80 protein-coding genes and 1 pseudogene (1 of these 81 only partly in view) are annotated in these 97,325 nt (G+C 67.1%); 49 read left to right on the plus strand and 32 right to left on the minus strand.

Annotated elements, in window-relative coordinates:
- From ugpC to N1F91_RS12465, 11 genes are all read left to right on the plus strand, one after another.
- Window positions 1-283 carry the end of a sn-glycerol-3-phosphate ABC transporter ATP-binding protein UgpC gene (gene ugpC / locus N1F91_RS12415; protein WP_289992514.1) on the plus strand. The gene continues 800 nt to the left of window position 1, outside the view, so 283 of the gene's 1,083 nt are visible here — the last part of the coding sequence; its start codon lies off the left edge, out of view; it ends in the stop codon at window positions 281-283.
- Window positions 284-316: 33 nt separating this feature from the next.
- Window positions 317-1,063, plus strand: coding sequence for a sugar phosphate isomerase/epimerase (locus N1F91_RS12420; RefSeq protein ID WP_289992515.1), 747 nt, complete (start codon window positions 317-319; stop codon window positions 1,061-1,063).
- Window positions 1,064-1,096: 33 nt separating this feature from the next.
- Window positions 1,097-2,260 carry a Gfo/Idh/MocA family oxidoreductase gene (locus N1F91_RS12425; RefSeq protein ID WP_289992516.1) on the plus strand — a complete coding sequence of 388 codons (1,164 nt, stop codon included), beginning with the start codon at window positions 1,097-1,099 and terminating at the stop codon, window positions 2,258-2,260.
- A gap of 190 nt (window positions 2,261-2,450) precedes the next feature.
- The gene (locus N1F91_RS12430; protein ID WP_289992517.1) at window positions 2,451-2,831 is read left to right on the plus strand and encodes a hypothetical protein; all 381 of its coding nucleotides are present in this window, start codon (window positions 2,451-2,453) and stop codon (window positions 2,829-2,831) included.
- 86 nt (window positions 2,832-2,917) lie between these two features.
- Window positions 2,918-3,466 carry a copper chaperone PCu(A)C gene (locus N1F91_RS12435; RefSeq protein ID WP_289992518.1) on the plus strand — a complete coding sequence of 183 codons (549 nt, stop codon included), beginning with the start codon at window positions 2,918-2,920 and terminating at the stop codon, window positions 3,464-3,466.
- A 149-nt stretch (window positions 3,467-3,615) separates the two neighbouring features.
- Window positions 3,616-4,146, plus strand: a complete 531-nt coding sequence (locus tag N1F91_RS12440) for a YcnI family protein (protein WP_289992520.1) — start codon at window positions 3,616-3,618, stop codon at window positions 4,144-4,146.
- Window positions 4,147-4,200: 54 nt separating this feature from the next.
- Entirely contained in the window at window positions 4,201-5,820 is a 1,620-nt protein-coding gene (locus N1F91_RS12445; RefSeq protein ID WP_289992521.1) for a copper resistance protein CopC, read from the plus strand.
- A gap of 329 nt (window positions 5,821-6,149) precedes the next feature.
- Complete coding sequence (metH, locus tag N1F91_RS12450; protein WP_289992522.1) at window positions 6,150-9,938, plus strand: methionine synthase; 3,789 nt, start codon at window positions 6,150-6,152, stop codon at window positions 9,936-9,938.
- A gap of 120 nt (window positions 9,939-10,058) precedes the next feature.
- Window positions 10,059-11,621 (plus strand): carbamoyltransferase C-terminal domain-containing protein, encoded by a 1,563-nt coding sequence (locus tag N1F91_RS12455; protein WP_289992523.1) that lies wholly within the window; start codon window positions 10,059-10,061, stop codon window positions 11,619-11,621.
- Between the two features lie 127 nt (window positions 11,622-11,748).
- On the plus strand, window positions 11,749-12,753 hold the full coding sequence (locus N1F91_RS12460) for an ornithine cyclodeaminase family protein (RefSeq protein WP_289992524.1): 1,005 nt from the start codon (window positions 11,749-11,751) through the stop codon (window positions 12,751-12,753).
- A complete protein-coding gene (locus N1F91_RS12465) occupies window positions 12,750-14,273 on the plus strand; it encodes an aromatic amino acid ammonia-lyase (protein WP_289992525.1) in 1,524 nt (507 codons plus the stop codon). Before N1F91_RS12460 ends, N1F91_RS12465 begins: the two co-directional genes overlap by 4 nt.
- Here N1F91_RS12465 and N1F91_RS12470 read toward each other — a convergent pair.
- The 9 genes from N1F91_RS12470 to N1F91_RS12510 form a co-directional block, all read right to left on the minus strand.
- On the minus strand, window positions 14,254-15,021 hold the full coding sequence (locus N1F91_RS12470; RefSeq protein ID WP_289992526.1) for a hypothetical protein: 768 nt from the start codon (window positions 15,019-15,021) through the stop codon (window positions 14,254-14,256). The genes N1F91_RS12465 and N1F91_RS12470 overlap by 20 nt on opposite strands.
- Window positions 15,018-16,277, minus strand: coding sequence for an LLM class flavin-dependent oxidoreductase (locus tag N1F91_RS12475; RefSeq protein WP_289992527.1), 1,260 nt, complete (start codon window positions 16,275-16,277; stop codon window positions 15,018-15,020). The genes N1F91_RS12470 and N1F91_RS12475 overlap by 4 nt, the downstream gene beginning before the upstream one ends.
- Window positions 16,274-16,933: an LLM class flavin-dependent oxidoreductase gene (locus tag N1F91_RS12480; RefSeq protein ID WP_289992530.1), complete on the minus strand. Its 660-nt coding sequence runs from the start codon at window positions 16,931-16,933 to the stop codon at window positions 16,274-16,276. The genes N1F91_RS12475 and N1F91_RS12480 overlap by 4 nt, the downstream gene beginning before the upstream one ends.
- Window positions 16,934-16,935: 2 nt before the next feature.
- Entirely contained in the window at window positions 16,936-17,862 is a 927-nt protein-coding gene (locus N1F91_RS12485) for an ABC transporter ATP-binding protein (RefSeq protein ID WP_289992532.1), read from the minus strand.
- Window positions 17,859-18,506 (minus strand): ABC transporter permease, encoded by a 648-nt coding sequence (locus N1F91_RS12490; RefSeq protein ID WP_289992535.1) that lies wholly within the window; start codon window positions 18,504-18,506, stop codon window positions 17,859-17,861. The genes N1F91_RS12485 and N1F91_RS12490 overlap by 4 nt, the downstream gene beginning before the upstream one ends.
- Complete coding sequence (locus N1F91_RS12495) at window positions 18,503-19,126, minus strand: ABC transporter permease (protein WP_289992537.1); 624 nt, start codon at window positions 19,124-19,126, stop codon at window positions 18,503-18,505. Before N1F91_RS12495 ends, N1F91_RS12490 begins: the two co-directional genes overlap by 4 nt.
- 75 nt (window positions 19,127-19,201) lie before the next feature.
- Entirely contained in the window at window positions 19,202-20,068 is an 867-nt protein-coding gene (locus N1F91_RS12500) for a glycine betaine ABC transporter substrate-binding protein (RefSeq protein WP_289992631.1), read from the minus strand.
- Window positions 20,069-20,338: 270 nt separating this feature from the next.
- The gene (locus tag N1F91_RS12505; RefSeq protein ID WP_289992539.1) at window positions 20,339-21,187 is read right to left on the minus strand and encodes an FkbM family methyltransferase; all 849 of its coding nucleotides are present in this window, start codon (window positions 21,185-21,187) and stop codon (window positions 20,339-20,341) included.
- 25 nt (window positions 21,188-21,212) lie between these two features.
- Window positions 21,213-23,687: a mechanosensitive ion channel family protein gene (locus N1F91_RS12510; protein WP_289992540.1), complete on the minus strand. Its 2,475-nt coding sequence runs from the start codon at window positions 23,685-23,687 to the stop codon at window positions 21,213-21,215.
- 93 nt (window positions 23,688-23,780) lie between these two features.
- On the opposite strand from N1F91_RS12510, the gene N1F91_RS12515 reads away from it, so the two are divergent.
- The 5 genes from N1F91_RS12515 to N1F91_RS12535 all read left to right on the plus strand — a co-directional run bounded on the left by N1F91_RS12515 (window position 23,781) and on the right by N1F91_RS12535 (window position 30,548).
- Window positions 23,781-24,383, plus strand: a complete 603-nt coding sequence (locus tag N1F91_RS12515) for a histidine phosphatase family protein (RefSeq protein ID WP_289992542.1) — start codon at window positions 23,781-23,783, stop codon at window positions 24,381-24,383.
- 173 nt (window positions 24,384-24,556) lie between these two features.
- Window positions 24,557-26,467 carry an ABC transporter ATP-binding protein gene (locus N1F91_RS12520; RefSeq protein ID WP_289992544.1) on the plus strand — a complete coding sequence of 637 codons (1,911 nt, stop codon included), beginning with the start codon at window positions 24,557-24,559 and terminating at the stop codon, window positions 26,465-26,467.
- Window positions 26,468-26,472: 5 nt separating this feature from the next.
- Window positions 26,473-28,368: an ABC transporter substrate-binding protein gene (locus N1F91_RS12525; RefSeq protein WP_289992632.1), complete on the plus strand. Its 1,896-nt coding sequence runs from the start codon at window positions 26,473-26,475 to the stop codon at window positions 28,366-28,368.
- 6 nt (window positions 28,369-28,374) lie between these two features.
- Window positions 28,375-29,370 (plus strand): ABC transporter permease, encoded by a 996-nt coding sequence (locus tag N1F91_RS12530; protein ID WP_289992546.1) that lies wholly within the window; start codon window positions 28,375-28,377, stop codon window positions 29,368-29,370.
- Window positions 29,367-30,548, plus strand: coding sequence for an ABC transporter permease (locus tag N1F91_RS12535; protein ID WP_289992547.1), 1,182 nt, complete (start codon window positions 29,367-29,369; stop codon window positions 30,546-30,548). Before N1F91_RS12530 ends, N1F91_RS12535 begins: the two co-directional genes overlap by 4 nt.
- 39 nt (window positions 30,549-30,587) lie before the next feature.
- Here the strand turns inward: N1F91_RS12535 and N1F91_RS12540 are convergent, their stop codons facing one another.
- The 7 genes from N1F91_RS12540 to N1F91_RS12570 all read right to left on the minus strand — a co-directional run bounded on the left by N1F91_RS12540 (window position 30,588) and on the right by N1F91_RS12570 (window position 39,927).
- Window positions 30,588-31,349, minus strand: a complete 762-nt coding sequence (locus tag N1F91_RS12540; protein ID WP_289992549.1) for a polysaccharide deacetylase family protein — start codon at window positions 31,347-31,349, stop codon at window positions 30,588-30,590.
- Window positions 31,346-32,485, minus strand: a complete 1,140-nt coding sequence (locus tag N1F91_RS12545; protein ID WP_289992550.1) for a glycosyltransferase family 4 protein — start codon at window positions 32,483-32,485, stop codon at window positions 31,346-31,348. Before N1F91_RS12545 ends, N1F91_RS12540 begins: the two co-directional genes overlap by 4 nt.
- A gap of 52 nt (window positions 32,486-32,537) precedes the next feature.
- Window positions 32,538-33,698 (minus strand): glycosyltransferase, encoded by a 1,161-nt coding sequence (locus N1F91_RS12550; protein ID WP_289992551.1) that lies wholly within the window; start codon window positions 33,696-33,698, stop codon window positions 32,538-32,540.
- Entirely contained in the window at window positions 33,695-34,960 is a 1,266-nt protein-coding gene (locus N1F91_RS12555) for a glycosyltransferase family 4 protein (RefSeq protein ID WP_289992553.1), read from the minus strand. The genes N1F91_RS12550 and N1F91_RS12555 overlap by 4 nt, the downstream gene beginning before the upstream one ends.
- A complete protein-coding gene (locus N1F91_RS12560; protein WP_289992556.1) occupies window positions 34,957-36,198 on the minus strand; it encodes a glycosyltransferase in 1,242 nt (413 codons plus the stop codon). The genes N1F91_RS12555 and N1F91_RS12560 overlap by 4 nt, the downstream gene beginning before the upstream one ends.
- Before the next feature lie 205 nt (window positions 36,199-36,403).
- Window positions 36,404-38,767 (minus strand): mechanosensitive ion channel family protein, encoded by a 2,364-nt coding sequence (locus N1F91_RS12565; RefSeq protein WP_289992558.1) that lies wholly within the window; start codon window positions 38,765-38,767, stop codon window positions 36,404-36,406.
- Window positions 38,764-39,927 carry a 2Fe-2S iron-sulfur cluster-binding protein gene (locus tag N1F91_RS12570; protein WP_289992560.1) on the minus strand — a complete coding sequence of 388 codons (1,164 nt, stop codon included), beginning with the start codon at window positions 39,925-39,927 and terminating at the stop codon, window positions 38,764-38,766. Before N1F91_RS12570 ends, N1F91_RS12565 begins: the two co-directional genes overlap by 4 nt.
- Before the next feature lie 262 nt (window positions 39,928-40,189).
- Here N1F91_RS12570 and N1F91_RS12575 point away from each other — a divergent pair, with 262 nt between their 5' ends.
- Window positions 40,190-41,260, plus strand: a complete 1,071-nt coding sequence (locus N1F91_RS12575; RefSeq protein WP_289992561.1) for an MBL fold metallo-hydrolase — start codon at window positions 40,190-40,192, stop codon at window positions 41,258-41,260.
- Between the two features lie 57 nt (window positions 41,261-41,317).
- Here N1F91_RS12575 and N1F91_RS12580 read toward each other — a convergent pair whose 3' ends face one another.
- Entirely contained in the window at window positions 41,318-42,550 is a 1,233-nt protein-coding gene (locus N1F91_RS12580) for a serine hydrolase (RefSeq protein ID WP_289992562.1), read from the minus strand.
- Between the two features lie 241 nt (window positions 42,551-42,791).
- Between N1F91_RS12580 and N1F91_RS12585 the strand changes: the two genes are divergently transcribed.
- Window positions 42,792-43,472, plus strand: a complete 681-nt coding sequence (locus N1F91_RS12585; protein WP_289992563.1) for a TetR/AcrR family transcriptional regulator — start codon at window positions 42,792-42,794, stop codon at window positions 43,470-43,472.
- A gap of 12 nt (window positions 43,473-43,484) precedes the next feature.
- Here the strand turns inward: N1F91_RS12585 and N1F91_RS12590 are convergent, their stop codons facing one another.
- From N1F91_RS12590 to N1F91_RS12650, 13 genes are all read right to left on the minus strand, one after another.
- The gene (locus tag N1F91_RS12590; protein WP_289992564.1) at window positions 43,485-44,516 is read right to left on the minus strand and encodes an ABC transporter ATP-binding protein; all 1,032 of its coding nucleotides are present in this window, start codon (window positions 44,514-44,516) and stop codon (window positions 43,485-43,487) included.
- Window positions 44,513-45,562: an ABC transporter ATP-binding protein gene (locus tag N1F91_RS12595; protein WP_289992566.1), complete on the minus strand. Its 1,050-nt coding sequence runs from the start codon at window positions 45,560-45,562 to the stop codon at window positions 44,513-44,515. The genes N1F91_RS12590 and N1F91_RS12595 overlap by 4 nt, the downstream gene beginning before the upstream one ends.
- Window positions 45,559-46,518 (minus strand): ABC transporter permease, encoded by a 960-nt coding sequence (locus tag N1F91_RS12600; RefSeq protein WP_289992568.1) that lies wholly within the window; start codon window positions 46,516-46,518, stop codon window positions 45,559-45,561. Before N1F91_RS12600 ends, N1F91_RS12595 begins: the two co-directional genes overlap by 4 nt.
- On the minus strand, window positions 46,515-47,495 hold the full coding sequence (locus N1F91_RS12605; protein WP_289992570.1) for an ABC transporter permease: 981 nt from the start codon (window positions 47,493-47,495) through the stop codon (window positions 46,515-46,517). Before N1F91_RS12605 ends, N1F91_RS12600 begins: the two co-directional genes overlap by 4 nt.
- Window positions 47,496-47,561: 66 nt before the next feature.
- A complete protein-coding gene (locus tag N1F91_RS12610; protein ID WP_289992633.1) occupies window positions 47,562-49,142 on the minus strand; it encodes an ABC transporter substrate-binding protein in 1,581 nt (526 codons plus the stop codon).
- 185 nt (window positions 49,143-49,327) lie between these two features.
- Entirely contained in the window at window positions 49,328-50,725 is a 1,398-nt protein-coding gene (gene lpdA / locus N1F91_RS12615; protein ID WP_289992573.1) for a dihydrolipoyl dehydrogenase, read from the minus strand.
- A gap of 232 nt (window positions 50,726-50,957) precedes the next feature.
- The gene (locus N1F91_RS12620; RefSeq protein WP_289992574.1) at window positions 50,958-52,292 is read right to left on the minus strand and encodes a dihydrolipoamide acetyltransferase family protein; all 1,335 of its coding nucleotides are present in this window, start codon (window positions 52,290-52,292) and stop codon (window positions 50,958-50,960) included.
- 1 nt (window position 52,293) lies between these two features.
- On the minus strand, window positions 52,294-53,307 hold the full coding sequence (locus tag N1F91_RS12625; protein ID WP_289992576.1) for an alpha-ketoacid dehydrogenase subunit beta: 1,014 nt from the start codon (window positions 53,305-53,307) through the stop codon (window positions 52,294-52,296).
- A gap of 1 nt (window position 53,308) precedes the next feature.
- Entirely contained in the window at window positions 53,309-54,541 is a 1,233-nt protein-coding gene (locus N1F91_RS12630) for a 3-methyl-2-oxobutanoate dehydrogenase (2-methylpropanoyl-transferring) subunit alpha (RefSeq protein ID WP_289992577.1), read from the minus strand.
- Window positions 54,542-54,721: 180 nt separating this feature from the next.
- A complete protein-coding gene (locus tag N1F91_RS12635; RefSeq protein WP_289992578.1) occupies window positions 54,722-55,537 on the minus strand; it encodes a metallophosphoesterase in 816 nt (271 codons plus the stop codon).
- Between the two features lie 99 nt (window positions 55,538-55,636).
- The gene (locus tag N1F91_RS12640; RefSeq protein WP_289992579.1) at window positions 55,637-56,569 is read right to left on the minus strand and encodes a sugar phosphate isomerase/epimerase; all 933 of its coding nucleotides are present in this window, start codon (window positions 56,567-56,569) and stop codon (window positions 55,637-55,639) included.
- A gap of 170 nt (window positions 56,570-56,739) precedes the next feature.
- Window positions 56,740-57,123 (minus strand): RidA family protein, encoded by a 384-nt coding sequence (locus N1F91_RS12645; protein WP_289992580.1) that lies wholly within the window; start codon window positions 57,121-57,123, stop codon window positions 56,740-56,742.
- A 187-nt stretch (window positions 57,124-57,310) separates the two neighbouring features.
- A complete protein-coding gene (locus tag N1F91_RS12650) occupies window positions 57,311-58,159 on the minus strand; it encodes an IclR family transcriptional regulator C-terminal domain-containing protein (RefSeq protein WP_289992581.1) in 849 nt (282 codons plus the stop codon).
- Window positions 58,160-58,345: 186 nt separating this feature from the next.
- On the opposite strand from N1F91_RS12650, the gene N1F91_RS12655 reads away from it, so the two are divergent.
- Both N1F91_RS12655 and N1F91_RS12660 read left to right on the plus strand, forming a co-directional pair.
- A complete protein-coding gene (locus tag N1F91_RS12655; RefSeq protein WP_289992583.1) occupies window positions 58,346-59,668 on the plus strand; it encodes an aromatic ring-hydroxylating dioxygenase subunit alpha in 1,323 nt (440 codons plus the stop codon).
- A gap of 250 nt (window positions 59,669-59,918) precedes the next feature.
- On the plus strand, window positions 59,919-61,370 hold the full coding sequence (locus N1F91_RS12660) for a glutamine synthetase family protein (RefSeq protein ID WP_289992584.1): 1,452 nt from the start codon (window positions 59,919-59,921) through the stop codon (window positions 61,368-61,370).
- Window positions 61,371-61,423: 53 nt separating this feature from the next.
- Here the strand turns inward: N1F91_RS12660 and N1F91_RS12665 are convergent, their stop codons facing one another.
- The gene (locus tag N1F91_RS12665; protein WP_289992585.1) at window positions 61,424-61,786 is read right to left on the minus strand and encodes a hypothetical protein; all 363 of its coding nucleotides are present in this window, start codon (window positions 61,784-61,786) and stop codon (window positions 61,424-61,426) included.
- A 196-nt stretch (window positions 61,787-61,982) separates the two neighbouring features.
- On the opposite strand from N1F91_RS12665, the gene N1F91_RS12670 reads away from it, so the two are divergent.
- The 19 genes and pseudogenes from N1F91_RS12670 to N1F91_RS12760 all read left to right on the plus strand — a co-directional run.
- The gene (locus N1F91_RS12670) at window positions 61,983-62,441 is read left to right on the plus strand and encodes a hypothetical protein (protein ID WP_289992586.1); all 459 of its coding nucleotides are present in this window, start codon (window positions 61,983-61,985) and stop codon (window positions 62,439-62,441) included.
- A gap of 233 nt (window positions 62,442-62,674) precedes the next feature.
- Window positions 62,675-63,601, plus strand: a complete 927-nt coding sequence (locus N1F91_RS12675) for an ABC transporter ATP-binding protein (protein ID WP_289992634.1) — start codon at window positions 62,675-62,677, stop codon at window positions 63,599-63,601.
- A complete protein-coding gene (locus N1F91_RS12680) occupies window positions 63,598-64,359 on the plus strand; it encodes an ABC transporter permease (protein WP_289992587.1) in 762 nt (253 codons plus the stop codon). Before N1F91_RS12675 ends, N1F91_RS12680 begins: the two co-directional genes overlap by 4 nt.
- Before the next feature lie 221 nt (window positions 64,360-64,580).
- A complete protein-coding gene (locus N1F91_RS12685; RefSeq protein ID WP_289992589.1) occupies window positions 64,581-64,880 on the plus strand; it encodes a DUF6074 family protein in 300 nt (99 codons plus the stop codon).
- Window positions 64,881-65,398: 518 nt separating this feature from the next.
- Window positions 65,399-66,385, plus strand: coding sequence for a flagellin (locus N1F91_RS12690; protein ID WP_289992591.1), 987 nt, complete (start codon window positions 65,399-65,401; stop codon window positions 66,383-66,385).
- A gap of 324 nt (window positions 66,386-66,709) precedes the next feature.
- The gene (locus N1F91_RS12695; protein WP_289992593.1) at window positions 66,710-68,320 is read left to right on the plus strand and encodes a globin-coupled sensor protein; all 1,611 of its coding nucleotides are present in this window, start codon (window positions 66,710-66,712) and stop codon (window positions 68,318-68,320) included.
- A gap of 19 nt (window positions 68,321-68,339) precedes the next feature.
- Complete coding sequence (locus N1F91_RS12700; RefSeq protein WP_289992594.1) at window positions 68,340-68,627, plus strand: STAS domain-containing protein; 288 nt, start codon at window positions 68,340-68,342, stop codon at window positions 68,625-68,627.
- Between the two features lies 1 nt (window position 68,628).
- Window positions 68,629-68,994: a response regulator gene (locus N1F91_RS12705; RefSeq protein WP_289992595.1), complete on the plus strand. Its 366-nt coding sequence runs from the start codon at window positions 68,629-68,631 to the stop codon at window positions 68,992-68,994.
- A 37-nt stretch (window positions 68,995-69,031) separates the two neighbouring features.
- Complete coding sequence (locus N1F91_RS12710) at window positions 69,032-71,182, plus strand: chemotaxis protein CheA (protein WP_289992596.1); 2,151 nt, start codon at window positions 69,032-69,034, stop codon at window positions 71,180-71,182.
- A 41-nt stretch (window positions 71,183-71,223) separates the two neighbouring features.
- Window positions 71,224-71,700, plus strand: coding sequence for a chemotaxis protein CheW (locus tag N1F91_RS12715; RefSeq protein WP_126698717.1), 477 nt, complete (start codon window positions 71,224-71,226; stop codon window positions 71,698-71,700).
- Window positions 71,697-72,587: a protein-glutamate O-methyltransferase gene (locus tag N1F91_RS12720; RefSeq protein ID WP_289992597.1), complete on the plus strand. Its 891-nt coding sequence runs from the start codon at window positions 71,697-71,699 to the stop codon at window positions 72,585-72,587. Before N1F91_RS12715 ends, N1F91_RS12720 begins: the two co-directional genes overlap by 4 nt.
- Entirely contained in the window at window positions 72,584-73,666 is a 1,083-nt protein-coding gene (locus N1F91_RS12725) for a chemotaxis response regulator protein-glutamate methylesterase (protein ID WP_289992598.1), read from the plus strand. Before N1F91_RS12720 ends, N1F91_RS12725 begins: the two co-directional genes overlap by 4 nt.
- Complete coding sequence (locus tag N1F91_RS12730; protein WP_289992600.1) at window positions 73,654-74,043, plus strand: response regulator; 390 nt, start codon at window positions 73,654-73,656, stop codon at window positions 74,041-74,043. The genes N1F91_RS12725 and N1F91_RS12730 overlap by 13 nt, the downstream gene beginning before the upstream one ends.
- Window positions 74,040-74,582, plus strand: coding sequence for a chemotaxis protein CheD (locus N1F91_RS12735; protein ID WP_289992601.1), 543 nt, complete (start codon window positions 74,040-74,042; stop codon window positions 74,580-74,582). The genes N1F91_RS12730 and N1F91_RS12735 overlap by 4 nt, the downstream gene beginning before the upstream one ends.
- Window positions 74,583-74,601: 19 nt before the next feature.
- The gene (locus N1F91_RS12740; protein WP_289992603.1) at window positions 74,602-74,991 is read left to right on the plus strand and encodes a hypothetical protein; all 390 of its coding nucleotides are present in this window, start codon (window positions 74,602-74,604) and stop codon (window positions 74,989-74,991) included.
- 225 nt (window positions 74,992-75,216) lie between these two features.
- Complete coding sequence (locus N1F91_RS12745) at window positions 75,217-76,173, plus strand: TAXI family TRAP transporter solute-binding subunit (protein WP_289992605.1); 957 nt, start codon at window positions 75,217-75,219, stop codon at window positions 76,171-76,173.
- Window positions 76,174-76,266: 93 nt separating this feature from the next.
- On the plus strand, window positions 76,267-78,360 hold the full coding sequence (locus N1F91_RS12750) for a TRAP transporter permease (protein WP_289992606.1): 2,094 nt from the start codon (window positions 76,267-76,269) through the stop codon (window positions 78,358-78,360).
- Between the two features lie 232 nt (window positions 78,361-78,592).
- Window positions 78,593-78,961: a DUF1850 domain-containing protein gene (locus N1F91_RS12755; RefSeq protein ID WP_289992608.1), complete on the plus strand. Its 369-nt coding sequence runs from the start codon at window positions 78,593-78,595 to the stop codon at window positions 78,959-78,961.
- Window positions 78,962-79,393: 432 nt separating this feature from the next.
- Window positions 79,394-80,275 (plus strand): annotated as a pseudogene (locus tag N1F91_RS12760) (LysR substrate-binding domain-containing protein); the annotation flags it as partial.
- 84 nt (window positions 80,276-80,359) lie between these two features.
- Here N1F91_RS12760 and N1F91_RS12765 read toward each other — a convergent pair.
- Entirely contained in the window at window positions 80,360-81,226 is an 867-nt protein-coding gene (locus N1F91_RS12765) for a DUF5677 domain-containing protein (RefSeq protein ID WP_289992610.1), read from the minus strand.
- 215 nt (window positions 81,227-81,441) lie between these two features.
- On the opposite strand from N1F91_RS12765, the gene N1F91_RS12770 reads away from it, so the two are divergent.
- The 10 genes from N1F91_RS12770 to N1F91_RS12815 form a co-directional block, all read left to right on the plus strand.
- Window positions 81,442-82,056 carry a Uma2 family endonuclease gene (locus tag N1F91_RS12770; protein WP_289992611.1) on the plus strand — a complete coding sequence of 205 codons (615 nt, stop codon included), beginning with the start codon at window positions 81,442-81,444 and terminating at the stop codon, window positions 82,054-82,056.
- A gap of 488 nt (window positions 82,057-82,544) precedes the next feature.
- Window positions 82,545-83,702: an ABC transporter substrate-binding protein gene (locus N1F91_RS12775; protein ID WP_289992612.1), complete on the plus strand. Its 1,158-nt coding sequence runs from the start codon at window positions 82,545-82,547 to the stop codon at window positions 83,700-83,702.
- Window positions 83,703-83,887: 185 nt separating this feature from the next.
- On the plus strand, window positions 83,888-84,886 hold the full coding sequence (locus N1F91_RS12780) for an ABC transporter ATP-binding protein (protein WP_289992614.1): 999 nt from the start codon (window positions 83,888-83,890) through the stop codon (window positions 84,884-84,886).
- A complete protein-coding gene (locus N1F91_RS12785; protein ID WP_289992615.1) occupies window positions 84,883-85,836 on the plus strand; it encodes an ABC transporter permease in 954 nt (317 codons plus the stop codon). The genes N1F91_RS12780 and N1F91_RS12785 overlap by 4 nt, the downstream gene beginning before the upstream one ends.
- 263 nt (window positions 85,837-86,099) lie before the next feature.
- On the plus strand, window positions 86,100-86,915 hold the full coding sequence (locus N1F91_RS12790; protein WP_289992618.1) for an ABC transporter permease: 816 nt from the start codon (window positions 86,100-86,102) through the stop codon (window positions 86,913-86,915).
- A 94-nt stretch (window positions 86,916-87,009) separates the two neighbouring features.
- Complete coding sequence (locus N1F91_RS12795) at window positions 87,010-88,437, plus strand: gamma-aminobutyraldehyde dehydrogenase (RefSeq protein ID WP_289992622.1); 1,428 nt, start codon at window positions 87,010-87,012, stop codon at window positions 88,435-88,437.
- A 146-nt stretch (window positions 88,438-88,583) separates the two neighbouring features.
- Window positions 88,584-89,756: an Mrp/NBP35 family ATP-binding protein gene (locus N1F91_RS12800; protein ID WP_289992623.1), complete on the plus strand. Its 1,173-nt coding sequence runs from the start codon at window positions 88,584-88,586 to the stop codon at window positions 89,754-89,756.
- Window positions 89,757-90,052: 296 nt separating this feature from the next.
- On the plus strand, window positions 90,053-91,831 hold the full coding sequence (locus N1F91_RS12805; protein ID WP_289992625.1) for an adenylate/guanylate cyclase domain-containing protein: 1,779 nt from the start codon (window positions 90,053-90,055) through the stop codon (window positions 91,829-91,831).
- Between the two features lie 93 nt (window positions 91,832-91,924).
- The gene (locus N1F91_RS12810) at window positions 91,925-96,208 is read left to right on the plus strand and encodes a cytochrome P450 (RefSeq protein ID WP_289992627.1); all 4,284 of its coding nucleotides are present in this window, start codon (window positions 91,925-91,927) and stop codon (window positions 96,206-96,208) included.
- Window positions 96,209-96,416: 208 nt separating this feature from the next.
- A partial coding sequence (locus N1F91_RS12815) for a PAS domain-containing methyl-accepting chemotaxis protein (protein ID WP_289992628.1) occupies window positions 96,417-97,325 on the plus strand: 909 nt, incomplete at its 3' end.

Consider the following 97,325-nt stretch of genomic DNA (forward strand, 5'->3'; position numbering starts at 1 on the left):
TTTCTCGGTGGCCAACGCCGCCGGCGCAGCCGCTCTCGGCATCCGCCCCGAGCACGTGGCGCTCGACGAAGCGGGCGCGGCGATGCCGTTCTCGCTGGAAACCGTGGTCGAGATCGTCGAGCCGATGGGGTCGGACACGCTCGTCTGGACGACGCTCGGCGGCCACAACTTCAATTTCCGCGCCCCGTCGGAACGGACGCTCAGGCTCAGGGAGCGCATCACGATCGGTTTCGATCCGGCACGCGCCTCCCTCTTCGACGCCGCCACCGACGTGCGTCTCTGACATCCGATATCAAGAACGTTGAAGGAACCCGACATGGACTGGTCGTTCCAACTCTACAGCGCCCGAAACTTCCAACCCTGGGACCGCATCCTGAAGCTGCTTTCCGACTGCGGCTATCGGCAGGTCGAAGGCTATGGCGGCGTCTATTCCGATCCGGCGGGTTTCCGGTCGGAGATGGACAGGAACGGCCTGTCGATGCCGAGCGGCCACTTCTCCATCGATGCGCTCGAGAACGACTTCGACGGCGTGCGCCGCATCGCCGACGCGCTCGGCGTGCGCCTGCTGATCTGCCCCTACCTGATGCCCGACGCCCGCCCGACCGACGCGGCCGGCTGGCGCGGCTTCGGCGAGCGGCTGGCCAAGGTCGGCGAACGCGCGACACGCGACGGCTACGGTTTCGCGTGGCACAACCATGATTTCGAGTTCAAGGCGCTGGCGGACGGCACGACGCCGCAGGAGCACATCCTGACCACGGCGCCCGCTGTCGGCTGGGAAATCGACGTCGCCTGGGTGATCCGCGGCGGCGTCGACCCGCTTCCCTGGATCGAGCGCCACGGCGCGCGCATCGTCGCCGTCCACGTCAAGGACATCGCCAAGTCCGGCGAGGGGCTCGACGAGGACGGCTGGTCCGACGTCGGCCATGGCACGGTCGACTGGCGCGGCCTGATGAAGGCTTTGCGCGCGTCGACGACGGCGCACTACTACGTGATGGAACAGGACAACCCCAACGACATCGATCGTTTCGCCCGCCGCTCGATCGAAGCCGCGAACGGCTTCTGACGAAGACCGGCGATACTTTCCAGGAGACTTTCAATGGCGAAGAAACTAGGCGTCGGCGTCATCGGCTGCGGCAACATCTCGGCGGCCTATCTCAGGCTCGCGCCGCTGTTCCGCGGCATCGAGATGCGGGCCTGCGCCGACATCGACATGGCGGCGGCGACGGCGCGCGCGGCGGAGTTCGGCGTGCGGGCGGAGACGGTGGACGCGTTGCTGGCGGCCAGCGACATCGACATCGTGGTCAACCTCACGATCCCAGCCGCCCACTACGAGATCTCGCGCCGGGCTCTCGACGCGGGCAAGCATGTCTATTCCGAAAAACCCTTCGTGCTGTCGGTGGCAGAGGGCCTCGACCTGAAGAAGGTGGCGACGAAGAAGAAGCTGCGCGTCGGCTCGGCGCCCGACACATTCCTCGGCGGCGCGCATCAATATGCCCGCCACGTCGTCGATTCGGGCGCGGTCGGGCGTATCACCAGCGGTACGTGCCATGTGATGAGCCACGGCATGGAGCACTGGCATCCGAACCCCGACTTCTTCTTCAAGGTCGGCGGCGGTCCGGTGCTCGACGTCGGACCCTATTACGTCGCAAACCTGATCCAGCTCATCGGGCCGGTGCGGCGCGTGGCGGCGCTGTCGTCCATCCCTGCCAGGGAACGGCTGATCACGTCGCAGCCTCGCGCCGGGCAGACCATCCCGGTCGAGACGCCCACCACGCTGCACGCCCTCCTGCATTTCGAGAACGGCGCGGTGGTGACGCTGAACGCCAGCTGGGACGTCTGGACGCACGGCCACTCGCCGATTGAACTCTACGGGGAGGAGGGGACGCTCTTCGTGCCGGACCCGAACTTCTTCGGCGGCGACGTGCGCTACACGCTTCGCGACCAGCCGGTGGCGAAGCCGGAGCCATGGGAACATCCCTTCGCAGTGCCGAACCAGGAGAGCCCGCGCGGGCCGCTGGCCAATTATCGCGCCTCGGGGCTGGCGGACATGGCGGTCGCGATCCGCGACGACCGCCCGCACCGCTGCTCGCTCGAAGCGTCGCTGCACGCGATCGAGATCATGACCTCGATCCTGAAGTCGGGCGAGACCGGCAAGTTCGTCGAGATGAAGACCACCTGCGAACGTCCCGCGGCGCTGTCGCCCAAGGACGCCAGGGCGCTGCTGGCGCCGAACCCGGAGAAGCCCGCCCGCGCGGCCTGACCGCGGCGTCCTCCCCAGCCCGGTGCGGCACGGCCGTCGCGCCGGGCGCGGCTGGGGACGATCGCGGAGCAAATGCCGCACCTCAGATCGTTCGAGCGGCGCCGCGCCCTGCTTGGCGCGTGCTTCGCGACCTGCTAGGAAACCTTCCAGCTGGCAGAAGGATTGCCGGCAGCGGAAGGATCGTTCGGCCGTGCAGGCTTTGCGGAGAGCAGCGGGAAAATGGACGGCGCAGATCGCGCTGCTCATTCTGCTCGTCCAGCTTTTCGCCGCCGGCTTCGCCACCGCCGCCCATGCCGCGGCTCCTCAATTCGACGCATTCGGCAACGTGCTGTGCGTCGGCGGAGAGCCGGGAGCAGAGATGCCGGAGGGCGGTTCGTCCGGCTTCCACGACTGCTGCATCTTCGGCTGCGGCAGCGCGGTCGCGCCGCTTCTGGCGCCGGGCGACCCCGGGGTTCAGCCGGTCTTTTATCCCCGCACCGCAGATGTGGTTGCCGCGGATCCGGCACACCTCGCCGCGCTCGACAGGCCGACGCGCCCGGGCAGCCCGCGCGCACCTCCGACCGCGATCTGATCCACGTCGCCTCGCATGCCGGGGCGGACGTGCGTGATCATCGATTCCGCCTGCGCGGAGTCCGTCGCCTCATTCGGAGAACCATCATGTCGACTTCCCTGCGCGCCTCGGCGCTCTCCTTCGCTCGCCGTGCCCATCTGGCCGGCATCCTCACCGCCTCGTCGCTGTCGCTTGCCGCGCTGTTCGCCTCCGCGCCTGCGTCGCATGCCCACGAGTACAAGGCCGGCGACATCGCCATCGGCCATCCCTGGTCGCGCCAGACGCCGGAAGGCGCCAAGGTGGCCGGTGGCTTCTTGGTGCTCACCAACACGGGCGCCACGGCGGACCGTCTCGTCGGCGTGTCCTCGCCGATCTCGATGAAAGGCGAGATCCATCAGATGGCGGTCGACGACAAGGGCGTCATGACCATGCGTCCCGTCGAAGGTGGCCTCGAGGTTCCGGCCGGCGGCTCGGTCGAGCTGAAGCCGGGGTCCTATCACCTGATGTTCATGGGTCTGACCGCGCGACCCGTCGAGGGCGACAACTTCGAAGCCACGCTCGAATTCGAGAAGGCCGGCAAGGTGACGGTCGAGTTCGCCGTCGAGGGCATGGGCGGCGCGCCCAAGCACGAAGGGCATTCCGGCCACGGCGGCTGACGCCGGGCCGTTCCGCCAGCCAGCATCAAGCCAGCAGCCACGCGGCCGCGCAGCAGCGGCCGCCTCCAGCGCTCCGGACATCTCCGGAGCGCTCGCTCTCCCTTTGCCCGGCGACTGCCGGCACCCAACCCATCAAGGAAGATCATTCAATGTCGAAATCCATCCTCTCCGCCTGCGCGCTTATCCTCGCCGCCACCGGCATCGCACAGGCCCACACCACGCTCGAACAGGCCGAGGCGCCCGTTGGCGCGAGCTACAAGGCGGTCTTCCGCGTCCCGCATGGCTGCGACGGCAAGCCCACCAACACCGTCCGCGTCCAGATCCCGGAGGGCGTCATCACCGCCAAGCCGATGCCCAAGGCCGGCTGGACGCTGGAGAAGGTCACCGGCGCCTATGCGCAGTCCTACGAGTACTACGGCCGCACGCTCGGCGAGGGCGTGAAGGAGGTCGTCTGGAGCGGCGGCAATCTCGGCGACGACGAGTATGACGAGTTCGTGGTGCGCGTGTTCCTGACCAAGGACCTGCCGGTCGGCAAGATGCTCTACTTCCCGGTCGTGCAGGAATGCCCGGAGGGCGCTGCGGAGCGCTGGATCGAGATTCCGGCCGAGGGCCAGGATCCGCACGACCTCGAGGGCCCGGCCCCGGCCATCAAGCTGATCGACAAGCCGCACGCGCATTGATCGACGGCGGGCGGGCCGACCCGGCCCGCCCGCGCAGTTCTGGAGGCGACCTGCATGCACCTGTCCACCGCGCCTCGATCAGCCGGGCGCACGTCCGGCCTGCACATCCTCGGCGCGTTCCTTGCCGCCTTCGCGGTCCTGCTCGCCGGGATGACCGGCGCGCTTGCCCATGCTTCGCTCGCCTCGGCCGACCCGGCCGACGGCGCCATGGTGGCCGAGGCCCCGTCCGAAGTCGCGCTCACCTTCTCCGAGATCGTATCGCCGCTGGTCCTGCGGCTCGTGGCGCCGGACGGCGCGTCGCGGGACCTCGAAGAGGTTGCCTTCAACGGCAACACGCTTCGCGTCGCCCTGCCGGGCGGACTGACGGACGGCACCCACGTGTTCTCCTGGCGGGTCGTTTCGGAGGACGGGCATCCCGTCGGGGGCTCGGTGGTCTTCTCGATCGGGGCTCCGAGTGCCATGCCCGGAGCGCCTGCCGAGGCGGTCGACCGGCTGGTGCGCGGCCTAGTCTGGGCGTTGAAACTCGTGCTCACCGGCGGGATCGCGCTCGGCATCGGCGGGGTCTTCGCGCTGTCGTGGTTCGGGACGGGACGTGAAGCCGGCCGGGACGCTGCCGCCGGGCTCGTCATTGCCGGCATGATTGCAGCGGTGCTGTCGGTCGGCCTGCAAGGGCTCGATGCGCTGGCGGAGCCGATGGCGCGCCTCGTCGACCCGGCCGTCTGGCAGACAGGCCTTCGAACCTCCTTCGGTCGGACCGCGCTCGGGCTGCTCGTCGCCTCGGCAGTGGCGATGATCGCCCTTGTCCTTCCCGGACGCGTGCCGGCGCTGATCGCTCTCCTCGGGGCCGGTGCGGCGGTGGCCGCCAGCGGACACGCGGGCTCGGCCGAACCGCAATGGCTGACGCGGCCGCTGGTCGCGCTCCACGTCGTGACGATGGCGACCTGGATCGGAGCGCTGATGCTGCTCGGGCTGGCGCTGCGAGCCGGCGGCGGCGGCGCGACCGCCATGCTGTTTCGCTTCTCGTGCGCCATTCCGTGGCTGCTGTGCATCTTGCTGGTCTCAGGCGTCGTGCTGGCCTTTATCCAGGTGGGGACGCCGACGGCCCTCCTGTCGACGGCCTACGGGACCGTCCTTCTCGTCAAGCTGGCGCTCGTCGCCGCCCTGCTCGGTCTGGCCGCCTTCAATCGTTGGCGCCTGACGCCGGCCATTGCCCGTGGCGATGCCGCGGGCCGAAACGCGCTCGTCCGGGCGGTCGTCGTCGAGATCGTCATTGCCGTCCTCATCTTCGGCGCGGTCGCCACCTGGCGCTTCACCCCGCCGCCAAGGGCGCTGGCGCGTGCCGCCGCCGAACCCGCCTGGGTGCATCTGCACGACCCGCGCGTGATGGCTGACGTCACCCTCACGCCCGGACTTGCCGGACCGGTGGCGGCGACCGTCGCGCTGACGGGCGGCGACTTCGGGCCGCTGGCCGCCAAGGGCGTGACGCTGGTGCTGTCGCGGCCCGACGCCGGCATCGAGTCGATCCGCCGCGAAGCGACCCTCGCAGGCGAAGGCGCGTGGACGATCGGCGACCTCGTCGTGCCGCTCGCCGGCCGCTGGCAGGTGCGGGTCGACGTGCTGATCGGCGATTTCGAGATCGCGCGGCTTCACGGGGAGATCGAGCTGCGGCGGTAGGGCTGAGCTGCCGGTGCGCGTTTCCCTCCCCCTTGCGGGGAGGGGTCAGGGGGGCGGCTCGTGAGCGGGTGGGAGTGAAACCGGGGGCTCGGTGAGAAGGGAGCTTTGACTTGGCGCGTTCTTGCCGACCTCGCGCGGACGAGGACAGCCCGTCCATCGCCAACCGCTTCGCGGCACCACCCCCACCGCTTACCAGGGCGAGCCGCGGGTCTCGCCCGTCCTTCGGACCCCCGCAAGGGGGAAGGGGCGCCTGCGAGTTCTGCATGTTGACATAAAGATATCCTTATGTGATTGTTCACCTCTCCGGACCACGCATGAGGATATCCGCCATGGCTTCGAGCCTCGACGACCTGTTCGGCGCTGCCGTCCCGAACCGAAGCGGAGCGGGGATCCGCGCTGCTCTCCAGGCGGCCGCCAGCGAGCGGATACTGATCCTCGACGGAGCAATGGGCACGGAGATCCAGGGGCTGGGGCTCCGCGAGGAGCATTTCCGCGGCGAGCGCTTCGAGCGCTGCGCCTGCCACCAGCAGGGCAACAACGACATCCTGATCCTCACCCAGCCGAAGGCGATCGAGGACATTCACTTTTCCTATGCCATCGCCGGCGCCGACATCATCGAGACCAACACCTTCTCGTCCACCCACATCGCCCAGGCCGACTACGGCATGGAGGAGATGGTCTACGACCTGAACCGCGACGGAGCGCGGCTCGCCCGGCGGGCCGCGATCCGCGCCTTCCAGGAGGACGGCCGCCGCCGCTTCGTGGCCGGCGCGTTGGGGCCGACCAACCGCACGGCGTCGATTTCGCCCGACGTAAACAATCCCGGCTACCGCGCCGTCACCTTCGACGACCTGAGGCTCGCCTATGGCGAGCAGTTGCGCGGCCTGGTCGACGGAGGCGCCGACCTGATCCTGATCGAGACCATCTTCGACACGCTGAACGCCAAGGCGGCGATCTTCGCTTGCGGCGAGGTCTTCGCGGAGAAGGGCATCGACCTGCCGATCATGATCTCGGGCACAATCACCGATCTATCCGGCCGCACGCTGTCGGGCCAGACGCCGACCGCCTTCTGGCACTCGGTGCGTCATGCGCGGCCGGTGTCGGTCGGCCTCAACTGCGCGCTGGGCGCCGCCGCCATGCGCCCGCACATCGCCGAGATATCGGGCGTCGCCGATACGCTGACCTGCGCCTATCCGAACGCCGGCCTGCCCAACGCCTTCGGCCAGTACGACGAGAGCCCGGAATTCATGGCCAGTCAGGTCGAGGCCTTCGCGCGCGAGGGGCTGGTCAACATCGTCGGCGGCTGCTGCGGCTCGACGCCCGACCACATCCGCGCCATCGCTGATGCCGTGGCCAAGCACCCGCCGCGGGCGGTACCGCAGATCGCGCCGCTGATGCGGCTGTCGGGGCTGGAGCCCTTCGTGCTGACCGAGGACATTCCTTTCGTCAATGTCGGCGAGCGCACCAACGTCACCGGCTCGGCCAAGTTCAGGAAGCTGATCACCGCCGGCGACTATGCCGCCGGCCTCGACGTCGCGCGCGACCAGGTGGAGAACGGCGCGCAGATCATCGATGTCAACATGGACGAGGGGCTGATCGATTCGCAGAAGGCGATGGTCGAGTTTCTCAACCTGATCGCCGCCGAGCCGGATATCGCCAAGGTGCCGCTGATGATCGACAGCTCCAAGTGGGAGATCATCGAGGCCGGCCTGAAATGCGTCCAGGGCAAGCCGGTGGTGAACTCGATCTCGCTCAAGGAGGGGGAGGAGGCCTTTCTCCACCATGCGCGGCTTTGCCAGGCCTATGGCGCGGCGGTGGTCGTGATGGCCTTCGACGAGAAAGGCCAGGCCGACACGAAGGCGCGCAAGGTCGAGATTTCGAAGCGGGCCTTCAAGCTGCTGACCGAGAAGGCCGGCATGGAGGCGGCCGACATCATCTTCGACCCGAACATCTTCGCGGTGGCGACCGGTATCGAGGAGCACGACAATTACGGCCACGACTTCATCGCCGCCACGCGCGAGATCACCACGGCGATGCCGGGCGTCCACGTCTCGGGCGGGGTGTCGAACCTCTCCTTCTCGTTCCGCGGCAACGAGCCGGTGCGCGAGGCCATGCACGCGGTGTTCCTCTACCACGCCATCCAGGCGGGCATGGACATGGGCATCGTCAATGCCGGCCAGCTCGCCGTCTACGAGACGATCGACCCGGAATTGCGCGAGGCCTGCGAGGACGTGGTGCTGAACCGGACACCGACATCAGGCGGCACCGCGACGGAGAACCTGCTCGACCTGGCCGAGCGCTACAAGGGCTCGGCTGGCCGGGAAGCGCGCGAGAAGGACCTGCGCTGGCGCGATTGGCCGTTGGAAAAGCGGCTGGAACACGCGCTGGTCAACGGCATCACCGAATACATCGACGTGGATACCGAAGAGGCGCGGCAGGCTGCCGAGCGTCCGCTGCACGTCATCGAGGGGCCGCTGATGGCCGGCATGAACGTCGTCGGCGACCTGTTCGGCGCGGGCAAGATGTTCCTGCCGCAGGTGGTCAAGTCGGCGCGCGTGATGAAGCAGGCGGTGGCGGTGCTCTTGCCCTACATGGAGGCCGAGAAGCTCGCCAATGGCGGCGGCGGCGAGCGCAAGACGGCGGGCACCGTGCTGATGGCGACGGTCAAGGGCGACGTCCACGACATCGGCAAGAACATCGTCGGCGTCGTGCTCGCCTGCAACAACTACGAGATCATCGACCTCGGCGTGATGGTGCCGGCGACGAAGATCCTGGAGACGGCGCGGGAGCGCAAGGTCGACATCATCGGGCTGTCGGGCCTCATCACGCCTTCGCTCGACGAGATGGTGCACGTGGCGGGCGAGATGGAGCGCGAGGGCTTCGACATCCCGCTGCTCATCGGCGGCGCGACGACGAGCCGGGTGCACACCGCGGTGAAGATCCACCCGCGCTACCATCGCGGCCAGGCGATCTACGTCACCGATGCCAGCCGCGCGGTGGGTGTCGTCTCAAGCCTGCTCTCGCCGGAGGCGAAGGGCGGATATGTCGAGACGGTTCAGGCCGAATACCGCAAGGTGGCCGACGCGCATGCGCGCTCCGAGGCCGAGAAGCAGCGCCTGCCGCTCGCCCAGGCCCGCGCCAACGCGCACCGCATCGACTGGGCCTCCTACGATCCGCCGAAGCCCTCTTTCCTCGGCACGCGCGTGTTCGAGGCGTGGGATCTGGCAGACCTCGCCCGCTACATCGACTGGACGCCCTTCTTCCAGACCTGGGAGCTCAAGGGCCGCTATCCGAAGATCCTGGACGACGAGAAGCAGGGCGCGGCGGCGCGCCAGCTGTTCGAGGACGCGCAGGCGATGCTCGCCAAGATCATCGCGGAAGGCTGGTTCGCGCCGAAGGCGGTCGTCGGCTTCTGGCCGGCCAATGCAGTCGGAGACGACATCGCGCTGTTTGCAGACGACAGCCGCGTGGAGAACATCGCGAAGCTCCACACGCTGCGCCAGCAGCTTCCCCGCCGCGACGGCAAGGCGAATCTTGCGCTTTCCGATTTCGTCGCGCCGAAGGAGAGCGGCAAGGCGGACTATATCGGCGGCTTCGTGGTGACCGCCGGCATCGAGGAGGTGGCGATCGCCGAGCGCTTCGAGCGCGCCAACGACGACTATTCCTCGATCATGGTCAAGGCGTTGGCCGACCGCTTCGCCGAAGCCTTCGCCGAGCGCATGCACGAGATGGTTCGCAAGGAGCTCTGGGGCTATGCGCCCGACGAGGCCTTCGCGCCAGAGGATCTGGCGGGCGAGCCCTATCGCGGCATCCGTCCGGCGCCGGGCTATCCGGCGCAGCCCGACCACACTGAGAAGGCGACGCTGTTTTCGCTGCTCGAGGCGGAGGCGCGGATCGGCGTGCGGCTGACGGAGAGCTACGCCATGTGGCCGGGATCGTCCGTCTCGGGCCTCTACCTGTCGCATCCCGACAGTTTCTACTTCGGCGTCGCCAAGGTCGAGCGCGACCAGGTCGAGGATTATGCCCGCCGCAAGCGCATGAGCGTGGAGGAGATGGAGCGCTGGCTCGCCCCGGTCCTCAACTACACGCCGACCGCCTTCGCGGAGGCGGCCGAGTAGTCGGCCGGCGCTTTCCAGCGGACCGTTGCCGCAGAGCCATAGGCCGGAGGCCGATCATGCCCTAAGGATCGCGTGCGGGGTCGGGGAGGCTCCGCATTCCGACACCGCTCCGGAGTGCGCATGAAGATTTTCGCCTACAAGCCCGGTCACGACGGCCACGTTGCCCTGATCGAGGATGCCACGCTCGCCTTCTCGATCGAGGCGGAGAAGGATTCGGGTCCGCGCTATGCGCCCGTCACGCCGGAACTCGTGCTGCGCGGACTGGGTCTGTGCGACGCGATCCCGGATGTGCACGCCCTGTCAGGCTGGATGGGCTCCTTCCGTCCTTTCAGCCAACCGCTGGGCGCGGGTTATTTCGGCTTCGACGAGAGCGGCATCATCGACCGGCCGCAGCTTTTCGCCGGCAAGGAGGTGCGCTTCTTCTCGTCCTCGCATGAGCGTTCCCACATCATCGGCAGCTACGCCATGTCGCCGTTTCCGCAGGGACAGCCCTGCTACGCCCTGGTCTGGGAGGGCGTCCTCGGCTCGTTCTACCGCATCGACGAGAAACTCCAGGTGACGAAGCTCGGCACGCCGGTCACCGGCCCCGGCCACAAATACGGCTTCCTCTACGGCCTCGCCGACCCGACCTTGGCGATCGATGCCCGCAAGTCGCGGCGCGAGGACGCGGGCAAGCTGATGGCGATCGCCGGCTACGGCAGGGACATGCCCGAGACGCGCGAGGAACGCGAACTGATCGAGCGGCTGATCGCCTGGGACGCAGTGGCTGCGCCGCTGCGCAAGGCGGATTTCGTCGGCACGCCCTTCTTCGACATCGGGCTTGAGACCGATGCCTTCCGCAACCTCGCGCGCCGCTTTCAGGACGCGGTGTTTTTGCGCTTCCTCGACTTCGCCAGGGCGAACATGCCCGACGGCCTGCCGCTGCTCGTCTCCGGCGGTTGCGGGCTGAACTGCGACTGGAACAGCGAATGGAAAGGCTGCGGCCTGTTCGCCGACGTCTTCGTGCAGCCCTGCACGAATGATTCCGGCTCGGCCATCGGCACCGCCGCCGACGCGCAGCTGCGCATCACCGGCAAGGCCAAGATCGCGTGGACGGCCTATGCGGGAGAGGCGTTCGTGCATGACGCGGCCGATCTGTCCGGCTTCGACGCAGTGCCCGCCGACGATGCCGCGATCGCCGACGCGCTGGCCGGGGGCGCGGTGCTCGCCTGGGTCCAGGGCCGCTACGAAATCGGCCCGCGCGCGCTCGGCAACCGTTCGCTGATCGCTGCGCCCTTCACGAAGGAGATGCATACGCGCCTCAACGCCATCAAAAAACGCGAGGGCTTCCGCCCGATCGCGCCGATCCTTCTGGAGGAGGAACTCGACCGGCTGTTCGAACATCACGGGCCAAGCCCGCACATGCTCTATTTCCAGCGGGTAAAGACCGACGCGCTGAAGGCCGTGACCCATGTCGACGGTTCCGCCCGGGCGCAGACGGTGACCGCCGCGCAGAATGCGCGGATGCATGCGTTGCTGTCGGCCTTCAGGGACCGCACCGGCTATGGCGTTCTGTGCAACACTTCGCTCAATTTCTCGGGCAAGGGCTTCATCAACCGGATGAGCGATCTGGCGCGCTACGTCGTCGACACCGGGCTCGACGGTTTCGTCGTCGGCGACATGTCCTACAGGCGCGCCCGGTAGGCTGCGGGAACGGCCAGCGCGCGTCGCGTGCCGGGCTTGGCCGACGCGGGCGGGAGGTCCGCTCTTCCTTGCCTTTGCCGCTTCGAACAGGCAGCAAGGGACGATTGAAATAGCAGGACACCGGCCCATGCTCCCCATTTACATAACCTATCTCAATCGCTTCGACATCGAGGCGGCCATGCTCGGGGATGGCGAGATCCTCGCGGCTATCGAGGCCAGCCTTGCCATGCAGGGACGCGGCGAAACGGTCATCGAGCCGCGGATGCACCTCGAGCCACGGGCCGGCGTGGAGGGCCATTTCAACGTGCTGCGCGGCTGGATCGGCGGCGAGATCGATGCGGCGGGCGTGAAGATCGTCGGCGACTTCGTCGACAACTACAAGCACGGCATGCCGTCCGAATTCGGGGTCCTCAATCTCTTCGACCCGCGCACCGGCAAGCCGACGGCCATCCTCGACGCCAGCGGCATCACCGACATGCGCACCGGTGCGGTCACCGCCATCGGTGCCAAGTACCTGGCGCGCAAGGGCTCGAAGGTGCTCGGCCACATCGGCGCGCGCGGCACGGCGTACTGGAACGTGCGGCTGCTCGATCATCTCTTCGACTTCGACGAGATCCGCGTGCATTCGCGCCGGCCGGAAAGCCGCGAGAGCTTCGCGCAACGCCTTGCCCGCGACCTCGGCAAGGCCGTGACCGTCACCGAGGACTGGCGCTCCTGCGTCGATGGCGCCGACATCGTGGTGGAGGCCTCGCGCCTGAGCGAGCCCCAGCCCATGCTGAAGACGGACTGGATCAAGCCGGGAGCACTCGTCGTGCCCTACGGGACGATGAGCGCGGTGGAGCTTTCGCTGACCGACATCATGGCGAAGTTGGTGGTGGACGACTGGGGGCAGTGCAAGGGCGGAAAATTCGGATCGCTGCGCGCCCATGTCGAGGCCGGCAAGCTTTCGGAACAGACGCTTCATGCCGAGCTCGGCCAGATCGTCGCCGGGCTGAAGCCCGGCCGTGAGAGCGAGGCGGAAACCAACCTGTTCTGGCATCGCGGCCTCTCCCTCTCCGACATCGCGCTCGGCCATGCCTTCCTGAAAAAGGCGGAGGCCATGGGCGTCGGGCATCGCCTGCGCTACGCATGAGGACGTTCGTCTTCGCGGACCAGCCGCTGACCGTCGCGGACGTGGTCGCGGCCTCGCATGGGCCGGTCGCAGTCGAAGCGAGTGTTGCGCGGCGCGCGGCGATGCAGGAGGCGCGCGACGTGCTTGACGGCCATCTCGCGCGGGGCATTCCCGTCTACGGGCTGAACACCGGGCTCGGCGGCAATATCGGGCATCGGATCACGGCGGCGGAGGCGGATGGTCTGCAGGCCTCGCTGGTGATGGCGCGCGTCGCGGGCGTGGGCGCGGCGCTGCCGGTCGACGTCTGCCGGGCGGTTCTCTTCTGCCGCCTCGCCGGGCTCGTGCAAGCCGGCGCGGGCGTGTCGCTTCCCGTCTTCGACCTGCTCTGCGCGATGCTGGCGCGAGACCTCGTCCCCGTCATCCCGTCGCGCGGATCGACCGGCGCCAGCGACCTCGTGCAGACGATGAGCATCGCGGCGGTGGCGATCGGCGAAGGCGAGGCCTATCTGGACGGCGTCCGGCTACCGGCGCGCGAGGCGCTTGCCAGGGCCGGGCTGGTGCCCGCGCGGCTGGCGCCCAAGGACGGGCTGTCGATCGGCAGCGCGTCTTCCGTGACGGTTGCAACGGCGGCGCTGGCGATCGTGGCGCTGGACGATCTCGCGGCCGTCCATGTCGGCGTCGCAGCCCTTGCCTGCGAGGGATTCGGCGCCAGCCCGTACATTTTCGATGCCCGCATCGCCAGCGCCCGCCCCGCGGCGGGACAGGTCGAGGCGGCTTCGCTGTTTCGCGCCGCGCTTGCGGGCGGCGGTTATTTCTCGCGGTCGTCGCCTAAGGTGCAGGACGCGCTCTCGTTCCGTGCCCTGCCGCAGGTCACCGGCAGCTTCCTCGCCGCGCTTCAGACCGCGCGGCGGGAGGTCGAGATCGAACTGAACTCGCCCGCCGACAACCCCCTTGTGATCGGGCCGCTCGGCGAGGTGCGGTCCTCCGCGAATTTCCTGACGGCATCGATCGCGCTTTCGTTCGACAGCCTCGCGATCGCGGTGGCGCAGCTCGCCACGGCCTGCGTGCAGCGCTCGATCAAGCTGATGACCGGCCGCCTGTCCGGGCTCCCCAACTATCTCTCGCCGGTCGGCGGTGCGTCGGCCGGTTTCGTTCCGATGCAGAAATCGCTGGCGGCCCTGCATGCCGAGATCAGGCTCAAGGCCACGCCGGCGAGCCTCGACACGATCGTGGTTTCGGAGATGGTGGAGGATATCGGGACCAACTCCGTGCTCGCCGTTTCCAAGCTCGCGGTGCAGCTCGAGCCGATGCGGTGGCTCATCGCCATCGAAGCCATGCTCGCGGCTCAGGCCGTCGACCTGCGCCGACGGATCGAGCCCGCGCTGTCGCTGTCTCCGGTCGGCGTTCATCTCCATGATACCGTTCGCGCGGCAGTCCCCGCGCTGGACGAGGATCGGGCCACGGGTCCGGACGCGGCGAAGGTTCACGACGCCTTGTGGAAGCCGCAGAACGTGCGCGCGCTCAGGAGCCTTGCAGGCTGAGCGAAACCGTGCCGAGCGGCGCGATGTCCACTCCGACGGCGCAGGGCGCTTTCAATGCGAAACCGGGCAGATGTGCGCCGGTAAGCACGATCATGCCCGCCTGGAGCGGCAATCCGTCGGCTGCGAGCCGGCGCGAAAGCCAGCGCAGCGCCTCCGTTGGTGTCTGCGGCGCGGCACCGGTCGCTTCGCCCTGCGTCTCGCCGTCGACCCGAAGCCGCGCCACCACGGCGCCGACATCGAGCGTGGGAAGGCTGCCGGCCTGCCCGATGACCGCGCCTTCGCTGTGGATGCGCTGGGCAATGGCCGCGGCCGCACTGGGGTCCCGCGCAAAGGCGCCGCGGGGATCCATGATCTCGATGGCGGGCAGAAGGGAGCCGATCGCGGCTTCCACACCGCCGTCATCCTCATTGCCGTTCAGGCTGGAGGACAGCCTGATCGCGATTTCCGGCTCGATGACCGGATCGCGATACAGGGAGAACGGCATTGTCGCGCTGCCGGCATGGATCTGGTCGGAGAACAATGGCGCATAGCAGGGTTCGCTCAGGCCGTAATAGTCCATCGACGAGGGCCTGTTGAAGGCGATCTTGTAGCCGGCGATGCGGCGGCCGGGCCGTCTTGCAAGCAGCGCCGCCGTCACCTTGTTCTGGATGTCGTAGGCGTGGACGAGACCGCCAACCGCGTCCTCGCGCGGATCGAAGGGCAGCAGGCCCTCGATGTCGCGGACGATACTCTCGACGATGTCGCTCATGACGGTACGCCCAGGCCGAGATTGGCGCGCAACGTGCGGCCTTCGTATTGCGTCCGGAACAGTCCGCGCTGCTGCAGTTCCGGGATTACCAGGTCGACGAAATCGTCCAGTTCCCCCGGGAACCAGGCCGGCATCACGTTGAAGCCGTCGCAGGCGCCGCCGACGAACCAGGCTTCCAGCTCATCGGCGATGTCGGCCGCGGTGCCGATCAGCCTCCAGTGGCCGCGGGCACCCGCGAAATGCTGCGCCACCTGGCGGATGCTCAGGCCCTCGCGGCGCGACTGGTCGATGACGAGCTGCTGGCGGCTTTGCATTCCCTCGTTCGCCTTCAGATCGGGCATCGGACCGTCGAGCGGCAGGCCCTCCAGGGCATCGGTGGACAGATAGCTCGCAAGCAGCGCCAGCCCCACCTCGTCGGGGATGAGTGCCTGAAGCGCATCGAACTTCGATTGAGCCTCGTCGCGGGTCCTGCCCACCACCGGCGAAACACCAGGCATGATCTTCAGGTGGTCGGGGTTGCGTCCCGCCCGGGCCACACGCGCCTTGACGTCGTCATAAAAGGCCTTGGCGGCGTCGAAGGTCTGGGTCGCCACGAAGACCACGTCGGCCGTTCGGGCCGCCAGATCGCGGCCGACATCCGACGACCCCGCCTGTACCAGCACCGGCGCGCCCTGCGGCGACGCGGGGATGCCGAGCCCCTGCCGCACCGAGAAGCTCTCGCCGGCGTGATCGATCGTCCCGTAGCGGTTGCCAGGGCTCCACAGGCGCGCGACCACGTCTGCGAACTCGGTCGCCCTGGCGTAGCGGTCGCGATGCGCGCGCAGGCCCTGCGCGCCGAAATTCGCTGCCTCGATCTCGCTGGCCGACGTGACCAGGTTCCAGCCCGCCCGGCCGCCGCTGACGAGGTCGAGCGTGGCGAAGGCGCGGGCGAGCGCATAGGGCTCGTTGTAGGAGGACGAGGCCGTCGCGACGAGGCCGACGTGGCGCGTGCGGGCGGCGAGCGCCGAAAGCAGGCTGATCGGTTCGAAACCCAGCGAGCGCGCGGCCTGCGACGCGATCTCGACGCGCGCCTCGCGGACCCCGGCCGCATCCTCGAAGAACACCAGGTCGAACAGGCCGCGCTCGGCCGCTTGCGCCAGCCCGATCATGTGGTCGACGTCGACGCCCGCATCGGCGGCGGCCCGAGGGTGTCGCCACGCGGCGATGTGGTGGCCAGTCGGCATGAGGAACGCGCCGAGCTTCATCATCGCGTTCATCGGCCGAGCCCCTCGATCAGCGCCCTGGCGGCCTGCAGGCTGGTCACGGTCGTCGCCCGGGCGAGGTCGCCGGCGCGCAGCACCTCCGGCTTGCCTCTCGGCGAGCGCATCACGTTCAGCGGCCCGCGCACGGTGAAATAGTCGCCCTCGTGATCGAGCGGGTGCATCGCGTCCGGCCTGAAGAACTGCGCCCTCTCGCGGTCGAGCGTCAGGGCGTCGGCATCCCAGCTTTGCAGGAGTCCGTCGACGACATCCTCGAATTCCCGCTGCCGCGCGGTCATGTCCGCGCCCGCCAGCCTGGCCTCGCCGCTGAAGGCCGCATAGGCGTCCGCGCTTTCGTCGGCATCGATCACCCAGCCCGTGCGTCCGCGGCTGATCAGTTCGAGCGAGGCGAGACGCCGCGCCAGGTTGTAGGGCTGATGTCCCAGGCTCGATACGCGTGCAAGGAGGTGGAGACGGGTGGTGCCGGCGGCCAGCCATCCGATCAGGATCAGCGCATCGGGCCAGGCCTCTCCGCCCGCGGCCGGCGCGATCGCGTCCGGTAGCACCAGCGTGGCGATCCCGGCTTTCTCGGCAAGAGGGGCGAATTCGGCCAGGCCTTCGATGGTCCAGTCGGCGAATTCTCCCGCGATGATGATCGTCCGGGGGATGCTCATGTTCAGATCGACATGATCCGGTCGCGGCTGATGGTTCCGACGACCATGCCCTTTTCATCGACGACCGATGCGGCCTCGGCCTTCGCGGCGATGATGGCCGACAGGGCATCGCGCAGATCAGCGTCCGCCGCGACGCGCGCAGGCGATGCGTCGCCGCCTCCACGCTCCATGACATCGGCGACGCTGAACAGAGTGAGGCGCTTCAGCGCCCGGTCGGCGCCGACGAAGTTTTCCACGAAGGCGTCGACGGGCCTGGAGAGGATGGTGTCCGGCGTATCGTACTGGACGATCCGCCCGTCGCGCATGATGGCGATCCGGTCTCCCAGGCGCACGGCCTCGTCGATGTCATGCGTCACCAGCACTACGGTCTTCCTGACGCGCGCGAGGATCTGCCTGAATTCGTTCTGCAGCCGCAGGCGGGCGATCGGGTCGATCGCGCCGAACGGCTCGTCCATGAGCAGAACCGGCGGGTCGGCCGCCAATGCGCGGGCGACGCCGACGCGCTGGCGCTGGCCGCCGGACAGCTGGCGCGGATAGCGCTCCAGCATGGCGATCTCGAGCCCCACCAGCTCCATCAGTTCGCGGTTGCGCGCGTCGATCCGCGCCTTGTCCCAGCCGAGGAGCTTCGGCACCGAGGCTATGTTCTGGGCGATCGTCATGTGCGGGAACAGGCCGACCTGCTGGATGACGTAGCCGATATGCCGCCGCAGCTGCACCGGATCGGCCTTTCTCACATCCTGGCCGCCGACGATGATCTCGCCGCTGCTGGGCTCGATCAGGCGGTTGATCATGCGCATCGTGGTCGTCTTGCCGCAGCCGGAAGGCCCGACGAGCGCGACGGTGATGCCGTCCGGGACTTCCAGCGTCAGGTCGTCCACGGCCGCGGCCTCGGCGCCGAACCGCTTGGTCACATTCTTCATGGTGATCATGCGGTGCGTTTTTCTCCAAAGAAGATCCGTTCGATCAGGCCGAGCGTGAATTCGGTGCCGAGCGCGAGCAGCGCGATGGGAACCGCCCCGACAAGCAGCCGCGACTGGTCCATGCCGGCGACGCCGACGGCGATGAAGTCGCCGAGCCCGCCGCCGCCGATGAAGGGCGCGAGCGTGGCGCCGGCCAGGACCTGCACGGACGCCGTGCGCAATCCGGCGAACATGGCGGGCGCCGCCAGCGGCACGCGGATCTTGCGCAGGATCTGGCCGTTGCTCATGCCCATGCCGGCGGCCGCCTCGATCGAATCCGGGTCGACGTCGCGCAGCCCGACATAGGCGTTGATGAGGATGGGCGGCAGCGCCAGGATCGTCAGCGCGACGATGGCGGGCCACAGGCCGATGCCGAGGATCGGCATCATGATGGCGAGAATGGCGAGGCTCGGCAGCGTGCGCATGCCGTTGACGAGGTTGATGGCCGCGGACGCCCAGCTTGCATGGCGCAGGATCACCACGGCAAGGGGCAGGCCGATCGCCAGCGCGAAGCCGATCGCCGTGACCGACATCACGAGATGCTGATAGAGCGCGCGGTTGAACGGGGCGGGATTGTCGAGGATCCAGGTGAAGGCTTGCCACAGCAGGTTCATGCCTGCCTCCAGCGCTGCAGCCGGCGCTCGATCCAGGTGAGAAGGAGATCGAAGAACACGGCGATCAGTGCCGTCAGCACGCCGCCGACGATGATCTTCTCCGGCCAGTTCTGGTCGATGCCCTGCAGGATGATCGCGCCAAGCCCGCCCGCGTCGATGAAGGCGGCAATGGTGGCGATACCGATGACGGTGACGAGCGCGATCCGGATGCCTGATACGATCAGGGGCAGCGCCAGCGGCAGCTCGATCCGGATGAGGCGCTGCCAGCGGCTGAAGCCCATGCCGTCGGCGGCATCCAGCACCTCGGCGGGAACGTTGCGCAGTCCGGTCACCACGTTGCGCAGCAGGATCAGCACGCAATAGGAGGAAAGGCCCGTCAGCGCGGGCTTCATCCCCAGACCCATGATCGGGATCAGGAAGGCGAACAGGGCAAGGCTGGGGATGACGAAGATGATGCCGGCAATCGTCAGGAACGTCACGTAGAGGCGCGGGCGGCGCGCGGAGATCACGCCCAGCACGAGCGCGATGGCGCAGCCGATCAGGACCGACAGGAACGACAGCGTCAGGTGCTGGCCCGCCGCTTCGGCGATCAGACCGAGGTTCTTGTGTGCCCAGGTCAAATGCGGACCATCATTTCGAAAGAACCCATGGAAGGGATTGCCCGCCGCGCCTCATGCGGGCGGGCAATCCTGCTATCAGAGACCTTCCGCTGCGAGGAATTCCGCCGCCACCTCGGCCGGCTCCCTGCGGTCGCGCTCGACCGCGGCGTTCATCGCACGCATCTTCTCGTTGGTCAGCAACGGCGCGATCCTGTTGAGCACTTCGGCGATTTTCGGGTTCGCCGCCAGCGCGTCCTGGCGCACCATCGGAACCAGGTAGTAGGGCGGGAACAGGTTCTTGTCATCTTCGAGAACGGCGAGCTTGCTGTCCTCGATCTGCCAGTCGGTGGAGAAGCCGAAGGAGACGTCGATCTGCTCGCTGGTCAGCGCGCTGTAGCGGATGCCGAGCTTGGCGAACTGGACGAACTCCTTGAACTTGATGCCGTAGACCGCCTCGAGCCCGGGCAGGCCGTCCTTGCGCTCGCCAAACGTGCCTTCCGCGCCGAAGGTCAGGTCCTTGGAGGCGGGGCCGAGGTCGCTGAGGGTCTTGAGGTTGTTGGCCTCGGCGGTCGCCGGCAGGAGGATGATGGCGTAGCCGTTGTTGATGGCCGTCGGCTCGAGCAGGGTCAGGTTCAGCTCGTTCTCGTAGTACGTCTTGACGTCGGCATAGATCTGGTCGGCGTCGCTCGTCAGCTCACCCTTCACGATCGCCGCGAGCGCGGTGCCGGTGTATTCCGGGTAGAGGTCGATCTCGCCGCTGGTCAGCGCGGTGTGGGCGATCTGCGTCGCTCCGAGATTGAGGCGCTTCTGGACCTCGATGCCTGCCTTTTCCAGCGCCTGCGCATAGATCTCCGCCACGACGAACTGCTCGGTGAAGTTCTTGCTGCCGATCTTTACCGGCTCGGCATGCGCCGTCATGGCGCCTGCCATCGCGAGCGCTACCGCGAGACCGGTCATCTTCATCTTCGTGGAAATCATCGTGCACTCCTGATTGAGGATCGGAATTCTGTCACAGACTGCCACCCTTTTGCGAGCACCGCCATTTCAATTTGTGCACCGCACGCGCAAAAACGCGTTTCTCGTCGAACGATTGCAAGAATCTGTTTCGGCCGGAAGCGCAGGATGCGCAAGAATCTTGCTGCAGTGGACGCTGGTCCCGCCGTCGCCTCGATCCGACACGGCGCTGCGGGTCGTTGTGGCGCCCGGGTTGCCTGATCCCCGCGGTCCTGCGCGTCAGGTCGTCGCGCGCAGCAGAAGGACATTCTCTGCGGTCTCGCCCGCGCGGCGATAGCCCTTGTCGGCCAGGGCGGCGAGGCAATCGCGCTGCCAGAGCGTCGACAGCACGGTCTCGATCAGGATCGCCTTCGGCCAGAGGTATTCGGGCGCCTGTTCGAAGAGCGGCAGCAGGGCGCGGTCCTCGAAGCCCTCGACGTCGATCTTCAGGAGATCGACCGCCGCGATGCCTTCCTCGGCGAGGATGGCGGCCAGGGGCGCGACGGGCACGGCCTGCGAGCCACGCACCGCACCGGCGCCTTCGCGCAGCAGCGAGGCATGACCGATGTTGCCGCCGCCGTCGGAGTAGAGCTCCATCGTGCCGACCTCGCCGGCGATGGCGAGGTTCTTCGCGAGGACACCCGTCACGCGGTTGGCTGCGAGATTGTAGGCGAGCTTGGCGAAGGTGCGCGGGTGCGGCTCGAAGGCGAGCACGCGCGCGCCTTGACCGGCCCTCGTTGCCACGTAAAGGGCGTAGGTGCCGACATTGGCGCCGATGTCGACGAACACCATGTCCGGCTTCAACAGGGCGGCGATGAGCGCGTGTTCCTCGGCCTCCGGGAGTTCGCCACAGCCGACCAGCATGCGGTCGTCGCGATTCTCCGCCGGATAGGCACGGAAGGCGATGCCGCTCGCGGTGACGTCGAAAGGACCCGCGCAGCGCTTCGCGAAATGCTTGCGGATCGCCTTGCGCCGGGGCTGGGGGATGTCGCCCGAAACGGTCAGTGCCCAGACAAGGCGCGCGAAGCGGCTGGGCGCACGCTCTCCGAAGGCGGTGGCCGCATCGATCGGCGTGAGGGGCAGGGGCATGCTGGCCGGGTTCATCCGTTCGTCGTCAAAGGGCACCGGCAACGGTCTTGCCGGCGTCGGCCGCCAAGGCCTGGGCATCGTCTATCACGGCCCTGACCGATCCGGTGATCGCCTCCTTCTGCTCCCGGGTCAACTCCTCCGACTTCTGGCCGTCGGCCAGTCGCACCGTCACCTCGCGGTGGGCGAAGCGGATGCCCTCCATGCTGAAGACCTCTCGAATGGCGGCGTAGACGACCTTGCGGGTGACGAACTGGTCGCCCGGCCGCGTCATGAACTTGACGCGGATGATCATGGCCGAATCCTCCATGGCATAGACGCCCTGCGACTTCAGCGGCTGCAGGAAGAGATGCCCGACGACGGGATCCTCGAGCAGACGGGCTCCGATCTTCTTGACCAGCTTGCGCACCTTTTCCACGTCGGTGTCGTAGGTCAGGCGCAATGGCAGCTTCATCATCACCCAGTCGCGCGAGTAGTTGGTCAGCTGCGTGATCTCGCCGAACGGGACAGTGTGGACTGCACCGAGATGGTGGCGCAGCTGGAAGGAGCGCATCGAGATCTTCTCCACAACGCCCTTGACCGAGCCCACCTCGATGTACTCGCCCTTGCGGAAGGCGTCGTCGACCAGGAAGAAGGCGCCCGAGAAGATGTCGCGGATCAGGGTCTGGGCGCCGAAGCCGACGGCGATGCCGATGACGCCCGCACCGGCGAAGAGCGGACCGACGTCGACGCCGAGATTGGCCAGAACCACCATCGTGCCGAAGACCGCCAGCAGCGAGACGATGACGTTGCGGAAGATCGGCAGCAGCGTGGCCAGGCGCGACTGGCTCTTGCCGCCTTCGCCCTCTCCCTCGCCGGGACTGCTCACCTGGCCGTCGAGCGTTCCGCCTTCTTCCAGAATCTTGTAGTCGATGAAGCCGTTGACCGCGCGGTAGAAGGAAATGGCGACGATCACCACGAGCAGGATGTCGAGCGCGGCCGCAACCGGATGTCCTCCCTCGCGGCCGAGGTCGAGCCCCCACAGCCGGGCGAGCTCACCGGCGCAGACGACGAGAATGGTCGCCTGGATCGTGTTCTGGAAGAATACCTTGAAGGCGGGAAAATAGGGCCGGGTCTGGGTCGAGGGCGCCTGAACCGGCGCCATGACGGTCATTTCGTCGCCGTCCTCCAGCATGTCGCGCACGTCCTCGTTCATCTCGGACATGAGCTCCTTGGACGCCTGGGCACGCCTCCAGGCGCGCCGCTCCGCCTGCTGCTTGAGGAGCTGACGCCTGCGGTGGGAGGCGGCGCGGCGCTCGTAGACGATCTCGAGCAGATAGGCTGCGATCGCGTAGGCGAAGATGCCCGCGACGAAGACGATGATCGGTGCGAGCACGGGAACGTAGCCGCCGGGCAGGCCGAGCGTCAGCCGGACCGAGCTGACGAGCCAGGCGAGGATCAGGTAGACGATCGTCAGGGGCAGCGCCGCGGCGGCGAAGACGCGATTGAGAAACGGCGCCTTCTGCGGGTCGTCTGCCCCGAGGATGACGCCCGCCAGTTCGCGGCGGTGGACGATCGCCAGCGTTCCCATCATCCCCGCACAGAGCAGCATTCCGAGAATGAAGGCGAGGTTCTGGGCGTCCAGGTTCACGGCCACCATCGACATGTCGGTGACGCTGCCGGGCGGATTGAGAATGAGGATCCAACGGCACAGCCCGAGCACGATCGCGCCGACCGACAGCATGACCGCCCAATGGTTGAACAGCCTCTGCGCGGCCTCGTTCGACAGCCTGACGAGGCGATGGGCAGGAGAATTGGGAGCGAAGAAGTTCCAGAATATCACCGACCGCAGGATGCGATAGACCACATAGGTCGAGACGACGACGAAGATCGTGTCGCGCGACGGTTTGTGCCCGGAATCGAAGATAATCGCCACGAGCACGGCGGTGACGAACATGATGCCGGCGCTGAGCAGCATCCAGCCGGCGCGGAACAGGATGTAGCCGAGCTTGCGCGACAGAACGGTCTCGTCCTCGCGATAGAGATGGCTGAAATGACCGCGCGCCCAGCGCGTGACCTGCCAGAAGACGAGCCGGCCAGCCACCAGACCTCCGACCGCCGTGGCGAGCGCGATCAGCAGCCAGAGAGCCGTTCCGTCCGGGCTCGCCCCCTTCAGCGCCTCCGGAAGGTAGTCGACATAGATCAGCGAATTCGCGACCATTCGCTTCAGGCTTTCGCGTGCCTTCAGCAGGCTCTCGCTGGAGAGCGCCATCGCCATCGGCATCTCCGGCGCCCCTGCCTGCGGGCCACCGCCGGGCTGCATGATGATGACGGTGGAGCCGTCACGTTCCGCCTGCTGCAGGAGCGCCTCGAAACCGGACGAGCCCTGGGCCTCCGCGGGTTTGGCCTGCGTCAGGATCTTGAGCGGTACCTGCGCCTGCGCCGAAGGGACCAAGGCGGCGGAGAGGACGGCCATGACGGCGAGCGCCAACAGCCGAGGACAAGCACGCATCAGTCTCGCCATGGCAGCCATGTCCACTCCCTTCGCCCCGCTCATTGTCAAGGCTTGCGCCCGTCGATAGGCATGGCATAGCCGTCCGCGATGACAAGATAAATCATGATCAACACCACGTTCTTCCTCGTGAGGCATGGCAGGACCGCCTGGAACGAGGAAGGGCGTTTCCAGGGCATGGCCGACATACCGCTGTCGCCGGCCGGAAGGGCCGATGCCGAAGCGAACGCGCAGCGACTGGCGGATCATCTCGCCGACGTGGAGGGAGCAAGGAGTCGTGTGCGCCTCGTCAGTTCGCCGCTTGCCCGATGCATGGAGACGGCGCGCATCCTGGGCCGTCGACTCGCAATGCCCGAGAGGTCGATCGAGAGCGACGATCGTCTCGCCGAAGCCGGGTTCGGGCATTGGGAAGGCATGACCACCCACGAGGTGAAGGCGCGATTTCCCGAGGAACGTCGAGCCCGCAAGGCCGACCGGTGGAATTTCGCCCCGGAGGGCGGCGGGAGCTATGCCGATCTTGATGCCAGAATGAAATTTTTCACACACAGTCTCGCCTCCGACGCGTTACCAATAATCGTGACGCACAGCGGAAATCTGCGTGTCATGATCGGGGTGCTAGAGGGACTCGGGAGGGACGAGACGATGCGTCGCGCGATACCGCACGACCGCGTCTTTCGCTGGTCGAACGGCCGGCTCGACGAGATCTGATCGTCGAAATGTAGGTTTGGGGGCATACTTGCAGCAAATTGAGAATAGGCCTCTTCCGCCTCTTGCCGCCGGGAGAGGGAATTGCAAAACTCCCGGCAATTCCTCGCCCGGTCAGGCTCTCTGCCGCCGCCGGCCGCAGGGGCAAGACGGCCGGGCGTAAGAGACCGTCAGGGATGGGACAGATCGACTTGGGCGACAGACGGGACTTGCTGCGTATCGAGGACTTGCGCATCTCGATCGCGATACAGCAAAGCAGCATCGAGGTTGTGAAGGGCGTCAGCTTCCGGATTCCGGCGGGCAAGACGGTCGCCCTCGTCGGCGAGTCCGGCTCGGGCAAGTCCATCATCGCCCAGGCGATCCTGGGCATCCTGCCGCGTGTGGCGAAGGTCACCGGCGGAAAGATACGGTTCCGCGACCCTCTCGTCCCCGGCTCCGACATCGATATCGCCGCCCTCGATCCCAACAAGGCGGAGATGCGCGAACTGCGCGGCGGGCGCATCGCCATGATCTTCCAGGAGCCGATGACCTCGCTGTCGCCGCTCCACACGATCGGCAATCAGGTCGAGGAAGCGCTCGTGCTGCACCGCGAGGTGGCCAGGGGCGACGCGCGGTCGCTGACCGAGGACATGCTCAAGCTCGTCGATTTTCCCGACCCGTCCCGCGCCTACGACATGTATCCGATGGAACTGTCGGGTGGCCTGCGCCAGCGCGCGATGATCGCCATGGCGCTGATCTGCCGGCCGGCGCTGCTGATCGCCGACGAGCCGACGACGGCGCTGGACGTGACGGTGCAGGCGCAGGTGCTCGGGCTCCTGAAGTCGCTGCAGGCCCGCCTCGGCATGTCGCTGCTTCTGATCACGCACGATCTCGGCGTCGTCGCCAACATGGCCGACGAGGTGGTGGTGATCTATCACGGCAAGATCCTGGAAGCAGGGCCGCTGAAGGATATCTTCACGAATCCGGGCCATGCCTACACGCGCGCGCTGATGAAGGCGGTACCGGATCTCGACATGGAGCGCGGCGAGAAACTGGTCGCCTTGCGCGAGATCGACAAGGTGATCCCCGGCTCGATGCGCCGGGCAAGCGAAGGGCGCTGCTCTTCCGACAAGCCGCTGCTCACCGTGCGCAACCTCCAGAAGACCTACACCATCAAGTCGGGAAGCTGGTTCGGCGGGCAGAACCGCCAGATCCATGCCGTCAACGGGGTGTCCTTCGACGTGCGGCGCGGCGAGTGCTTCGGCATCGTGGGCGAGAGCGGCTGCGGCAAGTCGTCCGTCAGCAAGCTCATCATGCGCGCGACAGAGGCGGACGGCGGAGAGATCCTGTTCGACAATGGCGAAGTGAACTGCGACGTCCGCAAACTCCACGGCCGCGCCCTGAAGGAGTTCCGCAAGCGCATCCAGATCGTCTTCCAGGATCCCTTCGGATCCCTGAGCCCGCGTTCGACCATCCTGAACACGCTGCGCGAGCCGCTCGAGATTCACCGGCAGGGCGGGGCGCGCGAGATCACCCAGACGGCCGCCGACCTGATGGCCATGGTGGGACTGCAGACCAGCCACCTCAATCGCTACCCGCACTCGTTTTCCGGCGGTCAGCGGCAGCGCATCGGCATCGCCCGCGCACTCGCGCTCGCGCCCGATCTCCTCATCTGCGACGAGCCGGTCTCCGCACTCGACGTCTCGGTGCAGGCGCAGATTCTCAACCTGTTGAAATCGTTGCAGGACGAGCTGTCGCTGACGATGGTTTTCATCTCGCACAACCTCGCGGTGGTGAAGTACATCGCCGACCGCATCGCCGTGATGCGGCGCGGACGGATCGTCGAGATCGCCGATTGCGAGACGCTATTTGCCCGTCCGATGCACCCCTATACGCAGAAGCTCCTGAGCGCGGTTCCGAGCGTCAACCTGGACCGCAAGCTCGACTTTACCGCCCAGGGCGGGGACGAATCCGATCCGAGCGACCATTGGCCGCCGGAATTCCAGAGCTTGGACGGCGACGGGAGGGATCTGTCGCTCGTTCAGGTCGGCGAAGGACACCTCGTCCTGGCGCGCGACATGCCATCCCGTGAAAGGATCTACGCATGACCACGATCATCAGCCGTGCCTGGGGGCTAGCGGCGATGGCCGCAGCCGCAACCTTCACTCTAATGTCGGCAGGTTTCGCCGAAGAGCCGCCGTCGCTGAAGGAGGCCGTCGAGAGCGGCAAGCTTCCGCCGATGGAGGAGCGGCTGCCGGACGTCCCGCGCGTCATCGACATGGCTGCGCACGGCAAGAGCAACGGCGCCTACGGTGGAACGCTCCGGATGCTGATGGCCGATGCCAAGGACATCCGCATGATGACGATCTACGGCTATTCGCGCCTGGTCGGCTTCAACGAGCAGCTCGAGATCGTGCCCGACATCCTCGAAAGCTTCGAGGTCGATGAAGGTCGGATCTTCACCTTCCACCTCCGGCCGGGCCACCGCTGGTCGGACGGCGAGCCCTTCACGGCGGAGGATTTCCGCTACGCCTGGGAAGACGTCGAAACCAACGATGCCCTGTCGCGCGGCGGCGCCTCGGCGGTGATGCTGGTCGACGGCGAACTGCCGACGTTCGAGGTGCTCGACGAGCTGACCGTCCGCTACACCTGGGCGAAGCCCAACCCGCAATTCCTGCCGTCGCTGGCCGGGGCGAGCCCGAACTACATCGCCCAGCCGGCGCACTACCTGAAGCAGTTCCACGAGAAATACGTCGCCGCCGACGAACTCGCCGCCAAGGTGGCGCAGAACGGCTCGCGCGACTGGGTGGCCCTGCACACGGTGAAGGCGCGCGCCTACCGGCCGGAGAACCCCGAGCTGCCGACGCTCGAGCCGTGGATGAACACCACGCCGCCGCCGGCCGAGCGCTTCGTCTTCAAGCGCAATCCCTATTTCCACCGCGTCGACGGGGAGGGGAAGCAGTTGCCCTATATCGACGAGGTCTATCTCGGCATCAGCTCGGCCGACATCATTCCGGCCAAGACCGGCACCGGAGACAGCGACCTGCAGGCTCGCTACCTGCGCTTCGACAATTTCACCTTCCTCAAGGAGTCGAGCGAGCAGCACAAGTTCGACGTCAAGCTCTGGAAGGACGGCACCGGTTCTCAGGTCGCCTACCTGCCGAACCTCAACGTCGTCGATCCGGTGTGGCGCGAACTCTTCCGCGACGTCCGCTTCCGCCGCGCCCTGTCGCTGGGCATCCATCGCGAGGAGATCAACCAGCAGTTCTATTTCGGGCTGGCGCAGCCTGCGGCCAACTCCGTCCTGGAAGGCTCGCCGCTCTACAAGCCGCAATATGCGCAGGCCTACGCGGAGTACGACCCGGACAAGGCCAACGCGCTGCTCGACGAGATCGGCCTGAAGCGTGGCGCCGACGGCGTGCGGCTGTTGCCTGACGGGCGGCGCGCCGAACTCATCATCGAGATGTCCGGCGGCACCGAGGAGACCGACGTCACGCAGCTTGTGACGGAATACTGGGGCGCGCTCGGCATCAAGGTCTTCTCGCGCGCCATGCAGCTCGACAACATGCGTCGCCGCTTCCTTTCCGGAGAGACGATGATGTCGGTATGGGCGGGCCTCAATGTCGGTCTCGCAACGCCCGACATGCCGCCCGAGGAACTGGCGCCGGTTTCGTCCGTGCAGGGCATCTGGCCGCAATGGGGCCAGTTCCTGGAAACGAACGGCATGGCAGGCGAAAAGATTGACGTTCCGGAGGTCGCGCGGCTGGCCGAACTCTTCCAGGACTGGCGCGTCTCCTCCACGACCGAGGAACGCACGAAGATCTGGCACGAGATGCTGACGATCTTCACCGACCGGGTCTACACGATCGGCACGGTGAACGGCGTCCTGCAGCCCGTGGTGGTCCGGAACACGCTGAAGAACGTTCCCGACGAGGGCATCTACGCCTTCTCGCCGGTCAGCTTCTTCGGCGTCTACATGCCGGACACCTTCTGGTTCGACAAGGAGTAGCGTGCGTTGCTGCGCTACATCGCCTATCGCCTTCTGGCCGCGATACCGACGCTGTTTCTCATCAGCGCGCTCGTCTTCGTCATCATCGAGTTGCCCCCGGGCGACTATTTCGAAACCTATGTCGCGGAACTGCAGGCGCAGGGCGAGACCGTCGATCCGAAGAAGATCGAGTACCTCAAGCAGGAGTACGGCTTCGACCAGCCGCTGATCGAGCGGTACTTCACCTGGGTCGGCGGCATGCTCCAGGGCGATTTCGGCTATTCCTTCGAATATGAACTGCCGGTCAGCGACGTGGTGGGCAACCGCCTGTGGCTCACCATCCTGGTCTCGACCGTCACGATCATCTTCACCTGGCTGATCGCCTTCCCGATCGGCATCTACTCGGCCACGCACCAGTATTCCTGGAGCGACTACGGACTGACCTTCCTCGGGCTGCTCGGGCTGGCCACGCCCAACTTCCTGCTGGCGCTGATACTGCTCTACTTCGCCAACGTCTGGTTCGGCACGTCGATCGGCCACCTCATGGACGCGGAGTTCATCGACCAGCCGATGAGCTGGGCGAAGTTCTCGTCGATGGCCGAGCACATGGTGATCCCGGTGATCGTGATCGGCACGGCCGGCACGGCCGGGATGATCCGCCGCCTGCGCGCCAATCTGCTCGACGAACTGCAGAAGCAGTACGTGGTGACGGCCCGCGCCAAGGGCGTTCCGCCCACCCGGGCGCTGCTGAAGTATCCGCTGCGCATGTCGCTCAACTTCTTCATCGCCGACATCGGCTCCATCCTGCCGGCGGTGATTTCCGGTGCGGAGGTCGTCGCCATCGTGCTGTCGCTCGAAACCACGGGTCCTCTGCTCATCCGCGCGCTCCAGAGCCAGGACATGTATCTTGCAGGCTCCTTCCTGATGTTCCTCGCCACATTGACCGTCATCGGCGTCCTCGTCTCCGACATCGCGCTGGCGATCCTCGATCCGCGAATCCGGCTTCAGGGAGGGCGTCGATGAGCACGTCCATCCCGCCGGACGGGGAGGCGATCAGCCACTTCGTCTCGCAGACGCCGTTCGACCCGCAGGGCGTGGAGAAGCTCTCGCCGGAGCAGGAGAAGGTCTACTTCGCCTCGCAACTGAGGCTGATGTGGTGGAAATTCCGGAAGCATCGCGCGGCGGTGTGGTCCGGCATCTTCCTGCTGCTGATCTACGCCTCGATCCTGATCAGCGAATTCCTCGCGCCCTACAGCCTCGAGCGGCGCGACGTGAAGGCGATCTACATGCCGCCGCAGGGGATTCACCTCTTCCACGAGGGGAGTTTCGTGGGGCCGTTCGTCTATGGCTACGACTACAAGCTCAACATGGAGACGCTGAAGCGCGAATACGTTCCCGACATGACCGACGTGCAGCCTCTGCGCTTTTTCTGCCAGGGCGACAGCTACCGCTTCTGGGGCGTGATCGAGAGCAACCTGCACCTGGTCTGCCCGGCCGAGAACGGCTATTTCTACCTGCTCGGAACCGACCGGCTCGGGCGCGACGTTCTCTCGCGCATCATCTACGGCACACGCATATCGCTTACCATCGGCCTCATCGGCATCACCGTGTCCTTCCTTCTCGGCATCAGCATCGGCGGCATGGCAGGATATTACGGCGGCTGGATCGACCATGTCGTGCAGCGCATCATCGAGGTCCTGCAGAGCCTGCCCAGCATTCCGCTCTGGCTGGCGCTCGCCGCCATCATGCCGGTGACGTGGTCGCCGATCGTGGTCTATTTCGGCATCACCATCATCCTCGGCCTGATCGACTGGACGGGGCTTGCCCGTGCGGTGCGCTCGAAGCTCCTGTCGCTGCGCGAGGAGGAGTATGTGGTCGCGGCCGAACTGATGGGCGCATCGCCGCCGCGCGTCATCTTCCGGCACCTGATCCCGGGCTTCATGAGCCATCTGATCGCATCTGCGACGATCACCATCCCGACGATGATTCTCGGCGAGACGGCACTCTCCTTCCTGGGACTCGGCCTGCGGCCGCCGGTCACGAGCTGGGGCGTGCTGCTCAACGAGGCGCAGAACATCAACGTCGTCGCGCTCTACCCCTGGCTCATCCTGCCGGTGGTGCCGGTCATCCTGGTCATCCTCGCCTTCAACTTCCTCGGCGACGGTCTGCGCGACGCGGCTGATCCCTATCACGCGACGTGACGTCTGCAGCCGGTCTCGTGCCGGCTGCACATCCAGCGTCTATCCCTGCATCGCCGCGCCTGCGGCGATCAGGGCTTCGGCGCTTTCGAAGGCGAAGCCGCGCTCGTCGGCGAGCCACGCCACCAGTTCGTCCAGCGTCGACCAGGCACGTTCGTCGTGGACGAGATGGTGGGTGAGGATGCCCAGCGGGGCGCCGCCCTTCTCGCGCGCCTGGACCAGCCGGCGGAGCAGTTCGCCGGCCGTCCAGGCAAGATCGCGGCCGCGCTGACCTCCGGCCCAGTCCATCACGTCGATCTGGGTATTGAGTTCGGGCAGCGAAGTGCCCTTGCGCTGCCAAGACCATGTCGACAGGCCGGAGAAGCCGATTTCTTCCAGCCGCGCCGCGACCTCCGGTGCCATCCGGTTCCACGGCGGCACCAGGATGCCGGAGAGCCTGTCGCCGAATAGGCCGAGAAGCCGCGCGCGCCCCTGAGCAAGTTCTGCAAGGACATCTTCCGCCGGCTGCGCGCCGCCGAGTTCGAGCGACGGCATGCCCTCCGCCGCATTGTTTCGGTGGGAGATGCCATGCTGGCACGGCCTGACCAGCGGCTCGTCCGCCAGCCGATCTGCCAGCGCCTGCGTCACCCGCGCCGGCACCACGGCGAGCAGCACGGGCGCATTGCGGCGGCGGGCGAAGCCGATCAGCCGTTCGAGCGCAGGCGTCGGCTCCACGGCGTCGTCGTCGCGCAGCCAGAAGCGCGGCGCAAGCCCGGCGGCGTCCCAGAGCGCCAGTTCGTCCTCGACGGCGGCGAAGACAGTCAAGGTGCGGTCTCCCCCGCCGGCCGCGCCGCCACGAGCGGCGACAGCACCGCCTTCAGGGCAGCCGCTGCGGCGTCCAGGCCATGCTCGCGCGCGACCTTCGCCCGGCCTCCGGCGCCGAGCCGCGCGCGTTCCTGCGGCGAGGCGAGCAGGCGGGCGAGGTCGTCGCGATAGTCCGCGACGTCGAATTCGGGGGCGAGCAGACCGCTCTCGTCGTGCGCCACGACCACTGGCACGCCCGTCGTGGCGAAGGCCACCACGGGCAGGCCGGATGCCTGCGCTTCCAGATAGGCCACGCCGAAGGCTTCCCGCACGCCGGGCCAGGCGAAGAGATCGGCCCGTTTCATCCAGCCCAGCACCTGGGGATGTGCCAGGGCGCCGGTGAAGCGCGCGCGCGCGCCGGCAAACGCGAACATGTCCTCCACCTCGCTCCGTCCCGGCCCGTCGCCCACGACGAGCAGCCGCCAGGGCCGGTCCGGAAGACCGGACAGCGCCTCGGCGAGCAGCCGGTAGGACTCGATCTTGGCACCCGGACGCATCATCCCGACGGCGAGGATCAGCGGCCCGTCGCCCTCCGCGTCCGCGCCCTGCGGAAGGACGGCATCGGGCAGGTCGGCGAGATCGATGAAGGGCTTCAGGGGCACGATGCTCGACGTGTCCGGCAGGACGCTCTCCAGATAGGCGCGGTCGGCGGGCTTGAGGCAGAGATTCGCGGCTGCCTGGCGAACAGCTGCCTGCACCACGGCGCGGCCATCCGCCCAGTCGGCGTCGGTGTCCTGTCGCGTGCGGCAGGCCTCGACGGTCACGTAGGGAATGTCGAGCGCGCGGCAGACCGGCGGGCCGATCCAGTCCGGCGCCTTGCAATAGGGATGATAGGTCATCCAGAGCCCTGGCCTCAGCGTCGGCTCGGCCTGCCAGGCTGCCAGCAGCCGTTCGATCTCGCCCTCGCAGCGCGCCTTGCGGTCGAGGAACAGCGCTGCCGAGGGGCGCTTCTGGTAGGCGATGGCCTCGCTGGCGACGAAGGGATCGAAACCTGCCAGCGCCAGCGCCTTCAGGAGATTGCGCGCGATCTCGCGGTCCCCCGAGGGAATCGGGTGGCCGGGCGGCTTCAGCGGCGCATAGAAGGCGATCCTCGTCATGAGCGCGACCGTAGCGGTGCGGCCGAGTTGGTCAAGCCGGGCGCTGCCTGCGTCAGGCCGTCGGCTCCTCACCCCGTGCGAGAGCCGCGAGTATCGTGGCGGCTTTGGCCGCGCCGCCGATGTCGAGCATCGAGCGGTCGGGCGACGGCCCGGCCATCGCACGGTCTATCGCCGCCGCGATCGTCTCAGGCGTCTCGTCCTCGTGGTCGACCGCGATCGCCAGCCCCTTCTGGTTCATCAGCGCCGCCCGGGTGATCTGTTCGGTCTCGATGCCGTCTGACAGCGGCACGACGACCGCCCGGCATCCTGCGGTGTAGATGTCGGCCGTGGTGTTGTAGCCGGCACGCGAGATCGACAGCTTCGCGGCCGCGAGTCTCGCCGGCAGGTCGGGGATGAAGCGCTCGAAGGTGACGTTCTCGCCGGCGAGGGCCTCGAGTTCCGCCCGCTGCGCGGGCGTCGCGGCGAGGCCGGTCAGCACCACCCAGCGCGCGTCCGCGAGCACGGAAAGCCTGCGGGCCTTCAACGCGGCGAGCAGCAGCCTGTGGCCGAAGGCGCCGCCGCCGACCGACAGGACCACGCCGAAAGCCTCGTCGCCCGTGGCTGGAACGGGCGGCTGCGGCGCGACGATGCCGGTGTAGCGCAGCTTGCCGGCAATGTCGTCGCCATGCGGGAATGTCTTCTCGATGCGCACAAAGTTCGGGTCGCCATGCACCAGAACGTGGTCGAAGTACCGGTCGATGATATCGACGACCTCCAGGTCGCGCTCCGGCTTGGCATTCTCCTGAAGGATGTCGCGCACCGACGCCACCACGATCGCCGGGCGTGGCTGGCGCGCCTTCGCAGCCTCCATCAGCGGCAGAAGCTCGAAGCGCATCTGACGGCGGCCGAAGGGAAAGGCCTCGGTCACCACCACGTCGGGATGAGCCTTCTCGAAGATGTCGAGCAGAAGGTCGCGGCGGCGGTCCTTGTAGGCGTCGTCGACGGGGTTGCCGTCGCCGTCCTCCAGCCTGTTGAAGACCTCCAGCCCCGCCCGCACCGGCGGCAGATAGTGGACGCGCGCGTCGGCGACGTCGAGGCCGGGAATCGGCACGCCGCCGAAAACGAGGTCGACTTCGACGCCCTGACCGCGCAGAGCGCGGACGATGCGCAATGCGCGAAAGACATGGCCGACGCCGACCAAATGCTGGACGTAGAACAGGACGCGCGGGGTCACGAGGCTTGCATCTCCCTTGGCTTGTCGCCGACCAGTCCATTGGCTTCGAAAAGCGCGATCAACTGGCCGATCGTGCCGCGGTGGTCGAAATGGGCATGGACCCGCTCCATCGCGGCGGTGCCGATGCGGGCGCGCAGGTCGGGCGACCTGATGGCGTCCGCCATGGCGGCCGCCAGTGCCGCGGGATCGTTCGCAGGCACGAGGATGCCGGTACGGCCGTCGTCGATGAGTTCGGGAATGCCCGAGATCGGCGTCGAGATGCAGGCCAGGCCCTGGCTCTGCGCCTCCACCAGCACGTTCGGCAGGCCGTCCCGGTCGCCGTCGTCGGCGATGCGGCAGGGGAGGACGAAGAGGTCAGACGCCGCGTAGGCTTCGAGAACCTCGCTCTGGGCTCGCGAGCCGTGGATGGCGACGCGTTCGGCAAGCCCCAGCCGCTCGACCTGCGCCTTCAGATCGTCGGCCAGTTCGCCGCCACCGACGTGGGTCCACTGCCAGGACAGATCGTGCGGCAGGAGGGCCAGCGCATCTGCCAGCGTGTCCAGCCCCTTCTTGGCAACCGCCCGCCCGACGGAGAGGATGCGGACGGGATCGGCCGCGTCGGCACCATCGCGCCGCGAAGGGTCGCGCCGGGGCATCGGAAAGCGGGCGAGGTCGATGCCGTGATAGACCAGCGCGACCTTCGCGGCATCGGGCGACAGGTCCTTCAGATGGCGTGCGCCGCCCGCCGTGCAGGTGACGGTCCAGGCGGCCGCCGCGAGCTTTTCGGACAGTTCCCAGTCCGGCGACGTCCAGATGTCCTTGGCGTGGGCGGACGCGCTCCAGGCGATGCCGGTCATCTCGCTGGAGTAGCGCGCGACCGAGGACGGCGTGTGGATGAAATGGCTGTAGATCCAGCGCGCCCCCGCCGGGCACTCGGCCGCCAGAACGAGCGCCTGGCCGAAACGGCGGATGCGGTTGCGGGTGGCGTCGCGCGACAGGTCCTTCAGCCAGTGGCGGACGGCCTTGCCGTAGCCAGGCAGCCGGCGGACCTTCCACCAGGCCTTCAGCACCCGCACCGGTTCGTCGTGCAGATACTCCGGAAGGTAGGTGACCGGAGCCCGGATCTCGTCGTTGATGGGGTGGCGTTTCCTGTCCGTCGGGTGGCGCAGCGAGACGAGGCGCAGGTCATAGCCGGCGCGTTCCAACTCCAGCAGTTCCTGCGCAATGAAGGTCTCCGACAGGCGCGGATATCCCTTCAGCACGACGACGATGACAGGCTTCATGAAGAGGCGGCTTTGCGCAGTTCCGATGCGGCCAGGATCTCTTCGCGGCGGTCGAACAGGATCTCCGTCAAGGCGCAGATGCGGTTGAGACCGTCGAGGTCGGGGCGGCCGACGGCGGCGGAGGGCTTCGGACGCTGCAGCACGGCATTGATGGCAGCCAGGAACCGGCGCGGGTTCTTGGCCATCTCGATGTCGATCACGTCGACCCAGCCGAATTCGGCCGCGCGGTTGGCACGGATCGCCTGCTCGCGGCGCGGCGCGGTGCGCGGAACGAACAGCGCGCGCTTGTCGAAGGAGATCACCTCGCAGAAGGTGTTGTAACCGCACATGCCCACGACGGCGCTGGCATTGGCTACAACGGCCTCGAGGTTGGCGTCGAAATCGATGATGCGGACGTTGGGAACGTTGCTTGCGCGTGCGGCGATCTCGAAACGCTCACGCTCGGTCATGAAAGGACCGAGCACGAAGAGGAACTCCCGGTCCGGCGTCCTGTCCTGGCGGACGGCATTCAGCGCGGCCGCCATGAGGTCGTAGCCGTCCCCGCCGCCGCCGGCCGTCACCAGCACGTAGTCGCGGCCATACTTCTCCGTGACGTCCTCGTCGGCCATGGTGCGCGGCAGGAAGCCGGTGTAGCGGGTCTGCGACAGCGTGGCTTCCGACAGGTCGATGCCGGCCAGCGGGTTGTAGAAGCTTCCCGGCCCGTAGATCCAGATCTCGTCGTAAAGCGCCAGGTGCTCGACGATGTGCTTGCGCTGCCATTCCTCGCGCAGGAGTTCGGGCGCGTCGAGCACGTCGCGCAGGCCCAGCACCGTGATCGCCCCCTTCGCCTTCGCCCATTTCAGGGTCGAGAGCATCTCGCGGGCCAGTCCCAGCGGCTCCTTGTCGACGATGATCATGTCTGGACGGATGCGCTCGGCAGCCTCGCGGATCACCGCCTCGCGAGCGGTCACGGTCTGCTCGAAGGTCAGTTCGCCGCTTCCGGACGTATAGGTTCCGTTGGGGAGCTTGTTGGCCGGCGGTATCTGGATGTAGTCGACGCGGTCCTCGAACGGGAAGGCGTCGACGACCGGTGAACCGGAGACGATCGAGACGCGAACGCCGGGAAAATGAGACACCAGCGCATGGGCGATCGTGCGGCTGCGCCGCAGGTGCCCAAGGCCGAACGTATCGTGGCTGTACATGAGTACAGAAAAATCGAAGACCGGGTCCATGCGCGCCTGGTTACGTTCGGCAAACACCTCGTTGCCTCGGTGTCGGACAAGGACCGTAGAGGCACCGCGTGCGCCCAGGTCCTCACCTCTCCCGAGACGGGACAGCCATTCACGGTTCCCTCGGTCCGTCGCACTCACGATCGGCGGGCCAGCGACCAACAGCAGGCCGAACATTCACGCTCGCAGCGCCGAAATCAAGCCCCAATACGCAAAGTCGCGGAAGCTTCACATTTCACGGTTCGTCGCGCACCGGCGCGGCAGGACGCTGCGCCTCGATGGCGGTCTGCGCTGCGCCCGCGACGGCCTCGCGCACATGCTCGGGCAGCGGCATCTCCGACAGCACCTCCACCTTCACGTTGCGCTGCGCGAAGTGGATGCCGTTCTTCTCGAATGCGTCGCGCAGCTTGTGATAGGCGTCGCGGCGTATGACCCACTGCGCGCCGGGCCGTGCCATGAACTTGACGCCGACCACCATGTTGAACTCCTCCATCCGCCGCACGCCCTGCGATTTCAGGGTCTCGAGGATGTAGTGCCCGTAGGCCGGATCGGCCTGCAACTCGGCGCCCACCTGCTTGACCAGCTTCTTGACCAGCCTGAGGTCGGTCTCGAAAGGCACGCGGAACTCGAGCTTCATGATCACCCAGTCGCGGCTGTAGTTGGTCAGCGACTTCAGTTCGCCGAAGGGGATGGTATGGACGGCACCGCGATGGTGGCGCACCCGCATCGACCGGAGGGACATGGATTCCACCGTGCCGCGCAGGTCGCCGATCTCGACATATTCGCCGACGCGGAAGGCATCGTCGACGAGGAAGAAGATGCCGGAGACGATGTCGCGGACCAGGGATTGCGTGCCGAAGCCGACCGCCACGCCGACGATGCCGGCACCGGCGAGCAGCGGCGCGATGTTGACGCCGATGGACGAGAGCATGGTGAGCCCGCCGATCACCAGGATGGTCACCAGCAGGATGTTGCGCATCAGCGGCAGGAGCGTCGCCATGCGCGCCTCGGGTCCGGGGGCTTCGCCGGGCGGCGGCGCGACATAGCCGGCCAGACGCCGGTCGATCGCGGTCCGCGCCCAGACCCAGATCAGGTCGGCGAGCAGCAGCACCGCCACGACGTTGATCGCGACCTTGGCGATGCGGCCGGCGAGCGTCGGCGTCTCGGCGAGGGCGAAGATGTCGGTGCCCCAGGCCGCCGCCAGCGCAAACAGGGTGGCGACTGCGAGCAGGAACCGAACAAGCCGCCGCACGATCGGCCGGTAGATCGCGTAGCGCCCTGCTGCGGGATCGGCGAATGCGACCGCTGGTGCGATTGCCGGAATGCCGCCGTCGAGGTCGGCGGCGGGGGAGGGCACCGTGACAGCGCCGTCCGGAGCAGGCGTGACGACATCGGCGGCCGCGGCCTTGTCCTGCGCTTCGGCGGCTTCCTCGGCACGGTCGAAGAAGTGGTCGATCATCGCCCGCGCCAGCGTCACGACGGGCGCGAAGAGCCCGGCGATCAGCACCGTCCACATGAGTTCGCGCGCGCCTGCGATCCATAGAAGCAGGGCCACGATCAGGATGAGCGACTGCGCGACCGGAAGCAGCCGGATGGCGACGGGTTCGAGCCTGCCCAGCGAGAAGGTGGGCACCGCGACCTCGCGGACGATCCTGGGCGTCATCGACCAGATCATCGCCAGCACCGCGAGCGCCGTCGCCGCGCCGAGGCCGACCGAGACGGCCAGTGCAGCGCTCTGCGCCTGCGGAGAGCCGGATGACGTGCGGGCCAGTGCTGCCAGCGTATCGGAGATCATGAGGGAGGAGACGAAGATGATGGCAACGAAGACGTTCCATCCATGCACCTTCGCCGCCAGCCGGTCGTCGAGCGGCACCAGCCGCAGTGCCGGCGACAGTGGCGCCAGCAGGTAGCGCGACAGGGTCGCCAGAGCGCGAACGGCGATGACGCCGATGAGCAGGTTGACGACCACCCTTTCCAGGAATCCCGGCCAGGCAAAGGACAGGAAGGCGCCGACGCTGCCGATCGAGAAGACGGCGATGGCCAGCGCCTGCAGGAACAGGCGGGCCGTCGCGGCCGACAGCTGCCGCATCAGGCCTCTGGCGACCGTGTGCTCGATCCGCACCAGCGTGGGGTGGAAATACTGCCAGAACAGCCATTCCAGCCCGCCGCCCACGAAGACGAAGATGATGACGTAGGTCAGGCTGCGCAAGGCGTCGCCGCGGGACAGCTGGGAACGCCACGCATCGGCCAGCACCTCGGGCACCAGGGGAAAGTTCGACCAGGCCGTGGCGAGATCGGCCATGCGCTGCCGCGCCGCAGCCAGTCGGTGCTCGACGGCAGCCCGAAGCGACGCTCCGTCTTCGCCGGCGTCGGCGGGCGAGGCGGCGGCTGCCTCCTTCAACCACTCGACCACCCGCGGATCGCCAAGAATGCGCAGCAGTTCCTGTGCATCGGCGGCCGCGGGAGGCGCGACGGTCGTCTCGGGCGCGGCGGGGGCGGCTGCTGCGCGCTGGGCGAGCTGGAGCGCTCCCTCAGCCGCGGCGGCGGCTGGAAGCAGGAGCAACGCCAGAAGCAATGCCGCGATGCGGGCGCGCATCATGCGACGGTTCCTTCCGACGGCAGGACAGCTTGCGGGATGTGATGCAGGTCACCCGGGCGGACATAGGGCGCCAGGACCCGCTCGACCTCGAGCATTCCCGGTCCCGGCCGCAGCTGGCAGGCGAGCCGTTCTCCGGCAGCTGCGCCGACGCGGGCGAGCGTCTGCGCCTCTTCGCGGTCGGGTGCGGGTAGCGCCGCATCTCCGCCGGTCAGGTGTACGCGGCAGGTTCCGCAGCGGGCGCGTCCGCGGCACAGGTGGGCGATCGCCACGTTCCGCTGCTCGGCGATCTCCAGCACGCTCAGGCCGGCGCGCGCCGATACCGAAGGACCGTCGGCGAAGGCGATGCGGATGGTGTTCCGGTTGCCGGCCAGCCGGACCTGCCGGGCGACCAGTACCGCCGCGAGGACGCCGAGATAGAGGGTGAAGACCGTCCAGTTGACGCGGCTGAAGAAGGCCAGGATTTCGGCGCGGGAGAGCTGCGGCTCCGCGGACGTCTCATCTGCTGGCTCTGCGGGGGTGGTCTCGTCCGCAGAGCCGGCTTCCGCGACGGCCGGCGTCGCTGCGTCGGCTGCAATGGCGGGAGCGGCGTCGAGCGCCTGGATCGCCTGGTTGCCGGCCTCGACGAAGCCGAGCAGCGCCAGCACCGGGATAGCGACCGCGAATGGATGCAGGAAGGCGCCGACCCTGCTCCACCATGGCTGGACGCGCGCCCAGGTGACCACGCCGACGCAGCCGTGGATCCAGAGAAAGGCCAGGAGCAGCACCTGCCGCAGGCCTTCCTCCGGTGCCCAGATCCAGAAATAGGGGATGAGGGTCGCGAAGCTGGGTTCGATCCCGAACCGGGCCGCCAGCGCGGTGCCGACGACATGCGGCGTCAGAAGCGGGATCACGACCAGGCTGGCGACGATCTGCACCCCGTCGGTAGCGGAGACGCGCAGCGTGTTGCGCCGGTAGATCGCGACCAGGCCCAGCGCGAAATGCGCCAGGAAGGCAGCCGTCAGCACGATGCTTCCCAGCGGGTTCGTCCATACGGCCATGAGCCATGGTCGCGCGTCGTCCATGGCCTCGATCGAGCGCAAGCCGAAGGCGACATTGACGAGATGCATCGTCACGAAGGCGAACAGCACCAGCCCCGAAACGATCCTGATTGTCCTGATCATGCGCCCCCGCGCCTCGCTCACCGACCCGATGCGACCTTAGCTGCATTGTCGCGCGGCAGGAACAGCGCCTGTTGCGAAAGTACGTCCTCGCGGCGGCGGGGTGGTACAGACTTCACGGGCGCGATGTTCTTGCCAAGCGGGAAGGCAGGGTCTAATCGGACGCGATGATCCGGCCCGTGCGCTTGCGCGGATGCCGTCGCCACGGTTGCCGCCCCGCTTCGTCCTCCCGGAGACGGAGCCTCCCGAAACGAGAGACAGGCCATTGCTGAACGACACCAAGACCGGGCGCGGCGGCCCGTTCCCGCAGTCCGGATTGTCCTTCCCGCATGACGCTCCGCCCCCCACGGGCGAACTGGTCGAGATCGCGCCGGGCATCCTGTGGACGCGGATCCCGCTGCCGTTCCGGCTCGACCACGTCAACATCTTCCTGATCGAGGACGGCGACGGCTGGGCGGTAGTCGACACGGGCATCTCGAACCAGCCGACCCGCGATGTCTGGGACGCGCTGGTCGCCGGGCCGCTCGCCGGGCGGCGGCTCACCCGGCTGATCGTCACCCACTACCATCCGGACCACATCGGGCTGGCGGGCTGGATGTGCGAGCGCTTCGAACTTCCGCTGCTCACCAGCCAGACGGCCTATCTCGGCTGCATCAACATCTCGCTCAGCCCCGGCGCGATGGAGGCCAAGCCCTATCGCGACTTCTACCTGCGCCACGGCATGAGCGAGGAAACCGCCGCGATCGTCTCCACCCAGGGCCATGGCTATCTGCGCATGGTCACGCCGCTGCCGCTCAGCTTCGGCCGGCTGGTGGCGGGCGACACGCTCGTCATCGGCGGGCGACGCTTCGACGTGCTGTCCGGCGACGGCCATGCGCCCGAGCAGATCATGCTCTACGCCTCCGACGACAACCTCTTCCTCGCCGCCGACCAGGTGCTGGCCAAGATCACGCCCAACATCAGCGTCTGGGCGGTCGATCCGGAGGGTGATCCGCTGGGCCTCTACATCCGCTCGCTCAACGCCATCCGCGACCGCATTCCCGCCGATGCTCTGGTGCTGCCAGGTCATCAGCTGCCGTTCTACGGGCTTCACACGCGCTGCGGGGAACTGATCGACCACCACGAGGAGCGCTGCGATCGTATCGTCGAGGCCTGCGCACAGGGACCGCGCTCGGTAGCCGAACTTCTGCCCGCCATCTTCCCCCGCCCGCTCGACCCGCACCAGCTCTCCTTCGCCTTCTCCGAAGTCCACGCCCACGTGAACTTCATGCTGCGGCGCGGGCAACTGGCCTGGGAGGATGCGAAGGCGCCGATGCTGCGGGCTGTGCTGGGGTGAACCGGCCAGGGTCGCGACACGTCTGGCTGCGACCCGGCACGATCGATCCAGAAGGGATCAGCCGCCCAGCCGCTCGGTGATCTGGCGGAACAGTTCGAGGTTTTCCGCATCGCGGCCGACAGGCTCGGCAGTATGGCTGGCCTTGACGATCACCATCTCGTTGGTCGGATCGATATAGATGAACTGGTGATGCAGACCGATCGCGGAATAGGCGTCTGATCCGGCGAAAGTCCACCATTGGTACTGATAACCCAGCGGCTCGCCCTCGGCCGTCGGTTCGTAGCCTTCGTCGGGGATCGTCGCTTCCGCGACCCATTCTGCCGACAGCACCTGCCTGCCGTTGGCCATGCCGCCATTGAGGAACATCAGGCCGAAGCGGGCGTGATCGCGCGCCGTGGCGTTCAGACCGGCGCCGAAGAACTCGCGCCCGACCGAGTCCGGTCCATCCATGATCCAGTAGGCGTCGCTCTCCATCCCGGCGGGCTTCCAGAGCTTCTCCGACATGTATGCGGAGCCGGTCTTGCCGACGGCGGCTTCGAGGATGCAGCCGAGCACGCTGGTGTCGAGCGTGGCATAGTTGAAGACTGCGCCGGGCGTGTTGGGGCCCGACTTCGATTCGTTGGCGGCATAGTCGCACCAGCGATAGCGGTAGGCGACGAGCGAATTATCGTGGACCTGCGTCAGCTGCGTGTCGCTGCCGAACTGGTAGACCTCGAGCCATTCGACGCCGGAGCGCATACGGAGAAGATCTCGGATGGTCGGCCCGTCATAGCCCGTGCCCTTCATCTGCGGCAGGTAGTCGGTCACCTTGTCGTCGAGCGACTTGATGGCGCCGTCGGCGAGAGCCAGTCCGATGAGCGTGGACACGTAGGATTTGGCAACGGAGAAGGTAAGGAAGCGTGTCTGGGCGTCGCTTCCATTGCGATAACTCTCGTGGACGATCTTGCCGTCCTTGACCACGACGAGAGCGTTCGTCGACGTCGCCTCGAGCGCCTCCTCGAACGAAAGCGTCTTGCCAGCGATCATGAACTCGCCATCGAAGGACGCGGGCTCGGTCGGGAGTTCCCACACGTCATCTCCAGCTTCGACCGTCCGGCTGGCGAAGAGCTTGTCCATGTGCTGGAACGTCAGATAGTTCAGGTTCGCGTCGAACATATGGGCGCGGGCGGTGATCATCGTCGGCGTTAGCCAGCGCGCGTCTGCGTCGCTTGCGCCGGCTGCGCCGGTGCTAGCGAGGGTCATGACGGCGACGAGCCCGCTGGCGGCCTTGGTCGAAAAGCTTCGTGACATGTTGGAACCTCCCTGTCTCCTGATGGCCGGACGATGGCGAGAAGCAGGGCGGACTGCCGCGGACTTCTGCCCATCGATCATGTGACCAATGGTAACATTGCAGAGGCATGCCGAAAGGTCAACGGTCTACATGTGCCGAAGCGTCCGTTGACGTTCGCCGCTTCCGGGTGGACATATGCCGGGCGTCGTCGTTGGCCGATCGGGCAGTAGACGAGCACGATGGCAAACGAACGAACCATAGGTGAACCTGCTGAAGAAGAGCTACCATCACCGGGATCTGCGCAACGCGCTTCAGGACGCGGCGTTCGCCCTGATCGCGGAGCGCAACGGGGTAGCGTTCTCGTTGCGCGAACTCGGCGGCGCCGTGGGTGTCTCGCATGCTTCGGTGTACCGGCACTTCGCCGACAAGGCAGCGCTCCTGGAGGCGCTCACAGTCCGTGGGTTCGATCTTCTCCATGCCTATCAGCAGGAGGAGATCAGTCTGGCCGGTGACGATGCCGTCGACAGGCTCCACGCGCTCAGCGACGCCTATATACGCTTTGCCCGCGAAAATCCCGGCGCCTTCTGGCTGATGTTCGGCTCCCGCGAGGAGAGCGCCTCGTCAGCCAAGGAACGCGAGCGCATCAACGAGGAGGCGCTACGAACCCTGATCGAGGTGATCGTTCGGTGCCAGGACGAAGGGGTGATCGTCCCCGGCGATCCTCGCCGGATCGCGGGCTACCTGATCATGGCGCCGCATGGCTACGCCTGCTATTCGGTGCGGGATCTCGCGATGATCGGCCTCGACGAAACGCTGATGTCGGCACGCACGGTATCGGAGATATCGTTGATCCCGGTCCTCAGACACCCGCCTTCGTCCGAAGCCGTGGCGGCGCGCTTTTTCGGCGCAACACCGAACCGCCACGACCTCGAAGAAGGTTGATCCTCGGGCGCATCACCCCTCCGCAAAGAGGTGACACCTCACCCCCGCATCCCCCCTCGCCAGCACCGGCGGGACCACCGTTTTGCAGTGCGGCATCACGAAGGGACAGCGGGGGTGGAAGTGGCAGCCGGGGGGCGGGTTGACGGGGTTGGGGATCTCGCCGGCGATCGCCAGCCGTTCCTTGCCCGCCATCTCGATGTCGGGCACCGCGTCGAGCAGCATGCGGGTGTAGGGGTGCTTCGGGTCGGCGAAGAGTTCGCGGGCCGGCGCCTCCTCCACAAGCCGCCCGAGATATAGCACGCCGACGCGGGTGGCCACGTGGCGCACCACGGCGAGGTTGTGGCTGATGAAGAGGTAGGTCAGCCCGAGCCGCTCCTGCAACTCGCGCAGCAGGTTCAGCACCTGCGCCTGGACCGAGACATCGAGCGCCGAGGTCGGCTCGTCACAGACGATGAAATGCGGTTCGGAGGCCAGAGCGCGGGCGATGGCGATGCGCTGGCGTTGGCCGCCGGAGAACTCGTGCGGGAACTTGCTGCCGTCGCGCGGGTCGAGCCCGACCAGCGACAGAAGTTCGCCGACGCGGGCGGCGCGGTCCTTCGCGTCCGGGATCATGGCGAAAGCCTTGATCGGCTCCTCGACGATGGAACCGACGCGCCAGCGCGGGTTGAGGCTGGCGAAGGGATCCTGGAAGATCATCTGGATGCGGCGGCGCATGCGGCGCTGCACGTCGGCCGACTTCTCGCCCCAGACGTCGATGCCCTCGATGGTGATGGAGCCGGCCGAGGGCGGCAGAAGGCCCACGGCCATCTTGGCAATCGTCGACTTTCCGGAGCCGGATTCGCCGACCAGCGCATAGGTTTCGCCGCGCCTGATGGAGAAGTCGACGCTGTCGACCGCCGTCAGCGTCACGCGGCCGCCGCCCTCGATCAGGCGGTTGAGCAGCGGCTTCGACAGGTCGAAGACGCGTCGCAGCCCCTTGACCTCGACCAGCGGGGCGTCGGTGGCGGGGCCTGGTGAGACCAATGAGGTTTCGGCGGGGTTCATTGCGGGACCTCCGCCGGTGCCCGCGTGACGCCGAGACCGACCTCCGATGCGCGGCCGGCGATCTCTGGCGGCGGCGGGTTTTTCGCGTCGTGCAGAAAGCAGGCGGCCTGGGTGGCGCCGGCCGGATAGGCGTCGGGCCGCTCCGCGCGGCAGCGGTCGAAGGCGAAGTCGCAGCGCGGGTTGAAGGCGCAGCCAGGCGGGATCGCACCCAGCCTGGGCATCGATCCGGGGATCTGCGCAAGCTTCTCGTCGGGATCGCCGGCCAGCGAGGGGATCGCCGCCATGAGGCCGCGCGTGTAGGGGTGCTGCGGATGCTTGACCACGTCGCGCACCGGTCCGATCTCGGCCAGACGCCCGGCATAGAGCACGCAGACGCGGTCGGCCGTCTCGGCGATCACGCCCATGTCGTGGGTGATCAGCATGACGGAGGCGCCGCGGTCGGCGCAGATGCGCTTGAGCAGGGCGATGATCTGCGCCTGGACGGAGACGTCGAGCGCCGTTGTCGGCTCATCGGCGATGACGAGCTGCGGGTCGGCGGCGAGCGCCAGCGCGATCACCACCCGCTGCCGCATGCCGCCGGAGAACTGGTGCGGATAGGCCGACAGCCGCTCGGCCGCGGCCGGGATGCCTACCTCCTCCAGCAGGCGCTGCGCCTTGTCGCGCGCGGCGCGGCCAGACAGCTGCTCATGCGTCAGGATCGTCTCGGTCAGCTGCTCGCCGATGCGGTAGAGCGGGTTGAGGCTGGTCAGCGGATCCTGGAAGATCATGCCGATGCGCTTGCCGCGCACGTGGCGCATGCGCTCGGGCGGCAGGTGGTCGATCCGCTCGCCGGCCAGTCTGATCTCGCCGCCCGCCACCCGGCCCGGCGGTTCCAGCAGGCCGATGATGGCCGAGCCGGTGATGGACTTGCCGGCGCCGGATTCGCCCACCATGCCGAGCACCTCGCCGGGCGCGATGTCGAAGGACAGGTCGTCGATGGCCCTCAGCACGCCGCGGCGCGTCGGAATTTCGACCCTGAGGTTTCTGACGGAAAGGGTGGGGGTCATCTGAGCTTCGGATTCAGGGCGTCGCGCAGCCAGTCGCCGAGCAGGTTGACCGAGAGCGCGAGGATGGCCAGCGTGATGCCGGGAAAGATCGTGATCCACCATTCGCCGGAGAACAGGAAGTCGTTGCCGATGCGGATCAGCGTGCCGAGCGACGGCTGCGTCGGCGGGACGCCGACGCCGAGGAAGGAGAGGGTGGCCTCGGTGATGATGGCGAGCGCGAGGTTGATCGTGGCGATCACCAGCACCGGACCGAGCACGTTGGGCAGAACGTGCTTGACCATGATGGTCCAGGGCCTGAGCCCGATCAGTCGCGCCGCGAGCACATATTCCTTGTTCTTCTCGACCAGCACCGAGCCGCGCACCGTACGTGCATATTGCACCCAGAACGACAGGCCGATCGACAGAACGAGCACGCCGAAGACGATGTCCTGGTAGGAGTTGGGTCCGGCGACGCCGCGCGCCACGCCGTCGATCAGGAGTGCGATCAGGATCGCCGGAAAGGTCAGTTGCACGTCGGCGATACGCATGATCACCGAATCGACGACGCCGCCGAGATAGCCGGCGAGCAGGCCGAGCGTCACGCCCACCACCATCGCGAAAAGCACGCTGGCGAAGCCAACCGCGAGCGAGATGCGCATGCCGTAGAGGATGGTCGACAGGATGTCGCGGCCCTGGTCGTCGGTGCCGAGCAGGAAACGCGGGTCGCCTTCGCCGGTCCAGGCCGGAGGGAAGAAGGAGTCCATGATCGACAGCGTCGCCGGGTCGAACGGATCGTGCGGCGCGATCAGCGGCGCAAACAGCGCCGACAAAAGCAGCAGAAGCGTCACGACCGCCGAGATGACGGTAATCGGCGAGCGGGTGAAGGAGAACCAGATGTCGTTGTCGCGCAGCCGGGCGACCAGGCCAGGTGCGCGTGCGGCCGTTTCGACTGGCGCGGCTTCGGTCGCGTCGCTCATCCGCGTGCGCCTCCGAGCCTGATGCGGGGATCGACCGCGACGTAGAGCAGGTCGACGATGAAGTTGATCGTGACGAACAGGAAGGCGATCAGCAGCAGGTAGGCGGCCATGATCGGAATGTCGACGCTCTGCACGGCCTGCAGGAACATCAGGCCCATGCCGGGCCACTGGAACACCGTCTCGGTGATGATGGCGAAGGCGATGATGGAGCCCACCTGCAGGCCGGTGATGGTGATGACCGGCACGAGGGTGTTCTTCAGCGCGTGGCCGAAATTGATCGCGCGGCGCGACAGGCCACGGGCACGGGCGAACTTGATGTAGTCGGTGCGCAGCACCTCCAGCATCTCGCCGCGCACGAGCCGCATGATCAGCGTCATCTGGAACAGGCCGAGCGTGATCGACGGCAGGATCAGCGACTGCAGGCCCGACGTGGTCAGCAGCCCGGTGGTCCAGCCGAAGCCGATGTCGACGACGGCGCCGCGCCCGAAGGAAGGCAGCCAGCCGAGATTCACCGAGACGAGGAAGATGAGCAGGATGCCGATCAGGAAGGTGGGCAGCGAGACACCGATCAGCGAGATGGCCAGGAAAGCGCGCGACGCCCAGGAGCGCGGGTACAGCCCGGTGAAGACGCCCATCGGCACGCCGACGGCAAGCGCGAAGAAGGCGGAGACGAGCGAAAGCTCCAGCGTCGCCGGCAGGCGCGAGGCGATCAGCGCCGCCACGGGCTGCTTGAACTGGTAGGAGATGCCGAAATCCAGCTGGGCGGCCCGCAGGATGAAGCGACCGAACTGCAACAGCACAGGGTCGTTGAGCCCCAGCGCCTCGCGCAGTGCCGCGCGATCCTCCGGCGAGGTGTCGACCCCGACGAGCTGGTTCACCGGGTCGCCGACGAAGCGAAACATGATGAAGGAGATGAGCGCCACGACGAGCATGACGCCGATGGCCTGGACGAGTCGCCGGATGGCGAAAGCGAGCATGCGGTCAAGCCTCTCTGAGCGTTGCGGCCCGCGCTGGTGCGCGGGCCGTTGTCGCGGCGGAGGCCGTCAGTTCACCTTGGCCCAGTAGAACAGGACCTGGTTGTCGGGGCGCTGGACGATCTCGACGTTCTTGCGCTTGCCCCAGGCCAGCGACTGCTGGTGCAGCGGGATGTGCGAGGTCTCCTGCGTCATGATCGTGTAGGCTTCCGTGATCATGGCGTCACGCTTGGCCGTGTCGGTCTCGACCACGATCTTGGCGGCGAGCGCGTCCATGTCCTTGTTGCAGTAGCCGCCCAGGTTGAAGGGGCCGCCCTTGCCGGTCTCGTCGCGGCAGCCCGCGAGATTGACCAGGACATTCCAGGAGTCGAACGAGCCGGGCGTCCAGCCGAGCAGGTAGAAGTCGGTGTCGTAGCCGCCCGGCGCCAGCACCTTGGCGAAGTACTGCGCCTTGGGCTGGGCGTTGAGGTTCACCTTCACGCCGATCCTGGCCAGCATCGAGACGGTGGCCTGGCAGATCGCCTCGTCGTTGACGTAGCGGTCGTTCGGGCAATCCATGCCGACGGTGAAGCCGTCCGGATAGCCCGCATCGGCGAGCAGCTTCTTGGCCGCTTCGGGATCATAGGGCCAGCGCGTGAAGTTCTTGGAGCCGGAGAACTGCTCGTTGGCGATGAGCAGCGGTACCGGCGTCGACAGGCCGCGCATGACGCGTTCCTTGATCGCCTCGATGTCGATCGCCTGGTACAGCGCCTTGCGGACGTTCGGGTCCTTGAACGGGTTCTTGCCCTTGACGTCGGAGGAGGCGAGCTCGTCGTCCATCTGGTTGAAGCCGAGATGAATGACGCGCAGTTCCGGACCCGTCATCGCTTCGGTGTTCGGGTCGGCGTTGACGCGCGGGATGTCCTGCACCGGCACCGGGTCGATCAGGTCGACGTCGCCGGCGAGCAGGGCCGCCACGCGCGTGCCGTCGGCGGCGATCGGGGTGAACACGACTTCGGTCAGGTTGTGCTCCGGCGTGCCCCACCAGCCGGCATTCGGCTTGAAGACCGTCTTCACGCCGGGCTCGTGGCTCTCGATCGTGAAGGGGCCGGTGCCGTTGGTCTTGAAGGCCGCCGGACCCGGGTTGGTGTCCTTGGCGGAGATCGGCTTGGTCGCGCCTTCGGCCTCGGCCCATTCCTTGTCCATCATGTACCAGGTGTCCCATTCGTAGTGGAGAATGGGATTGGGCGAGGTAAGCTTAACCTCGACCGTGTGGTCGTCGATGGCCGTCCAGACGGAATCGGCGGGGATGCGCGTCTTGAGGTCGGAGGAGGCGTCGCGGACGCGCTCGGCGGAAAAGACCACGTCGGCCGCCGTGAAGTCGTTGCCGTTGGAGAACTTGACGCCCTTGCGGAGATTGAAGCGCCAGGTCAGCGGATCGACCAGTTCCCAGCTCTCGGCGAGGCCAGGGATGATCTGGAGGTCCTTGTCCCGCTTGGTGAGACCTTCGTAGACGTTGCCGAACATGCCGAGCGAGAAGGTCTCGTTGAGCGTGTAGGGGTCGAGCGCGTTCAGTGTGCCCTGGAAGGCGAAGCGCAGCGTCTCGGCCTGCGCCGCAGTGCCGAGCAGAAGGCTCGCCGTTGCGGCGAGCAGGGCCTTGCGGCCGGACATGGCAAGGCAGTTCGTACGGAATCGTGCGATCATCAACAATCTCCCATTTGTGGCACCGACCGTCGTTTCGCGCGGCCCGTCGTACCCGGATACGCACTATCCGGGAAAGGCGAGGCCAACGCAACCCGTGTCGACAGGCCCGGTTGCGTTTCCCTCCAGGGGCTGCCGGCAGCCATGCGGGAGCTTCAGAGGTGCAGCGCGTGGCCGAGGGCGCGCATGGCGGCTTCCTGCACCGCCTCGCCCATGGTCGGATGGGCGTGAATCGTGGCAGCGACATCCTCCAGGCGCGCGCCCATCTCGATGGCATGCGCGAAGTAGGCCGCCATCTCCGACACCTGCACGCCGGTCGCCTGGATGCCGAGGATGACGTTATCGTCGGCGCGGGCGACGATGCGGACGAAGCCGTCGTCGCGCTCCAGCGTCATGGCGCGGCCGTTGGCCTGAAAGGGGAACATGCCAACCCGCGTATCGATACCGGCCTTTTGCGCGTCGGTCGGCGACAGCCCAGCCGAGACGATCTCGGGATCGGTGAAGCAGACGGCAGGAATGGCCCGCCTGTCCCAGGCCCTGCGGTGCCCGGCGGCGATCTCGGCCACCATCTCGCCCTGCGCCATGGCCCGGTGCGCCAGCATGGGCTCGCCAGTGACGTCGCCGATGGCATGGACGCCGCGCATCGAGGTGCGGCAGTGCTCGTCGACGGCGATGGCGTGGCCGTCCATGGTGAGATCGAGTTCCTCCAGGCCCCAGCCGCGCGTCGCGGGCCTGCGGCCGACGGTCACCAGCACCTTGTCGGCGGCCACCGTTCGGCTCGCGCCTTCGGCGTCGACGAAAGCGAGGGTTCCGGTGTTTTCGGCGTAGCGGTCGGCCCTGGCACCGGTCAGGACCTCGATGCCGAGCTTTTCCAGCCGCCGTGCGACGGGGCGCGTCAGATCCGCGTCCCAGAGCGGCAGAATGCGATCGGCCGCCTCGAGGATCGTCACCTTCGCGCCGAGCTTGGCGAAGGTGGTGCCGAGTTCGAGGCCGATATAGCCGGCGCCGACGACCGCCAGCCGCTCGGGCACCGCCGTGAGCGAAAGCGCTTCGGTGGACGAAAGGACGTTGCCGCCGAAGGGCAGACCGGGCAACGCTACCGCTTCGGAGCCGGTGGCGATGACCACGGTCCCGGCCAGGATGCGCTGCGGCCCGGTCGGGGTCTCCACCACCACCGACTTGCCGTCGCGAAAACGCGCCCAGCCCTCGACCTGCTTGACGCCGGCCTTCTTGAGCAGGCCGGAGACGCCGCCGGTGAGGCGGCGGACGATGCCGTCCTTCCATTCGACTGTGCGGGCGAGGTCGATGGCGGGAGAGGCGGCGGTGATGCCGAGCGACGAGGTGCCGGCCGCGAAATGCCCGAGCCTGGCAAATTCCTCGGCCGCGTGGATCATGGCCTTGGAGGGGATGCAGCCGACATTGAGACACGTGCCGCCGGGCTTCGCCGCCTCGACGATCACGGTATCGAGCCCGAGCTGGCCGGCGCGGATGGCGCAGACATAGCCGCCGGGCCCGGCGCCGATGACGAGGAGCTGGCAGGTGATGTCGATCATGGGGCGGCTCCGAATGGCGATACCTGCGCCCTACGGCGCCCCCCTCTGTCCTGCCGGACATCTCCCCCACGAGGGGGGAGATCGGCAGCCCGAGCGATGGCGCTCTTCCTGCAACGCTGGCGATTGGCGACAACTTCCATGCTGCCCGATCTCCCCCCTCGTGGGGGAGATGTCCGGCAGGACAGAGGGGGGCGCGACGGAACGCGACGTCTCGCGGCCAAGATCATCCGCCTCACCCCTCGATGAAGATCGAGGCCGGCGTCTCGAGCAGCGCCTTGACGCGCTGCACGAAGACCGCGGCATCCCAGCCGTCGATGACCCTGTGGTCGAAGCTCGAGGACAGGTTCATCATCTTCTTCGGCACGAACTGCGTCCCGTCCCACATCGGCCGGACCTGCATCTTGTTGACGCCGACGATCGCCACCTCCGGATGGTTGATCACCGGCGTGGTGGCGATGCCGCCGAGCGCGCCGAGCGAGGTGATGGTGATGGTCGAGCCGGTCAGTTCCTCGCGCGTCGCCGTGCCGTTGCGGGCGGCTTCGGCCAGGCGCACGATTTCGGCCGCCGCTCCCCATAGGTCGAGTGCTTCCGCATGACGCACAACCGGTACGACTAGGCCGTTCTTTGTCTGCGCGGCGATGCCGCAATGAATGCCGCCGAACTGGCGCACGACGCCTGCCTCGTCGTCGTAGTGGGCGTTGATGTTGGGCTGTTCCTTCAGCGCCTTCACCATGGCCAGCATCAGGAATGGCAGCAGCGTCAGCTTCGGCCGGTCGTCGCGGCGGCTGGCGTTCAGGCTCGCGCGCAATTGTTCCAGCGCATCCATCTCGATCTCGTCGACATAGGTGATGTGGGCAATGCGCGATTTCGACAGCGCCATCTTCTGCGCGATCCTGCGGCGCAGGCCCACCACCTTGAACTCGGTAACGCGGTGGTCGGGCGCCTTGCCCGCCGGAGCGATCGGGCGCGCGCCCTGCTCGGCGAAGGCGTCGAGGTCCTCATGCGTGATGCGCCCGGCAGGGCCGGTGCCCGGCACAAAACGCAGGTCGATGCCGCGCTCGCGCGCCTTCAGCCGCACGGAGGGCGCGGCGAGCGGCTTTTCGCCTTCCTTGCGGGCATGTGCCGGCAGCGTGCGGCGCGGGGGCTCCGGCTTTTCGACCGGCTGGGTCGGGCCGCCCGCCTCGTCGTCATCCTCGGACGTGGCTGGGGCCGGCTTCTGCGCCGCGGTTGCGGGGTTTATGGCAGCCCGAGCCTCGGACGGTGCCTGCGCGGTTGGTTCCTTCGCCGGCGGCTCGGCATCCGTGCCGTCCCTGACGTTTCCGTCGCCCGCCACGTCGAGGCGGATCAGCGGCGCGCCGACGGCGATCTGCTCGCCGATCTCGCCGCCCAGCCAGGCGACCGTGCCGTCGGTCGGGGAGGGGATCTCGACCGTGGCCTTGTCGGTCATCACGGCGGCCAGCACCATGTCTTCCTTGACCGGGTCGCCCACCTTGACGTGCCACTCGACGAGCTCGGCCTCGGCGACGCCCTCGCCGACGTCCGGCATCTTGATCACGAACACGCCCATGTCAGCTCTCCATGACCTCGACGAGCGCCGCAGCAAGGCGCGCCGGACCGGGGAAGTAGGTCCATTCCTGGGCGTGCGGATAGGGCGTGTCCCAGCCGGCGATACGGCGGATCGGCGCCTCCAGATGGTAGAAGCAGTGCTCCTGCACCAGGGCGGCCAGTTCCGCGCCGAAGCCCGAGGTCAGGGTCGCTTCGTGCACGATCACGCAACGCCCGGTCTTCTTCACGGAAGCGACGATCGTGTCGAGATCGAGCGGGTGCAGGGTCCGCAGGTCGATCACCTCGGCGTCGATGCCGCTCTCCTGCGCGGCCGCCTCTGCAACGTAGACCATGGTGCCGTAGGCCAGCACGGTCACCGCCGAGCCTTCCCGTCGCACCACCGCCTTGCCGAGCGGGACGGTGTAGTGGCCGGCGGGCACCTCGCCCAGCGGGTGCTTCGACCAGGGCGTGACCGGACGGTCGTGATGGCCGTCGAACGGGCCGTTGTAGAGGCGCTTCGGCTCCAGGAAGACCACCGGATTGTCGTCCTCGATGGCGGCGATCAGCAGACCCTTTGCGTCGTATGGGTTCGACGGGACGACGACCTTAAGGCCGGAGACGTGGGTGAACAGCGCCTCGGGCGACTGGCTGTGCGTCTGGCCGCCGAAGATGCCGCCGCCTGTCGGCATGCGGATGGTGATCGGGCAGGTGAAGTCGCCGGCCGAGCGGTGGCGGATGCGCGCGGCCTCCGAAACGATCTGGTCGTATGCCGGATAGACGTAGTCGGCGAATTGGATTTCGACGCAGGGGCGCAGGCCGTAGGTGGCCATTCCGATCGCCGTGCCGACGATGCCGGCCTCGTTGATGGGGCTGTCGAAGCAGCGATCCTTGCCGAAGCCCTCCTGAAGCCCCTGCGTGCAGCGGAAGACGCCGCCGAAATAGCCGACGTCCTCGCCGAACACCACCACCTTGCCGTCGCGTTCCATCGCGACCACGTGCGCGTCGCGGATCGCCTCGATCATCGTCATGCGCGGCATCTCAGAACCCCGCTTCCTGACGCTGGCGCCTGAGATTCGGCGGCATCACGTCATAGACGTCCTCGAAGATGTCACGCGGCGAGGCCTTCGGGCCTGAGTGCAGCGTGCCGTTCGCCTCGGCCTGCTTCTGGGCGGCCAGAACCTCGGCGTCTATCTCGGCCTCGGCCTGCGCGTGGCGCTCGGGCGACCAGGCGCCGATCGCGACGAGATGGTTCTTCAGCCGCTCGACGGGGTCTCCCAGCGGCCAGGCGTCGCTTTCCTCCTTGGGGCGGTAGGCGGAGGGATCGTCGGAGGTCGAATGCGCAGCGGCGCGGTAGGTGACGTATTCGATCAGCACCGGGCCGAGATTGCTGCGCGCCCGCTCGATCGCCCATTTCGCCACGGCGTGGACGGCGAGGTAGTCGTTGCCGTCGACGCGCAGCGAAGGGATGCCGAAGCCGTGGCCGCGCGCGGCAAACGTGCCCGAGCCGCCGCGGGCGATGCCCTGGAAGGTCGAGATCGCCCACTGGTTGTTGACGATGTTGAGCACCACCGGCGCCTTGTAGGTGGAGGCGAAGACGAGGCCGGCGTGAAAGTCGCTTTCCGCCGTCGAGCCGTCGCCGATCCAGGCCGCCGCGATCCTCGTGTCGCGGCTGATCGCCGAGGCCATGGCCCAGCCTACGGCCTGCACGAACTGGGTCGCGAGATTGCCCGAGATCGTGAAGAAGCCGTGCGCCTTCGACGAATACATCACCGGCAACTGGCGTCCCTTGATGGGGTCCTTCGTGTTGGAGAAGATCTGGTTCATCATGTCGACCATCGGATAGCCACCGGCGATGAGCAGGCCCTGCTGGCGGTAGGTCGGGAAGTTCATGTCGCCGTCGCTCATCGCCTTGCGGAAGGCGCAGGCGATCGCCTCTTCGCCGAGGCACTGCATGTAGAACGAGGTCTTGCCCTGGCGCTGCGCCATCAGCATGCGCTTGTCGAAGGCGCGCACCCGCATCATGTCGCGCAGGCCGGAGAGCGTCTCCTCGGGGGTCAGCGTGCCGGCCCAGGGACCGACCGCCTCGCCCTTGCGGTTCATCACGCGGATGATGGACCATGCCATGTCGCGGATCGCTTCGGGCGCGACGTCGACGGGCGGCCGGTCGACACTGCCGGCCTTGGGGATGCTGACCCTGGAAAAGTCCGGCTTGCCGCCCGGCCTGACCTCCGGTTCGGGAACGTTGAGGCGAAGCGGAACGGTGTCTGCCATGGCGTGTCTCTTCCCTGGGCGCCCTGCGCCGCGCGATGCCGCTGCGGCAGGCGGGCGTCATTGTCCACCGGAGACAAGCGCGGACAAGGGGGAAACGGTTCCCGGGCGAAGATAGCAAGAAGCGATCCGGCGAGATGCCGGGCGGCGACATCTTGTTGCGGGGGAAGGCCTTCGGGCGGACTATTCGAACCCGCGCACCGTCTCGGCGTCGAGCGTCACGAGGTGGCGGCGGTCGGACGGCAGCGGCACGAAGGCGACTGCCAGCCCCGAGCCGCGCAATGTGCAGTGGCCGAAGGAGGCGCCGGTGTGAATCTTGAGGCCGTTGCGATAGGTGGGGTCGATGAAGTCGTGCAGCCCGTTGCCGACAACCACCGGAACGCCGTGCCAGAGCGAGACGCCGTCATGATGGATGTGGCCGGTGAGGATGCCGGCGACAGGCCGGCCTGCCAGCGTGCGGCGCAGTCGCTCTGTTTCGGCCTCGTCCAGGCTCTCCCACGCAAAGGGCGATTCCGTCACGATCCGCGGGCCGTGGTGCATCACCACGATCTTGGGCAGGTCCGGATGGCGCAGCGTCGCCGCGTCGAGAAAGGCGAACTGGTCGTCGCCCAGCGCGCCGCTCACCTTGCCCGGCACGCTGGTGTCGAGCACGATGACATGAACGCCGTCGAAGACACGGTCGTAGACATAGGGCGCGTCGAGACCGGTCGTGCGGTCGAGCATGCCTTCGTGGAAGCCGGGGCGGGAATCATGGTTGCCGAGGGCGCAGAGCACCGGCATGCCGAGTGCCTCCAGCCGCTGGCGTACGGCGCGGTAGCTCGAGGCGTCGCCCTTGTCGGTCAGGTCGCCGCTGACGATGACGAAATCAGGCGCCGGATCGATCGCCGCGATCATCGACAGCGCCGCGTCCAGATTGGCCATCGTGTCGATGCCGTCCACGTCGCGGTCGCAGTGGGCATGGAGGTCGGTCAAGTGGATGAAGGTCGGTGCTCTGGTCATCTGGCGTCGTGATCTAGGGTGCGGGGCGGGAATGTCGTCGGCACGCGGCTCTATCCGTCTCACAGGCGGGAGCGCCGTTCAAGGGCGCGGCGCGCCGGTTCAGGCGGCCACGGCCGGTTCGGCGCCGATGCGCGCGCGGGCGGCAAGGGCCTTCGTCGCCTCGACCGTCTCCTGCGCGGCATACCAGTAGCGCTGGTTCAGCTCGATGTTGAACACCGTACCCTGCGGGAAGACGCATTCGGCGATCAGCGTCTGCCAGGGGATGTCGCCCCAGCCGACCGGCAGGTGCAGGTCGCCATGGCCATAGGCCAGCCGTTCGCCTTCGGTGTACATCCAGATGTCGTCCTGGCGGCCGAAACTGTCATGGATGTGCAGGTGGCGGCCAAAAGGCGCCAGCGTCCTGATCTCCTCGACGAAATCGGCGCGGCGTCCTTCCCAGTCGAGCATCAGCCAGGAGTGGCTGAAGTCGATCGTCGCCCGCACGTTCGGGTGGTCGATCGCCGCGAGTTCCGTGGCAAGCCGGCGCGGCGACGAGGCGTGCACCTTGCCGTCGAAGCCGGCGAACAACGTTTCAACGCACAGGACGAGGCCGGTGCTGCGCGCGACGTCGCCGGCCCGCGCCAGCCACTCGCGCTGGCGCGCATAGGCAGCCTCCAGCCCGTCGCCCTGCTGTATCGGCGCCAGGCCCGAATGGATGACGTAGTGCGCGGCATCCAGTTCGGCCGCGACCTCCAGCGAGGCGGCGAGGACGTCCATGTGGCGCTGCAGCCGGTAGGGCTCGTCCATGAAGTTGATCGCCAGAGGTCCATGCACGGTGTAGCCGACCGAGCGGCCCGCGCAGGCGCGCTTCAGCGCTTCCATCTGCGGCCGGCGGATGCGGCCGCCCACCACGACGTCCATGTCGAAGGTCGACAGTTCGATCCATTCCACGCCGAGACGCTCGATCATGTCGAGCTCGTCGGCAAAGTCCGACAGGTCGTTTCGACGCTTGTGGGCGGTGATCCCTGTGCCGGCGGCGCCGTTCGAGAGCATGCGGGAGGTCCTTTTCCAGGTCGGGAAGCGCTTGTACGGAGGCAATAGCCGGCCGGCCTGCGACGCTGCGCTGACCGCCCGCCGCGGTCCATGGCAAATCCGTCTGACAGGGCGATGACGGCCGGCTGGCGTCATCGCCCCATTCCCCTTGGACGGGACGGCAGCCGCCGTCAGCCTGCCGCCACCACCTCGACCTCGACCTTGAACTCCTCGCGGGTGAAGCCGCCGACGATCATCAGCGTGGAGGCCGGGGAGGGGGCCTGGAACAGGCGGTCGCGGACGGCCATGTAGGGCTTCATGTGCTCGCGGGCCGTGACGTAGGCGTTGATGCGGACGACGTTCTTCAGCGTCATGCCGGCGGCGGCGAGGATGGTCGCGATGGCGGCGAAGCAGAGTTCGGCCTGCGCCCCGGCGGTCTCGGGGACGACGTCGTCTGGCGAAATGCCGAGCTGGCCCGAGCAGAACACCAGCCGCGCGCCGGCCTCGATTTCCACCGCATGGCTGTAGGCCGCGAAAGGCGCGCGCACGCCGTCGGGGGTGAGGTGGGTGAGCATGGCGGGCCTCTGCGAAAGGTGTGTCGGGGGCAATCATGCACGGGCGGGGAGGGATGTCGACGGGGTCTCTCCGGCTTCCCCTCCCCGCAAGGCGGAGGGGGCAGCGGCGCGGCGCCCGGTTCGAAGCCACCTGTCGCGAGCTTCCGCTCGAACGGGGTCGGGGGGCTCCCGGCCCGTGCAGGTGACCCTACAACAGCCCCGCCAGCGCCCCCGCGCAGTCCTTCAGCGTCGCCAGCGCTTCCCGCCTGAACGCCGCGTCCGCCAGTCGCGCCGACGTCGCCGAAAAGCCGAGCGCGGCGACCTCGCCGCTGGCGGCGGGCACGGCGACGGCGAGCGCGGCGACGCCGGGCTCGAACTCGCCGTCGACGAGTGCGTGGCCCGCCGCCGCGATGGTCCGCACTGCGGTGGCGATGGCGTTGCGGTCGAGGGTGGTGGCGGGGGTGTGGGGCTCGAGGGGGGCAGTGCGGATGGCTTCGGCGGCGGTCCCGGCGTCGCCGGCGGCGAGCAGCATGCGGCCGATGGCGGTGGAGAGCAGTGGCACGCGGCTGCCGATGGTGAAGCCGATGCGGGCCCGCTCGGTCTCGCCGCCGGCATGGGCCACGTAGACGGCCTCCGCGCCGTCGAGCATGGCGAGCGAGATGGTCTCGCCGATCCGGAGCGAGAAGGCGCGCATCACCGGCTGGATGGTCTTGCCGAACTGGCGCCCCTGCAGGAAGCCGCCGGCCAGCACGAGGATGCGCGGGGTGAGCGCAAACAGCCGGTCCTGCTGGCGCACGTAGCCCAGATGCACCAGTGTCAGCACCAGCCGGCGGGTCGCCGCGCGGTCGAAGCCGGTGAGGCGGGCGATCTGCGGCAAGGTGAGGTGGGTGTGCTCGGCGTCGAAGGCCTTCAGCACCGCCATGCCCTTGGCGAAGGTCAGCGAGATGTCCTTCTCGGCGACGGTGCCGACGGCCGGTTCCGGATGCGGAGGGGGCACGTCGGGGCTCCCCTGCGTCCGCAGGTCGCGGGCGGCGGGCTCCTGGCGGTGTCGTGTCACGGCCGCGCTTCCGTACAGGTGTGGCGCAGGCGCGAAAAGCGGCGCGCTTGACAGGCTCCCGAGAGGCCGAATAGGTTCGTTCGATAATATAGCATGCGTGCGATAATCGCACAGTCTGCGGTGCGGAGGCAAGGGCGGTCTCGCCATGCGTCCGTGCCGCAGGCGAGCCAGGGAGGACCCCCAGCCATGATGAGCCAGGCGCAGAACGACCTTCTCACCCGTGTCGGCAAGGGCACCGATGGCGGCGCGATGCTGCGGATGTACTGGCAGCCGGCGGCGCTGTCGGACGAACTCGTCTCTGCGCGGCCGGTGGTGCCCGTTCGGCTGCTCGGCGAGGATCTGGTGCTGTTTCGCGACAATGCCGGCGCGCTCGGCCTGATCGGCCGGCATTGCCCGCATCGCGGCGCCGACCTCTGCTATGGTCGGCGCGAGGACAACGGCCTGCGCTGCCCGTTCCACGGCTGGCATTTCGACCGCACGGGCCAGTGCGTGGAGCAGCCCGGCGAGCCGGAGGGCTCGCGCATGCACGAAAACATCCGCGCGGTGTCTTATCCGGTGGTCGAGAAGAACGGCATCGTCTTCGCCTATATGGGGCCGGGCGAGCCGCCGGCCTTCCCGGCGCTCGACTGCTTCGCCGCGCCCGACAGCCATGTCTTCGCCTTCAAGGGGCTGTGGGAGTGCAACTGGCTGCAGGCGCTGGAGGTGGGCATCGACCCGGCGCACGCCTCCTTCCTGCACCGCTTCCTGCAGGACGAGGACCCGGCGCAGGCTTACGGCAAGCAGTTCCGCGACAAGGCCGGCAACACCGACATGCCGATGACGCAGCTTCTGCGCGAATACCCGCGGCCGGAGATCCGCGTCGAGGACACCGACTACGGCCTGCGGCTGATCTCGCTGCGCCACATGGACGACGGGCGCAGCCATGTCCGCGTCACCAACCAGATCTTCCCCGAGGCGATCTGTATCCCGATGTCGAACGAGATGACGATCACCCAGTGGCACGTGCCCGTCGACGACGAGACCTGCTACTGGTACTCGATGTTCACCAGCTTCGGGAAGCCGGTCGACAAGACGGTGATGCGCGAGCAGCGCATGAAGGAGCACCGCCTGCCCGATTATGCGCCGCTGAAGAACAAGCGCAACAATTACGGCTACAACCCGGACGAGCAGGAAAGCTTGACCTATACGGGCATGGGGCTCGACATCAACGTGCACGACCAGTGGGCGGTGGAATCCATGGGCCGTATACAGGACCGCACCGACGAGCACCTCGGCCGCACCGACGTCGCCATCATGAAGCACCGCCGCAAGCTTCTGGCGGCGATGAAGGCGGTGAAGGAGGGGGATGTGGCGGCGCTGCCGATGCGGGGGGAGGCGGCTGAGGTCGAGGCGATCCGCGGGCCGGTGTCGATCGATGCGATCGGGGAAACGGAGGGGTGGGAGGCGTTGTGGCCGGAGGCGGATCGGGCGCGGCGGGCGGGGTCGAGTTGGGCGGCGGCGGTGCTTTAGTGGCTGGTTCCCGAATGCTTTTGCTCTACGGCGCCCCCCTCTGTCCTGCCGGACATCTCCCCCACGAGGGGGGAGATCGGCAGCTTCATGGGCGGCGCCCGTCCTGCGCCGCTGGAGATTGGCGAACGCCGCGGCGACGGCCGATCTCCCCCCGAGTGGGGGAGATGTCCGGCAGGACAGAGGGGGGCGCGAGGGAACGCGACCTCTCGGCTACAAGCTCCTCCGCCTTGTCGATTCACGAGCCACACGCATGACCCCGCCCCTCTCCCCCGGCTTCACCGCCGAGCACGGCCTGCTCACCTCCGACCAGCTCCGCCTCGCCGAGGAGGTGCTCGCCCGCGTCGAGGCGGAGGGGCTGGAGACGGTGCGGGTGCTGTTTGCCGACCAGCATGGCGTGCTGCGCGGCAAGACGATCGTGGCCGGCGCGCTGGCGTCGGCGTTTCGCAGCGGGCTCGCGGTCACCTCGACGCTGCTGCTCAAGGACACCTCGCACCGCACCGTGTTCCCGGTCTGGGGCGGGGACATCGGCTTCGGGGCGGGGATGATGACGGGGGCGGGCGACATCGTGATGGTGCCGGACCCGGCCACTTTCCGCGTGCTGCCCTGGTCGCCGAAGTCGGGCTACGTGCTCTGCGATCTCGTCCAGAAGGACGGGACGCCGATCCCGTTCTCCTCGCGCGCCATCCTGCGCAAGGCCGTCGAGCGGCTGGAGGCGGCGGGCCGGCGGCTGGTCTGCGGGCTGGAGGTCGAGTTCCACGTCTACCGGCTCGACGATCCGAAGCTCGCCCATGCCGATGGCGGGATGCCGGGAACGCCGCCCGCCACCAGCCTGCTCGCGCAGGGCTACCAGTATCTCACCGACGCGCGCTACGACGCGCTGGAGCCGGTGATGGACGCGCTGCGGCGTGCCTGCCTGGCGCTCGGCCTGCCGGTGCGCTCGATGGAGGCGGAGTTCGGGCCGAGCCAGTGCGAGTTCACCTTCGAGCCGGACGGGGCGATGGCGCATGCCGACGCGATGATGCTGTTTCGCATGGCGGCCAAGCAGGTCTGCGCCCGCATGGGCCTGCACGCTACCTTCATGTGCCGGCCGAAGGTGGAGAACGGCATGGCGAGCGGCTGGCACCTGCACCAGTCGGTGGTGGATGCGGCCTCCGGCGAGAACCTGTTCATGCCGGCCGCGGACGGCGCGCTGTCGGCCGATGCGTCGGGCTGGATCGCCGGTCTGCTCGAACACGCCGCCGAGACCTGCCTGCTGACGACGCCGACCGTCAACGGCTACAAGCGCTACCAGGCCTTCCAGCTGGCGCCGGACCGCGTGCAATGGGGCCGCGACAACAAGGGCGCGATGATCCGCGGGCTGATGGTGCCGGGCGACCGGGCGAGCCGGATCGAGAACCGCGTCGCCGAGCCCGCCGCCAACCCCTATCTCTACTTCGCCTCGCAGATCCTGTGCGGCCTCGACGGGCTGGAGCGCGGCCTGACCGCCCCGCCGCCGGTCGAAAGCCCCTACGAGAGCGATGCCGCGCTGCTGCCGAAGAGCCTGGTCGCCGCCATCGAGCGGTTCGAGGCGAGCGGGTTCTATCGCGAGACGCTGGGCGAGGACGTCGTGTCGTACCTGACCCGCATCAAGCGGGCGGAGTGGGACCGCTATCTGATGACGGTGTCGGAGTGGGAGCAGCGGGAGTATTTTTCGCTGTTTTGAGGGGGGCGTGGCCGGTCGGACGTGTGTCGTCTTTCTGCACCGCGCGCGGCGCCTTATGTATCCGAACTGCGAAAACCGCTTCCTGCTCGAACGTTGGAGCTCAAGGTGCGGAGGCTGCGCGCGAGCCACCGCCAGAAGGGCAGACGCCGACGCACGACAATCGTCTCTTCGACGACGATTTCACGGTTCGGTTTCCCGCTTAGCACGAGCCTTCCGCTCCGGCCGTATCGCTGCAGCCAGTCATCGAGCCAGTTCGCAGCTTGCCGGTCATCGAGCACGATCACCATGAGCCACATGTCGTAGGGACCGAGCTTGCGCGCATCCCACCGGATGACCGCCGACCGCCACTTGCGCCTGATCGGATCAAAGACGGCTTCCGGCGAGGTCGCATAGAAGCGGAAGACGTGGTTTGCCATTGCGGATGAGCAAGCTCCTTCGGTGATTCCCTGCTTTGCGCGCATATTCTTGCCCTGACGGTCCTTGATATGCTCGTTTGGCGTGAGGAGCCAAGGCCCTTCTTGCAATCCGTCTCAGGCCTTCGGAATCGAGTTAATTTAATGAATTCTGTCGCTTGGCTTGCTTGTGGATAAAAATCCGGAAGAATAGGTTGCCATGATCGTCTTGAGCCACGCAGAAGCTGAAAAACCCTTCGTCGAATGCTTTGATTGCCGTTTCCCGTATGGCGATCCATCTGCTTCGACACTTATCAGTCAGGGGTGGAGCATCTCTCTCAATGCGGCCTTTTGTGTTCTCGTTGAGCTTTGCCACCTTCCTCGACATATTGATGTTGACAGGTGTCGCCTTAAGGAAATTGTCGATGAATGGGCGGCAGGTCCCGACCACCCTATCAAGATGCCTGTGCTGCACGCGGTTCATGCTCTTGTCGACGGTAATACTCTTCCTTTGGACGAGTGTGTCGATCTGATGAACTATGTGGCAGGTTTTGACGGACAACGTGCGGCACTCGCCCTCGTTTATTATGCCGCCGATGCTGACACACCCGAAAGCGACGAAGCGCTGGAGCGGATATATGCAGAGATACTCCAGCGCTGGGATATGAATGGGGTTTAGTCGTCGTCCCGGCATATCTCCATATGAGATAATCGCAGTTTAAAGCGAAGTAATTATAATTGTCTTGATCTGTTTCATCTAATTGCCAGGCGCGTTGTTGCGCTTCGTACGGCCACCAGTTCGTGCATGTAAATCAGTTGGAAGCGAACGCACGCCCGCCCCATGTCAGCAGCCTCGCCTGGTCTAACACCCTGCCTGATGACAATCTGCCGCAGGTCTCCTACATGGCGGCCATGCATCCCATCATTTCCATCCAGGGCGTGTCGAAGCGCTATGCCACCGGCTTCGAGGCGCTGAAGACCGTCGATCTCGATATCGCGGAGGGCGAGATCTTTGCGCTGCTCGGGCCGAACGGGGCGGGCAAGACGACGCTGATCTCGATCGTCTGCGGCATCGTCAACAAGAGCACCGGCACGGTGACTGTGGGCGGGCACGACAATGTCACGGCCTACCGCAAGGCGCGCGCGCTGATCGGGCTGGTGCCGCAGGAGCTGACCACGGACATGTGGGAGACGGTGTGGGATACGGTGTCCTACAGCCGCGGCCTGTTCGGCATGAAGCCCGACCCGGCGCATCTGGAGAAGGTGCTGCGCGATCTCTCCTTGTGGGAGAAGCGGAACGACAAGATCATGACGCTGTCCGGCGGCATGAAGCGGCGGGTGCTGATCGCCAAGGCGCTGTCGCACGAGCCGCGCGTTTTGTTCCTCGACGAGCCGACCGCCGGCGTCGACGTCGAGCTGCGCCGCGACATGTGGGAGATGGTACGCGCGCTCAAGGCGTCAGGCGTCACCATCGTGCTCACCACCCACTACATCGAGGAGGCCGAGGAGATGGCCGACCGGGTCGGTGTCATCTCCAAGGGCGAGATCATCCTCGTCGAGGAGAAGGCCGAGCTGATGCGCAAGCTCGGCCGCAAGGAGCTCGCCATCACGCTGAAGGAGCCGATAGCCGCCATGCCGGAGGCGCTCGCCGGCTACAATCTTGCGCTGTCGCCCGACGGAACGACGCTGACCTATGCTTACGACACCCAGGCCGACCGCACCGGCATCACCCGCCTCCTGCGCGATCTCGACGCCGCCGGCATCCGCCTGCGCGACCTCGACACCCGGCAGAGCACGCTGGAGGACATCTTCGTCAACCTGGTGAGGAACGGCCGATGAACATGCGCGCGATCTACGCGATCTACCGGCAGGAGATGGCGCGCACCCGCCGCACCCTGCTGCAGAGCATCGTCTCCCCCGTCATCTCCACCGCGCTCTATTTCGTCGTATTCGGCGCGGCCATCGGCAGCCGCATCAAGGAGATCGACGGCATTTCCTACGGCGCCTTCATCGTGCCGGGGCTGATCATGCTGTCGCTGCTCACCCAGAGCATCTCCAACGCCGCCTTCGGCATCTACTTCCCGAAATTCGTCGGCACGATCTACGAGCTCCTGGCCGCGCCGATCTCCTATCTCGAGATCGTCGTCGCCTTCGTCGGGGCTGCGGCTACCAAGGCGACGATCCTCGGGCTGATCATCCTCGCCACCGCCTTCCTGTTCGTGCCGCTCCGGATCGAGCATCCCTTCGTGATGCTGGTCTTCCTGGTGCTGACGGCGGTCACCTTCAGCCTGTTCGGCTTCATCATCGGCATCTGGGCCGACAATTTCGAGAAGTTGCAGCTGGTGCCGCTGCTGGTCGTCACGCCGCTCACATTCCTCGGCGGCAGCTTCTACTCGATCGACATGCTGCCGCCGTTCTGGCGCACGGTCACGCTGTTCAATCCGGTGGTCTATCTGGTCAGCGGCTTCCGCTGGAGCTTCTTCGGACAGTCGGACGTCAACGTGGTGATCAGCCTCGGCATGACCTTCGCCTTCCTCGCGCTCTGCCTCGGCATCGTCGGCTGGATCTTCCGCACCGGCTACCGCCTCAAGAACTGACGCTGCTGCCTTCCTGGCGGCCGTCACGCTTTGCGACGGGCCGATAACCTTCCGTCAACACTCTCCGCGCAGTGTCGCACATGCCGGTCGCAAGCGATTCGGCCGCAAGGTTGCAGTTCCCGCCGCCTGTTGCGACGCCCCAGTGGACGATCGGCGCGGATCCCGTGTCGCGTCGGCCAGGGTCACAGTCGCGCTTGCTGCCGGCCAGTAGGAGAGACGTCTTGAGCACCGAGTCCGCCGCCGCAGAAATCCGTTCCGACGAGAGCCGCAGCCGTGTCGTCGTCTTTCCGCTCTGGCGCCGGGCCGATGCGGTTCGCCGCGTGGCGATGAACCTGGCGGTGATCGCCGGGACCGAGGAAGCCGACGACTACCGCTACGAAGTCGCCGACCGCTTCTTCGCCGAACTCACGGCGATGGGCGTGGCGGAATTCGAGCAGGACGAACTGGTCGGCGCCTTCTTCCACCAGGTCGATCTGGCGCTCGAGGTCCTCTACGACGACGTCAGCGAAGGCGCACTCTGACGCAACGCCGGCCGCGTCCGCGGACGCGTCACTTTCCAGCTGCCTCAGGCCCTCGCCAGTCGGGGGCCTTTTTCATTTCGGCCCCCTGCTCTTTCGGTACGGCCTGGCCGCCGAGGCCGGCTGCCGCCGCATCGCTGCTCCAGAGCGAATCACCAGGTGATTCTCGTGTCGCGAGATGCGGATCCGGCACCAGATCCGGCCTCCGCGCGGCGGTTGCGGCGGGCGCCGGTTAACGATTGTTGCCAAATTCTTGCCGCCGCACATGCCAGGCGGAACCCTCGTCATCCCCCCGAAAACAGCTGAAAAAGCAAGGTTTTCGGGCAGATACGCCGTGGCGCGGCGAGCGCGGTCTGCCGCCTGGGACCGACCGTTAACGTCGATTTACCCTTTGTTAAGCACGTTCATTCACAAAGATTAAGAGGCGGCTATCGGTCTTACCGGCCAAGGGGATCGATCGCCGATCGGGGTGACAATTCGTCTCGGAATGATGTCCGGGCAGATCATGAAGGGGCCATAGCGTGTCCAGTATTCTGACCAACGCCGCAGCGATGACCGCGCTGAAGAGCCTCCAGGCGACGAACAAGTCTCTGGAGATGACGCAGGCGCGCATTTCCACGGGCTACCGTGTGGGGCAGGCCAGCGACAACGCCGCCTACTGGTCGATCGCCACCACGATGCGCTCCGACAACAAGGCGCTCCTGACGGTCCAGGACGCGCTCGGGCTCGGCGCCGCCAAGATCGACATCGCCTATACCGGCGTCAGCGAGACCATCAAGGTGGTCGACGAGATCAAGGCCAAGCTGGTGGCGGCCCGCGAGCCCGGCGTCGACCGCTCCAAGATCCAGGCCGAGATCTCCGCGCTGCAGGGGCAGCTTCTCGGGAACGCCTCGACCTCGTCCTTCGCCGGCGAAAACTGGCTCTCGGTCGACTCCGATTCGACCGACTACAATTCCTCGAAGTCGATGGTCGCGTCCTTCACCCGCGCTTCCGACGGCACCGTCTCGGTCTCAACGATCACCATCAGCACCGATTCCATCAAGCTCTTCGACGCGGCTGCCGAGGTGGCGCCAGCCGGTGTCGGCGACGTGGAGACGGGTGTCGGCATCCTCGATGCCAGCTATGACGAGGACACCGGTCAGCGCATCACCAACACGTCGATCTCCACCTTCTCCGTGTCGACGCTCGACATCTCCGCGCTGACCAACAACGCGGCCGACCTCGACATCCTCGACAACTACATCGTCGGCGTCGACGACGCGATCAGCCGCATGACCATCGCCGCCAGCGATCTCGGCGCTGCCAAGAAGCGCGTCGACCTGCAGGTCGACTTCGTCAGCAACCTGATGGACGCGATCGACCGCGGCGTCGGGTCGCTGGTCGACGCCAACATGAACGAGGAGTCGACCCGTCTCCAGGCACTGCAGGTGCAGCAGCAGCTGGGCATCCAGGGCCTGTCGATCGCCAACGCCAGCGTCCAGGGCATCCTCTCGCTCTTCCAAGGATAACGCGACCGCCGCGGCCCGACGCGGGCCGCGCGCCGCCTTCATCCCCGCCTTTCGCGAACCCGCATCGGAACCCGGTTGGTTCCGCTGCGGGTTCGTCGCGTTTCGTCCTGCCCACACTGTGGCACGGGGCCGCAAGCGCGCTGCCCGGCGAAAAAATGGTTTCGATGGCAGCGGTTGGCCATGCACCGTTAAGAGGGGTTAAACTATTGCATGGCAAGTCTAGGTCTCGGTTGCTTGGCGGACATCGCCAAAGGCATGACGCCGCGAAACCGACGCCGGTCGTACCGGGATGTACAGATATCGCGCCCTGGGGGACTCAAGGGGATGGCGAACGCCCGGACTTACGACCACGATATTTCTGCACGCCTGGAGTTCATGGGACTCGATGCGGCGGCGCGAGCGAATCTGAAAAAGCTCAAGCCGGTAATCGCAGGAGCCGTGGACGAGGCTCTCGACGCCTTCTACGCCAAGGCGCGCGCCAATCCTTCCACGAGCCGGCACTTCACCGGCGACGACCACGTCGCCAGCGCCAAGCGCCGCCAGACGTCGCACTGGACCGTCATCGCCGAAGGGGATTACGGCGACGCCTACGCCCGTGCCGTGCTGGCAATCGGCAACACCCATGCTCGCCTCGGCCTCGAGCCGCGCTGGTACATCGGCGGCTACGCGCTGATCGCCGAGAAGCTGTTCGATGCCATCGTCGCCGAACATTGGCCGCGCTTCAGCGTCGGCGGCGGTCCGAAGTCCGCGATGGCCGCTTCGGTCAGCAGCCTGATGAAGGCCGTCCTGCTGGACATGGACCTCGCCATCTCGACCTATCTCGATGCGCTCGACCAGGATCGCCAGCGGCTCGACCGTGAGGCACGCGAGACGCGCGAACGGCAGGACCGCGCCATGGCGTCGATCAGCCGTGCGCTGTCCGATCTCGCCCAGGGCGACCTGCGGGTGCGGATCAGCGAGCCGCTGGCGCCGGAATTCGAGCAGATCCGCGCCGACTTCAACGCCACGGCCGGCGCGCTGGAAAACGCAATCGAGAAGGTTTCGGCCGCAGCGGTCGGGATCGGCGGCAGCTGCGACGAGATCGGCCAGGCCTCGGACGACCTGTCCCGCCGCACCGAGCAGCAGGCTGCGAGCCTCGAGGAAACCGCCGCGGCGGTGGAGGAACTGACAGCCAGCGTCCGCCGCGCAGCTGAAGGCGCCCACGTCGCCGCCCAGAAGGTGATCGCCGCCCGCAAGGAAGCGGAGAATTCCGGCTCGATCATGCAGGAGGCGGTGCGCGCCATGAGCGGCATCGAGAAGTCGTCGCGCGAGATCTCGCAGATCATCGGCGTCATCGACGAAATCGCCTTCCAGACCAATCTTCTGGCGCTCAACGCCGGCGTCGAGGCCGCCCGGGCGGGGGATGCCGGGCGCGGCTTCGCCGTCGTCGCGCAGGAGGTCCGCGGACTGGCGCAGCGCTCGGCCGAGGCCGCCAAGGAAATCAAGGGCCTGATCCAGACGAGCTCGGCTCAGGTGGACGACGGCGTCAAGCTGATCGACGAAACCGGGAAAGTCGCCGAGCGGATCGTCCGCCAGGTTATCGAGATCGATTCCCTCGTCGCCGAAATGGCGTCCTCGACCAAGGAACAGTCCACCGGGCTGTCGGAGATCAACACCGCCGTCTCGCTGATGGACCAGGCCACGCAGCAGAACGCGGCAATGGTGGAGCAGACCACCGCGGCCGTGCACTCGCTCCGCACGGAGGCAGGCGAACTGGTCCGCTCCATCGCCGGTTTCAGCATCAGCGCTTCCGCACCGGCCGGTGGCGCCCGGTCTTCGAGATCCGGGAAGGCGCCGCCTCGCGGTGTCGCCCCGCGGCAGGCTTCGGCGCCCGCCGCGCACGGCTCCGCCGCTCTGAAGGTGGTCGCCGAGGCGGACGGGTGGGAAGAGTTCTGAGTCTCCAGAGGAATTGTGAATGAAACAAGCCATGTCCACCACATTGGCCTTGCCGCCTGTCCTCGACATCACGGCGGCCGGTCCACTTGCTTCCGAATTCCTCCGTGCCCGGGGGAAGGACGTTTCGATCGATGCGTCGAAGGTCGAACGCGTCGGCGCGCAGTGCATCCAGGTCCTGCTTTCGGCAGTGGCTACCTGGACTCTCGACGGAATGGAATTCGACCTCGCGAACCCCTCCGCCGCGCTTGTGGAAGGCCTCGACATCGCGGGGCTGGAGCCGGCCAACTTTATTGCAAGGAACGCTTGAGATGACGAAAACGGTACTGACTGTAGACGACTCCCGCACGATCCGCGAAATGCTTCGTGCCGCGCTGACGGAAGCCGGCATGAACGTGCTGCAGGCCGAGGACGGCGTGCATGGCCTCGAAGTGCTCGACGGCGCGATGCCCGATGTCATCGTGACCGACATCAACATGCCGCGGATGGATGGCTTCGGCTTCATCGAGGCGGTGCGCGGCAGCACCAAGCATCGGGCGATCCCGATCCTGGTCCTGACCACCGAGAGCGTCGACGACAAGAAGGACCGCGCCCGCCGCCTCGGCGCCACGGGCTGGATCGTCAAGCCGTTCGACCCTGCCAAGCTGGTCAACGCAATCAACCGCGTCGCGGCCTGATCAAACAGAAGACCGGGGGAGCTTGCCAGTGGATACCATGGCGGCAATCAAGCAGACGTTCTTTCAGGAATGCGAGGAGCAGCTCGCGGAACTGGAAACGGGCCTGCTTGCGATCGAAAGCGAAGAGCACGACACCGACACCATCAACGCGGTGTTCCGAGCGGTCCACTCGATCAAGGGCGGCGCCGGCGCGTTCGGCCTCGAGGAGCTGGTCCGCTTCGCCCACACGTTCGAGACGACGCTCGATCTGGTCCGCAGCGGGCAGATCCAGCCGGACGCGGGACTGCTCAAACTCATGCTGCGGTCGTCCGACATCCTGGCCGATCTCGTGCGCTTCTCCCGCGATGGCGGAGAGATGGACGAGAGCCGCGTCTCCCAGATCCACGAGGAGCTGACCCGCGCGGCCCAGCCCGGTGGCACCCCGGCAGCGTCAGCCGCGCCAGCAGCGGCTCCTTCGTTCACGCCGCCGGCCGCCTTCGACGCTGGCAGCGACGACGACGACTTCGTGCCGATCACGATCAATTTCGACGACATCCTGGGCGGCGGAGAGCCGGCGGTCGAGGAGCAGGTCTTCGTGGTCAGCTTCCGGCCGAAGCCGGAGCTCTATGCAAAGGCCAACGACGCCATCAAGCTGCTGCGCGAGATCCGCGCGCTCGGCGACGCCGACGTCGCCTGCGACATCTCGGAAGTGCCGCTGCTGACGGAGCTCGATCCGGAAGGCGCCTACCTCTCCTGGACGATCCGGCTCGGCTCGGACGTCACCGAGGCGCAGGTCCGCGAAGTCTTCGAATTCGTCGAGTTCGACTGCGACGTGTCCGTCACCGCCGAGCCGAAGGTGGATCCTAACTTCGAGTTCGTCCCGGCCCCGGTTGCCGAGACCCGGGAACCCGTGCCGGCGCTTGCCGATGACGGGCCGCTGATCCCCGAGTCGGTGCTGGCCAAGATCGCGCAGGTGAATGCCGAGCCCGCCAAGGCCTCGCCCGCGGCTGCCGCAAACCAGGCACAGCCGGCCCAGCAGGCCCAGACCACGATCCGCGTCGACCTCGACCGCGTCGATCGCCTGATCGACCTCGTCGGCGAGCTCGTCATCAACCAGTCGATGCTGTCGCAGCGCGTCACCGAAGCCGGCATCGCGCGGCTGTCGGAGGTCGCGGTCGGTCTCGACGACCTCGAGCAGCTGACCCGCGAGATCCAGGATTCGGTGATGGCGATCCGCGCCCAGCCGGTCCGGCCGATCTTCCAGCGCATGTCGCGCGTGGTTCGAGAAGTGGCCGACATGGTGGGCAAGTCCGTCCGCCTCGTCACCGAGGGCGAGAACTGCGAGGTCGACAAGACCGTCATCGAGCGGCTGGCCGACCCGCTCACCCACATGATCCGTAACGCTGTCGATCACGGCCTCGAGAAGCCCGAGGATCGCATCAAGGCCGGCAAGCCGGAACAGGGCGTGGTGCGCATGACCGCCGCCCACCGTTCGGGCCGTGTCATCATCGAGGTGTCCGACGACGGCGCCGGCATCAACCGCGCCCGCGTCAAGGAGATCGCCATCAAGCGCGGCGTGATCGAACCCGGCGTGCCGCTGTCCGACAGCGAGATCGACGACCTGATCTTCGCACCCGGCTTCTCCACGGCAAGCACGGTGTCGGACGTGTCCGGCCGCGGCGTCGGAATGGACGTCGTCAAGCGCTCGATCCAGGCGCTCGGCGGACGCATCTCGATCTCGTCGAAGCCGGGGCAGGGCACGACCTTCACGCTCAGCCTGCCGCTGACGCTCGCCGTCCTCGACGGCATGGTGGTGACGGTGGCGGGCCAGACGCTGGTGGTGCCGCTCACCGCCATCGTCGAGACGCTGCAGCCGAAGGGACCGGAAGTGCACGGGCTCGGCGAACGCGCCAAGGTCATCGCGATCCGCGGCTCGTTCATCCCGCTCATCGATGTCGGCTACAAGCTCGGCTACCGCTACGAGGAGGCCGATCCGCTGAACAGCGTCGCCATCATGGTGGAGTCCGAGAACCGGGCGCAGAGCGCGCTCATGGTCGACGGCATCATCGGCCAGCAGCAGGTCGTCATCAAGAGCCTCGAAACCAACTATGGCCAGGTCTTCGGCGTGGCCGCCGCAACCATCCTCGGCGACGGCCGGGTCGCCGTCATTCTCGACGTCGACGCCATCGTCGCCGGCAACCGCTCCTAGTCGGCGAAAGCCGGGCACGCCCAAGAAAGAGGAACGCAGCAATGATGCACGTCAAGGAACACGACCTGTCGAAGAACAGCGAGCTCATCGCCTTCCGTCTCGGAGGCCAGGAGTTCTGCGTCGACATCATGTCCGTCCGCGATATCCGCGGCTGGACGCCAACCACCCCGCTGCCGCACTCGCCCGGCTACGTGAAGGGCGTCATCAACCTGCGCGGCTCGGTGCTGCCGGTGATCGACCTCGCCGCGCGCCTCGGCTTCCGCTCCACGGAACCGACCGCCCGGCACGTCATCATCGTGACGCAGGTCGGCAACCAGTCGGTCGGTCTCCTGGTCGACGCGGTCTCCGACATCCTCACCATCAACGCCGACACCATCCAGCCGACGCCCGACGTGGCGTCCGAACTGGCGCGGGCCTTCATGAAGGGCGTGCTGGCGATCGAGGGCCGGATGATCAGCCTGATCGGGCTCGACAGCGTGCTGCAGTCGACCCGCGAGAACTCGGGATTCCTGAATTGAAATCCACCGCCGCGTCCCTGTCGGGTGGGATCGTTCCCGGGGAATACCTGCTGACGGCGGAGGATTTCCGCCAGATCGCAGAAATCCTCCACGATCACGCCGGCATCCAGCTCACGGAAACCAAGGCCGCGCTCGTCTACGCGCGGCTGGCCAAGCGCCTTCGGGCGCTCGGGCTGGAGAGTTTCCGGGATTATTGCGCCTATGTCGCCAAGTCCGACGGACTGGACGAGCGGCAGCGCATGGTCGCGGCGCTGACGACAAACGTCACCAAGTTCTTCCGCGAGGCGCATCATTTCGAGCACCTCAAGCGCACGGTCCTGCCGCCGCTGCTGGAGGCCGCGCGACGTGGCGCGCCGGTGCGGATCTGGTCGGCCGGCTGCTCGAACGGGCAGGAGGCCTACTCTGCCGCGCTGGTGATCCTGTCGATGATGCCGGACGTCGGCCGTCACGACGTCAAGATCCTCGCCTCCGACATCGATCCCAACATGATCGCCGAGGGCAAGGCGGCGGTCTATCCGGACCAGGCGCTCACCGACGTGCCGCCCGAGCTGAAGAAGCGCTGGCTGCATCGCGCGCCGGGCGGATATGGCGACCAGCAGCTCTGGCGGGTCGCCGACGAGGCGCGCAACCTGGTCGCGTTCCGCGAACTCAACCTGTTCGCAAAGTGGCCGATGCAGCGCAAGTTCGACGTCATCTTCTGCCGCAACGTCGTCATCTATTTCGACAAGATCAAGCAGGCGTCCCTGTGGACGCGCTTTTCCGAGGCGCTGAAGCCCGACGGCTGGCTCTACATCGGCCATTCCGAACGGGTTTCCGGACCCTCGGCAGACAATTTTGTCAGCGACGGGATCACGACCTGGCGCCATTCAAAGGGGGGTGCACGATGAAGCCGGTCCGGGTCCTGATCATCGACGACAGTGCCACGATGCGTCGCATCATCGGCTTCGCGTTGTCCTCGAACCCCGCCATCCAGGTCGTGGGCGAGGCACCCGATCCGACCGAGGCGTTCAAGCTCGTCGACACGCTCGATCCCGACGTGATCACGCTCGACATCGAGATGCCCAAGATGAACGGCATCGATTTCCTGCGCCGGGTGATGAAGCATCGGCCGCGGCCGGTCATCATGGTGTCGACGCTGACGGTCAACGGCGCTGCCGTGACCATCGAGGCGCTGGCGATCGGCGCCTTCGACTGCGTGGCCAAGCCGTCGCTCAAGGACGATCGTTCCTTCGAGGACCTGATCGAAAAGGTCATCGCGGCCGGCGCGGTACGCTCCCGCTCGAGCGGCCGCATGGCCCGCCCCGCGCTGCTTCGCGAGCCGGCCGCGCCTGTCTCGCATGCCCCCGTCATGGGAGGCGGCGCGTCGGAGCGGCTGATCGCCATCGGCGCCTCGACCGGCGGCGTGGAAGCGCTGATCTCGGTTCTCTCCGAATTCCCGATGGACTGCCCGCCGACCGTCATCACGCAGCACATGCCGGCCAATTTCACCCGATCCTTCGCCGAGCGGCTTGACCGGCTCTGCCGGCCGACGGTGCAGGAGGCCGACGACCGCCGGCCGCTGCAGCGCGGCAACATCTACATCGCGCCAGGCGGCGGGCGCCACATGGAGGTCGTGCGCGGGGCGGGCGGCTTCGAGACGCGCCTTCGCGAGGGCGACACGGTGTCGGGGCACCGGCCTTCGGTCGACGTGCTGATGAACTCGGTGGCCGCCGCCGCGGGGCGCGATTGCGTCGGCGTCATCCTGACGGGCATGGGACGCGACGGCGCCCAGGGCCTTTTGAAAATGCGCCAGAACGGCGCGAGGACCATCGGGCAGGACGAGACATCCTCCCTGATCTACGGAATGCCGCGCGTGGCCCACGAGGTCGGTGCGGTCCAGAAGCAACTGCCACTGAGCCGTATCGCCCGGGAGATCTTCGCGGGCGCAAGGTCGACGAAAGAAGGGACCATGGTATGTCACTCCTAGCTCAGCTGAAGATCCTCGTGGTCGACGACACCACCACCAGCCGCATGCTGCTGCGCGACGCGCTTGAAACCATCGGGTTCAGGAACATCGCCGTGGCCGCCGACGGCGAGCAGGCCATGCAGGTGATGATGTCTCAGCCCTGCCACCTGATCATCTCGGACATGAACATGCCGAAGATGAACGGCCTTCAGCTCCTGCACGCGATCCGCACCTACAAGCCTACCTCGCGGACGCCCTTCATGATCCTGACGGGGAACAACGACAAGAACGTGCTGATCGAGGGGCGCAAGATGGGCCTCAACAACTATCTCAACAAGCCCTTCACGACCCCCGATCTGAAGAAGGCTCTCGAAGCGATCGTGGGGAGGCTGCATTGATATTGCCGGGTCGACCCGACAGAATTCACGTCATCCAGGGGGAATGCGCGGTCTCCGACAAGCCCGAGGCGGTGCTGACCACCGTCCTTGGTTCCTGTGTCGCGGCCTGCATGCGCGATCCCGTGCTGAAGATCGGCGGAATGAACCATTTCCTGCTGCCCGGCGAGGGCGAGCGGTCGCGCCTCAACGAGGCCGAGCGCTTCGGCGTCTACCTGATGGAGTTGCTGGTCAACGGCCTCCTCAAGCGGGGCGCCCGGCGCGAGAATCTCGAGGCGAAGCTGTTCGGCGGCGCCCGCACGATCCAGAATTTTACCGACATCGGGGCCAAGAACATCGAGTTCGCGCGCCGCTTCCTCGACAATGAAGGCATCAAGTACACGGGCGGCAGCGTCGGCGGCGACCAGGGCCGCCGGCTGGAATTCCAGCCGCATACGGGCAAGGCGCGGCAGTTCCTCCTGCCCAAGGCCATCGCACCCGTTCCGACGCCCGAGCCGCGCGTCCCGGCGCCTGCCGCCGGTGGCGAACTCGAACTGTTCTAGGGATAGAGGTTTCGCCTGCATGTCGCTTCCAGCCAAGACGGTCCAGCACGATCCGCACCACGAAACGGTGCGCGACGTCATCACGCGCATCGAGGCGGAGCTCGAAACGATCGCGCATGCGATCGACGTCAACCACGCCCATATCGCGGTGGCCGTCGGGGATGCGATCCAGGGCAAGCCCGGCTTCATCCGCGCCATGCAGGAGGGCGATCTCATCTACCAGAAGGTCTCCGGCATCGCCGGCTTCCTGCGCTCGCTGATGGAGGTGATGCCCGAGGAGTGGGAGGTCGAGACCGGGGTGGCGACGCGCGACGTCAAGCTCGCCGAACTGGCCGGCCGCATCGGCGCGCGGGCTCAGATCGTCCACGTGGTGCGCAACGACGATTTCGGCGACTGCGACATGTTCTGACATCGGTTCTCGCGGGGGCGGGACGAGACCCGGCGCCGGCTGTCTTCGGTCGGCGTCGGTGTCTTTTAAGACCGGCCGGCAGTCTTCGACGCGCCGCCGGCTCCGCCCGCGCCATGATACCCGGCCCTGCAATGTATTTAAGGGTTGGCTTTCCCTTTCCAATCATTAACATCACCTTCCAGGCCGTGCGGACCGCGCGCGGCGAACATCATCGGGAGGTCCATCATGTTCAAAGTCGGCACCCGTCTGCTTGCCGCAGGCGCCATGTCGGTCACGCTCGCGTTCGGCGTCATGCCGGCCAAGGCGGACGAATTCATCAATGTTCTGACCGGCGGCACGTCCGGCGTCTACTATCCGCTCGGCGCGGCGCTGGCCAAGATCTATGGCGAGAAGATCGAGGGCGCGCGCACACAGGTGCAGTCCACCAAGGCGTCCGTCGAGAACCTGAACCTGCTGCAGAAGGGCAGCGGCGAGATCGCCTTCGCGCTCGGCGATTCCGTCAAGGCGGCCTGGGAAGGCGACGCCGAAGCCGGCTTCGCAGCCAAGCTCGACAAGCTGCGGGGCATCGCGGCGATCTACCCCAACTACATCCAGATCGTCGCCTCGCAGGAATCCGGCATCAAGGTCTTCGAGGACCTGAAGGGCAAGAGCCTGTCGGTCGGCGCGCCGAAGTCCGGCACGGAGCTCAACGCGCGCCAGATCTTCAAGGCACTGGGCATGAGCTACGAGGATCTCGGCCAGACCGAGTACCTGCCGTTCGGCGAGTCTGTCGAGCTGATCAAGAACCGCCAGCTCGACGCCACGCTGCAGTCGGCCGGCCTCGGCGTCGCCTCGATCAAGGACCTCGCCACCTCGCTGCCGATCACCATGGTCGCGGTGCCGGCGAGCGTCGCCGAGACGCTCGGCGCGCCGTTCCTCGCCGCCACCATCCCCGCCGGCACCTATGAGGGCCAGGCGGCGGACGTGCCGACGCTGGCCATCACCAACATCCTGGTGACGCATTCGGACGTTTCCGACGAGACCGCCTACCAGATGACCAAGCAGCTGTTCGAGAACCTGCCGGAGATGGTCGCCGCCCACGCCGCGGCCAAGGCGATCGACGCCGCGGCCGGCGCGAAGGGCCTGCCGATCCCGCTGCATCCGGGTGCGGAACGCTACTACAAGGAAAAGGGCCTGCTCTGATCCGCAGCGGATCGGACTGGACATCCAGACAGTGCGGCCGCTTCTTCCAGGCGGCCGCAACGCCATGGCGAGGCCGTTTCCCCGGGACATGACATGAGCAATCCAGCAGCCAGCGACGTCGGTTCCTCCGCCACATTCCACGATCCGACCGGGGGCGGCTTCCCCGCCACGCGGGAGGGGAGGCTCCTGTTCTGGATCGCGGTCGCCTTCTCGGTGTTCCAGCTGGCCACCGCCGCACACGTGCTCAACCAGCCGAGCCAGATCGTCCGTTACTTCCATGTCGGCTTTCTGCTGCTGCTCGCTTTCCCGCTGGTGGCGGCGGCGGCCGGCTGGCGGCTGCCGTGGAAATCGCTCGCCTGGGGACTGGCGGCGGCGAGCGTTGCCGTCGCGATCTACCAGTGGGTCGAGTACAAGCCGCTGATCCTGCGCGCGGGCGACCCGCTGACGCGCGACATCGTCTTCGGCGTCATGGCGCTCGTCACCATCTTTTCGGTCGCCTGGCTGATCATGGGGCCGGCGCTGCCGATCATCTCGGGCGCCTTCCTCGCCTACTGCCTGCTTGGCCAGTACCTGCCCGCGCCGCTCGACCATCGCGGCTACGATTTCGCGCAGGTGATCGACCACATGACCTACGGGACCGAGGGCATCTACGGCATCCCGATCTACGTCTCGTCGACCTACATCTTCCTGTTCATCCTGTTCGGCGCCTTCCTGGAGAAGGGCGGCATGATCCGCCTGTTCACCGACATCTCGATGGGGCTGGTCGGCCATGCGCGCGGCGGTGCGGCGAAGGTGTCGGTCATCTCGTCGGGCCTGATGGGCACGATCTCGGGCTCGGGCGTCGCCAACGTCGTCACCACCGGCCAGTTCACGATCCCGCTGATGAAGCGCTTCGGCTACCGGCCGGCCTTCGCGGGCGGCGTCGAGGCAACCGCCTCCATGGGCGGGCAGATCATGCCGCCGGTGATGGGCGCGGTCGCCTTCATCATGGCCGAGACGCTGGGCATCGAATATTACGAGGTGGTGAAGGCGGCGATCGTGCCGGCCATCCTCTACTTCGCCTCGACCTTCTGGATGGTGCACCTGGAGGCTGGCAAGCGCGGGCTGATCGGCCTGCCGCGCGCCGAACTGCCGTCGGCGCTGGGTGCGCTGAAGCAGGGCTGGTACCTGCTCCTGCCCCTAGGCGTGCTCGTCTACCTGCTGTTCACCGGCTACACGCCGCTGTTTGCCGGCACCGTCGGCCTGGCGCTGACCGTGCTGCTCATCCTCGGCGGCTCGGTGGCGCTCGGCCTGCCGGGGCAGGTCATCCGCATCCTCTTCTGGATCGGCCTCGGCCTCGTGGCGGCGAGCTTCTTCCGCTTCGGCATCGGCGTCGTGCTGGCGGCGGTCGCGCTGCTCGTGCTGGCCAACGTGTTCGTGGAGGGCGGGCGCAAGACGCTGGCGGTCTGCCGCGACTCGCTCGCCGACGGCGCCCGCACGGCGCTGCCCGTCGGCATCGCGTGCGCCATCGTCGGCATCATCATCGGCACCATGACGCTGACGGGCGTCGCCAACACCTTCGGCCAGTACATCGTCTCTGTCGGGCAGAACTCGCTGTTCCTGTCGCTGGTTCTGACGATGATCACCTGCATCGTGCTCGGCATGGGCATCCCGACCATCCCCAACTACATCATCACCTCGACGATCGCCGGCCCGGCGCTGCTCGAGCTCGGCGTGCCGCTGATCGTCAGCCACATGTTCGTGTTCTACTTCGGCATCCTGGCCGACCTGACGCCGCCGGTGGCGCTCGCCTGCTTCGCCGCCGCGCCGATCGCCAAGGAGAGCGGGCTCAGGATTTCGATGGAGGCGATCAAGGTCGCCGCCGCCGGCTTCGTCATTCCCTACATGGCTGTCTATACGCCGGCCCTGATGCTGCAGGACGGCGGGCCGCTGGCGGCGACGTTCGGATACGTCCCGGCCGTGATCTACATCATCGTCAAGGCGTCGCTGGCGATCGCGCTCTGGGGGGCGGCCGTCATCGGCTATCTGCGCGCCCCGCTCGCCGCCTGGGAGCGCCTGCTCGCTGCCGCCGCCGCCTTCACGCTGGTCGTGGCGCTGCCCGTGACCGACGAGATCGGCTTCGCGCTGGCGGCGCTGCTGTTCGGGCTGCACTGGTGGCGGACCCGGGTGCGGCCGGCGGCGGCGTGATGTCTTTGGGCGATCGGCCAACGGTGGCACTCCACGGCGCCCCCCTCTGCCCTGCCGGGCATCTCCCCCACAAGGGGGGAGATCGGCGGCGTCGGTCCCGGTGCCCTTCCTGCACAGGCGAAGATTGGCGGAGGCGGCAGGGACACCCGATCTCCCCCCTCGTGGGGGAGATGCCGGCAGGCAGAGGGGGGCGCCGTCGAGCGTGGGCGGCTCCGAGATCTCGCACGCCCCCATGCCCCTAGCCCTCTGCATCATAGCCTCGGGCAAGACCACCGTGCTCGCCGCCTCCGCCTTCACGCTCGCCTGGACCCATTCGGTGGAAAAGACCCGCTGGGCGGAGGACTGGCGGGTGACGCTGGCCGGGCTCGAACTCGTCGCCGCCCGCGTGGAGGGCAGCGGGGCGGGGATGGAGGTTCCGGAGGGGGCGGTGCTGGACGGCGGGGTCTGGACGTATCGGCCGCGCCTGCCGCCGCAGCCCTCGCTGCTGCTCGCAAGCTCCGGCGCGACGGGGGAAGGTTGGGAGCTTTGCGTGGCGGGGGGGTGCCTGACGATCGGGGACGCGCCGGGCGCGCCGGTGGAGATCAGGGGCTGCGACGGATAGGGCGCGCGCGGGCGCGCCCGGCGGTGTTTTGGCCGCCCGGCCGATCGGGTTCCTTGCACGATCCCGGCGGGCCGGGGGCGTCACGATTGGCTTGGGGCGGGGCGGAAGACTGTCCACGCTCTTCCGTTGCGCAGACCCGGGATGAAGGGCGCTTCACGGCGCCCCCCTCTGTCCTGCCGGACATCTCCCCCACGAGGGGGGAGATCCGCCTTCGCCACAGCCTGCGCCAATCTCCATCGCTGCAAAGGGCGAACCGTCGCTGGAACTGCCGATCTCCCCCCGTGTGGGGGAGATCGGCAGGACAGAGGGGGGCGCGACGGGGCTCGGGGTTGGCCAGAGGCTTGCATCGCTCTCGCAGAACGCAACACGAACGACGCACGCCGCCGATGCGCCCCGGCTTTCCTTTCGCGCGTTCCCGCTTATGAATGCGCCATGGCCTTCACGCTTCGCCAACTCCAGTATTTCGTCGCCGTCGCCGAGCAGGGGACCGTCAGCCGCGCGGCGCAGAACCTGTCGATCTCGCAGTCGGCGGTGACCGAGGCGATCAAGGAGCTGGAGGGGGACCTCGGCGTGGCGCTGTTCGACCGTCATGCGCGGGGGCTGGCGATCACCCACAAGGGCCACCAGTTCCTGCGCCACGCCACCAAGATCCTCGCCGACGTATCGGACGCGCGGCGCAGTTTTTCGGGCGATCCGGCGACGGTGACCGGCCGGCTGCAGCTCGGCGTAACCTCGCTGGTGGCGGGCTACGTGCTGTCGGACCTGCTCGCCCGCTACCGCCGCGCCTGGCCGGCGGTGGAGGTGTCGGCGATCGAGGACAATGGCGATTATCTGGAGCACCTTTTGGTCGGCGGCGAGCTCGACGTGGCGGTGACCGTCATCTCCAACCTGCGCGACCGGATGGCGCTGCAGGCCGAGATTCTCGAGGTCTCGCCCTACCGGCTGTGGCTGCCGCTCGGGCACAGGCTGGTCGACGCCGAATCCATCGCCCTGTCGGACCTGTCGACCGAGCCGCTGATCATGCTGACCATCGACGAGATCGAGGAGAGCACGGGCAAGCTGCTGGCAGCACTCGGCACCCGGCCGCACGTGGCCTTCCGCACCCGCTCGGTGGAGGCGGTGCGCAGCCTGGTGGCGACCGGCGCGGGCGTGGCGCTGCTGCCCGACCTCGTCTACCGGCCGTGGTCGCTCGAAGGCGACCGGATCGAAAGCCGCGACATCTCCGGCGCGCTGCCGGTGGTCCAGGTCGGCATGGTGTGGCGGCGCGGCTCGGTGCTGTCGCAGACCGCGCGCGACTTCATCGCCTTGGCGCAGGGGCAGCGGATGCAGCGGGGAAGGTGTGGGGGGGCCGGCGATGCGTTCGCGGCGGGACGCTGGAACAGAGTTGGAAGTTCTTTTTCAGAGCCCTCCCACACCCTGAGAGCGCTGAAGCGTATCCGTTTTGATTAGCAACGCTTGAAGATCGGGCTCGTCATGCTCAAGGGCGACTATGGTACAGAACATGGCTAGGGCGATACCAAGGCCAATGCACAAAACAGGCAATGACTCGGAAAGACTGTCGGGGTCCGGACCGACGACGTGGCCGTCATACGAACCGTCAGAGTTTCGATTCAAATAGCGATGGAGGCTATTCAATGAGTTGTGTGCCGATGACGCGCTTAGATTCTTGTACGAATCGTAATAATTGTAAAAACCGCTACGCTGCGCGAGAGATTTTACCGATATCGAATTTGTGATTTTTGATTTTAGGGAAGATACTCTATTCGCCAACTGGCGCTCGATTTCCGGATTGCGCTCGTAAAAACCGCGTCGAAACTGTTCAAGGTAGTACGTAGCGCGATCTTTTTGCGATTTCAGTTCATCATTGATGAAAGCGCGAACGGCTGCATCGCGCTCCTTTTGGATGAAGCCGAGCCAAAACGCAGTTTCATAGACATTGCGCGCCAACGTATCGCCTTCTGCAATCATGGCACGCCGGTATAGGATAAGCGCCGCCTGAAAAGACGAAAGCGTTCGGTAGATCATTCGCATCGCAATCGGCGTTGGATGGTGACTAGACAATCCCACGATCTCGTTCTCGCGGCGGTTAAATGCCTCAAGACCCGCGCCGTTGAGGCCCTCCGCGTGATCGAACCATGCCATGTGTTGACGCGTATATGCGGGAATGGCCTCTTCGACATATGGTGAGAGAAAGCCATTCGCGCGGAAGGCATTTACGAACTCGGCTTCGGTGCAGGATAAACGGGGGATATCGTCGTCGGACACAAGCTGACCATTTCGTTTGGATCGATCAGTAGGGGCCGCACATTTTACCCTAAGTGAAGCGGCAAAGCTCTACATTGAAACAGAAAAATCGTTTTCCGTTTCACCAACGCGTCCCACGCGGCCCCCCCCAGTGCCGCCGAGCGTAGGTTGCTGCCGATACGGCACGCTTGGGAGCCCCGTTTGCCGACGTTTGCGACGATGCTATATACATCGCCATGAACCAGCTCTTCCGCAACCTCGAGCTCCGCCCCGCCGATCTGCCGCCGACGACGCAGGCCGCCGAGGGGCTGGCGCGGCGGCGGTGGAGCGTGGCCGAGATCGAGGCGCTGACGAAGGCCGGCGTGCTGGACGAGGGCGAGCGGTTCGAGCTGATCGGCGGGGAGATCGTGCCGATGGCGACCAAGTCGCTGCCGCACGAGATACTTCGAGCATCGCTGAACCTGTGGTTCGTTCTAAATTCGCCCGAGCAGATCTGTGTGGCAGGAAGTACCACCTTCCGCCTGAGCGATGACAGCTTCGTCGAGCCCGACTTCGTGTTCTTCCGCAAGGCCGACGGGCTGGCCGCGCTGGCCCCGAAGACGGCGCTGCTGGCGGTCGAGGTCGCCGATTCCAGCCTGCGCTGGGACCTCGGGCGAAAGGCGCTGATCTATGCGCAGTTCGGCATTCCGGAACTGTGGGTGATCGATGCCGTGACAGAGGCGACCCATGTCCACACGGCGCCGGGACTGGAGGGCTATGGCTCGATCCGTCCGGTGGCGGTCGACGCGGAGGTGCGATCTACGGCCATCCCCGGCCTCTCGGTCACGCTCGCCGCGCTCGAGCGGTTCTGACGCCCGCATGCCGAGGTGCATGGCCACGACGGCGTGGTGCGTCCTTCGAGGCCCGCTGCGCGGGCACCTCAGGATGAGGACCGTTGGTGGCGCGCCACTCCAGTCCTGACATATCCCTGAGCCGCCCTTTTCGGACCCTCCGAACGAGGACCGTCGGAGGCTGCCGCTCCCGGTCTGAAATGTCGCGGAAACGGCTTTGGCAGTTCTCGTTTCGCCGGCGGGAACGTCGTCCCGGTCGTGGACCCGTCGTTGGAGCAGCACAACGGTCCTCATCCTGAGGTGCCCGGAGAAGCCGAGCCTCGAAGGACGCACGACCGAGCCGCTCTCCGGGAAGCACATTCTTGGGGGAGAGGACATGAGCCTCGGTATCGGAATTTCCGATACCTCCTTTCTGACAAATGAAATTGCGAATGGCGGAATTCGTGGCACTCTGTGACAAGGGACCACGCCGCCAGCACAGAGCGGCCCCCGACAATGGGAGAACCGTGATGAAGAAGCTTCTGCAGTCATGCACCGCGCTGACGCTCGCGCTCAGCGTTTCGGCCTCCGCCTTCGCCCAGGTCACGTCGATCGGCGAGAGCGAGGGACAGGTCAACATCGTCGCCTGGGCCGGCTACATCGAGCGCGGCGAGACGATGAAGGAATTCGACTGGGTGACCAAGTTCGAGGAAGCCTCGGGCTGCAAGGTCAACGTCAAGACCGCCAACACCTCCGACGAGATGGTGGCGCTGATGAACGAGGGCGGGTTCGATCTCGTGACGGCGTCCGGCGACGCCTCGCTGCGCCTGATCGCCGGCAAGCGCGTGCAGCCGGTCAACATCGACCTCGTGCCGAGCTGGTCGACGGTGGACGAGCGGCTGAAGAACGCGCCCTGGCACACGGTGGACGGCGTGCATTACGGGGTGCCCTACATGTGGGGCCCGAACGTGCTGATGTACAACACCAACGTATTCAAGGAGGCGCCGGACTCCTGGAACGTGGTGTTCGAGCCGATGGACCTGCCGGACGGCAAGCCGAACGCCGGCCGCGTGCAGGCTTATGACGGGCCGATCCACGTCGCCGACGCCGCACTCTACCTGATGACTCACAAGCCCGACCTCGGCATCAAGAGCCCCTACGAGCTCAACGAGGACCAGTACAAGGCGGCGCTGGACCTCCTGCGCGAGCAGCGCAAGCTCGTCGGCCGCTACTGGCACGACGCCTTCATCCAGATCGACGACTTCAAGAACGAGGGTGTGGTGGCGTCGGGCTCCTGGCCGTTCCAGGTTAACCTCCTGAAGTCGGACAAGCAGCCTGTCGCCTCGGTGTTCCCGAAGGAGGGCGTGACGGGCTGGGCCGATACGACCATGATGCATGTCGATGCCGCCAACCCGAACTGCGCCTACAAGTGGATGGAGCATTCGCTGGCGTCCAACCTGCAGGCCGACCTGTCGGTCTGGTTCGGTGCCAACCCGTCCGTGCCCGCCGCCTGCACCGACGGCCGCGGCATGCAGACCGCAGAGGGCTGCACCACCAACGGCTTCGACAATTTCGAGCAGGTCCGCTTCTGGACCACGCCGACGTCGAAGTGCGCCAGCCAGAACGATGCCTGCGTGCCCTATTATCGCTGGGTGTCGGACTATGTCGGCGTGATCGGCGGGCGCTGACGGCGGGCCGCGCCCACCCCCTCACCGTCTCGGGCTTCGCCCGATCCACCTCTCCCCCATGTGCATGGGGGAGAGGAATCGCAGCGCCTGCGGTTGGCGGCTCCTCTCCTTCGGGCAGGGGGAGAGGTGGCCTGTAGGGTCGGTGAGGGGATGCTCCGCATTCGCAGCAGGATCGTTCGACCACGATGACCACAGCCGTCTCCTTTTCCCAGGTCTCGCGCCACTACGGCGCGGTCAAGGCCGTCGACCGGGTCGACCTCGACGTCCGGGAAGGCGAGTTCTTCGCCATGCTCGGACCTTCGGGCTCGGGCAAGACGACGTCGCTCAGGCTGATCGCCGGCTTCGAGCAGCCTACGGCGGGGCATATCGAGATCTTCGGCGAGACGGCCGAGGGCGTGCCGCCCTACCGGCGCAACGTCAACACCGTGTTCCAGGACTATGCGCTGTTTCCGCATCTCAACGTCGTCGACAACGTCGCCTACGGGCTGATGGTGCGCGGGGTGGCCAAGGCCGAGCGGCGACGGGCGGCGGAAGAGGTTCTGGCGATGGTCAAGCTGCCGGGCTATGGCGACCGCCGGCCGGGACAATTGTCGGGCGGCCAGCGGCAGCGCGTGGCGCTGGCGCGGGCGCTGGTCAACCGGCCGAAGGTGCTGCTGCTCGACGAGCCGCTCGGCGCGCTCGACCTGAAGCTGCGCGAGCAGATGCAGGAGGAGCTGAAGGCGCTGCAGCGCCAGCTCGGCATCACCTTCGTCTTCGTTACCCATGATCAAGGCGAGGCGCTGTCGATGGCCGATCGCGTTGCCGTGTTCAGCGAGGGCCGCATCACGCAGGTCGGTACGCCGCAGGAGATCTACCAGCGGCCCGCCTCGCGCTTCGTCGCCGATTTCGTCGGCTCGTCCAACGTGCTGCCGCCCGACTTCGTGCAGCGCTATTGCGGGCAGCGCGGCTGGGGCAGCCTGCGGCCGGAATCGATCCGCATCCAGGCAGATGCCTCCGGCGACGGCGTGCCCGCGCGCGTCCTGTCGAAGAGCTATCTGGGCGCCGCCACGCGGGTGGTGCTGGACGCGGACGGGCTGCGGATCAACGCGATCCTGCCCGCCGGCGCCCGTCTGCCGGACGACGGCGAGGCGGTGGTGCTGACCTTCAATCGCGAGACGCTGCACGTCATGGGGGGCGAGGGGTGAGGGCCTTGTCGGCAAACCCCGCCATCCTGCCCCGCCGCGGCGGCGTCGCGGGGGCGCTGTCGGATGCATTCTGGCGGCATCCGGGGCTGCTTCTGTTCCTGATGCTGACGCCGCCGGTGCTGTGGCTGGGGATCATCTATCTGGGATCGCTGTTTGCGCTGCTCGCGCAGAGCTTCTTCTCGATCGACGAGTTCTCGGGCCTCGTCCAGTACGAGTTCACGCTGAAGACCTATGGCGAACTGCTGCGTGCCCAGAACCTCGACGTCATCGTGCGCACGGTCGTCATGGCGGCGATCGTGACGCTGGCGGCCGCCGCCGTTGCCTTCCCGATCGCCTATTTCGCGGCGCGCTACGCGAAGGGCAAATGGAAGGCGTTCTTCTATCTCGCGGTGATGCTGCCCCTGTGGTCGAGCTATCTCGTCAAGGTCTATGCCTGGAAGCTGATCCTCGCCAAGGAAGGCATCCTGAACTGGCTGCTGGCCAAGCTGCACCTGACCTGGCTGCTCGAGGCCTGGCTGTCGCTGCCGATCGTCGGCGGCAATTCGCTGTCCTTCAGCTATACCGGCACCTTCCTCGTCTTTCTCTACGTCTGGCTGCCCTTCATGATCCTGCCGCTGCAGGCGGCGCTGGAGCGCGTTCCGGGGAACCTGGTCGAGGCCTCGTCGGATCTCGGCGCTGCCCCCGCCACGACGTTCCGGCACGTGATCTTCCCGCTGGCGCTGCCGGGGCTGGTGGCCGGCTCGATCTTCACGTTTTCGCTGACATTGGGCGACTACATCATCCCGCAGATCGTCGGTACGTCGCGGCTGTTCATCGGCCAGGCGGTCTATGCGCACCAGGGCACGGCCGGCAACATCCCGCTGGCGGCCGCCTTCACGGTGGTGCCGATCGTGGTGATGGGGTTCTACCTGTGGGGCGCCAAGCGGCTGGGGGCGTTCGATGCGATGTGAGATAGCACGGTCCCCGGCGCCGTCACCTGCTCCGCTGCGTCGCAGGACCCCCACCCCTCACCCCTCCCCACAAGGGGGAGGGGGGGCGCGAGCGTTGGAGCTCGTCGTTCGGTCGAATGAGGAAGCGGTGACGCCGGTGTCCCCCTCCCCCTTGTGGGGAGGGGTGAGGGGTGGGGGTCCTGCTGCGGTGAGGGGTTCTGCGGCGGTGAGGGGCAGGGATGGACGTTCTTGCCGGGCCGGACGTCGCCGTCGGGAGATTGCCCATGCGCGCTGACCGCAACGAGCGCGCGCCGCTGCCGCTGACGATCGCCGCGGCGGCCGGGCTCCTGTTCCTTCACCTGCCGATCCTGCTGATCTTCGTCTATGCCTTCACCACGGAAGACAAGAGCTATGCCTGGCCGCCGCCAGGCTTCACCACCAAGTGGTTCGCGGTGACCTGGAACCGCCCGGACGTCTGGGAGGCGCTGACGCTGTCGGTCAAGGTGGCGTCGATCTCGACGGCCGTCGCGCTGGTGCTGGGCACCTTGTGCGCGGCCGCCGTGAGCCGGACCAAGTTTTTCGGCCGCGAGACCATTTCGCTGCTGGTCATCCTGCCGATCGCGCTGCCGGGCATCATCACGGGCATCGCGCTGCGGTCTGCCTTCTCGCTCGCCGAGATCCCGTTCTCGACCTGGACCATCGTGCTCGGCCACGCCACCTTCTGCGTGGTCGTCGTCTACAACAATGCGGTGGCCCGGTTCCGGCGCACCTCGGCGTCGCTGATCGAGGCGTCGATGGATCTCGGTGCCGACGGATTCCAGACATTTCGCTACGTGATCCTGCCCAACATCGGCACAGCGCTGCTTGCCGGCGGCATGCTCGCCTTCGCGCTGTCGTTCGACGAGGTGATCGTGACCACATTCACGGCCGGCCAGCAGGCGACGCTGCCGATCTGGATGCTGGAGGAACTGGTGCGGCCGCGGCAGCGGCCGGTCACCAACGTGGTGGCGATGGTGGTGGTGATCGTCACCTTCCTGCCGATCCTCGCCGCCTTCTATCTGACCCGGGACGGCGACCAGATCGCCGGAGCGGGGAAGTGAAACGGACGAATGGCGAGTGGCGAATAGCGAATAGCGACTAGGGTCATTCTTTTCGCCATTCGCCACTCGCTTCTCGAAAACAGGGAGATACACGATGGACACCGCAATGCTGATCGGTTCGCGCTTCGAGGCCGGGACCGAGATGGAGGAGCCGATCCTCAACCCGCGTACAGGCGCGACGATCCTGAACCTGCCCGAAGCGAACCAGGGCCAGATCGAGGCGGCGGTGGCGGCCGCCGACAAAGCCTTCGCGACATGGTCGCGGACCACGCCCGCGCAGCGTTCGGGATATCTGCTCAAGATCGCAGACCGGATCGAGGCGGAGGCCGATGGCTTCGCGGCACTCGAGGCGCTGAACTGCGGCAAGCCGATCAATGCGGTGAAGAACGACGAGATTCCGGCGATCGTCGACTGCTACCGCTTCTTTGCCGGCGCGGTGCGCTCGATGCCCGGTGCTGTGGCGGGCGAGTACCTGCCGGGCTTCACCTCGATGATCCGGCGCGACCCGATCGGCATCGTCGCCTCGATCGCGCCGTGGAACTACCCGCTGATGATGATGGCCTGGAAGCTGGCGCCCGCCATCGCCGGCGGCAACACCGTGGTGTTCAAGCCGTCGGAGCAGACGCCGCTGACGGCGCTGAAGCTGGCGCGCATTCTCGCCGAAGTGCTGCCGGAGGGCGTGGTCAACGTGGTGCTCGGGCGCGGCGAGAGCGTCGGCAACGCGCTGATCAACCATCCCAAGGTCAACATGATCTCGATCACCGGCGACATCGCGACCGGCAAGAAGGTGCTGCAGGCCGCCGCCAAGTCGGTCAAGCGCACGCATCTGGAACTTGGCGGCAAGGCGCCGGTGATCGTCTTCGACGACGCCGACCTCGACGCCGTCGTCGGCGGACTGCGCGCCTTCGGCTTCTACAATGCCGGACAGGACTGCACCGCCGCCTGCCGCATCTATGCCGGCGAGAAGGTCTACGAGAAGCTGGTGGCCGACCTCTCCTCGGCGGTCTCGACCATCGCCTACGGGCAGGAGGACGACACCACCAACGAGATCGGGCCGCTGATCTCCAAGCGCCAGCGCGACCGTGTCTCTTCCTTCGTCGAGCGGGCGTCGGAACTCAACCACATCGAGATCACCACCGGCGGCAAGCCGGGCGAGGGCGGCGGCTTCTACTACCAGCCGACCGTGGTGGCCGGCGCGCTGCAGTCCGACGAGATCGTGCGCCGCGAGGTGTTCGGCCCGGTCGTCTCGGTGACGCGCTTCTCCGACGTCGACGAGGCGGTGAGTTGGGCCAATGACAGCGACTACGGGTTGGCGTCGTCGGTGTGGACGAAGGACGTCGGCCGCGCGATGGCGACGGCTTCGCGGCTGCAGTACGGCTGCACCTGGATCAACACCCATTTCATGCTGACCAACGAAATGCCGCATGGCGGGCTGAAGCAGTCCGGCTACGGCAAGGACATGTCGCTCTACGCGCTGGAGGATTATACGGCGGTGCGCCACGTGATGGTGGCGCACGGGTAGCGGCAGCTTATCGACCTCGAACGACGCGCCGCGGAATCCTTGGCGGCGCGTCGCCTTTCGGGCCTTCCGCGCCGTCGCCCCGCTTGGTGTCGTGGCCGCATTGACCTATGTGTGACGTCAGACCGCGCATTCAGCAGGGGGGCCAGATGTCCGTCACCAAGGAAATCGTCATCGAGAAGCTGCGGACGATCACGGGTCCCGACGGGGGAGGGGACATCGTTTCGCTCGGGCTCGTGTCGGACATCTTCATTGCCGACGGCAAGGCGTTCTTCTCGATCACCGTGCCGGCGGCGCGCGCCCGCGAGCTGGAGCCGCTGCGCGAGACGGCCGAGCGCGCGGTGAAGTCCATTCCCGGCATCGTCGGCGCGATGGTGGCGCTGACAGCCGAGAAGAAGGGCGGAGGCATGGAGCGGGCGCCCGCGCCGCCGCCGCGCGCCGCCGCGCATGCGCACGGCCACGCACATGGGCATTCGCATGCGCCGCGGCCGGCTCCCGCGTCGCGCCAGCCGGGCAAGCGCGGCGTGCCGGGCGTGTCGGCGATCATTGCGGTCGCCTCAGGCAAGGGCGGCGTCGGCAAGTCCACCACGGCCGTCAATCTCGCGCTCGGCCTCGCCACATTCGGCATGAAGGTCGGCATTCTCGACGCCGACATCTACGGCCCGTCGTTGCCGCGCCTGATGGGCCTGACGGGCAAGCCGGAAACGGTGGACGGCAAGGTGCTGAAACCGATGGAGCGCTACGGGCTCAAGGTCATGTCGATGGGTTTCCTCGTCGAGGAGGAGACGCCGATGATCTGGCGCGGACCGATGGTGATGTCGGCGCTGACGCAGATGCTGCGCGAGGTGGCCTGGGGCGACCTCGATGTGCTGGTGGTCGACATGCCGCCCGGAACCGGCGACGCGCAGCTGACAATGGCGCAGCAGGTGCCGCTGGCCGGCGCCGTCATCGTCTCGACGCCGCAGGACCTGGCGCTGATCGACGCGCGCAAGGGTCTCAACATGTTCCGCAAGGTCGACGTGCCGCTGCTCGGCATCGTCGAGAACATGAGCTACTTCGTGGCCCCCGACACGGGCACGCGCTACGACATCTTCGGCCATGGCGGTGCGCGCAGGGAAGCCGAGCGGCTGGGCGTGCCCTTCCTCGGCGAGGTACCGCTGGAGATGGCGATCCGCGAGAGTTCAGACGCGGGCGCGCCCGTCGTCGTCTCGCAGCCCGACGGGCCGCACGCCAAGGTCTACCGCGACATCGCCGCCCGGGTGATCGAGCAGCTGGAGGCCGGGAAGGGCGGCGGCGAGGGGCCGGCGATCGTCTTCGAATAGGGGGCTGTCCGGCCTTTCCCGACCGGCAAGCTTGCGGATATCGCTCGCGCAACCGGGGGCATCGGGATCGTTCGCACGCTCCTGGGCATAAAGTCGCCGGCGCTTTACCCGTCGCGGTGGAAATGCAACCGTGCATTTGTTAAGAAGACTAGACACTTTGTAGTTTTGCCCGGCGCCGATCGACCGCCGAGCATCCGCGAGGTGAAACGATGTATCGGCAGTTCGTCTTCCTGCCATAAGCGACGGGTTCGGGTCGCGGGCGGGGAGCCGGTCTTCCGACGGAAATGGGGCAATGCATGGCCGGCCCGCGCTATACGCGGCAGGTGGCGACGATCGTATCGATCGATGCAGCGGGGTTCTCCCGTCTGATGGGCATCGACGACGAGGCGACGGTCGCGACGTTCGAGCAGATGAGGGAACTCATCGACGCGACCTGCGCGGACCATGGCGGCCGACTGTTCGGTCCCGCCGGCGACAGCATGATGGCGGAGTTCGGCGCGCCGGTGGAGGCGCTGCTGGCCGCGCTGGACTTCCAGGACCGCATCCGCGACCACAACGAGGCCATCGCACCCGACCGGCGGATGTCCTTTCGGGCGGGCATCAATACCGGCAGCGTGATCGTTCGCGACGAGAGCCGCTACGGCGACGACGTCAACATCGCCGCCCGGCTGCAGGAGATCGCGCCCGAAGGCGGCGTGGTGATCTCCGACACGACGTGGCAGCACGTGCGCGACCGCGCCGCCGTGCGCTTCACCGATCTCGGGATCCAGGATTTCCACAACATCCTCCTGCCGGTCCGCGCCTACCGGGTCGAGCGCGGGGTCTCGCTGCCGGTGGTCCGGCAGGACGGCGCGGCGCCCTTCTCGTTCTTCCGCGCCGACGGCAAGGGCGGTCCGCCCGCGATCGCCATCCTGCCGCTACGCAGCGAACCCGACGATCCCGAGACACGCTACATCGGCGAGGGCATCGCCGAGGACATCATCGCAGGCCTGTCCAACGTGCGCTGGCTGCCGGTAATCTCGGTCAATTCAAGCCGCCAGTTCAAGGATGCCGGGGTGACCTCGGAGGCGGCCGGCCGCGCACTCGGCGCCCGCTACGTGGTGACCGGGACGGTGACCCGCAACGGCAACCAGCTGCGCGTGCGCACGATGCTCGACGACGCCTCGACCAACCGCAACATCTGGTCGCGCCGCTACGACCGCGACATGACCGACATGTTCGACATGCAAGGCGAGATCGGCAGCGAGATCGTCGCGACGCTGGAAAAGGAGGTCGACCGGATCGAACAGGCGCGCACCTTCCGCGTCCCGTGGGAGAGCCTGGAAACCTGGCAACTGGTGCGGCGCGGGCGCTGGCACATGCAGCGGCGAACGCGCGAGGACACGGAACGCGCGCTGGAGTTCTTCCAGGCGGCCTACGAGCGCGACGCGAATTCCTCGACCGTGCTGGACGAGCTGGCCTGGTGGTACTTCTGGCGGTCCTGGCTGAACTTCGGCGCGAGCGGCGAGTACCGCGAGGACCTCGAGCGCGTGGTGGAGTATTCGCGCAAGGCGCTCTACGTCGACAGCCAGGATGCGCGCCCGCATGCCTATCTCGGCATCACCGACATCATGTCGGGCCGTCCGCGCGGTGCGCTCGAACATCTGTCGGAGGCCCTGCGGATCAACCCGAGCTTCGCCTTCGCCCGCTCGGCCATGGGGAGCGCGCACAACCTGCTTGGCGAGGCCGGGCGCGCCATCCCGCTGTTCCAGGGCGCGGACCGGCTGAGCCCCTTCGATCTCTACCGCTTCCACAATCTCGGCGAACTCGCCTCCGCCCAGTGCCTCGCGGGCGACTGGGATGGCGCGGTCATCAGCGCGGAGCGCTCGCTGATGCTCGCACCGGCCTACTGGTATGCGCGGTTCCTCAAGGCCGGCGCACTCGCCCGGACGGGACGGCATGACGAGGCGCGGGCCGAACGGACGATCCTGCTCGGACAGGACCCACGCTTCACCGTCGAGAAGGCCGCCCTTATCCCGTTTGCCGACAAGGCGTACAACGATCTCCTGATCGCCGCCTATCTCGCCGCCGAATAAGTCCCCCGAACCGCGCCGCAGTGTGAAGCGCGTCACTTACAGTGGCGGGCACAGCGCTTTACCTGCAACCTGGGAACAGTCGGGGACAGCACGTTGCAGACGAAATATCATGACGGGATCAGGAAGGCGCAGGCCGGTCAGAAGCCGGCCGGCACGTTGCCGCCCTTCGACCCCGAGCGCCTGCGCACGCGCGGCTTCGTCGGGCGGGCCGTCGGCCGGCTGATGGAGAACCCGCGCGGTTGGCTCTCCGTGCTGCGCCGCTGGTGGCCTAACCCGAAGATCGGCAATTTCGTTCTGGTGACGCGCGCCGCCGACGTGCGCGAGGTGTTCGAGCGCCAGGACGTGTTCCACACCCCCTTCGGGCCCGAGATGATGGAGATGGCCAACGGGTCCAACTTCATCCTGGGCATGCAGGACGGGGCGGCCTATCGCAAGCTCAAGTCGCCGATCCTGTCGGCCTTCCCCCCGGACGAGGTGGAGCGTCGCGTGCGGCCGATCGCGCGGCGCCACGCCGACGACATCATGCGGACCGCGACGCCCGGCTTCGACGCGGTGGACGAACTCCTGAAGATCGTGCCGGTGCGGGTCTGCCGCGACTATTTCGGCATGGCGATCGACGACGACGAAGCCTTCTCCGATTGGTCGATCGCGCTGTCGACGCTGTTCTTCGCCGATCCCGCCGGGAACGCCGACACGCGCGAACTGGCCGTGACGGCCGCCCATCACATGCTGGCCGCGATCGACCTGTCGATCGAGCGGGCGCAGCGCGGCGAGATCGCCGCCGACACGCCGCTCGCGCGGCTCGTCCTCCTCAACGAGCAGCGGCCCGACGTGATCTCGATCGCCGAGATCCGGTCCGTGATGATGGGCATGATCTCCGGCTTCGCGCCGACCAACCTGCTGGCCGCGGGAAACTGCCTGGACGTCGTCCTGTCGATGCCGGAGGCCCGGGCTGCGGTGGTGAAGGCGGTGAAGGGCGGCGATACTGGCGCGCTCGACCGCGCCATTCTGGAAGCCATGCGGTTCAAGCCGATCTTCGTCGGCCCGTTCCGGTACGCCGCCGCGGATGCGGTTATCGCCCGCGGCACGTCGCGGGAGCGTTTCGTGCCGAAGGGCGCCACGGTGATGCCGTCGATCCTGTCGGCGATGTTCGATGCCGAATCCGTCGTCGATCCCGAGCGTTTCGATCCGGACCGCTCGTGCCGCGACTACATGGTCTATGGCCATGGCATCCACTGGTGCATCGGTTCGGCGATCGCGCGCGTGCAGATCGGCGAGTGTTTCCGGGCGCTGTTCGAGCGGCCGGGATTGCGGCGGGCCGAGGGCCGCGCCGGGCGTCTGTCCCGGCGCGGTGCCTTCCCCGAAAGGCTCTGCGTCACGTTCGACGTCGACGCGTCTTCCCGGACCGTGGAGCATGCCTTCGTCACCGTCGCCGCGCCGGTGGCGTCCGGCGTCGACATTTCAGCATTGCGCGGGGAGGTCGCGCGGCTCGGCAACCCGGCGACCGGCGGGATTAAGGCGGCGCTCGACGATGCGCGGGCGGTGCATTTCGCCAGCCTTTCGGTGATCGGCAGCGCCGATCCACGAGCCGAAACGTCCGATGGCCGGTTCGACGTGGTGCTGGAGTTCTCCGCCGACGGCAGCGAGGCCGCAGCCATCGCGCTGATGGCGGAGAAGGCCGGCCCCTTCCTGCGGAGCGTCTTCGAGAAGGCCGGCGCGCTGACGCCGGGCCGGGAACTCGCGACCTTCATGCAGATGCACAGCGTCCGGATCGGTCCCGGGTTCTCGACCCATGCCGGTCTCGTCTTTACCGGAACCCCCGGTCACGGCGTCGATCGCATCAAGGCGGAAGCCTGCCTGGAAGAGGAATTGCGCACGGCGTTGGCCAGGATGCGGCCGGACCCGGCCGAGACCGCGCTGGCGCGGCTCGAACGGTTGCGCCGGCACCTGGCGGAGCGCGGCGGCTACGACTGGGCGTTCCAGCCGGCCCCGCACGGTCTCGACGGGGCGACGAAGCCGCTGACGGCGGCCTTCATCGGCTGGCTGTCGTCCTGGTGGATCCTCGGCGGCACCGTCGCCGCGCTGGCGCTGCTGACCGCGCTCTACGCCCGCTTCGCCTTCGCAGGCGCGCAGGCGGTGGGCGGAGCGCTGGTCGCCTGGGCGGCGGCGCTGTCGCTGGCGATCCTGACCATGGTGTTCGTCGTGGGCGGGCTGGCCGGCCTCGGCTACTGGGGCCTGCGCCGGGCCGAGGAACGGGATGCTGAGAAGGGGGCGCCTCTGCCGCCGGAGCGTTTCGAGCCCATCGCAGCTGGCGAGAACCACGTGGCGCAGAACCATCTCGCCGCGGTATCGGTGATGAAGCCGGGCCGGTTGCGCCGCCTGACGCTGCGGTTGACCTTCCTCGCGATCAAGATCGCGGCAACGCGGGCATTCGAGCCCGGCCGGCTGTCGGATATCGGGTCGATCCATTATGCGCGCTGGGTGCTCCTGCCCGGCACCGACAAGCTGCTGTTCTTCAGCAACTACGGTGGCAGCTGGGAAAGCTATCTCGAGGACTTCATCACCAAGGCGCATGCCGGCCTGACCGGGGTTTGGAGCAATACCGTGGGCTTTCCGCGGACGCGCAATCTGTTCCAGGAGGGGGCGACCAACGGGGCGCTGTTCAAGCTCTGGGCGCGGGAGCAGCAGATCCCGACGCTGTTCTGGTATTCAGCCTATCCCGAGCTGACGACCTTCCACATCCGGCGCAACGCGGCGATCCGCCAGGCGGTCGCCGGCGCCCGAACCGAGAGCGAGGCCGCGGCCCTGCTGTCCAGCTTCGGCTCGGCACCGTTGCCCGCCGATGCGCTGGAGACGGAGGAGATCCAGTCCATCGTCTTCGGCGGCATGGGCAAGCTGCAGGCGGCCGAGATGATCGCGCTGCGCCTGCCCGAGAGCATGCCGGCAGCCGAAAGGGCACAGTGGCTGGATTTCGTGCTGGCCAATGCCAGCTTCGGAGCGCGTGTTCCGGAGAAGGAGGCAATGACCGTGGCCTTCAGCGCCAGCGGGCTGCGCAAGCTCGGCCTTGCCGACGAGGGCGTAGCGGGACTGCCGACGGTGTTCCGGCGCGGCATGGCGGCGCCCGGCCAGGATCGGGTGCTGGGCGACGTCGGCGAGAATGCGGCTGCGAACTGGGCCTGGGGCAAGGCCGGCGCGGAGGCCGACGCAGTTCTCGTCTGCTACGCGACCGGCGAGCGCATCGCCGGCATGACCGCGACCGCGGTGGCCGAGGCGGAGGTCGCGGGCATGCGGGTGCTGCATCGGCTGCCGCTGATCATCAAGACGGACGGCGAGGGCCGGCCGATCGAGCATTTCGGCTATCGGGACGGCATCTCGCAGCCGGTGATCGAGGGAACGCCGCGCGCCCGGGCGCCGATTCATCCGCAGCACAAGGTCGCAGCCGGCGAGTTCCTGCTCGGCTATCCCGACCAGACCGGCAAGGCTCCGCCGCCGATCGCCGTTCAGGCCGGTTTCGACCGCGCGCAGTGCCTGAGCGCGCTCGCGGTGCCGCCGGTGGGCGGGGAGGGGCGGGACTGGCGCGATTTCGGCCGCAACGGATCCTTCCTCGTGGTGCGCCAACTCGTCCAGCACGTCGACCGCTTCGAGAGCTTCTGCGGGGAGACGGCTGACGGGCTCGGCCGTGACGCCATCGACGGCCGGCCGGCGTCCGAGTGGGTGGGCGCCAAAATGTTCGGTCGCTGGAAGGACGGCGCATCGCTGGTCCGGCATCCCGTTCGGCGCGACGCAGAGGCCACGGAGGGGCGCCAGCGGGACGTGGCCGACAACGGCTTCCTCTACGAAGGCGAGGACCCGCAAGGGCTTGCCTGCCCGCTCGGCGCCCATGCGCGGCGGTCAAACCCGCGCGATTCGCTCGGCAAGGATCCCCAGGCGCAGATCGAACTGGCCAAGCGCCACCGGCTGCTGCGGATCAGTCGCGCCTTCGAGCAGGGTAACCGGAAGGGGATCCTGTTCATGTGCCTGAACGCCGACATCGAACGGCAGTTCGAGTTCGTCCAGCAGACCTGGGTGATGAATCCGAGCTTCCAGACACTGCACGGCGAGCAGGACCCGATCGTCGGCCACCCCAGCGGAAACGGTGCCTTCACGGTGCCGACCCGTCACGGCCCCCTGATGCTGAGCGGGCTCCAGGCCTTCGTCACGGTCGAAGGCGGCGGGTACTTCTTCATGCCCGGCCAGCGCGCGCTGCGCTATCTGCGCTCGCGGGCGGAAACGGGGGAGACGCTGACATTGGCGGTCGGGGTCGACCAGGAACTTCCGACGACGACCGCTGCGATCGATTTGGCGCAATGTCCCATGCACTCGGGGGCGAAGTTCTAGGATGGCTTGATGACGTCGTCTGATGCCCTCCTATGGTTGTATAATCCGTGTATAATTAGGCGTCCAGACGAGCAAAACTAGGCAATTCATTAACAGTATTCTCCCAAATTCGACTGGCGATGCACGAACGCCGTCGCCCGGTCGCGAATTCGCGCCTGTCGCTGACGGACCTGCCGGTACCAGTCGACCGGCATCTTTGGGGGAGAGAATGGGATTTTTCACTGCGAGCACCCGGTCGGCCGCCGGAAGGGCCGATGCCGAGGAACTGAACGCCAAGGTCGCTGCGATCATGCGGTCGCAAGCGGTCATCGAGTTCGCCCTCGACGGCACGATCCTGGCGGCGAACAAGAATTTCCTGGATACGCTCGGCTACACGGAAGCCGAGATCGTGGGCAAGCGCCACTCGATGTTCGTCGACAAGGCCTTCGCCGCCAGCCCTGAATACAAGGTGTTCTGGGAGCGCCTTCGCGCCGGCGAGTTCTTTTCAGACAAGTACGCCCGCGTCGGCAAGGGCGGACGGGAGATCTGGATCCAAGGGTCGTACAATCCGCTCTTCGACGCATCGGGCAAGCCGTACAAGGTGGTCAAGTTCGCGCTGGACATCACCGATGTCGAGTTCGAACGTCGCCGCAACGAGGAGGAGCGCGCCGCGCGGGCCCGCGAGCAGCAGAGTGTCGTCGAGGCTCTTGCCGGAGGGCTGAGGAATCTCGCCGCGGGCAATCTCTTGAACGGCATCTCGGACAGTTTCCCGGCCGAGTATGAGGCGTTGCGGGTCGACTTCAACAAGGCCGTCGATTCGTTGCAGAGCGCGTTGACGTCGATTGCCAGCAGTGCGGAGACGGTGCGCAGCGGGACGAGCGAGATCATGCGCGCATCGGACGACCTGTCCAAGCGGACCGAGCAGAATGCGGCGAGCCTGGAGGAGACCGCGGCGGCGCTGAACGAGCTGACCGAGACGGTGCGCCAGACGGCCGACGGCGCCCGCAAGGCGGACCAGACGGTCGCCTCGACCCGCTCGGATGCGGAGAAGAGCGGCGAGATCGTGCGCCAGGCAATCACCGCCATGGAGCAGATCGAGAAGTCGTCGTCCCAGATCGGCCAGATCATCGGCGTGATC

Origin of the sequence: Aquibium sp. ELW1220 (assembly GCF_030398385.1) — a bacterium.
In the GTDB taxonomy this organism is placed as follows: domain Bacteria; phylum Pseudomonadota; class Alphaproteobacteria; order Rhizobiales; family Rhizobiaceae; genus Aquibium.

What these genes read in the sequence shown, in the direction of transcription:
- N1F91_RS12420 (WP_289992515.1), top strand. Translation starts at nt 317, where the DNA reads ATGGACTGGTCGTTCCAACTCTACAGCGCCCGAAACTTCCAACCCTGG.
- N1F91_RS12425 (WP_289992516.1), top strand. Translation starts at nt 1,097, where the DNA reads ATGGCGAAGAAACTAGGCGTCGGCGTCATCGGCTGCGGCAACATCTCG.
- N1F91_RS12435 (WP_289992518.1), top strand. Translation starts at nt 2,918, where the DNA reads ATGTCGACTTCCCTGCGCGCCTCGGCGCTCTCCTTCGCTCGCCGTGCC.
- N1F91_RS12440 (WP_289992520.1), top strand. Translation starts at nt 3,616, where the DNA reads ATGTCGAAATCCATCCTCTCCGCCTGCGCGCTTATCCTCGCCGCCACC.
- N1F91_RS12445 (WP_289992521.1), top strand. Translation starts at nt 4,201, where the DNA reads ATGCACCTGTCCACCGCGCCTCGATCAGCCGGGCGCACGTCCGGCCTG.
- metH (WP_289992522.1), top strand. Translation starts at nt 6,150, where the DNA reads ATGGCTTCGAGCCTCGACGACCTGTTCGGCGCTGCCGTCCCGAACCGA.
- N1F91_RS12455 (WP_289992523.1), top strand. Translation starts at nt 10,059, where the DNA reads ATGAAGATTTTCGCCTACAAGCCCGGTCACGACGGCCACGTTGCCCTG.
- N1F91_RS12460 (WP_289992524.1), top strand. Translation starts at nt 11,749, where the DNA reads ATGCTCCCCATTTACATAACCTATCTCAATCGCTTCGACATCGAGGCG.
- N1F91_RS12465 (WP_289992525.1), top strand. Translation starts at nt 12,750, where the DNA reads ATGAGGACGTTCGTCTTCGCGGACCAGCCGCTGACCGTCGCGGACGTG.
- N1F91_RS12470 (WP_289992526.1), bottom strand. Translation starts at nt 15,021, where the DNA reads ATGAGCGACATCGTCGAGAGTATCGTCCGCGACATCGAGGGCCTGCTG.
- N1F91_RS12475 (WP_289992527.1), bottom strand. Translation starts at nt 16,277, where the DNA reads ATGAACGCGATGATGAAGCTCGGCGCGTTCCTCATGCCGACTGGCCAC.
- N1F91_RS12480 (WP_289992530.1), bottom strand. Translation starts at nt 16,933, where the DNA reads ATGAGCATCCCCCGGACGATCATCATCGCGGGAGAATTCGCCGACTGG.
- N1F91_RS12485 (WP_289992532.1), bottom strand. Translation starts at nt 17,862, where the DNA reads ATGATCACCATGAAGAATGTGACCAAGCGGTTCGGCGCCGAGGCCGCG.
- N1F91_RS12490 (WP_289992535.1), bottom strand. Translation starts at nt 18,506, where the DNA reads ATGAACCTGCTGTGGCAAGCCTTCACCTGGATCCTCGACAATCCCGCC.
- N1F91_RS12500 (WP_289992631.1), bottom strand. Translation starts at nt 20,068, where the DNA reads ATGAAGATGACCGGTCTCGCGGTAGCGCTCGCGATGGCAGGCGCCATG.
- N1F91_RS12505 (WP_289992539.1), bottom strand. Translation starts at nt 21,187, where the DNA reads ATGCCCCTGCCCCTCACGCCGATCGATGCGGCCACCGCCTTCGGAGAG.
- N1F91_RS12510 (WP_289992540.1), bottom strand. Translation starts at nt 23,687, where the DNA reads ATGGCGAGACTGATGCGTGCTTGTCCTCGGCTGTTGGCGCTCGCCGTC.
- N1F91_RS12515 (WP_289992542.1), top strand. Translation starts at nt 23,781, where the DNA reads ATGATCAACACCACGTTCTTCCTCGTGAGGCATGGCAGGACCGCCTGG.
- N1F91_RS12520 (WP_289992544.1), top strand. Translation starts at nt 24,557, where the DNA reads ATGGGACAGATCGACTTGGGCGACAGACGGGACTTGCTGCGTATCGAG.
- N1F91_RS12535 (WP_289992547.1), top strand. Translation starts at nt 29,367, where the DNA reads ATGAGCACGTCCATCCCGCCGGACGGGGAGGCGATCAGCCACTTCGTC.
- N1F91_RS12545 (WP_289992550.1), bottom strand. Translation starts at nt 32,485, where the DNA reads ATGACGAGGATCGCCTTCTATGCGCCGCTGAAGCCGCCCGGCCACCCG.
- N1F91_RS12555 (WP_289992553.1), bottom strand. Translation starts at nt 34,960, where the DNA reads ATGAAGCCTGTCATCGTCGTCGTGCTGAAGGGATATCCGCGCCTGTCG.
- N1F91_RS12565 (WP_289992558.1), bottom strand. Translation starts at nt 38,767, where the DNA reads ATGATGCGCGCCCGCATCGCGGCATTGCTTCTGGCGTTGCTCCTGCTT.
- N1F91_RS12570 (WP_289992560.1), bottom strand. Translation starts at nt 39,927, where the DNA reads ATGATCAGGACAATCAGGATCGTTTCGGGGCTGGTGCTGTTCGCCTTC.
- N1F91_RS12580 (WP_289992562.1), bottom strand. Translation starts at nt 42,550, where the DNA reads ATGTCACGAAGCTTTTCGACCAAGGCCGCCAGCGGGCTCGTCGCCGTC.
- N1F91_RS12590 (WP_289992564.1), bottom strand. Translation starts at nt 44,516, where the DNA reads ATGAACCCCGCCGAAACCTCATTGGTCTCACCAGGCCCCGCCACCGAC.
- N1F91_RS12595 (WP_289992566.1), bottom strand. Translation starts at nt 45,562, where the DNA reads ATGACCCCCACCCTTTCCGTCAGAAACCTCAGGGTCGAAATTCCGACG.
- N1F91_RS12600 (WP_289992568.1), bottom strand. Translation starts at nt 46,518, where the DNA reads ATGAGCGACGCGACCGAAGCCGCGCCAGTCGAAACGGCCGCACGCGCA.
- N1F91_RS12605 (WP_289992570.1), bottom strand. Translation starts at nt 47,495, where the DNA reads ATGCTCGCTTTCGCCATCCGGCGACTCGTCCAGGCCATCGGCGTCATG.
- N1F91_RS12610 (WP_289992633.1), bottom strand. Translation starts at nt 49,142, where the DNA reads ATGTCCGGCCGCAAGGCCCTGCTCGCCGCAACGGCGAGCCTTCTGCTC.
- lpdA (WP_289992573.1), bottom strand. Translation starts at nt 50,725, where the DNA reads ATGATCGACATCACCTGCCAGCTCCTCGTCATCGGCGCCGGGCCCGGC.
- N1F91_RS12620 (WP_289992574.1), bottom strand. Translation starts at nt 52,292, where the DNA reads ATGGGCGTGTTCGTGATCAAGATGCCGGACGTCGGCGAGGGCGTCGCC.
- N1F91_RS12625 (WP_289992576.1), bottom strand. Translation starts at nt 53,307, where the DNA reads ATGCCGCGCATGACGATGATCGAGGCGATCCGCGACGCGCACGTGGTC.
- N1F91_RS12630 (WP_289992577.1), bottom strand. Translation starts at nt 54,541, where the DNA reads ATGGCAGACACCGTTCCGCTTCGCCTCAACGTTCCCGAACCGGAGGTC.
- N1F91_RS12635 (WP_289992578.1), bottom strand. Translation starts at nt 55,537, where the DNA reads ATGACCAGAGCACCGACCTTCATCCACTTGACCGACCTCCATGCCCAC.
- N1F91_RS12640 (WP_289992579.1), bottom strand. Translation starts at nt 56,569, where the DNA reads ATGCTCTCGAACGGCGCCGCCGGCACAGGGATCACCGCCCACAAGCGT.
- N1F91_RS12645 (WP_289992580.1), bottom strand. Translation starts at nt 57,123, where the DNA reads ATGCTCACCCACCTCACCCCCGACGGCGTGCGCGCGCCTTTCGCGGCC.
- N1F91_RS12655 (WP_289992583.1), top strand. Translation starts at nt 58,346, where the DNA reads ATGATGAGCCAGGCGCAGAACGACCTTCTCACCCGTGTCGGCAAGGGC.
- N1F91_RS12660 (WP_289992584.1), top strand. Translation starts at nt 59,919, where the DNA reads ATGACCCCGCCCCTCTCCCCCGGCTTCACCGCCGAGCACGGCCTGCTC.
- N1F91_RS12665 (WP_289992585.1), bottom strand. Translation starts at nt 61,786, where the DNA reads ATGGCAAACCACGTCTTCCGCTTCTATGCGACCTCGCCGGAAGCCGTC.
- N1F91_RS12670 (WP_289992586.1), top strand. Translation starts at nt 61,983, where the DNA reads ATGATCGTCTTGAGCCACGCAGAAGCTGAAAAACCCTTCGTCGAATGC.
- N1F91_RS12675 (WP_289992634.1), top strand. Translation starts at nt 62,675, where the DNA reads ATGCATCCCATCATTTCCATCCAGGGCGTGTCGAAGCGCTATGCCACC.
- N1F91_RS12680 (WP_289992587.1), top strand. Translation starts at nt 63,598, where the DNA reads ATGAACATGCGCGCGATCTACGCGATCTACCGGCAGGAGATGGCGCGC.
- N1F91_RS12695 (WP_289992593.1), top strand. Translation starts at nt 66,710, where the DNA reads ATGGCGAACGCCCGGACTTACGACCACGATATTTCTGCACGCCTGGAG.
- N1F91_RS12700 (WP_289992594.1), top strand. Translation starts at nt 68,340, where the DNA reads ATGAAACAAGCCATGTCCACCACATTGGCCTTGCCGCCTGTCCTCGAC.
- N1F91_RS12705 (WP_289992595.1), top strand. Translation starts at nt 68,629, where the DNA reads ATGACGAAAACGGTACTGACTGTAGACGACTCCCGCACGATCCGCGAA.
- N1F91_RS12710 (WP_289992596.1), top strand. Translation starts at nt 69,032, where the DNA reads ATGGCGGCAATCAAGCAGACGTTCTTTCAGGAATGCGAGGAGCAGCTC.
- N1F91_RS12715 (WP_126698717.1), top strand. Translation starts at nt 71,224, where the DNA reads ATGATGCACGTCAAGGAACACGACCTGTCGAAGAACAGCGAGCTCATC.
- N1F91_RS12725 (WP_289992598.1), top strand. Translation starts at nt 72,584, where the DNA reads ATGAAGCCGGTCCGGGTCCTGATCATCGACGACAGTGCCACGATGCGT.
- N1F91_RS12730 (WP_289992600.1), top strand. Translation starts at nt 73,654, where the DNA reads ATGTCACTCCTAGCTCAGCTGAAGATCCTCGTGGTCGACGACACCACC.
- N1F91_RS12740 (WP_289992603.1), top strand. Translation starts at nt 74,602, where the DNA reads ATGTCGCTTCCAGCCAAGACGGTCCAGCACGATCCGCACCACGAAACG.
- N1F91_RS12745 (WP_289992605.1), top strand. Translation starts at nt 75,217, where the DNA reads ATGTTCAAAGTCGGCACCCGTCTGCTTGCCGCAGGCGCCATGTCGGTC.
- N1F91_RS12750 (WP_289992606.1), top strand. Translation starts at nt 76,267, where the DNA reads ATGAGCAATCCAGCAGCCAGCGACGTCGGTTCCTCCGCCACATTCCAC.
- N1F91_RS12755 (WP_289992608.1), top strand. Translation starts at nt 78,593, where the DNA reads ATGCCCCTAGCCCTCTGCATCATAGCCTCGGGCAAGACCACCGTGCTC.
- N1F91_RS12770 (WP_289992611.1), top strand. Translation starts at nt 81,442, where the DNA reads ATGAACCAGCTCTTCCGCAACCTCGAGCTCCGCCCCGCCGATCTGCCG.
- N1F91_RS12775 (WP_289992612.1), top strand. Translation starts at nt 82,545, where the DNA reads ATGAAGAAGCTTCTGCAGTCATGCACCGCGCTGACGCTCGCGCTCAGC.
- N1F91_RS12780 (WP_289992614.1), top strand. Translation starts at nt 83,888, where the DNA reads ATGACCACAGCCGTCTCCTTTTCCCAGGTCTCGCGCCACTACGGCGCG.
- N1F91_RS12790 (WP_289992618.1), top strand. Translation starts at nt 86,100, where the DNA reads ATGCGCGCTGACCGCAACGAGCGCGCGCCGCTGCCGCTGACGATCGCC.
- N1F91_RS12795 (WP_289992622.1), top strand. Translation starts at nt 87,010, where the DNA reads ATGGACACCGCAATGCTGATCGGTTCGCGCTTCGAGGCCGGGACCGAG.
- N1F91_RS12800 (WP_289992623.1), top strand. Translation starts at nt 88,584, where the DNA reads ATGTCCGTCACCAAGGAAATCGTCATCGAGAAGCTGCGGACGATCACG.
- N1F91_RS12805 (WP_289992625.1), top strand. Translation starts at nt 90,053, where the DNA reads ATGGCCGGCCCGCGCTATACGCGGCAGGTGGCGACGATCGTATCGATC.